Origin of the sequence: Bacillus piscicola, assembly GCF_022458745.1 — a bacterium.
In the GTDB taxonomy this organism is placed as follows: Bacteria; Bacillota; Bacilli; order Bacillales; family Marinococcaceae; genus Alteribacillus_A; species Alteribacillus_A piscicola.
The window spans coordinates 864577-960889 of the sequence record NZ_JAJJJF010000001.1 but is presented as its reverse complement, the minus strand read 5'-3'; the positions used below and the strand labels follow the sequence as shown (position 1 = coordinate 960889).

General features: G+C 43.3%; 99 protein-coding genes and 1 tRNA gene (1 of these 100 cut by a window edge). 38 read left to right on the top strand and 62 right to left on the bottom strand.

Annotation, left to right across the window (positions count from 1 at the left end):
* Both LOR49_RS04655 and LOR49_RS04650 read left to right on the top strand, forming a co-directional pair.
* On the top strand, positions 1 to 206 hold a 206-nt coding region (locus LOR49_RS04655), incomplete at its 5' end, for a hypothetical protein (protein ID WP_240374940.1).
* 532 nt (positions 207 to 738) lie between these two features.
* Complete coding sequence (locus tag LOR49_RS04650; protein WP_240374939.1) at positions 739 to 2313, top strand: BCCT family transporter; 1575 nt, start codon at positions 739 to 741, stop codon at positions 2311 to 2313.
* A 47-nt stretch (positions 2314 to 2360) separates the two neighbouring features.
* Here LOR49_RS04650 and LOR49_RS04645 read toward each other — a convergent pair whose 3' ends face one another.
* Positions 2361 to 2540, bottom strand: coding sequence for an H-type small acid-soluble spore protein (locus LOR49_RS04645; RefSeq protein WP_240374938.1), 180 nt, complete (start codon positions 2538 to 2540; stop codon positions 2361 to 2363).
* Between the two features lie 90 nt (positions 2541 to 2630).
* Positions 2631 to 3563, bottom strand: coding sequence for a ComEC/Rec2 family competence protein (locus tag LOR49_RS04640; protein WP_240374937.1), 933 nt, complete (start codon positions 3561 to 3563; stop codon positions 2631 to 2633).
* Between the two features lie 245 nt (positions 3564 to 3808).
* On the opposite strand from LOR49_RS04640, the gene LOR49_RS04635 reads away from it, so the two are divergent.
* From LOR49_RS04635 to LOR49_RS04625, 3 genes are all read left to right on the top strand, one after another.
* Entirely contained in the window at positions 3809 to 4000 is a 192-nt protein-coding gene (locus LOR49_RS04635; RefSeq protein ID WP_240374936.1) for a hypothetical protein, read from the top strand.
* 273 nt (positions 4001 to 4273) lie between these two features.
* On the top strand, positions 4274 to 5428 hold the full coding sequence (locus LOR49_RS04630) for an acyl-CoA dehydrogenase family protein (protein ID WP_240374935.1): 1155 nt from the start codon (positions 4274 to 4276) through the stop codon (positions 5426 to 5428).
* Between the two features lie 119 nt (positions 5429 to 5547).
* Complete coding sequence (locus LOR49_RS04625; protein WP_240374934.1) at positions 5548 to 6429, top strand: 5'-3' exonuclease; 882 nt, start codon at positions 5548 to 5550, stop codon at positions 6427 to 6429.
* Positions 6430 to 6521: 92 nt separating this feature from the next.
* On the opposite strand, the gene LOR49_RS04620 is transcribed toward LOR49_RS04625, so the two are convergent.
* The 8 genes from LOR49_RS04620 to LOR49_RS04585 form a co-directional block, all read right to left on the bottom strand.
* A complete protein-coding gene (locus LOR49_RS04620) occupies positions 6522 to 6800 on the bottom strand; it encodes a hypothetical protein (protein ID WP_240374933.1) in 279 nt (92 codons plus the stop codon).
* Positions 6787 to 7101, bottom strand: coding sequence for a hypothetical protein (locus tag LOR49_RS04615; RefSeq protein ID WP_240374932.1), 315 nt, complete (start codon positions 7099 to 7101; stop codon positions 6787 to 6789). The genes LOR49_RS04620 and LOR49_RS04615 overlap by 14 nt, the downstream gene beginning before the upstream one ends.
* Positions 7094 to 7297, bottom strand: a complete 204-nt coding sequence (locus tag LOR49_RS04610; RefSeq protein WP_240374931.1) for a hypothetical protein — start codon at positions 7295 to 7297, stop codon at positions 7094 to 7096. Before LOR49_RS04610 ends, LOR49_RS04615 begins: the two co-directional genes overlap by 8 nt.
* Entirely contained in the window at positions 7287 to 7811 is a 525-nt protein-coding gene (locus LOR49_RS04605) for a Rieske (2Fe-2S) protein (protein ID WP_240374930.1), read from the bottom strand. The genes LOR49_RS04610 and LOR49_RS04605 overlap by 11 nt, the downstream gene beginning before the upstream one ends.
* Positions 7812 to 7826: 15 nt before the next feature.
* Positions 7827 to 8390 (bottom strand): 4Fe-4S dicluster domain-containing protein, encoded by a 564-nt coding sequence (locus tag LOR49_RS04600; RefSeq protein ID WP_240374929.1) that lies wholly within the window; start codon positions 8388 to 8390, stop codon positions 7827 to 7829.
* Between the two features lie 14 nt (positions 8391 to 8404).
* Positions 8405 to 10558, bottom strand: a complete 2154-nt coding sequence (locus LOR49_RS04595; protein WP_240374928.1) for a molybdopterin oxidoreductase family protein — start codon at positions 10556 to 10558, stop codon at positions 8405 to 8407.
* Positions 10545 to 11639: a hypothetical protein gene (locus tag LOR49_RS04590; RefSeq protein WP_240374927.1), complete on the bottom strand. Its 1095-nt coding sequence runs from the start codon at positions 11637 to 11639 to the stop codon at positions 10545 to 10547. The genes LOR49_RS04595 and LOR49_RS04590 overlap by 14 nt, the downstream gene beginning before the upstream one ends.
* Before the next feature lie 116 nt (positions 11640 to 11755).
* Complete coding sequence (locus LOR49_RS04585) at positions 11756 to 12208, bottom strand: universal stress protein (RefSeq protein WP_240374926.1); 453 nt, start codon at positions 12206 to 12208, stop codon at positions 11756 to 11758.
* Positions 12209 to 12420: 212 nt separating this feature from the next.
* Between LOR49_RS04585 and LOR49_RS04580 the strand changes: the two genes are divergently transcribed.
* Positions 12421 to 15174 (top strand): PAS domain S-box protein, encoded by a 2754-nt coding sequence (locus LOR49_RS04580; protein ID WP_240374925.1) that lies wholly within the window; start codon positions 12421 to 12423, stop codon positions 15172 to 15174.
* Between the two features lie 55 nt (positions 15175 to 15229).
* Here the strand turns inward: LOR49_RS04580 and LOR49_RS04575 are convergent, their stop codons facing one another.
* The 4 genes from LOR49_RS04575 to LOR49_RS04560 form a co-directional block, all read right to left on the bottom strand.
* Positions 15230 to 15583 carry a hypothetical protein gene (locus LOR49_RS04575; protein ID WP_240374924.1) on the bottom strand — a complete coding sequence of 118 codons (354 nt, stop codon included), beginning with the start codon at positions 15581 to 15583 and terminating at the stop codon, positions 15230 to 15232.
* 133 nt (positions 15584 to 15716) lie between these two features.
* A complete protein-coding gene (locus LOR49_RS04570) occupies positions 15717 to 16376 on the bottom strand; it encodes a response regulator (RefSeq protein ID WP_240374923.1) in 660 nt (219 codons plus the stop codon).
* A 91-nt stretch (positions 16377 to 16467) separates the two neighbouring features.
* Positions 16468 to 17061: a class I SAM-dependent methyltransferase gene (locus LOR49_RS04565; protein ID WP_240374922.1), complete on the bottom strand. Its 594-nt coding sequence runs from the start codon at positions 17059 to 17061 to the stop codon at positions 16468 to 16470.
* A 145-nt stretch (positions 17062 to 17206) separates the two neighbouring features.
* Positions 17207 to 18670, bottom strand: coding sequence for a protein adenylyltransferase SelO (locus LOR49_RS04560; RefSeq protein WP_240374921.1), 1464 nt, complete (start codon positions 18668 to 18670; stop codon positions 17207 to 17209).
* A gap of 287 nt (positions 18671 to 18957) precedes the next feature.
* Here LOR49_RS04560 and LOR49_RS04555 point away from each other — a divergent pair, with 287 nt between their 5' ends.
* Both LOR49_RS04555 and LOR49_RS04550 read left to right on the top strand, forming a co-directional pair.
* Positions 18958 to 20256 (top strand): hemolysin family protein, encoded by a 1299-nt coding sequence (locus LOR49_RS04555; RefSeq protein WP_240374920.1) that lies wholly within the window; start codon positions 18958 to 18960, stop codon positions 20254 to 20256.
* Positions 20257 to 21301: 1045 nt separating this feature from the next.
* Positions 21302 to 21499, top strand: coding sequence for a hypothetical protein (locus LOR49_RS04550; protein ID WP_240374919.1), 198 nt, complete (start codon positions 21302 to 21304; stop codon positions 21497 to 21499).
* A gap of 67 nt (positions 21500 to 21566) precedes the next feature.
* Here LOR49_RS04550 and LOR49_RS04545 read toward each other — a convergent pair whose 3' ends face one another.
* From LOR49_RS04545 to LOR49_RS04530, 4 genes are all read right to left on the bottom strand, one after another.
* Positions 21567 to 22457: a fructose bisphosphate aldolase gene (locus LOR49_RS04545; protein ID WP_240374918.1), complete on the bottom strand. Its 891-nt coding sequence runs from the start codon at positions 22455 to 22457 to the stop codon at positions 21567 to 21569.
* Between the two features lie 780 nt (positions 22458 to 23237).
* Positions 23238 to 24551 carry an MFS transporter gene (locus LOR49_RS04540; protein WP_240374917.1) on the bottom strand — a complete coding sequence of 438 codons (1314 nt, stop codon included), beginning with the start codon at positions 24549 to 24551 and terminating at the stop codon, positions 23238 to 23240.
* A 328-nt stretch (positions 24552 to 24879) separates the two neighbouring features.
* A tRNA-Val gene (locus tag LOR49_RS04535) sits at positions 24880 to 24955 on the bottom strand.
* A gap of 237 nt (positions 24956 to 25192) precedes the next feature.
* Entirely contained in the window at positions 25193 to 26065 is an 873-nt protein-coding gene (locus tag LOR49_RS04530) for an STAS domain-containing protein (protein ID WP_338021116.1), read from the bottom strand.
* A 153-nt stretch (positions 26066 to 26218) separates the two neighbouring features.
* Here LOR49_RS04530 and LOR49_RS04525 point away from each other — a divergent pair, with 153 nt between their 5' ends.
* Positions 26219 to 28348 (top strand): heavy metal translocating P-type ATPase, encoded by a 2130-nt coding sequence (locus LOR49_RS04525; protein ID WP_240374916.1) that lies wholly within the window; start codon positions 26219 to 26221, stop codon positions 28346 to 28348.
* A 535-nt stretch (positions 28349 to 28883) separates the two neighbouring features.
* Here LOR49_RS04525 and LOR49_RS04520 read toward each other — a convergent pair.
* Entirely contained in the window at positions 28884 to 29132 is a 249-nt protein-coding gene (locus LOR49_RS04520) for a hypothetical protein (protein WP_240374915.1), read from the bottom strand.
* Between the two features lie 417 nt (positions 29133 to 29549).
* On the opposite strand from LOR49_RS04520, the gene LOR49_RS04515 reads away from it, so the two are divergent.
* Entirely contained in the window at positions 29550 to 29747 is a 198-nt protein-coding gene (locus tag LOR49_RS04515) for a methionine aminopeptidase (protein WP_240374914.1), read from the top strand.
* 119 nt (positions 29748 to 29866) lie between these two features.
* Here the strand turns inward: LOR49_RS04515 and tagH are convergent, their stop codons facing one another.
* The 4 genes from tagH to tagD form a co-directional block, all read right to left on the bottom strand.
* A complete protein-coding gene (tagH, locus tag LOR49_RS04510) occupies positions 29867 to 30673 on the bottom strand; it encodes a teichoic acids export ABC transporter ATP-binding subunit TagH (RefSeq protein ID WP_240374913.1) in 807 nt (268 codons plus the stop codon).
* Positions 30674 to 30713: 40 nt separating this feature from the next.
* On the bottom strand, positions 30714 to 31520 hold the full coding sequence (locus LOR49_RS04505) for an ABC transporter permease (protein WP_240374912.1): 807 nt from the start codon (positions 31518 to 31520) through the stop codon (positions 30714 to 30716).
* A 29-nt stretch (positions 31521 to 31549) separates the two neighbouring features.
* A complete protein-coding gene (locus LOR49_RS04500) occupies positions 31550 to 32800 on the bottom strand; it encodes a CDP-glycerol glycerophosphotransferase family protein (RefSeq protein WP_240374911.1) in 1251 nt (416 codons plus the stop codon).
* Positions 32801 to 32938: 138 nt separating this feature from the next.
* Entirely contained in the window at positions 32939 to 33337 is a 399-nt protein-coding gene (gene tagD, locus LOR49_RS04495; protein ID WP_240374910.1) for a glycerol-3-phosphate cytidylyltransferase, read from the bottom strand.
* 323 nt (positions 33338 to 33660) lie between these two features.
* Between tagD and LOR49_RS04490 the strand changes: the two genes are divergently transcribed.
* The 4 genes from LOR49_RS04490 to LOR49_RS04475 all read left to right on the top strand — a co-directional run bounded on the left by LOR49_RS04490 (position 33661) and on the right by LOR49_RS04475 (position 35512).
* Complete coding sequence (locus tag LOR49_RS04490) at positions 33661 to 34065, top strand: hypothetical protein (RefSeq protein WP_240374909.1); 405 nt, start codon at positions 33661 to 33663, stop codon at positions 34063 to 34065.
* Between the two features lie 76 nt (positions 34066 to 34141).
* Positions 34142 to 34303, top strand: coding sequence for a DUF1540 domain-containing protein (locus LOR49_RS04485; RefSeq protein ID WP_240374908.1), 162 nt, complete (start codon positions 34142 to 34144; stop codon positions 34301 to 34303).
* Positions 34304 to 34442: 139 nt separating this feature from the next.
* Positions 34443 to 35273 (top strand): YihY/virulence factor BrkB family protein, encoded by an 831-nt coding sequence (locus LOR49_RS04480; protein WP_240374907.1) that lies wholly within the window; start codon positions 34443 to 34445, stop codon positions 35271 to 35273.
* An 86-nt stretch (positions 35274 to 35359) separates the two neighbouring features.
* A complete protein-coding gene (locus LOR49_RS04475; protein WP_240374906.1) occupies positions 35360 to 35512 on the top strand; it encodes a hypothetical protein in 153 nt (50 codons plus the stop codon).
* 145 nt (positions 35513 to 35657) lie between these two features.
* Here LOR49_RS04475 and LOR49_RS04470 read toward each other — a convergent pair whose 3' ends face one another.
* The 4 genes from LOR49_RS04470 to LOR49_RS04455 form a co-directional block, all read right to left on the bottom strand.
* Positions 35658 to 35846 (bottom strand): YuzK family famiily protein, encoded by a 189-nt coding sequence (locus LOR49_RS04470; protein WP_240374905.1) that lies wholly within the window; start codon positions 35844 to 35846, stop codon positions 35658 to 35660.
* Between the two features lie 153 nt (positions 35847 to 35999).
* The gene (locus tag LOR49_RS04465) at positions 36000 to 36332 is read right to left on the bottom strand and encodes a metal-sulfur cluster assembly factor (protein ID WP_240374904.1); all 333 of its coding nucleotides are present in this window, start codon (positions 36330 to 36332) and stop codon (positions 36000 to 36002) included.
* Positions 36333 to 36427: 95 nt separating this feature from the next.
* Positions 36428 to 36712: a hypothetical protein gene (locus tag LOR49_RS04460; RefSeq protein ID WP_240374903.1), complete on the bottom strand. Its 285-nt coding sequence runs from the start codon at positions 36710 to 36712 to the stop codon at positions 36428 to 36430.
* 53 nt (positions 36713 to 36765) lie between these two features.
* The gene (locus LOR49_RS04455) at positions 36766 to 37524 is read right to left on the bottom strand and encodes a TatD family hydrolase (protein WP_240374902.1); all 759 of its coding nucleotides are present in this window, start codon (positions 37522 to 37524) and stop codon (positions 36766 to 36768) included.
* Between the two features lie 194 nt (positions 37525 to 37718).
* On the opposite strand from LOR49_RS04455, the gene LOR49_RS04450 reads away from it, so the two are divergent.
* A complete protein-coding gene (locus LOR49_RS04450) occupies positions 37719 to 38951 on the top strand; it encodes a DNA polymerase IV (RefSeq protein ID WP_240374901.1) in 1233 nt (410 codons plus the stop codon).
* A 134-nt stretch (positions 38952 to 39085) separates the two neighbouring features.
* On the opposite strand, the gene LOR49_RS04445 is transcribed toward LOR49_RS04450, so the two are convergent.
* Together LOR49_RS04445 and LOR49_RS17605 are read right to left on the bottom strand one after the other, a co-directional pair.
* A complete protein-coding gene (locus tag LOR49_RS04445; RefSeq protein WP_240374900.1) occupies positions 39086 to 40051 on the bottom strand; it encodes a 2-hydroxyacid dehydrogenase in 966 nt (321 codons plus the stop codon).
* A 257-nt stretch (positions 40052 to 40308) separates the two neighbouring features.
* Positions 40309 to 41643 carry a methyl-accepting chemotaxis protein gene (locus LOR49_RS17605; protein WP_420830397.1) on the bottom strand — a complete coding sequence of 445 codons (1335 nt, stop codon included), beginning with the start codon at positions 41641 to 41643 and terminating at the stop codon, positions 40309 to 40311.
* A gap of 555 nt (positions 41644 to 42198) precedes the next feature.
* Here LOR49_RS17605 and fumC point away from each other — a divergent pair.
* Complete coding sequence (gene fumC / locus LOR49_RS04435; protein ID WP_240374898.1) at positions 42199 to 43587, top strand: class II fumarate hydratase; 1389 nt, start codon at positions 42199 to 42201, stop codon at positions 43585 to 43587.
* 80 nt (positions 43588 to 43667) lie between these two features.
* Here fumC and LOR49_RS04430 read toward each other — a convergent pair whose 3' ends face one another.
* Positions 43668 to 43850, bottom strand: coding sequence for a hypothetical protein (locus LOR49_RS04430; RefSeq protein WP_240374897.1), 183 nt, complete (start codon positions 43848 to 43850; stop codon positions 43668 to 43670).
* Positions 43851 to 43988: 138 nt separating this feature from the next.
* The gene (locus LOR49_RS04425) at positions 43989 to 44540 is read right to left on the bottom strand and encodes a phosphatidylglycerophosphatase A family protein (RefSeq protein ID WP_240374896.1); all 552 of its coding nucleotides are present in this window, start codon (positions 44538 to 44540) and stop codon (positions 43989 to 43991) included.
* Between the two features lie 143 nt (positions 44541 to 44683).
* Between LOR49_RS04425 and LOR49_RS04420 the strand changes: the two genes are divergently transcribed.
* Positions 44684 to 45127 (top strand): GNAT family N-acetyltransferase, encoded by a 444-nt coding sequence (locus tag LOR49_RS04420; protein WP_240374895.1) that lies wholly within the window; start codon positions 44684 to 44686, stop codon positions 45125 to 45127.
* A gap of 45 nt (positions 45128 to 45172) precedes the next feature.
* Here LOR49_RS04420 and LOR49_RS04415 read toward each other — a convergent pair whose 3' ends face one another.
* Positions 45173 to 45409 carry a hypothetical protein gene (locus LOR49_RS04415; protein ID WP_240374894.1) on the bottom strand — a complete coding sequence of 79 codons (237 nt, stop codon included), beginning with the start codon at positions 45407 to 45409 and terminating at the stop codon, positions 45173 to 45175.
* A gap of 193 nt (positions 45410 to 45602) precedes the next feature.
* Between LOR49_RS04415 and LOR49_RS04410 the strand changes: the two genes are divergently transcribed.
* Positions 45603 to 46109, top strand: a complete 507-nt coding sequence (locus tag LOR49_RS04410) for a CotY/CotZ family spore coat protein (protein ID WP_240374893.1) — start codon at positions 45603 to 45605, stop codon at positions 46107 to 46109.
* A 53-nt stretch (positions 46110 to 46162) separates the two neighbouring features.
* On the opposite strand, the gene LOR49_RS04405 is transcribed toward LOR49_RS04410, so the two are convergent.
* Positions 46163 to 46666: a spore coat CotO family protein gene (locus tag LOR49_RS04405; RefSeq protein ID WP_240374892.1), complete on the bottom strand. Its 504-nt coding sequence runs from the start codon at positions 46664 to 46666 to the stop codon at positions 46163 to 46165.
* Positions 46667 to 46826: 160 nt separating this feature from the next.
* Between LOR49_RS04405 and LOR49_RS04400 the strand changes: the two genes are divergently transcribed.
* Positions 46827 to 47246, top strand: coding sequence for a hypothetical protein (locus LOR49_RS04400; protein WP_240374891.1), 420 nt, complete (start codon positions 46827 to 46829; stop codon positions 47244 to 47246).
* Between the two features lie 114 nt (positions 47247 to 47360).
* Here the strand turns inward: LOR49_RS04400 and LOR49_RS04395 are convergent, their stop codons facing one another.
* Positions 47361 to 48161: a DUF2935 domain-containing protein gene (locus tag LOR49_RS04395; RefSeq protein WP_240374890.1), complete on the bottom strand. Its 801-nt coding sequence runs from the start codon at positions 48159 to 48161 to the stop codon at positions 47361 to 47363.
* 189 nt (positions 48162 to 48350) lie between these two features.
* Here LOR49_RS04395 and LOR49_RS04390 point away from each other — a divergent pair, with 189 nt between their 5' ends.
* Both LOR49_RS04390 and LOR49_RS04385 read left to right on the top strand, forming a co-directional pair.
* Positions 48351 to 48755, top strand: coding sequence for a hypothetical protein (locus LOR49_RS04390; RefSeq protein ID WP_240374889.1), 405 nt, complete (start codon positions 48351 to 48353; stop codon positions 48753 to 48755).
* 622 nt (positions 48756 to 49377) lie between these two features.
* Positions 49378 to 49821 carry a small multi-drug export protein gene (locus tag LOR49_RS04385; RefSeq protein ID WP_240374994.1) on the top strand — a complete coding sequence of 148 codons (444 nt, stop codon included), beginning with the start codon at positions 49378 to 49380 and terminating at the stop codon, positions 49819 to 49821.
* A 94-nt stretch (positions 49822 to 49915) separates the two neighbouring features.
* Here LOR49_RS04385 and fabI read toward each other — a convergent pair whose 3' ends face one another.
* Positions 49916 to 50698 carry an enoyl-ACP reductase FabI gene (gene fabI / locus LOR49_RS04380; protein WP_240374888.1) on the bottom strand — a complete coding sequence of 261 codons (783 nt, stop codon included), beginning with the start codon at positions 50696 to 50698 and terminating at the stop codon, positions 49916 to 49918.
* A gap of 156 nt (positions 50699 to 50854) precedes the next feature.
* Here fabI and prpE point away from each other — a divergent pair, with 156 nt between their 5' ends.
* Both prpE and LOR49_RS04370 read left to right on the top strand, forming a co-directional pair.
* Positions 50855 to 51622: a bis(5'-nucleosyl)-tetraphosphatase PrpE gene (gene prpE, locus LOR49_RS04375; protein WP_240374887.1), complete on the top strand. Its 768-nt coding sequence runs from the start codon at positions 50855 to 50857 to the stop codon at positions 51620 to 51622.
* A 1-nt stretch (position 51623) separates the two neighbouring features.
* On the top strand, positions 51624 to 52058 hold the full coding sequence (locus tag LOR49_RS04370) for a hypothetical protein (RefSeq protein ID WP_240374886.1): 435 nt from the start codon (positions 51624 to 51626) through the stop codon (positions 52056 to 52058).
* Between the two features lie 10 nt (positions 52059 to 52068).
* Here LOR49_RS04370 and LOR49_RS04365 read toward each other — a convergent pair whose 3' ends face one another.
* Genes LOR49_RS04365 through LOR49_RS04350 form a run of 4 tightly spaced genes read right to left on the bottom strand, consistent with a single transcriptional unit; the run spans position 52069 to position 54835 of the window.
* Positions 52069 to 52956, bottom strand: a complete 888-nt coding sequence (locus LOR49_RS04365) for an RluA family pseudouridine synthase (RefSeq protein WP_240374885.1) — start codon at positions 52954 to 52956, stop codon at positions 52069 to 52071.
* Between the two features lies 1 nt (position 52957).
* Positions 52958 to 53752 carry an NAD kinase gene (locus LOR49_RS04360; protein WP_240374884.1) on the bottom strand — a complete coding sequence of 265 codons (795 nt, stop codon included), beginning with the start codon at positions 53750 to 53752 and terminating at the stop codon, positions 52958 to 52960.
* A gap of 26 nt (positions 53753 to 53778) precedes the next feature.
* A complete protein-coding gene (gene yjbM / locus LOR49_RS04355; protein WP_240374883.1) occupies positions 53779 to 54408 on the bottom strand; it encodes a GTP diphosphokinase in 630 nt (209 codons plus the stop codon).
* Between the two features lie 49 nt (positions 54409 to 54457).
* On the bottom strand, positions 54458 to 54835 hold the full coding sequence (locus LOR49_RS04350) for a UPF0738 family protein (protein ID WP_240374882.1): 378 nt from the start codon (positions 54833 to 54835) through the stop codon (positions 54458 to 54460).
* A gap of 170 nt (positions 54836 to 55005) precedes the next feature.
* On the opposite strand from LOR49_RS04350, the gene LOR49_RS04345 reads away from it, so the two are divergent.
* From LOR49_RS04345 to LOR49_RS04325, 5 genes are all read left to right on the top strand, one after another.
* On the top strand, positions 55006 to 55593 hold the full coding sequence (locus LOR49_RS04345; protein ID WP_240374881.1) for a CYTH domain-containing protein: 588 nt from the start codon (positions 55006 to 55008) through the stop codon (positions 55591 to 55593).
* A gap of 86 nt (positions 55594 to 55679) precedes the next feature.
* Positions 55680 to 56369 (top strand): lytic transglycosylase domain-containing protein, encoded by a 690-nt coding sequence (locus LOR49_RS04340; RefSeq protein ID WP_240374880.1) that lies wholly within the window; start codon positions 55680 to 55682, stop codon positions 56367 to 56369.
* Positions 56370 to 56635: 266 nt separating this feature from the next.
* On the top strand, positions 56636 to 57019 hold the full coding sequence (locus LOR49_RS04335) for a globin domain-containing protein (protein ID WP_240374879.1): 384 nt from the start codon (positions 56636 to 56638) through the stop codon (positions 57017 to 57019).
* A gap of 31 nt (positions 57020 to 57050) precedes the next feature.
* On the top strand, positions 57051 to 57965 hold the full coding sequence (locus LOR49_RS04330) for a ClpXP adapter SpxH family protein (protein ID WP_275899521.1): 915 nt from the start codon (positions 57051 to 57053) through the stop codon (positions 57963 to 57965).
* 709 nt (positions 57966 to 58674) lie between these two features.
* The gene (locus LOR49_RS04325) at positions 58675 to 58851 is read left to right on the top strand and encodes a hypothetical protein (protein WP_240374878.1); all 177 of its coding nucleotides are present in this window, start codon (positions 58675 to 58677) and stop codon (positions 58849 to 58851) included.
* Positions 58852 to 58969: 118 nt separating this feature from the next.
* On the opposite strand, the gene pepF is transcribed toward LOR49_RS04325, so the two are convergent.
* The 7 genes from pepF to LOR49_RS04290 all read right to left on the bottom strand — a co-directional run bounded on the left by pepF (position 58970) and on the right by LOR49_RS04290 (position 66127).
* Positions 58970 to 60790: an oligoendopeptidase F gene (pepF, locus tag LOR49_RS04320; protein ID WP_240374877.1), complete on the bottom strand. Its 1821-nt coding sequence runs from the start codon at positions 60788 to 60790 to the stop codon at positions 58970 to 58972.
* A gap of 76 nt (positions 60791 to 60866) precedes the next feature.
* Positions 60867 to 62051: a competence protein CoiA gene (locus LOR49_RS04315; RefSeq protein ID WP_240374876.1), complete on the bottom strand. Its 1185-nt coding sequence runs from the start codon at positions 62049 to 62051 to the stop codon at positions 60867 to 60869.
* A 146-nt stretch (positions 62052 to 62197) separates the two neighbouring features.
* A complete protein-coding gene (mecA, locus tag LOR49_RS04310; RefSeq protein WP_240374875.1) occupies positions 62198 to 62869 on the bottom strand; it encodes an adaptor protein MecA in 672 nt (223 codons plus the stop codon).
* A gap of 412 nt (positions 62870 to 63281) precedes the next feature.
* Entirely contained in the window at positions 63282 to 63677 is a 396-nt protein-coding gene (gene spxA, locus LOR49_RS04305) for a transcriptional regulator SpxA (RefSeq protein WP_240374874.1), read from the bottom strand.
* Positions 63678 to 64029: 352 nt separating this feature from the next.
* Positions 64030 to 64173, bottom strand: a complete 144-nt coding sequence (locus LOR49_RS04300) for a hypothetical protein (RefSeq protein WP_240374873.1) — start codon at positions 64171 to 64173, stop codon at positions 64030 to 64032.
* A 43-nt stretch (positions 64174 to 64216) separates the two neighbouring features.
* On the bottom strand, positions 64217 to 64783 hold the full coding sequence (locus LOR49_RS04295; protein ID WP_240374872.1) for a GNAT family N-acetyltransferase: 567 nt from the start codon (positions 64781 to 64783) through the stop codon (positions 64217 to 64219).
* A 135-nt stretch (positions 64784 to 64918) separates the two neighbouring features.
* Positions 64919 to 66127, bottom strand: a complete 1209-nt coding sequence (locus LOR49_RS04290) for a putative glycoside hydrolase (RefSeq protein ID WP_240374871.1) — start codon at positions 66125 to 66127, stop codon at positions 64919 to 64921.
* Positions 66128 to 66372: 245 nt separating this feature from the next.
* Here LOR49_RS04290 and LOR49_RS04285 point away from each other — a divergent pair, with 245 nt between their 5' ends.
* Positions 66373 to 66909 carry an HD domain-containing protein gene (locus tag LOR49_RS04285; RefSeq protein WP_240374870.1) on the top strand — a complete coding sequence of 179 codons (537 nt, stop codon included), beginning with the start codon at positions 66373 to 66375 and terminating at the stop codon, positions 66907 to 66909.
* Between the two features lie 225 nt (positions 66910 to 67134).
* Entirely contained in the window at positions 67135 to 68850 is a 1716-nt protein-coding gene (locus LOR49_RS04280) for a methyl-accepting chemotaxis protein (protein ID WP_420830394.1), read from the top strand.
* Between the two features lie 54 nt (positions 68851 to 68904).
* Here LOR49_RS04280 and LOR49_RS04275 read toward each other — a convergent pair whose 3' ends face one another.
* The gene (locus LOR49_RS04275) at positions 68905 to 69177 is read right to left on the bottom strand and encodes a YciI family protein (protein WP_240374868.1); all 273 of its coding nucleotides are present in this window, start codon (positions 69175 to 69177) and stop codon (positions 68905 to 68907) included.
* 214 nt (positions 69178 to 69391) lie between these two features.
* Here LOR49_RS04275 and LOR49_RS04270 point away from each other — a divergent pair, with 214 nt between their 5' ends.
* Together LOR49_RS04270 and LOR49_RS04265 are read left to right on the top strand one after the other, a co-directional pair.
* Positions 69392 to 70573, top strand: coding sequence for an MFS transporter (locus tag LOR49_RS04270; RefSeq protein ID WP_240374867.1), 1182 nt, complete (start codon positions 69392 to 69394; stop codon positions 70571 to 70573).
* 93 nt (positions 70574 to 70666) lie between these two features.
* A complete protein-coding gene (locus LOR49_RS04265; RefSeq protein WP_240374866.1) occupies positions 70667 to 72217 on the top strand; it encodes a multicopper oxidase family protein in 1551 nt (516 codons plus the stop codon).
* Positions 72218 to 72469: 252 nt separating this feature from the next.
* On the opposite strand, the gene LOR49_RS04260 is transcribed toward LOR49_RS04265, so the two are convergent.
* The gene (locus LOR49_RS04260; RefSeq protein ID WP_240374865.1) at positions 72470 to 72622 is read right to left on the bottom strand and encodes a hypothetical protein; all 153 of its coding nucleotides are present in this window, start codon (positions 72620 to 72622) and stop codon (positions 72470 to 72472) included.
* 98 nt (positions 72623 to 72720) lie between these two features.
* Between LOR49_RS04260 and LOR49_RS04255 the strand changes: the two genes are divergently transcribed.
* A complete protein-coding gene (locus tag LOR49_RS04255; RefSeq protein ID WP_240374864.1) occupies positions 72721 to 73887 on the top strand; it encodes an MFS transporter in 1167 nt (388 codons plus the stop codon).
* 31 nt (positions 73888 to 73918) lie between these two features.
* On the top strand, positions 73919 to 74812 hold the full coding sequence (locus LOR49_RS04250) for a DMT family transporter (protein ID WP_240374863.1): 894 nt from the start codon (positions 73919 to 73921) through the stop codon (positions 74810 to 74812).
* A gap of 22 nt (positions 74813 to 74834) precedes the next feature.
* Here the strand turns inward: LOR49_RS04250 and LOR49_RS04245 are convergent, their stop codons facing one another.
* The 8 genes from LOR49_RS04245 to LOR49_RS04210 form a co-directional block, all read right to left on the bottom strand.
* Entirely contained in the window at positions 74835 to 75932 is a 1098-nt protein-coding gene (locus LOR49_RS04245; RefSeq protein WP_240374862.1) for a GerAB/ArcD/ProY family transporter, read from the bottom strand.
* A gap of 22 nt (positions 75933 to 75954) precedes the next feature.
* Positions 75955 to 76182, bottom strand: a complete 228-nt coding sequence (locus tag LOR49_RS04240) for a hypothetical protein (RefSeq protein ID WP_240374861.1) — start codon at positions 76180 to 76182, stop codon at positions 75955 to 75957.
* Positions 76179 to 77390 carry a Ger(x)C family spore germination protein gene (locus LOR49_RS04235; RefSeq protein ID WP_240374860.1) on the bottom strand — a complete coding sequence of 404 codons (1212 nt, stop codon included), beginning with the start codon at positions 77388 to 77390 and terminating at the stop codon, positions 76179 to 76181. The genes LOR49_RS04240 and LOR49_RS04235 overlap by 4 nt, the downstream gene beginning before the upstream one ends.
* Positions 77391 to 78956 carry a spore germination protein gene (locus LOR49_RS04230; RefSeq protein ID WP_420830393.1) on the bottom strand — a complete coding sequence of 522 codons (1566 nt, stop codon included), beginning with the start codon at positions 78954 to 78956 and terminating at the stop codon, positions 77391 to 77393.
* 298 nt (positions 78957 to 79254) lie between these two features.
* Positions 79255 to 79644, bottom strand: coding sequence for a hypothetical protein (locus LOR49_RS04225; RefSeq protein WP_240374991.1), 390 nt, complete (start codon positions 79642 to 79644; stop codon positions 79255 to 79257).
* Between the two features lie 5 nt (positions 79645 to 79649).
* A complete protein-coding gene (locus LOR49_RS04220; RefSeq protein WP_240374859.1) occupies positions 79650 to 81854 on the bottom strand; it encodes an MMPL family transporter in 2205 nt (734 codons plus the stop codon).
* A gap of 79 nt (positions 81855 to 81933) precedes the next feature.
* Entirely contained in the window at positions 81934 to 83319 is a 1386-nt protein-coding gene (locus LOR49_RS04215) for a sensor histidine kinase (RefSeq protein WP_240374858.1), read from the bottom strand.
* Positions 83316 to 83993, bottom strand: a complete 678-nt coding sequence (locus LOR49_RS04210) for a response regulator transcription factor (RefSeq protein WP_240374857.1) — start codon at positions 83991 to 83993, stop codon at positions 83316 to 83318. The genes LOR49_RS04215 and LOR49_RS04210 overlap by 4 nt, the downstream gene beginning before the upstream one ends.
* A gap of 139 nt (positions 83994 to 84132) precedes the next feature.
* On the opposite strand from LOR49_RS04210, the gene LOR49_RS04205 reads away from it, so the two are divergent.
* Positions 84133 to 85491 carry an MFS transporter gene (locus tag LOR49_RS04205; protein WP_240374856.1) on the top strand — a complete coding sequence of 453 codons (1359 nt, stop codon included), beginning with the start codon at positions 84133 to 84135 and terminating at the stop codon, positions 85489 to 85491.
* 98 nt (positions 85492 to 85589) lie between these two features.
* Positions 85590 to 86876, top strand: a complete 1287-nt coding sequence (locus LOR49_RS04200) for a purine/pyrimidine permease (protein WP_240374855.1) — start codon at positions 85590 to 85592, stop codon at positions 86874 to 86876.
* 104 nt (positions 86877 to 86980) lie between these two features.
* Here LOR49_RS04200 and LOR49_RS04195 read toward each other — a convergent pair whose 3' ends face one another.
* The 3 genes from LOR49_RS04195 to LOR49_RS04185 form a co-directional block, all read right to left on the bottom strand.
* Positions 86981 to 88372 carry an MATE family efflux transporter gene (locus LOR49_RS04195; protein WP_240374854.1) on the bottom strand — a complete coding sequence of 464 codons (1392 nt, stop codon included), beginning with the start codon at positions 88370 to 88372 and terminating at the stop codon, positions 86981 to 86983.
* 460 nt (positions 88373 to 88832) lie between these two features.
* The gene (locus tag LOR49_RS04190; RefSeq protein WP_240374853.1) at positions 88833 to 90314 is read right to left on the bottom strand and encodes an MDR family MFS transporter; all 1482 of its coding nucleotides are present in this window, start codon (positions 90312 to 90314) and stop codon (positions 88833 to 88835) included.
* Between the two features lie 123 nt (positions 90315 to 90437).
* Positions 90438 to 91469, bottom strand: a complete 1032-nt coding sequence (locus LOR49_RS04185; RefSeq protein ID WP_240374852.1) for an NADP-dependent oxidoreductase — start codon at positions 91467 to 91469, stop codon at positions 90438 to 90440.
* 357 nt (positions 91470 to 91826) lie between these two features.
* On the opposite strand from LOR49_RS04185, the gene LOR49_RS04180 reads away from it, so the two are divergent.
* Positions 91827 to 92810: a sodium:calcium antiporter gene (locus LOR49_RS04180; protein ID WP_240374851.1), complete on the top strand. Its 984-nt coding sequence runs from the start codon at positions 91827 to 91829 to the stop codon at positions 92808 to 92810.
* Between the two features lie 5 nt (positions 92811 to 92815).
* On the opposite strand, the gene LOR49_RS04175 is transcribed toward LOR49_RS04180, so the two are convergent.
* Both LOR49_RS04175 and LOR49_RS04170 read right to left on the bottom strand, forming a co-directional pair.
* Positions 92816 to 93367: a TlpA family protein disulfide reductase gene (locus tag LOR49_RS04175; protein WP_240374850.1), complete on the bottom strand. Its 552-nt coding sequence runs from the start codon at positions 93365 to 93367 to the stop codon at positions 92816 to 92818.
* On the bottom strand, positions 93343 to 94455 hold the full coding sequence (locus tag LOR49_RS04170) for an MGDG synthase family glycosyltransferase (protein ID WP_240374849.1): 1113 nt from the start codon (positions 94453 to 94455) through the stop codon (positions 93343 to 93345). Before LOR49_RS04170 ends, LOR49_RS04175 begins: the two co-directional genes overlap by 25 nt.
* Positions 94456 to 94611: 156 nt before the next feature.
* Between LOR49_RS04170 and trpS the strand changes: the two genes are divergently transcribed.
* Positions 94612 to 95601, top strand: coding sequence for a tryptophan--tRNA ligase (gene trpS / locus LOR49_RS04165; RefSeq protein ID WP_240374848.1), 990 nt, complete (start codon positions 94612 to 94614; stop codon positions 95599 to 95601).
* A 282-nt stretch (positions 95602 to 95883) separates the two neighbouring features.
* Here the strand turns inward: trpS and LOR49_RS04160 are convergent, their stop codons facing one another.
* A protein-coding gene (locus LOR49_RS04160; protein WP_240374847.1) for a DUF3603 family protein crosses the window boundary here: on the bottom strand, positions 95884 to 96313 show its 3' portion. 317 nt of this gene lie beyond the right edge of the window; 430 of the gene's 747 nt are visible here — the last part of the coding sequence; its start codon lies beyond the right edge, outside the window — the gene reads right to left on this strand; its stop codon occupies positions 95884 to 95886.

The following is a 96313-nucleotide window of genomic DNA, read 5'->3' as shown; positions in this document are numbered from 1 at the left end:
ATTTGTTTCTATTAAAAGAAATTAACAGACGCTTGACTTTCATTCAATTTTCAAAGGACAACCATTTCTCTCGCTCATTTGGCGACTTTTATAATTATACTACCAACCATAGCGTAAGTCAACTATTTTCTAGTGATTTTTTTGTTTTTGTTGGGCTTCGCGTTTCTGATAGCGAAGAACTATATCTTACCATCTATCATCAGTAATAGCAAGAGGTTTTTAAAATTTTATAAGAAGGTTGATCTTCTAATCTCTCGCAGACTTTTTATTATACTTTTTTCATAACAAATGTCAACGAGATTACTGGACCAGTTTCTGGAAACGTACGAACTAAAAACAGCTAGGTTTGGAATGGATGAATACGATATCCCATAATACACATTGATATTTATTAGGAACATCCTTTAAGATAAAAGTATTTCCAATTCATTCTAAAAAGTATGTAAACCGAGTAGATCCTATTGGCCTGGACCTCACTCTAGTTACAGTATATGTGCCGTACTGAAATCTTTTCACTCTGTACTGCCTCCACTAAGTGTAAAGACAAGAAGTAAAAAAGCAAAGATCAGAAATTTGCACAATCTACATTCAAAAATTTTTCTTTATTACGTGAAAATCGATGACTACATTTAATCTGAAAAGGGTAAAACCTCATATAAGTTAGTAAGCGCTTGTTGTGTCTTTCAACAAGAAAGAAATCTTTTATAGACTAATAATAGTAGTAAGGAGACTTAGCTTATGGCAAACAAACATAGAAAATTTAAATTTATGAACGTTACATTTTGGATTTCTTTTTCGATTATTTTTATATTTGCTTTGTGGGGAGCACTTGCCCCCGAAATGCTGGCTGCACAGGCGGAAGTAACATACGGCTTTATTGCAAATACATTTGGATGGTTTTATTTAGCTTTCGTCCTCTGTTTGATTGTTTTCAATTTTTATCTAGCGTTTAGCAAGTACGGGGTTATTCGTCTGGGCGGCGACAACACAAGACCTAAATATTCGTTTTTTACGTGGATCGCTATGCTGTTTAGCTGTGGCTTCGGTGTTAGTATCGTTTTCTGGGGAGTTGCTGAGCCAATGACTCACTTTGGAAGCCCTCCTCCTTTTGATCCGACTATTGAAGCAGGTACCCCGGCTGCTGCAAGGGTTGCTATGTGGAATGCTTTTTTCAATAATGGTATTCATCAATGGGCTTCTTTTACCTTCGTGGGACTTGCTATCTCTTATTTTATTTACCGTCAAGAGGAACGCAGCTTAATTAGCGATACGATGAACCCGGTTATTGGTGATACAGGGAAAAGGCCCTTTCGCAATGCTATAGACATCATCGCTGTTATTGCAACAGTGATGGGTGTAGCGACAACTCTCGGCTTAAGTGTACTCCAAATTAACGGTGGTTTGACGAATGTGTTTGGCGTCCCAGCCGGTACAACGACACAAATCATTATTGTGATTCTTATGTTTATATTTTTTATGCTCTCAACGGTTTCCGGACTGGACCGCGGGATTAAATATTTAAGTAATACTAATTTAGCATTAGCTCTCATTTTAATGATTACTGTTCTTTTACTTGGACCTACCGGCTTTATTTTAAAAACAATTACCACGGGGCTCGGCGATTATATGCAGAACTTTTTCCAAGCGAGTCTGCGGCTTGATCATTATACGAATGGGACGTGGGTGCAGGAATGGCCGATTTATTACTGGGCGTGGACAATTGCTTGGTCGCCGTTTGTCGGGATGTTCGTTGCGCGTATTTCAAGAGGGCGAACCGTCCGTGAATTTGTGCTTGGTGTCATGGTAATGCCACCGCTGATAGGAATCATCTGGATTGGCATCTTCGGGGGAACCGCTATTAATCTTGATCTCTTCCATGGGACAAATATCACTAGTGCCGTCGCTAAAGACGAAGCGACTGCCCTCTTCTCCATGCTGGAACATTTGCCATTTGGCGTTATTTTATCGATTCTATCCATTGCACTATTGTTTACTTTCTTGGTGACATCTGCCGATTCGGCCACTTTCGTACTTGGCATGATGACATCCAAAGGGGACACGAACCCGTCTGCCGTTGTAAAAGTGATTTGGGGAACGCTTATCGCTTCCCTCGCTGTTATTCTGATCATTAGTGCAGGTTTAAATGGACTGCAGACCGCTTCCTTAATCGGCGCGCTGCCTTTCTCCATCGTCTTATTTATCGTCGCAATCTCCCTGCTAATGTCAATACGGCAAGATTTCCGGGAGACAAGAATGAAAAAAGATATCGAAAAACACCGTCAAATCGCAGAACACCTAGAACAAGAAGACTAGAAAACAAAAGGCGGGTGAACGTCTATTCACGTTCACCCGCCTTTTGTTCACTGCTCCGTCAATTCGTTTACAGAAACATTTTGCTTGATATCTGGACTATCCAATGGATGTACAGTCGCCTGTTTCGTACCTTGGTCGACGTGTTCAATGTACACTTTTTCACCGTTGTAGGTTACATCCACCATACTATCCATGGAAAGGATTTCTTGTGCGCGTTGTGCTTCCATTTGCCCGCCCCCTATCTGTTTTTCAATTAAAGAAGTTACGTATATACTTTTCCTCTTTTTTTGAAAAATATGTGCAAGCTTGTTTCCATTTTATGCACCTCGGAACAGCATACCAGGTGCCTGATTCTGCTCGTCATGCCGCACCCCCTCTCCTTCCCATGGCTCAGCATTAATCGTGTATCCATTTTGGAAAACGGACACCACGATATCTCCGGATTGATAGGTGCTGTACAGCTCTGCTCCGGCTTGGCGTAATCGCCGTACAACCCTTGCATCCGGATGCCCAAAATCATTTTCTCCATACGAAAGAATCGCAGTTTCTGGCTGTACTTTATCGAGAAAACTCCTCCCCGAGGAAGTGTTAGACCCATGATGGCCAACTTTTATTATTTCCGCCTCGACGTTACCCTCGTCCATGATTCTCACTTCATTCATCTTCGTTGCGTCTCCCATAAGCATGAAATCCGTTTCACCATATGACAACTTTAGAACAAGCGAAGAATCGTTTCGTTCCATGCTTGAACTTAATCCGTTTCGTACTTGTATATCCACGTCTGTTGCAAAGTCTATATCGTGGCCTCTATTAACTATTTCAAAGCAAATATCCTTCTCATCGATCATTCTTAAGTAGTCAGCATACGTTTCTGTGATGTGTTCTTTACCACTGTCTAACACATGGTTTACTGGTATTTGATCTACTACTTCAACGAGACCCCCCACATGATCGGCATCGGAATGAGTAGCAACAAGCATATCCAAATGGTCAACACCTACTGCTTTCAAGTAAGAAACAACCTTGTTCCCTGCATCCCTTGGGCCCCCATCAATGAGCATCGTTTTCCCATTATAGACAATGAGAGTGCTGTCTCCTTGCCCAACGTCGATAAAATGAACAGCTAGCCCCGCTTCTGCAGCGGCTGCTGATTTTTCTCCAGGAATACTTCCAAGCCCTCGAAAACCATCCGCCGTTGTAATAAACATCAACACCAATATAAATACGATTAAACATACGCAATTTCTCATACCACTCCCCCTCATCAATTATTTTTTTACTTTCTTTTATTCTTCATCTTTATCTTCATTCTATTACTAATCCTTTTTCAGAACTTTATTATGACCGCTTTTCACAAATGTGATTAATAAGGGAAAAGTAAAGGCTCAAGAAAAAACGTAACCTCAGAAGACGCCTACACACCTTTTATACATGTGAATAACGTAAAAATGAAGAATAGTTTATACTAACAATACTTGTAGAAGGAGAGTTATGTATGGATAAAAAAGAGCCGTCCTATTCCTCCCCCTACCTTAGTGAAGAAGCGTCAAATAAGCGTAATATAGCGAAAGGGGAAGAGAAAGAACAAGCAACACCGGAGAAGTCACATGATCGATGGTCAGAGCTGTTATTTGGAAGACGTTCCTTTCCCTCACCTCCTCCTGAAGAAAACAGCAGTAAAGATTAAAAAACAGATCTCTAATGGGAGAGACGTTTTTCCAAATGCGAACCCTTAGAACGTTCACTTTGATTTGACACTTAAGCCAGGTACCATTTTGATCGTGAGACCTGGCTTCCCTTCTATTATCTCTCCAGAACATTGAAAGGTCAGGCGAAGGTATGTTAAATGAATTAAAAATTTTTGTTATTAATCCCTATAATTTGGGTATGTTTTATATGCTTTTCTTATGTTATGATTTATAAAGAGAAACATAACGTTGTAATTGAGGATGATGGAAAGATGAATTTACTTGAGTGTAAAGACCAACAAAAACGTATCGAAGTATTAGAAAAACAGGTCGCTGTGTTCCGGGACAGGGCTGCTGAACATGACCAGGAAGGCTCCTTTCCCTTCGAAAATTTTCAAACCTTACAGGAGATAAAATATCCGGCGCTGACTATCCCGGAAAGATACGGAGGCGGCGGACTCTCCCTCTCAGATATGTTAGAACTGCAAGAAGTGATTGCTAAAGTGGATGGTGCCACCGCTTTATCTATCGGCTGGCACATGGGGATTGTCATGCAGTTAGGGGAAACAGGTACTTGGAAAGAAGAAACATATCAAAAAGTTGCGGAGGATATCGTGGCGAACGGCTCCCTCTTAAATAATACAGCAAGTGAACCGGCTACGGGGAGCCCTACCCGCGGTGGCCGTCCGGAAACGACAGCAGTAAAAACAGAAAACGGCTGGACAATTACAGGGCGGAAAACGTTTACCACTCTCGCGCCGATACTTCACTACTTTGTTGTCAGCGCCGGTATCGAAGGCAGTGACAAAGTCGGCAACTTCCTTGTGCGTCGTTCTTTGGAAGGGGTCTCCATCGATTATACGTGGGATATGCTTGGAATGCGTGCAACGGGAAGTGAAGATCTCGTCCTTAATCAGGTGGAGCTTGCTGAAGACGACTTTGTGCAAGAACTTGTCCCTGGAGATAAAGAGGCAGCGGGATGGCTCCTTCACGTTCCCGTCTGTTATTTAGGGATAGCTGAAGCAGCTTTAGAATACAGCGCCCGTTACGCACAGAACTATTCGCCAAATAGTATTAAAGGGACCATTTCCGATCTCCCGAATGTGAAGCAAAAAATTGGGGAGGCGGAGCTTTTGATCGTACGAAGCCGCCACTTCCTCTTCTCGGTTGCCGGGAAATGGGACCAAGCAGTTCGTGAGCAACGTGAGCAGATGAAAACCGAACTTGCAGCCGTTAAGCACTCTGTCGTCAACGATGCCTTAACAGTTGTTGATCTCGCGATGCGTGTCGTCGGAGCGAAAAGCTTAGCATCCAATAACCCTTTACAGCGCTACTACCGAGACGTAAGAGCCGGTCTTCACAACCCGCCGATGGACGATATGACAATCATACAGCTCGCGCAAGAAGCCTATGCACGCAGCAAATAATAGATGGAGCAATCGGATGGTGCCTCATGCACCATCCGGTTTTTTATAAATCTGACCGCCTCATCTTCTATGAAATTTTTGTTATAGTAGAGAGAGAAAAAAGATGAGGAGAATACCTAATGATAAAAAATAAGATCATGCTGGTTGACGGAATGGCGCTGTTATTCCGGGCGTTTTATGCAACTGCGATGAACAATTACTATATGATAAACAGCAAAGGGCTTCCGACAAACGCGGTATACGGGCTTGTCAAACATCTGTTTACGGCAATCGACACATATGAGCCCACCCATGTCGTCTGCTGTTGGGACATGGGGAGCCGTACGTTCCGAAACGATCTATATGCTGACTATAAAGCGAACCGCGGTGCTCCCCCGGTAGAATTAATCCCCCAATTCGACCTTGCGAAAGAGGTTGTCAGTGCCCTCAACATTCCAAACATTGGCCTTGTCGGCTATGAAGCGGATGACTGTATCGGCACACTCAGCCAGGTTTTCAGTGAAGAGAATGAAGTCATCATCCTTTCTGGGGATCAAGACCTTCTGCAATTGCTACAGGAAAACGTCACGGTCGCCCTCTTGAAAAAAGGCTACGGGAATTATACTGAATACACTGAAGCGTCCTTTATTAAAGAAAAAGGCATCACCCCCGCCCAGCTCATCGACGTGAAAGCTCTCATGGGTGATACGAGTGACAACTATCCCGGTGTCCGCGGCATTGGGGAAAAAACAGCTTTGAAACTATTAAAAGCACACCATTCCATTGAAGGAATTCTAGAAAATATGGCTGACTTACCAAACGGACAGCGCACAAAGATCGAAGAAAATCTCGACATGATGTACCTGTCACGTCAGCTTGCCCGTATCCATTGCGACACCGGTATTTCCTGTTCCTTAGAAGAAGCTCTCTATGACATCAACGAGAGCAAGATGGCAGCTGTTTTCGAAGAACTGGAGTTTCGAAACTGGCAAAAAAACCTTAAAAGGCAGTGTGTCCGGTAATACCGAAAAGCAACAAACAAAAGGAAGCAAGACGATACGTCCTGCTTCCTTTGTTTAAGGTATAGGGAAAAGTTTCTTACGCGCCCAACCACTTAGACAGCTGTCTTTTTAATCGAGTAATACAACCTAGCTTCTTCGTCGTACGCAGTCCATTCATTGTCACTGCGGCTAACCGTATTCGTTAACGGAACAGCCAGAAAGAAGTAGTTGTCAAAATAAATCCTCAGATGGGTTTTATCTGGGCACAGCTCCAGCTTCTTTAACGTCCGTTTGATCGAAGGTCCTCGGTCCTCCTCTTCACCTCCATGTACAGACACTTCCACGGAGGCCGAAATAAATGCATACAACGATTCCGCGTTAACTGTCTCCATGTTTACAGCATCCTTTCATCACGACAGGAAACACTTGGATCTGGTAGCCTTGCAAAAGTTTCCAAAAATCCGCGGGAGCTGCTCTCTCCAAATGCTCAAGGACTTCTCCTTCTGAATTCCACCTGCTCATTCCTTTAAGTTCAGCAATGACAATCTCAGCACCGTCCTGTTCTTTTGTATCAAGGTACCAGTTGAGTCGTTGATGTTTAAATAAAAGTTCAAAGAAGCGGTTCACATTCGCCGCCAATGAGCCTGTTGCCGACTGCACAAAGCAAAAATCCAAAAAAGTCTCACTAGCCACTAATACGACCTCCTTTGCGACTCTCTTTTTTATAGATCAATATAGCAATGGGGAAGAGGATAATATTTATCCCTGTATAAATGAGTACGGCGTCATAATTTTGATAGAAAAACTGATGAACGAGCAATTGTGTAAATATAATGTTTAAAAGTAAGATGGCACACATTCCGATCACACCAACATAACTACGCTTCATAACGTCTCACCCTCACTGCATAAACGGCACCGCCGTCCACTTCTACGACAATTTCAGGAAGCGGGCGTCGCGGCGGGCCCGCTACTGGCGCACCGGTTTCCGCATCAAATTTTCCGTGGTGGCACGGACAGATCATTTCCTGTTCATCCTTGACCCAATAAACCGGACAACGCAAATGGGTACAGGCATTTTGGTAAGCGACAAACTTGTCTTCAGCCAGGCGGATTAAAAGTGCATCATCGTGCTCACTTGGAAAAGAGAAAGTAACCGAATCACCTACCGCAATATCCTTTAAATCAGTGATTTTCTGACGGGGATATTCCTTATCCGCGAGTCCCATCAATTCTTTAGCTGCAATTCCACCCCATGGTAAGGAGGCAACGGCAAACACCCCGGCAGCACCAGCAACTACTTTCATAAAACCTCGTCTATCAATTTGGCGTTCATTATTTTTATTAATGTTATGCGTATAATTATCGTCTTTTTTAGGAATTTTCCCGTTCCGTTCCGTCATGTACAGCCAGCCTCCTTAAAACAGTTTCGTCGTGCCTTCTAGAATACCAGGAAGGTTAATTTTTACATTTGTTTCGCCTTCCAGGTAAGGCATGCTCGTTACCCATTTGTCATTACCAAGATCGTGCCTTTGCTGCTTTTCTTCAATTTCTTCCTCCGTAAGCCATTGCAGTGTGTTAGACGGACATACGCTAGCACACATAGGAGGGATGTCATCTTTCGTGCGGTCGATACACAAGTCACACTTATACATTAAGTTCTGTTCTTCGTCGAATTTTGGTATTCCGTACGGACAGGCAATCGTACAGTTCTGACAGCCGATACACTTCTCGGTAAGGGCCGACAATACAGCGCCTGTCTCATGAATTTGAATCGCCTGCGCCGGGCAGCTTCTGGCACATGCCGGATCAACACAATGAAGGCACATAAGCGGCATCGTCTGTCTGTTGACGAGTGGATTGACGTCATACACATAATTTCGATTCCGTTGTTCGTGTCCGCCGCATTGTGTACAAGCGGCCAAGCAAGACCGGCATCCAATACAGTTTTCCAGTTCTAAAAATAATCGTCTTTTTGTCATTTAGAGCACAACCTTTAGTTAAGTTTCTCAACCTGTGCAGCACAAACTTTATATTCAGGCATCCTCGACATCGGATCCAAAGCAGCAATGGTTAACAGATTAATAGATTCCTCGTGACCGAAATGGTAAGGTACGAATACAGTGTCCTCACGAATCGCTTCGGTGATTTTCACTTTATAGTTACTTTCCCCTCTGCGGGTATAAAGGCGAACCACTTCATCGTGTTGAATATTATACTGGGCCGCGGTGTGTGGATGGACCTCAACGTAAGGTTCCGGGCACATGTCTTTCAAAAACGGAATTCGTCTTGTCTGGTTACCGGACAAATAGTGATAGACGACGCGTCCGGTTGTTAAACGCATTGGATATTCCTCATCCGGTTCTTCTGCTGGCGGACGGTATGGAAGCGCACAAATCTTCGCCTTTTCGTCTGGATGATAAAACTTTTTGTCATGGAACATGTGCGGGGTTCCTTCATCTTCCTCATCTTTACAAGGCCAGAATACACCGTCTTGTTTGTCGATTTTGTCCCACGTTGCCCCGTAATAATCGGCATTCCCGCCTTTCGATGCCAACCGAAATTCGTCAGCCACGTCACTCGCTGTATGAAGATGAGAGAAATGCTTTCCTTTCCCTAGGCGCTCCGCAAGTTCTACTTGAATCTGCCAGTCTGGCTTCGATTCACCGAGCGGCTCCTGCGCTTTATTTATTTTGATAATACGTCCTTCTAAATTGGTAACCGTCCCCTCATCTTCCGACCACGTCACACTTGGGAGAACGACATCGGCGAATTCAGCAGACTCAGAGAGAAAGAAATCAGCGCATACCATGAAATCAAGGCCTTTTAACGCTTTTCTCACGACGTTTAAATTCGGTGCAGATACAGCTGGATTCGAACAGAGTAAATAGAGGCCGCGTATCGTTTTATCGTTCATCAACTCAAACATTTCATAAGCAGACACACCCGGTTTTGGCATTTCTTCCGGAGAAATCCCCCATACTTTGCTCACATATTCTACTGCTTTCGGGTCGGTGATTTTCCGGTAGCCTGGGAGAAGATCAGATTTTTGCCCGTGCTCACGTCCTCCCTGCCCATTCCCTTGTCCAGTAAATGTCGCAACACCTGCTTTCGGCCGGCCAATTTTTCCGGTTACCAGTGCCATATTGCAGTAGGCTGACACATTGTCTACTCCTTTATGCTGCTGTTCAACGCCACGGGCAAACATAACAATGGCGTTTGGAGCTTTCCCATAAATTTCAGCTGCTCTTTCAATTTTCTCTACAGAAACTCCGGTTATAAAGCTTGTATGTTCCGGCGTGAGATCTTTTACTACTTCTTTTGTTTCTTCAAATCCATTCGTATGCTGTTTAATAAACGCTTCATCGGTATAACCGTTTTTAATCAATAGATGCAAGATGCCGTTGGCGAGCGCTAAATCTGTTCCAGGTCGTAAATCTAAATGAACGTCTGCTCTTCTTGCAATTGGTGTTTCCCGTGGATCGGCAACAATTAAGTAACCGCCGCGTTCCTGTACGGCCCACACCCGGAACATCGAGGTCGGATGACATTCTGCTGTGTTGCTTCCCGCAATAAACAGGCAGTCTGTTTCATGTATATCCGTCCACGGTAAAGTTGAACCACGGTCCACACCGAATGTTCGTAAAAATCCACCGGCGGCGCTCGCCATACAGAAGCGGCCGTTGTAATCGATATATCTGGTACCGAGTGCTACCCTCGCAAACTTACCTGTCAAGTAACACTTTTCATTCGTCATCGACACCCCGCTGAAAACGGACAATGAATCCTTTCCGTAATTCGTTTGCAGCTCGCTGAACTTCTTGGCAATAAGATCATACGCCTCGTCCCAGCTCGCTTCCCGAAAACCTTTTTGTGTTCCTTTTAAAGAGGCATCATCACGGATAAGAGGTTTCAGAATCCGATCTTTATGGTTCGTCTGCTGATAAGCAGTGACCCCTTTCGGACACATTTTGCCAACCGTTACCGGCCAATCATATCTCGGCTCAACTCCGATAATCTTATTCGTTTTTGTATTCACACGAAGATTCATCCCGCATTGCATGCCGCAATAGCTGCAGTGTGTTTTGACGAGCCTTTCATTTGGATGAGTCACATTATCTATATCACGAAAAAATTTATCCTTTTGCATCTTGGTTTGCCTCCTTAATTGGTACTTCATGAGTCGCAAATCCCGAGAACTTAGAAATGCGGTATTTTCTACGGCAAGGAAGACAAAGTTCAGCCAAGTTAAAACCGTCTTTCATGTCAAATTCCAAGTCGTTTTGTCCCAGTACGTTGATGACATCATTCGATTGCTCCGTCGAGACAAATTCAGTTCCACACACTTTACATTCTTTCATCGATTCCTTGCCATAATGCTCCCGGTAATTGCGCGCAAACACACTGACAGGGCGGAAAGGAATGTGAGCAAGCTTCCCAAAAGGCAAATAAATTAGCGTCACAATTACGGAATACTGGTGAATGAGTGACATGACATAATGGCCGTTTCCGTGCAGAAAGACATTAATAAAAGTTAAAAGAAGACCCGTAATACTGACGAATAACAACAGATAAAGCGGCATGAAATCATACATAAAAGTCTGCTCTGCTCGTGCTTGCATGTTTTTTAGCCTGCGGTATAGCGCCATACAAACACCGGCAATCACCATAATCGCACTGATGTTTAATGCGTTATAAGAGAGAAAGGCGATGATGCCATCTGCTGGCACGGTCATCACGTTCATACCTAACGCTACAATTGTGTAGTAACCGCTCTCCTCCATCGTGAAATACATCCACCCAAAAACGAGTGGGAATGTCACCAATATGGCCAGCACACACCCCCAGCCTATAAGGAGATGCTGCGTCCAACGGTATACTCCCCTGTTCCAGATAAATCGATATGTAGCTAAGTGTTCTACGGATGTTTTCAACGTCGAACGGCGGAACAACAGCTTCAGCCCTTTTTTGATAAGGATTTTAGTCGGTGGCCGCTCTCCCCACGAAATAAAGCGGTAAAAAAAGCCTGCTAAAAACACAACCGTCCCTACCATATAGCCGTAAAGGTTTAAATCAACGTGCGTAAACATTCTTGTCGCGACAAAAGACAGAATGACAAGACCAGAAACAGTCAAGAACATCGATTTCGCAAAATGAGATGCAAACGCACTGTTAACAGGGTTGGTACTGCCTGTATGAACCATTGGTTCCTTCACACTTGTATTTTCCATTAGAATCTCCCTCGCTTTTTGCCATGCTAATCTTGCTTCAAGTATAAAAGACTCGGTTTCTGTCGATAATCAGGGAACTCCCCCATTTTCGCTCACAAATCCTCTATCCTGATTTTCTACTCGACGTGTTTTTGGTCCTTTCTAACAATCAACACATCACAGCGCGCGTGACGAACAATAGCTTCAGACACGCTGCCGATCAGCAGTCGTCCTACTGCATTTAACCCAGTGGCGCCAGTCACAATGACATCAGCTTCATATTCCTTAGAGATTACATTCGTAATTCTAGTGCGCGGAGAGCCATGTTCAATCACAGTAGTCACGCTTTTCAGGCCAGCTCGTGCAGCTTCTTCTTTGTAATTCAGAAGCAGCTTTTCAGCTTGTTCTTCTGCTCGCTCACTGATATAGCGGTCGTAATAATTAATAGCAGTCGATGTTCTCGTGTCGATTACATGAGCAATGATTAAGCGTGCACTATGTTTGGCCGCCATATCAATCGCTTTCCTCAAAGCACATTTCGCTTCGTCTGAACCGTCCACTGCTGCGAGAATCGTTTGATAGGTTGTCATGAATGGTTCCTCCCTGGATTAGCCCGATGCTTTTCTTAATTCTTATCATATAAAAGGGCTGATTGATTAGGTATCAGGGTATTCCCCTATTAACTTTGGATGTTGTGACGTTTACGTGTCGGCTTTGTAGAGGATTTACTTACAAGTAGAATGTCATGGTGTTTTTTTGTAAAATGGGAAGATATGAAACTCACTAATAAAGGAGTTACGTCATGTACGATAACAATAAAAACAGGCTAAGTAAGCGGGAACAAATATCACAACTTGTCATTGACAATGTTTTAGATGGCATTATTACAATTGATCGGAAAGGCAGCATCGAATCTTTTAATCCTGCTGCAGAGAATATCTTTAAGTATGCGGAAAACGAAGTTATTGGTAAAAACGTAAAGATGCTTATGCCCGAACCTTACAAAAGTGAACACGATTCGTACATTGACAACTATGTAGAAACTGGTCACGCCAGAATTATTGGGATCGGGCGTGAGGTTGTCGGAAAACGAAAAGATGGGTCTACTTTCCCGATGGACCTCGCTGTTTCAGAGTTTTTTATGGAGGACGACATTCATTTTGTCGGCATTGTCGAGGACATCACGGAACGCAAAGAAACCGAGGCTGCATTAGAAAAGGCGTTAAGAGATAATTTTGAACATACGGTGAAGAACTTGCAGAACCTTATATTTAAGTTAAAAAAAGACGAAAGCGGTCGCATTGTATACTCATTATTTGAGGGTAAAAATGCTCACGAAATTGGATTGGCGACAAAGCGTATGTTCAACCAAACGCCATCTGACATCTTCCATGTAGATATGGCAGATGAGCTGGAGTGTTATCATGCACGCGCCTTTGCCGGGGAGGATGTCAATTACGAATGGTCGTTTGCCGGAAAGCTCTTTTATATCTCACTTTCCCCGATCACAGAAGAAGGACATGTCAGTGAGGTGGTTGGTTCTGGTATTGATATTAGCGACCGCAAAAAAATGGAAGAGGCATTATCTCTTGCCCGCGACGAAGCCTTAGAAGCCTCTGAGCTGAAATCCCAATTTCTAGCAAATATGAGTCATGAAATACGCACCCCGATGAACGGTATTATTGGAATGGTTGATTTGCTTAAAGACACCCCTTTAAGCGATGAGCAAGGGGAATATGTAAACATCATCCACCATTCTTCCCAAGCCTTACTCGACATCATTAATGACATTCTCGATTATTCGAAAATGGAAGCGGGGAAAATGACCATTGAGAATATTCGCTTTTCACCAGCGGCATTGGTGGAAGGAATTGCAGAAATTCTGCTACCGAAAGCGCATCATAAAGAGCTCTCGCTGTTAACTTATATCGATCCAGCCATCCCAGACGTGCTTATAGGTGATCCGGGAAGACTACGACAAATTCTACTCAATTTAACTGACAATGCAATCAAATTCACGGAAAAAGGCAACGTGCTTGTGCGAGCCATTTTAGGTGCAGAAAAGAACGGGAAAACGGTTATTCATTTCGCAGTTATTGACACAGGGATAGGGCTGTCAGAGAAAGAACAGACTCGTTTGTTTCAACCATTTATCCAATCAGATGGCTCCACCACCCGAAAATTTGGTGGTACAGGCTTGGGTCTTGCGATTTCAAAACGATTAACCGAATTAATGGGGGGAACTGTCGGGGTAGAAAGTGAAAAGAACAAAGGTGCTACTTTCTGGTTTCACCTCCCTTTTGAACTTCCCGTAGAGTCAGAGAAACAAAAAGAAATGACGTCTCTTGACAATCTTCGCATCTTAATTGTGAATGACTATGCGGAAGAACGAGATATCTTACAAAAATATGTTAGTTCATGGGGGCTTTCAAACGAATTCAGTCACAATGGGATAGATGCACTTGCCGAGTTACAAAAAGAAGCGGTGCATGGAACTCCGTATGATCTGGTCATTGTCCGGCTTGAACATCCGGGGATGAACAGCGCGATGTTCTCACAAATTGTGAAGCAAAACCCAAACTTCTCACATCTGAAATTAATCCTAATTTGTGATTTCAACGATAGGAAAGAACATATTACTGGTGACTATGACGCTTTCGTCCAAACACCGGTCAAACAGTCACAGTTATTTGACTGTATCGCGAATGTCGTACGGCCAATCCGTGAAAAAGAGCCAGCTGAAGAAAGTCACAAAGACGATTCTGGCAAGGACGAGCACTATACTGAAATACAAAATGAGCACCATCCAATTCTTCTTGTGGAAGATAACCCAATGAACCGCAAAGTCGCTTTTTTTCAATTAGAGAAGTTAGGTTACTCTGCTGATGCTGTTTCCAACGGACGAGAAGCGGTGGAAAAAATCACGGCCCGCCACAACTTTGCGTTGATTTTAATGGATATTCAAATGCCGGAGATGGATGGTGTAGAAGCGACAAAAGCTATTCGAGAGCATCCTATGCTTGGAAAGCAGATCCCGATCATTGCGATGACGGCCAATGCAATGAAAAGCGATAAAGAGAAATATTTAAAAGCAGGCATGGATGATTACTTGAGCAAACCAGTAGAGCTCTCAAAATTGCGAGATATGTTGGAACGTTGGATGCCAACGTCCCATGTGTCTTCCTCTTACCAGGGACAAAGCGAAATACCTTCCACAAAAGATATCGCTCCTATTCCTTTCGAACATCTTCAGGAAAGTTATGGAGATAGTGAAATGGTAAACGAGCTTCTGACTATGTTTGTATCCATGACTCCAGATCTGATGGCGAGTCTTCATCAAGCCATCGAAGATCGATCAGGAACTGCAGCAGCGGAAACAGCTCATAGCCTAAAAGGATCAGCCGCAGTCATCCATGCAAAAGAATTCGTCCGTTTAAGCAAAGAAATAGAACAAGCGGCTAAGGCAGAAGACTGGAACACTGTTTTGGCGGCACACCACAAACTCATTAAGCATTTTCATTCGATAAAAAGGTTTATACAGAAACAGAAATTATGAAAAAGGAGAAGTTCTCACTTCTCCTTTTTCATTTGGATTCTTATCAAAAACAAGGTTAGCGTACGGCTAAATAGCGATAAGTTGTGGCGCTAACAAATATATCGTAGCGGCCAAATTTTGTGATTAGCGCGAGTTCTTGGGGAGGGTTGCCAATGCGGATAACTCTATCGTGCATGATGTTTAAACCATCTAAATAATCTTCCGCTTTTTGATAAAAATCCGCGTATGAATAAAGCATCTCCTCCGTAAGTTTACCGTATCGCTTGCTTTCCTGGGAATGCGTCGACACAGGAAAAACATAAAGGAACGTAATATGGACTTGATTGAAACATGTATGCCGCTCTGCTATGTTTTTCACGACTTCCAAGGCATGTTCAGCCTGCTCCACGTTCACTACTATTTTTTCCACGCACCGATTCCCCCTTATGGCTCTCAACTCTTTGCGACTACCATTCCTCTTAGGGTTCATTATAGGAAGGATCAGAGTGGAAATATATCAGGACATCCCCTGATATTGGCAATCGGTTTCTTCATGGCAGGAACTAGTCCAGGGTGAGAAGGCCTTTTTTCATCGCATAGGCTACGAGTTCATGTCTTTTGTGCAAGCTTAGTTTATCCATGATCTTGCTCTTGTGACTCTCCACTGTTTTAACACTTATGCATAAAAGATCAGCAATTTCTTTGTTGCTGTACCCTTTAGCAATGTAAGTAAGAATTTCCTCTTCCCGGCTGCTCAACCGCTTATATGTGGAAAGGTCTTCCCCACGCTTCACCCTGCTTGAAAATTCTTCCACCAATGATTTAGCTGCAGATGGGTACAAATATGCTCGCCCCTCCAGCACCGTCTTAACCGCTGTCAGGAGCTCTGAATCAAGGGCATTTTTCAAAATATAGCCGGAAGCACCTGCTTGCAAGACACGAAACAGTTCATTCTCATCATCATGCATCGTCAGGATCAACACATGCGTGTCAGGAAGTGATTGCTTCAATTCCCTCGTGGCTTCTAAGCCGTTCGTGCCAGGAGGCATGCTTAAATCCATAATGACCAGGTCCGGTTGGAAAGACAGTGCTTTCTCAATGGCTTCTCTCCCATCCGCCGCTTCTGCGATTACTTCAATATTTGTTTGTTTAGAAAGCAGCAATTTGACGCCGGTTCGAACGATGGCATGATCGTCGACCACAAGCGTACGGACAGATCGCATCACTTTCACTCCCTTCCCTTCACTCTTCGTGCTCTAGTTTATCATTTCAGGGCAACGCAATCGAGAGAACAAGTAAACCGGTTTCAGCAATTCAACGTACATTCTTGGCCTCTATTGCAAGAAAAAGGCCCTTGTAATATTTTTCAACTTGCTGTACGTAGAAGCCGTTCTGCTTGATAAGCTCCTGAGTGTTACGATTTAAATGACAACCGCCGCACACCTGCTTCCATAACGGGGTCAGCCAATCCTGCAGACGACTGAGTAGTGGGTTTTCCAGTTTCACATGTTCCAAAAACACTAGCCTGGCCCCCGGTTTACAGACACGTGCGATCTCTTGCAGGGCACGATCAGGATCGGGTATAGTGCAAAGGACGAGCGTTGCTACTGCTACATCAAACGTATTATCCGGGAAAGGAAGACTTTCACCAGATGCATCGACTAATTCAATGGGAACTTGTGCCTCACTCAATTTTATCTGGGATTTTTTCCGCATAGAATCATCCGGCTCTACCGCTGTAACCCTTTCCGCTCTTTGATAATAAGGGAAATTAATCCCTGTTCCGGAACCAACCTCTAAAATAATTCCCTGCTGTTCGTTTAACAGACGTTCGCGAATATACTCTAATTGATTTTTTTCAAAGGGACGCATGAAAGAGTCATATATTTTTGTAAACCATTTGCTCATCGCCAAATCCCTCTCCATCTATTACAGGTTGTGAATACATCACCACTCATTATTCATCATTCCTTATTATTTATAGAAAAAGACGCTTTTCCCTCTATAGGATAAGCGTCTTTTTCGTGAAAAGATCATACGCCGGGGCGAAAAATCATGTTCCACAGTAGGTCCGGTAAGGAAGACTGGATGGCTCTGGTAATTTGGCATATTCATCCTGTTCCGAGCTGTGTGCATAAGGGTTTGCGAGAACAGCCAGAAGCCGGTTCACTACACTGTAGTCCTCATTTTTCACAGCCGCTTCCAGCGCCTCTTCTACCCGATGGTTCCGCGGGATAACCGCCGGATTCGACCGCTTCATTATTTCGTAAACGTCTTCTTTTGATTCTTCTTGACGTGCAAGACGTTCCTGCCACTTTTTGTACCAGTGAGAAAATTCATCAACCTTATTCAGTTCGGTCTCCTCTGTTTTCGCTAACGTTAACGCACGGAACGTGTTCGTGAAATCAGCCCCGCTCGCTTTCATTAGGCGGAGAAGGTCTTCGATCAATGACTTGTCATCTTGTTCTTCATTTATTAATCCTATTTTCGACCTCATTCCATTCAACCAATAGCGATGATATAATTCACCGTATGTTTCAAGCTCCTTTTGTGCCATTTCAACCGCTACCTCTTGTTTTTCATGAAAGAATGGTAATAGTGTTTCGGCAAAACGTGCGAGATTCCATTGACCAATCGCTGGCTGATTCTGATAAGCGTAACGGCCTTGTTCGTCAATCGAACTGAAAACCGTCGCCGGGTCATACACATCCATAAAGGCGCATGGCCCGTAGTCAATTGTCTCCCCGCTAATCGTCATGTTATCCGTGTTCATGACCCCGTGGATAAAGCCAACGAGCTGCCATTTCGCAATCAAGGATGCTTGACGTTTGATCACCTCTTGAAACAGGGACAAATATCGATCTTCTTTCGTTTCCAAATCAGGGTAATGCCGTTTGATTGCATAATCCGCGAGTAACCGCCGCTCCTCGATCGGAAGGCTGGCCGCGTATTGAAAAGTTCCAACGCGCAAATGACTCGCCGCCGTCCGCGTTAAGACAGCACCCGGCAGCAACGCTTCCCGAACAACATTTTCACCCGTTTTCGCAACGGCTAAACTTCGGGTAGTCGGAATACCGAGGGCATGCATCGCTTCACTAATAATATACTCGCGGAGCATCGGTCCCAGCGTTGCCCGACCATCACCCCCGCGAGAAAAGCGTGTCCTACCCGAACCTTTCAGCTGTATATCAGCGCGCTCTCCAGAAGGAGTGAGCTGCTCGCCGTACAAGACAGCCCGGCCGTCTCCTAACATCGTTAAATGACCAAACTGATGACCCGCGTACGCCTGCGCAAGCGGAGCAGCTCCCTCTGGAATCGAATTGCCAACAAATATTTCAGCGCCTTCCTTACTGTTGAGCTGTTCCGCATCCAATCCTAACGATTCGGCCAAAGGTGTATTAAGAATTACCAGCTCCGGCTCCTGTACAGCGGTTGGTTCTATGCACTGATAAAACGAGTTCGGGAGACGCGCATAACTATTATCAAAATTCCAACCGGTTCTAATACTTTTTGTCATTCTATCCCCTTCATTTAATCCGTCTTTTCATTATAACTCGTGATAGTATTTCCCAAAACGAAAGATCTGATGAAGAACTGTTTGATCTTCACCTTGGTTACCTAGGTGAACCTTTCATAATAAATCACAATGGTTAAATGTGTCAACGCCGTTGTATTTTACATAGGACAGCAAGAGAATCGTTTGCAAGGAGGCTTTACCGGGAATAATGGTTGTGTGTTCAAAAGTCACTGTGTAATTTTCTGCTGTGAAGGTGAGGGTCTTACCCTACGCGGCATAAGGAGTTAGTGGATATGTTGGATCTCTTATTGGTCATCATTTTAATTATATTTACCGCCTTTTTCGTGGCATCTGAATTTGCCATTGTTAAAATTAGAAAATCTCGGGTCGAGTACTTATACGCCCAAGGGAAACCTGGAGCAAAAGCACTCGAAAAAGTAACCAATCATTTAGACAGTTACTTAGCAGCCTGCCAACTAGGAATAACTGTTACGGCACTCGGTATCGGCTGGCTTGGTGAACCGGCCGTCGCTCATTTAATTAAGCCTGTTATCAGTTCATTGGGCCTTCCCGGTACCTTATCAGCCACTATTTCTTTTATTATCGCTTTTGGAACGATTACTTTTTTTCACGTCGTTATCGGGGAGCTTGCCCCTAAATCCTTTTCCATTCAAAAAACAGAAGCTGTCAGCCTTCTCATGTCCCCCTTTTTGGTTGTTTTTTACAAAGTGATGTATCCCTTCATTTGGGCTTTAAATGGATCATCCCGCATTTTTGTACGCCTATTTGGACTGACACCGGCAACAGAAACCGGCGAGGTTTATTCGGAAGAAGAAGTCCGCTCGATCTTATCTTCCAGTTACGAGAGCGGAGAAATTAACGCTTCCGAGATGAGCTATTTGAATAATGTATTTGAATTTGACGAACGTGTCGCGAAGGAAGTCATGGTCCCACGGACCGAAATCATTTGCATTTATAACGACTATACCCACGAGGAGAACCTGGAAATCCTCCGTCGAGAAAAATATACGAGATATCCAGTAGCTGATGGAGACAAAGACTCTATTATCGGGGTAATCAATACAAAAGAGTTCTTTCATGACTTCTTAAATGAAGAAGCAAAAGACCCGCGAAGCTACATTAAACCAATCGTTCATGTCGCGGAAAACACTCCGGTGAAAGAAGTACTGACAAGGATGCAAAAAGACCATAGCTACATGGCAATTGTGGTAGATGAATACGGTGGAACAGCAGGTCTTGTAACCGTCGAAGACATCATCGAGGAAATCTTTGGTGAAATTCAGGATGAACTGGACATTGATGAAACCCCGATGTACCAGCGGATAGATGAAGATACGGTGATCTTAAACGGTAAACTTCTCCTCGATGAAACCAATGAAATACTCGGTACCCGATTTAACGAGGATGAAATCGATACGATCGGCGGTTGGTTTCTTGATCAACAAGTTGAAGCGAAGACCGGCACTACGATTCGTTTTGATCATTACGAGTTTACGGCCAAAGAAGTTGACGGTCATCAAATTAAACTAATTGAAGTTAAACGGACCGACAGGGAGCGCGAATAAGCTCCCCCACTTTTCCTCTCAGCTGCCCTTATCATAGACCGATTGTTTGAAAAATGGCAATACATGATCCGAATTTTATTACTATTTGTATTATTATTTTGTTTGCTACAAGAGCAAATTAAGCGCTCTTTCTCGGGACTGGAATCAATACCTTTAAGGCTCTTAGGATCTTTAGGTTTTTTACGCTTTTAAGGCTTTTAAAGCTTTTAAGATCTTTAGAACTTATATTAATATTAAGAGCCTAACATGCGTATGCGCGTAAGAGGTTCACCACTTGCCTCACTCAGTACTTCGTTGACTGTTGCACTGACTGTTGCACTCACCATTGCACCCGGTGTTGCACTTGGTTCCTCGTCCACTGTTTCGCTGCCTATTGCACAGCTATTTCACTTGTTGTTTCATTCACCGTTTCACTACTTCCTTCACTCTCACTTTGCTAACCCCATACTAGTGCTATGAGGCTTCTATTTTTGTCTTTCTCCACTTTCGAGACTCCATTGGACTTGAATGGTGCTGTTATTTTGACGAATTGCTGTTTTCATGACATCATACGAGCGTTTTGATGTCGTTATTTCGATGAACCACTAATTTCATAGCTTCATACACCTACTATGATGCCGCTATTTTTCCCTGTCTCCGTTTTCATGGCTCCATTGGATATGTTTGAAGCTGTTATTTTGACGAGTCGATGATTTCACGACGTCATACGAATGCCGTGATGCCATTATCGCGGCGAATCACTGATTTCATAGCTTCATTCATCGTTCAAAATGAACATGGTCTTGAGACGGACTATTTGATTAGAAGCGTCAATAGCTTACAGTACTACCTATTTAACTTAACATTTACATTTAAGAGAATAACGTCTATTCTATGGGTAAGGAGGCATGATTACGGATGTGAAAATGGCCCCCGGTATTTATCAGGATCAGGTGATTAAGCAGATCAATATCAACGGAAAAGTCTTTAAAATAGATACAGATTCCCTAAACTTGGTTACAGGGACTTTCTTCCGGAAGGTACTAAATCCAGAAAGGAGAAGCCAATGAAAATTAAAAACGCGGGAATTTTAAGAAAGGAATTCTTCGTGTCATACTTCAACTTAATCTTGGCTAGTCGCACGACCGACGTGCAGGAAGCCAAGGATATGATATTTAAGAAGTTCTTCCGCAACAATAAAGACGAGCTCGGAAAAGTATCATACGAGAATTTCTTAAAAGCATATGAAGAAATAGCAAAATAGGCGCCCTGCAACTATCTGCAGAGCGCCTATTTCATGTTCTAAAACCATCTTGATACTTTTAATGCAGCTATTTTTTATTCACTGACGCATCGTAAATCGTTTCAACGGCTTGTTGTAATGCCTCGTTAAACTCTTTATCTGACTGATTGACATTTAAGTCAGAAGTGAGGGCTCGGGAGAAGCTGGCGATGAGATGATCGTTCTTTTTCAATTTTTCATTCGCTTCTTCGCGGGAATAACCGCCGGAAAGAGCAACCACACGAACAACACGCGGATGCTCCGCTAATTCTTTATACGCATTGTTTTTCGTTGGGATTGTGAGCTTCAGCATCACGTTTTGGTCTTCGGATAACTCATTTAAATTGTTAAGTATTTCTTTCCTCAAGATTTCTTCAGAACGCTCTTTGTGGTCTGAGTGAATATTCACTTCTGGTTCGATAATCGGCATCAGATCTGCCGCAATGATTTGCTTTCCAATCTCGAATTGTTGATCCACGACAGCCTTGATACTTTCTTCATTTGGCTCATGGATAACAGAGCGCATTTTCGTACCGAGTATGTTCCGCTCATTCGCGCGGCGCAGTGTTTCATCCAAGTCATGGATTGGCTTCATAAGCTGAACCCCATTTTCCTGTTCAGCAAGCCCTTTATCGACCTTTAGAAACGGCACAATTCCTTTACTGGCAAGATAGTCGCCTGTGTATTGGCCCTCAATGCTGCGATCCATTGTTTGTTCAAACAGAATAGCTCCGAGAATCTGGTCAGAACGAAAGGCTGGTGACGTGATGATTCGTGTTCTCATCTCGTGTACCAAGTCAAACATTTCTTTCTCCCCAGAATAAGAATCTTCCGGAACACCATATGCGGCTAATGCTTTCGGTGTGCTTCCGCCGCTTTGATCCAGAGCTGCGATAAATCCTTTTCCATTTTTCATTTTGTCCAAATAATCGTTGTTCATCTCTTTCACCTTCTTTTCATATTCAAAAAAATATTTTCACATACTTTTTGTTTTACTCTCATTACAACTTATTATTGTACAACGTAACGGTTCGTTATTTCCACAAAAAAGTGTTTTCGGTGAGTTTTTCCCATTAACTATTCCAATTTTCTACTTTTTCCACAACAGCGTTCTTTACAAGAATTGATTAAAGTAAAAGCTGCAAATACCGTAAGTATACAGGAAAGAAAGCATAAAGAGAACCGAACTCATTGCCTGTTGCTGCGTTTGTTTGTATTGATGTGTATTTTTTACGTATCGGCTGAAAAGCCAATACCAAAGTAGCAACAAGACGAAAGGAGTTCCAAGAAACATCCAGGGCGGAGCATTTTCAATAGGCGTGGGAAACAAAGTCGAAAGAAATAAACTATACACACTAAAAATCCCTGCAAGATACAGACTGACAAATACCCAATTTTTCAAAGGAAAAGAATGTCGTTTCGCGTCTCGGCCGAATGCTAATCGTCGAAAAGACCAAGCGTATCCGCTGACCCATAAAACACTAAAAACAAAGGGAATAAACAATACCACCATATTAATATTCCCCGCGAATCCCGCCCCAAATATCATATAAAACGATAAGAAAGAGAGCATAATTAGTACGAAAAAATAACCAACATGAATAAACACTGCATTCATCATTCTCCCGCCTTTCTTATGAAGAAATACGTATGATTACTTAGCGAGTGTATCGCGAAGCGCAGTTCACTTCTATGGGAAAAATGATTATGCCTGCTTTTTTCACTTGTTGTTGTGTTGTTTTTTTTCAATATTTTGCGACCAAATGATGACAGGAATTACGACTAAAGCAAGGATCCCGCCACCGATGGAAAGAACCTGAAAATTAAATCCTCCTGCAACTAAACCGGAAAGTGCTCCGCCTGTCGCCCCTGCTAACGCGATAAAAACATCAACGTTCCCTTGGGTTTTAGCACGGTTAGCAGGGTTTGTCGCGTCTACGATGATCGCGGTACCGCTAATCAATCCCAGATTCCATCCAAAACCGAGCAAAGCGAGTGCAACGGTGAGTGCTAAAACAGAGTCGACCGGTGCCGTAGCTGCATATATACCGGAGGCAAGCAGAGTTAGCTGTGAAGCGATAACCATCGCCGTACGCCCCACCTTGTCTACGAGCATACCGGTTACAAGCGAAGGCAGAAACATAGCCCCGATATGAATGCCAATTACCATCCCTACCGCACGCAGTCCATGACCGTGAGCACTCATGTGTACGGGTGTCATCGTCATAATGGCAAGCATAATCATTTGCGACATGACCATCACAAAGGCACCCGTCATAATTCCGCGCTTATTCGTTGTATCCGTCAGCGAATTTAGGCTATTTCGAGCGGTCGTTTTTTGAGCCTTAGCTATTGCTTTAGCGACGATAAACGGGTCCGGGCGCATAAATACAAATAACACACAACCTGCCATAATAAAGGCTGCGCCAGCTAGGATGAAGGGACCTGCTAAGGGCGGAACTCCTATGGAGGCCGCAAACTCGCCCATGACTTCAACTAAATTTGGGCCCGCGACGGCACCCGCAGTCGTGGAAACCATTGCGATACTAACAGCTGTTGCTCGCTGTTTTGGGGTCGCTAAATCGGTACCGGCGTAGCGTGCTTGTAAGTTAGTAGCTGTTCCCGAACCGTACACGACCAACGAAGCAAAAAGAAGAAAAACATTATTCATGAGTGCAGCAACCACTACTCCAAGCCCGCCGGTCCCGCCAGCTAAAAAGCCCGCGGTCAGGCCCGAACGACGACCGAATCGCTGGGACAACCACCCTACAAGTAACGCTGCACCTGCGGATCCCAGGGTAAATAACCCGGCAGGAAGCCCTGCTAAATGATCGGTCCCGAGCATATCTTCGGCGAGCAATGCTCCAATTGTTATCCCCGCCGCCAGTCCTGCCCCTCCGAAAACTTGGGAAATCACGACGATAATTAATGTTTTTCGATATAAGTTCCGCTGCTTTTCCGGTGAATGAATATAAGACTGCAACCAAGCCTGCTCCCTCTCGTCCTTCTCTACCTCCTCAACTTCCTCGGCCATCCCCGCACCACCTTTCTGTCTATCTATGAAAAACATACGGCCGCCTATCCTAAAACAACGCTCTTTTCATTTTACCTAATCCTCTCATATAAGAAAAATGCATGATTTACATCAACATCATGCAATTATGTAATAAGTTTCTTGTGTTCACATCCTCTTCAGACAGAAGATTGTTCTGCATTGGGTAAATCTTTGGCGCTGCACTTGAATCCCTGTCCAGCTCATTTGCTCAGTAATACAAACCTGACACTCAAGTCAGTCATACCAAGCTGATAATAAAAGACAACAAAAAACCCCTCAACAATGAGGGGTTCAACTGTTTTATGTATGGTGTCCCGTACTGGGCTCGAACCAGTGACCTCCACCCTGTCAAGGTGGCGCTCTCCCAACTGAGCTAACGGAACTTCTTATGTACGAGCAATAAATTTTCGCAAACTGTATAATTCAATTTTGTTTTGCTCACAATGATTATTATAACGCGAAGGTCGCTTAGTTGCAAGAAGTATTTTTGTATAATTTTTACCGTTGTTATATCTTTATAATCACTTCTAACGCTTGCGCTCACCTCCGCTACCTTCTATAAGAGAGACGCCTTCTCGCCGACAAAGCTCTGTTCCGTTGTCGAGAAGACGTCTTTTTGTTTATAAATAGTCTTTCAGGGCTTGCTGCAAGGTTCCTTTTGTTTCTGCTTTCCTATCAAAGCTATATCCTAAGTTAATGATTTTTCTTATGATGTCTGGACGCAGCCCGGTGATAACAGTGTCGCATCCCATCATGGCGACTCCTTCAATGACGCGGAAGAGGAGATCGATCGCTTCTTCTTCGATGTCAGCCATACCGGAGAGATCAAGAATGAGCCGTGATACACGAAGCTTCCTAATCTCGGTTAAAATCTTCTCTTCGATCGTAGTTATTCGCTCTACATCCAGAGCCCCGATCAGCGGCAGCACACAGATAGAAGAAGTAATCGGAATGACTGGTACAGATAGGTTCTCTACCAGTTGTTTTTGTGATTCAATTAAATCATCTTTAATATTCGTGTAACGGATGAAAAAGACATTTAAAAAGCGGTCAATTTGGTCATTCACCGTTTTCTCCATCTCATAAAATTCATCGCGATTGTTATGCCGCCCGTGTAAGCGGTCAAACTCATGGAGATAGTTCCATATCGTTCTCCGGATTGCCTGAACCCACTCCAATTTAAAATCGAGTGTCAAAGCAAATTTTGCCCATACTTCTCCTTCTTGTTTTGCAAAAGCAACCAGTTCCTCTTCTTTCTGATCGATAATATAGCCCACGAGCTGGTGAGCATTATGAATTAAATTAATATTACCCGTTAGTCGGATTTCATCAATTTTATCACGGACATTCACCGCTTCTGATAGTAAGAATTTTTCAAAACTGTCTTTATTATCCATTATAAATTCTTTGATTGTTTGATCTTCATGGAAAACGAAGTCCATCAGCACCCACTCCATCATCTGAATTTGCATGCAGCTTGTTTCTATTAACATACCAGAATGTTTCTTACCCGTAAATTGAAATGATGAATTCTAAATAAGTACGAATTTTTCTTAGATTCATTGACATTCAAACCCTTGTTTGATTATGATAAATATATATTCAAAAGATTGTTTGACTTTTATTACGTTTTGGGAGGGAGAAACATGGCCCATACAGCGGATACAAATCATAAACACGTGTACCGCGTTCAAGGATTTTCCTGAGCAGGCTGTGCAGAGACGTTTGAGAAAAACGTCCGACACCTGGATGGTGTCACTGATGCTCATGTCAACTTTGGAGCCTCTAAGATAACTGTTTATGGAACCACTTCAATAGATGAACTTGAAAAGGCCGGTGCTTTTGAAAATTTATCAGTACGCAGTGAACATGACACAACCCCCATGCCGAAGCAATCCTTTTGGCGCGCCCACCTTTCAGTCATTATTGCGGCGCTGTTTTTAGCTGTTGGTGTCATTTCTCATGCGACGGTTGGGGAAGATCATTTTCTGACAATTGCTGCCTATATCGGAACCATTGTAATCGGCGGCCAATCCTTATTCCGTTCTGGAATCAAAAATCTAAGCCGGCTTATCTTTGATATGAAAACATTAATGACGATAGCGATTATTGGAGCTGTCTTCATCGGTGAATGGGGTGAAGGAGCCGTTGTCGTGATTTTATTTGCGATCAGCGAAATGCTCGAACGTTATTCCTTGGATAAATCACGGCAGTCCATTCAGTCATTAATGGATATTGCTCCTAATGAGGCCCTTATTAGACGAGACGGCGAAACGGTTACCGTACCGGTACAGGATATTGAGCCTGGAGACATTCTTCTTGTTAAGCCCGGCGACAAGATTGCTATGGACGGTACCGTGATGAAAGGTACATCGGCCATTAATCAAGCCGCGATAACAGGGGAATCTGTTCCTATTGCTAAAGCGGAGGGCGATGATGTCTTTGCCGGGACATTGAATGGCGAAGGTTTTTTAGAAGTAACCGTTACAAAACGATCCGAGGATACGACGCTTGCGAAAATTATTCATCTCGTCGAAGAGGCGCAGGCCGAAAAAGCACCTTCCCAAGCATTTGTTGACCGCTTTGCCAAATATTATACACCTGCTATCATTATCGTCGCGGCCATGATAGCTGTGTTTCCTCCGCTCTTCGCAGGAGCTTCATGGGAAACATGGATTTATCAAGGTCTCGCGGTGCTAGTTGTCGGCTGTCCATGTGCACTCGTTATCTCAACCCCCGTTTCCATCATCACAGCAATCGGAAATGCAGCGAAAAATGGGATACTCATTAAAGGTGGGATTTATTTAGAAGAAATGGGTACAATTGAAGCCATTGCTTTTGATAAAACGGGAACGCTTACGAATGGAACTCCTGTATTTTCAGGCATGAGGGTGTTTCAGGGCGAGGAAGATGATGTGCTCGGGTATTTGGCTGCCTTGGAATACCATTCTCAGCATCCACTTGCTAACGCTATTCTCGATGAAGCAGACAAGAAAAACTTAGCTTATACGTCAATCCCAGTAACGGATTTTCAATCGATTACCGGAAATGGCATTCAAGGAACCATCAATGGCACAACTTACTACGTTGGAAAACCGGCTCTCTTTAGAGAGACACTCGGCATTACTGTCCCCGAAACCATCATGGAAGAAGCAACTTTTTATCAAGAAGCAGGTAAAACAGTAATGCTATTCGGAACTTCTCAACATGTACTGGCGGTGGCTGCTGTTGCCGATGAATTACGTGCGACGAGTACCAGCGTCATCAAACAGCTTCACGCTTTAGGGATAAAGGAAACGATCATGTTAACCGGGGATAACACCAAAACAGCTGAAGCAATCGCTCTTGAAGCCGGAGTATCAAACATTGAATCCGAACTGTTGCCGCAGGATAAATTAACGGCGATAGACCGCTTAATGAAAAAGTATAAGCATGTCGCCATGGTCGGTGACGGTGTCAATGACGCTCCAGCTCTTGCGAAAGCGACAGTTGGAGTCGCGATGGGCGGGGCCGGTACCGACACTGCTCTTGAGACAGCAGACGTCGCTTTAATGGCAGATGACTTGAATAAACTGCCATATACCGTCCGTCTCAGCCGTAAAGCACTTACCGTTATAAAACAAAATGTTACCTTTTCCATCGGAATTAAAGTGCTCGCGCTTCTGCTCGTTATCCCCGGCTGGCTGACACTATGGATCGCGATTTTTGCAGATATGGGAGCAACCTTGCTCGTCACCTTGAACGGCCTCCGATTATTGCGTTTAAAAAAAGAATAACAGACTATCGGGCAAAATAGAGACAGTCGCTTTCGTTACTCATGGAAAGCGACTGTCTCTTCTATCCTTACGACCACGATTAGTACCGCATCAGCTCTTTATGATGTTGTTATTTTGTTGAGAGCGCTTTTTCATGGCTTCATTCATCTTCTAAGATGTCGCTATTTTCATAACGGCGCGTTTTCATGATCTCGTACACCTGTTATGACGCTGTTATTTTCGCTACCGCTCTGTTTCACAGCCCCATACCTCTCCTATGACGCTGCTTTTTTCGCTACCGCTCTATTTCACAGCCCCATACCTCTCCTATGACGCTGCTTTTTTCGCTACCGCTCTATTTCACAGCTCCATACCTCTCCTATGACGCTGCTTTTTTCGCTACCGCTCTGTTTCATAGCTCCATACGCCTCCTATGACGTCGCTAATTCCGCAACAATGCTTTTTCACGCCTCCATACGCACGCTGCAGACAATAAAGGTGCCTCCCTGGCTTAACGAGAGGTAGAAATCAAAAAAATAAGCACCCACATGGATGCCTATCTTTTCAGGTCGCGCCTGCGCAACTGTGATTCTGCTTTTGCGTATATTTTAGCGGCTTCTTCGGCTGTTACGTTAAAACGCCTACTTGCTTTCTGTTCCGCATACGTATCGTTTTTCGCTTCATCATATTTCTCGCCGGCTTCTGCCAGTTCATCGTACACCTTTTTCATGTACTCATACACCTGTACCTCTAATTCTGGCATCATTTCGGCAAGTTGTCCGCTATCCATGTTCGGCTCACTCATATGTAGCCCCCCTTTAGATATTATGATAATACATTTTCTTGACAAAACAAGACCTTTTCACGTATTACGTTAATTCTACATGATCTTTTACTTTTCCTTGTTTGAATTACTGTACCCAGTTCCTTTTGTTACTTGCTACCGTTCAGTATGCGTTTTTAATAAAGTTAGTATGTATCAAGACTACTTACAGAGTAGGCAGAGAAATTCTACCTTTTCCATGCAAGGGAGTTCAAACCTGTCGCCTCCTCTCTTTTTCACAATATAATAAATTTAAAATGTAAGCGCAATCAAAAGTTCCTGTAATCATTATACACAAAAAATGTGTCTGTGGAAAATGGATATAGTAAGGTGCATAGTATAAAATACAGCAACCTCCACATACTATTACAAAATTTTTATAGGTATGGTGGTGATAAGATGAATGTGTGGCAGTCGTTTAAGGATTGGAGACAGGAAAAGTATGAGCAGAAAATAGACAAAATGAGAGTCGAAGGGAAATGTCCGGATTGCCGCGGGAAAGGTTTTACCATTATGTCAGGCGACTATTTGCACGCGTCCCCGCTCGATTGTGCGGGCTGTAACGGCAGTGGAGTCTTTTCTGACTGGGAGAAGTAAACTCGCAACAGCAGCTGGTTTTGATTTGAGAAAATTCAAATAACCATTAATTAGAAAAGGGCTGTCCCAAAAGCGGGTGATAACCCCGGCCGGGACAGCCCTTTCTTCTTTGTCTTCTATTATACGAGCACGTTGTCGGGCTGCTTTTGGCGCGCAAACCCTTCCTGTCTGAATTTCTTACGTTGCTTTTTCGACCAGCCGTTATATTTCTTAAGAAACTTTTCGTATTTTTCCACGACTTCTTCCATTTCTCCGAATGCCTTTTCTTCCCCAAATTCCAGCCAAAGCGCTTTGTTGCAAAAATCTTTGATCTGGCTCGTGGAGTGACTGACGAAAAACATCGTTTTGCCATCCTCTTTGAATTCGTGCATTTTCTCAAGACTTTTTTTTGCGAAAGCCTTATCACCTACCGATAATGCTTCGTCTACAATAAAAATATCCGGATTGATACTGGCGTTAATGGAAAATCCAAGTCTAGATTTCATTCCCTTGGAATACGATTTTACCGGCTGATCAATGAAAGCCTCCAACTCGGCAAACTCAATAATCTCCGGCATTAATTCATTAATCTCTTTTCTCGTAAACCCGAGCATCAAGCATTTCAAGTTGATATTTTCTCTTCCTGTCAACTTGTTGTTAAGACCGGCGGAGACATCAATGATCGCGGTCTCTCCGTTAATTTGGATTTCCCCGCTCGTTTCCGGGACAATGCCAGCTATAATGTTAGAAAGCGTTGACTTCCCCGATCCATTGACGCCGATAAGTCCGACAATGTCTCCTTTGTCCGCTTCAAAAGAAACATCCCGTAAAGCAAAAAATTCTTCTCCGTAACTTCGCGGCAGAAACAAGTCCTTGATTCGCTCTGATTGGTTAGCATACAGCTTAAACTTTTTTGTTATATGTTTCGCAACGATCGCTTTCGTCATTATCTATCCCTTCTATAGTAAACATACTTGAACGCTGTCTTTATAAGAGATCAATAAAATGCCTGCGGAAACGAACATGCAGGACAGCCCCGATAAAAAACAGCACAAACACCAATCCCCAAAAATAAAGTGTGTACTCCCAGTGCTCTATAAAGTACCATGATTCACCAAAGATGGCCGCTCGATATCCTTCTACGAGATAATGAAGCGGATTTACTTTCATAAATTTTTCCACGAAATCCGGCAATGTCTCGGTCACCCATAAAAAGGGCGTAATATAGAGAAGGACACGAACAGTAGACTGAATAAACATTTGTACGTCTCGAAAGGCAGTAGTAATTGTTGATGTAATAAGTACAAACGCAATTACGAGAGCAACCATACTAAACACAAAATACGGAAGTTGTGCATAATAAATCGTTACCGGATAACCGGTAAATTGAAAGTAGACAAGGATAATTCCGAATAGAACAAGCTGCGGATATAGCTTGGACACGACGACATATGCGGGAATGGCACTCGTTGGAAAACTCATTTTCGAGACCATTCGGATTTTCGTATAAATGGCTTTAGAGCCTTGAGTGATCGCCGGCTGGACAAAAAACCAAATCGTAATCGCCGCAATCATCCAATCAAAGAAAGGAATGCCCCCAACATCTTCATTACTGCGGATCCCATATCCAAATACAAACCAATAAATGGCAATGAAAAAAACAGGGGTGATGAGTTCCCAAGCTGCTCCTAGATAATTATTTTTGTTTTTAATCTTGATTTCATATAAGGCAAGACGGTTAATTAGGTATACATTTTGCCAGAGTTCTTTCACAATCTTTAAAACAGAATTCATTACCCATTCCCTCTTTTTCTCACGTTCCGTTATCTGCCAAACACACGCTCGACCACACGTTCAGCCGCGTGTCCGTCTTCTAGGGAATGAAATGTTTCCTCAAACCATTCCACTTGCTGTTGATAATCAATTCGGATTTTGTCGGCATCTTTCACATTGTCGATAATCTCTTCTGTGGTTCGTACGAGCGGTCCTGGTGCTTCCTTTTCAAAGTCAAAATAAAAGCCGCGAAGCTGATCCCGATAGCTGTCAATATCGTACACATAAAATATCATCGGCCGCTGCAGAACCCCGTAGTCAAACATCACCGACGAATAGTCCGTGATTAATAAGTCACTAATAATGTAAAGCTCACGGATGTCCGGATAATTGGAGGCATCTACAGCAAAGCTCTTGAAGTCTTTCAGGTTGAGCTTGTCGGATACTAAATAATGAAGCCGCATCACAATAACATATTCATCTCCAAGTTCTTCTTCCATCCGTTCAAGGTCCATCTGGATGGCAAACTTGTACTTCCCGATAAAGTGATATTCATTATCCCGCCACGTTGGTGCATATAAAATCACTTTTTTGTCTTCTGGAATGCCAAGAGTCTCTTTTACCCTTTGTACATCACTATCTTCATATTGAAACAAATAATCATTGCGCGGATAACCAGTCTCTAACAGCTCGTGCTGAAAGTCAAATGCTCTTGTGAATATTTCCGAAGAATACGGATTTGGCGAGACGAGATAGTCCCACCTGCTTGCTTCCGTCACGAAATTTCGTTTATACATCTCCGTTGTGGTGCCCGGCATGAGTACTTCATCCATATCAAGCGCCAGTTTCTTTAACGGGGTGCCGTGCCATGTCTGTAAATAAACGGTATCAGCAGGCTTAGGAATCCAGTACGGCAGCCGGCTGTTAAATACCCAATATTTCGCCCTCATCATCACGATGAACCACTTTATCGAAAAGCGCTGAATTGTTCGAACACCATGCTTCTCAAAGCGAGATTTAAAACGGTGATCGACACTCCAATAATAAGTGAAGTCACGGTCCTGCTCTTGTAACAACTCATAAATGGCCCGTGGGTTACAACTGTATTGTTTTCCTAGAAAACTCTCAAATACGATGATTTCTTTTTTCGGCAATTTCCCCACCAATCCAAACACCCTCTGGTACCATCCTCGTACCGTTTTGGATTTCCTTATTTTGTTCACCCTTTTGTTCCATTTTTTATTCCACTTCTTTTTCCACTTCTTCTTCCATTTTTTATATGATTTTTTGATTCGTTTCATGTCACACTCAATACCCTTCTTACGCCAAAAAATACATGCTTACTTTAGTATATACTTTGTTAATGGTATTAAACAAAAAAAGAGAGAGTGAATGACCTCTCTTTTTTAAAACTATGCTGAGTATAACATTTTTATTTCTTAATACGCGTTAACAAGCAACAATTCTTTTTTAATTTTTGTAGTCGAGATGTTAGCAGTTCTTGGCAAGTATATCACATCACAATAGGAGCGGAGATGGTCAAACTTCCCTTTCCAGTCATCTCCCATAACAAGCGCATCAATATTGTGTTCTGTAATATCTTTCGCTTTCTGTTCCCATGTTTTCTCCGGGATAACTTCATCCACATATCGGATCGCTTCTAAAATAATTTTGCGCTGTTCGTATGAATAATACGCTTTTTTATTTTTCATTTCGTTAAATTCATCGGTGGAAATGGCGACAGTAAGATGATCGCCATAGGATTTCGCCCGTTTCAACAAATTGATATGCCCCCAGTGCAGCAGATCAAATGTTCCATAGGTTATAATCTTCTTCATATTGTAAGCCCCCTAGCTTAAAGACTAGCTCTTCAAATTATACATGTAATGTTACATTTCTTCCGTTCATTTTTTAGAAAATCCTTACACTAATCACGTTGACTTTCAGAATTATACCATACCTTCTAACGGTGCACTATAAACGAACGGTGAAATATACCTTAAATAATCTATAAAACTATGTGAAAGTGTGGAAATAAGCTTCATTCATGCATACTTGCTGTTCATTAGCTGAGAAAAAATCCCATTTTTCCCTTTCTCCCTATGTCCATTGTGGTACTATGTATGTGTAGTTCAATTTTAACAACAAAGGAAGAGGTCTTTTGGGGAACGAAACAATTAAGGGGAACTTTGCAGTACAGGATTTGTACGAATTGGCTAACGAGATGAGTCAAAAGCATTGGGGAATTGACTATACAGACAACATTGAACTTGTTGATGATGACTGGATACAACAGAATGCTGTTTTTATATATGACCGTAAGACAAGAGAAAGAACGATTCAAATGAGTGCAAAACGGAATGCAGGACGTTCCAAAGACGCGGTATTGAAATCACTTTTACACGAACTGGTTCACTGGCGTTTGCACAGCACAGGGAAGCCTTGCCGGGATGAGGATCCGGAGTTTATTGAAGAATGTCTTCGAGTTGGTGCCAGCATCAGTTTAGCCAAAAAAGCCCAACTCGCTTTAGAACAGTTCTTAATGAAAGAAAAAACGATAGGATAGAAAAAGGGATTACCAGCATTTCACTGTATGATCTCCCTCTCTGCAACCGAAGCTATATTGCGAGGGGGGTGAGTTCATGGCGCAGGATGTATTATGTGAAGTGAACAATTGTCATTACTGGGCTGAGGGCAACCACTGTGCAGCTGACTCCATTTATGTCATCAGCCACACAGGCGAAGAAGCTGCAACCTCTCAAGAAACCGACTGTAGAACATTTGTAAAAGCACAAGAATATTAATGGAAGAGGCCGCTGAGATTACCTTTTAGCGGCCTCTTCTATAGAAAAATGTCCTTATATTTAATCATAGCTGAGATGAAATCTCCTAGGATCCCGCCTGTTAGAAGTAACTGAGAAAAAGTGAAAAGGAGAGTGCGCCTTGTCATTTTGGGAATTATATGGTACTGCCAAAGCATTTATAAAAGATATAATAGATGACCGTATTACCGGGCTTGCAGCTGAACAAGCTTTCTTCTACATGCTTTCATTATTTCCGATGATCATTTTATTTTTAGCGGTACTCCCTTACTTTTCTATGGACATCGACCGACTGATGCAGTTCATCGATACGCTGCTTCCGCAAGAAACTGCCGATATGGTTCAGGAGAATGTTTTCTCTATCGTTTCGGAAACGAACCGGGGGCTTTTGACATTTGGTATTATTGGAACGCTTTGGTCCGCCTCTTCAGGAGTGAACGCTTTCATACGGGCAATGAACCAAGCATTCGACGTGGAGGAGCCGCGTCCTTTTTGGAAAACAAGATCCTTGTCCATTTTATTGACGATTGGACTCATGGCATCTTTTATCGTCATCTTTGCTCTTTCTATTTTTGGCGAACTCATTTTACATACTATTTCACGCTATATCTTTCTTCCCGGTGCCTTGCAAGATGTTTTGCAAATGATGAGATGGATCGTCACCGTTCTCGTTATGATCTCTATTCTTTCTGTCTTGTACTTCCTGGCTCCATATAAAAAACTTACTTACCGCTATGTCCTGCCAGGGGCAGTCGCAGCGATGCTGATGTGGCTTGCTGTCTCTTATGGCTTTTCCTTCTATGTCACCAACTTCAGCAACTATTCATCCACCTACGGAAGTCTAGGTGGGGTTATTGCGCTTATGTTGTGGCTATTCTTAACCGGACTTGCGCTCGTCATCGGCGGCGAAATTAACGCCCATATTCATAAAAAACGAATAACACATCGCTGATAGGTCGCGTCATGGGATATACACCATTGTACTGCGTACCCTTCCCCTTCTCCTGTGGTATATTAGTATCACTGGAGGGATGAAACGTGAACATTAATAAGATCCGCCGTATCCTTTACCTCGTCTCACGAATTCTAGGGGATGTGAATGCGGCAAAGCGCGGCACGATTGGAAAGCGCGTCGCGCGGCGTGTGGCAGGCAGACAAAGCGGTAAACTTTTGCGAAAGTTCTTTAAGTAAGGGGATGCCCCAATTTTTGGTACATCCCCTCTTCCTATCTTCTTCTCTTTTGCATGATCCATTGTTTCCCTTTTTTTAAAACAAAACCGATAACAAATGTTTTCAGTGCCTTTTTTACCATCTAGTTTTCCTCCTGCATCAACGTCTACTTAAATATCCACGACTGGACATCCGCACTGATTGCTTTGTTTTTCTTATAGCTGACTTCCCGTTTCTGCTCGACATCCACCTTCTTCTTTATGCTTTCTTTGTACTCTACTCTCGTTACTCCGTGTTCTCGCTGCATGCTCTTCTCAAGAATTTCTGGCAATTGATTTGCGTGATAGCCCATCATTGTATGGTGAAAGCCTCCTTCACTTATACCTATACCGCAGCGGAGAAGGCTTTAAACGTTTTTCAAACAAAAAACAGACAGTCACTCTCTCTTGCTTAGAGCGAGCGATCTGTCTGTTCTTCTGATCCGTCTCAATTAGGAGTTGTTCTCGTGTTATTCATGTACGCCGAGAGCGATTTTCGCATAGCGGGACATTCTACTTTTATCCCACGGCGGATCCCAGACGATTTCCACATCGACCTCATTTATTTCTTTAAACTCCTGCAAATCCTTTAAAGCAGTTTTTATGTCACTTACAATGGTGCCAGCAAGCGGACAGCCCATCGAAGTAAGTGTCATCGTTACCTTTACGTTCTTCTCGTCATCCAGATCAATGCCGTAAATGAGACCAAGATTAACGACGTCCACCCCGAGTTCTGGATCGATGACGTCATTTTCGAGTTCTGCCTCTATTCGTTCGACCAACTCTTGCTTTTCATCAGCCACCCCATCACCTCCTCATTTATCTAGCTACCCTTACTGTACCAAATATGCCCTGTTTTTAAAATAAATTCCCTCTGTCAGCACTATGTCCTCGTTCATTAGTAGCCATTCAGATGGCCAGTCCCTTTGACATTCACAACATTTTCATCGCCGGCAGAATCAAATGCCTCTACTTCTACAAGTCCGTACATCGTTCCTTCATTCGTTTCAAAAGTCAAATGTTCCTTAGTATTATTTCGCAGCGCATCTGTAAATAAACGTTGATTCTCGACTCCGTATAAGACCGCTGACCAATTTTCTGGATTATTTTCTTCCACTGTCAGTTCTCCGGTATCGAAGTGAATTTCATCATTGTTCTCTGTATATACATGATCCAGCTTCATCGATATGCCCCCTCTTCTTGTTTGTTCTATTTCTTTCCCGCGTCTTTTTCCCCTCAAACGTATAGCGATAAAGTATTGGCCTGCGTTTGTTCTCTAACATACCGGTAGCTTGTTTTCCGTTGTGTCGCGAGAAAAGAAATGATATCAGGCAACAAAAGCGGGGTCGTTTTTTTCCCGGCAAAAGGACCTTGGAATGGCCAGGGACCGTCTGTTTCGATCAACAGCTGCGTATCTGGAATCATGGCAGCCAACTGCTGGTCTCTTTTCCGGTAACACACTTCTGGGGTGACCGAGACATAGTATCCTGCATCGATCATTTCCTGAGCGATGGGAGATGGCGCTTTTAACCAGTGAAAATGTGCTCGCACGGCAGGAAAACTACGTTGCAATAAATTATAAACAATGGTTGCTTTGTCATGAACGGCATGCAGCGCAACGGGCAAATCATGGTTACCCGCTGTTTCTAAGTATTCTGTCAACACCTCGGCATAATCGTCTAAGGTATCCGGGAGGGCGGCTAACTCGTAATGAGGAAGGCCGATCTCACCGACAAAAGAAATACTGTGGCGCTCTGCCTGGACTAAACGTTTCCACTCTTCTATTTCTTTTCTTTTCGGAATCTCTCTTTCAGGATGAAACCCGACCCCTGCCAATATAAATGCAGGAAAACGTTCTTTCAGCTCCAATATGCGGTACGAGGAAGCTAAATCACTTGCTGCTGCTGCCACTTTCTGGACTCCGCCCTGCTGCCAGGTTTCCACTAGGAAATCAATATTGTCATACTGATCTAAATGAAGATGCGCATCAATCATTGTCACTCTTCCTTCTTACGACGGTGTGTTTTTTCGGCACCATTAATTGATTTGTTATTATCATTGTATCATCGGCGATGGAATGCTGCATAACAGTTTCTGCAGAATCTTGGGATATATCACCGGTTGTAAATGAACGTACGTTCGCATATACTAAAAATACATTATAACCTTTACTTTTGGAGAGATAGGATATGGAACGCATTATATTTTTGGTGGATATGCAGTCTTTCTATGCCAGCTTGGAAAAAGTGTATCACGGCGGGCTCGATCATCAACCTGTCGTTGTCGCAGGTGACCCGAAGATCCGAAGCGGCGTTATTCTGGCCGCTTGTCCTATTGCTAAAAGGTGGGGCATTCAGACTGCAGAAGCGCTATGGGAGGCTGAAAATAAATGCCCCGATCTTGTCGTGATCAAACCGCACATGCAAGCCTACATCAACGCCTCGATCGAAATTGCCGCTGCCTTGGAGTCGTTCAGTGATGAGGTGGAACCCTACAGTGTGGACGAGATTTTCGTAGAAATGACACACTCTTTGAAACTGTCGTCCGAAAGTGCATTCCAAGCTGCCAAACGTATGAAAAGACACATCAAAAGAATGCTTGGGGTCAATGCCCGTGTCGGAATCGGTTCCACGAAAGTGCTGGCAAAAATGGCCTGCGATCATTTCGCTAAAAAGAACAAGAACGGCATTTTTACCCTCACGGAAGAAAATATTCCGGGAACGCTGTGGCCTCTCCCTATCGGAAAAATGTTCGGGGTGGGGCGCCGCATGGATGATCATTTACGGAACATGGGCATCCGCACCATCGGCCAGCTTGCACATTTTCCAGCAGAACAGCTGAAAAAACGCTGGGGAGTGAATGGAGAATTACTGTGGCGCACGGCTCACGGGTGGGATCCGTCTCCTGTTACTGTTTCCACTCATATCCACCAGAAAGGTATCGGGCATCGTATGACACTTCCCCGTGACTATAATACGTGGAAAGAAATAAAAGTCGTACTGCGGGAGTTAAGTGAGGAAGTGGCACGCCGCACGCGGGCCAATGGGTATATGGGTATGACGGTTTCTGCAGGGGCCGGTGGCCAAAACGTTCATGATTCAGTTGGTTTTCATCGTCAGCAGAAACTGCCGGACTACACGAATGACGGAAAAATGATATACGAATCAGCTGCTGAGTTATTCAACAAGCACTGGGGCGGTTATCCAGTCCGCAGTGTGGGGGTGACCCTCGATCAGCTTATACCGGACACGTATCGGCAACTAAATCTTTTTCACCCTGTACAAGACCGGGAAACATTAAATCGGACTGTCGACAGCCTGAAATCGCGTTACGGAAGCGCCGCCATCTTGCATGCTTCCTCTCTGACAACAGCAGGGCAGGCAAAACTGCGCGCTCAAAAAATAGGCGGACATTATAAATAGACTGTGAGAGCTTTTCATTTTCATTACCTGCCCCTCCTTTCTTTGTAAGATGAATCCCTTCAGAAAGTTCATAAAAACATATGCATTCCCCAGATACTGGCGCCATGCACAGCACTGGGAAATGCATTCTCCTGTTATTCCTTCACCGGATGGTCGAGCGCCTCTCCTCGTATGCCTTGAAGAACATGGTTAGCTGTCATTTCAGCCATCCTCCACCTTGTTTTTTCACTGGCACTGCCAATATGCGGCAACAGCGTAACATTAGGGAGTGAGAGAAGAGGATGAGACGAGGAGATAGGCTCCTGCTCAAAAACATCAAGACCCGCTCCGCGAATTTCACCGTTTTTCAGCGCAGTGAATAATGCTTTCTCATCGACCGTACTACCGCGTGACGTGTTGACAAAAATGGCGCTGTCTTTCATTTTTTTAAACGCCTCCGCATTCATTAAATGATGAGTTTCATTCGTGTACGGTGCTGTCAAGCATACAAAATCTGACGTTTCCAGCAGTTCATCGAGCTCCTGGTACCGCACACCTATCGCTTCCTCCGCCTCATGCTTTCTCGAGCGATTATGATACACAACCTCCATTGAGAATCCTTTTCCTCTTCTGGCGACCGCTTCACCGATTCGGCCCATGCCAATAATTCCGAGACGAGAATGATGAATGTCCTGGCCTGTTAAAAAGAAAGGAGCCCACGCCCCCCACTCATCATTCTTAATAGCCTCCATGCCTTCCGGAAGTCTTCTTGCCGCAGCCATTAATAGAGCAAACGTAAGGTCCGCCGTCGTCTCTGTCAGTACACCTGGTGTATGGGCAATCTGAATACCACGAGCTGCGGCTGCTTCTATGTCGATATTGTTATAGCCGACAGCCATCGTCGCAATGATCGTTAGCCGTTCTGCGCCGTCTATCATTTCTTTGGTGATCGTATCCGAAACATTACAGAAAATACCGTCCGCTCGTTTTATTTCACGTGCCAAAATCTCATCCGGGACCGGGGTTTCTTCCTCTTCCCACATCGACACTTCGCACTCTCTTTCGATCATTTCAACAATGGCAGCCGGCATGCGGCGTGTAATAAAAACGTAAGGCTTCATCCTCTTTCTCCTCTCTTTCTATGTAATAAAAAAACATGCTGTACGCGTCAGCATGTTTGTTTTCTTTTTCTATTATAGCATGGAACAACCAACGTTCCGAGATGAAACGTCCTTACCTGGATTTGCAACAACTTGAGGATGAGTCGGCGAGTCAACAGAGCCAACGCTGTCACTGTTTTCCTACCACTGTTTTTTTGATGCCATGGAGAGCTTACACCGTTTTCCCACAAGCCTGATGATAAGTCGACTATGGTTTTTTATAATTTAAACACAGAAACTTCTTCCTGCAGCTCCTGCGCCATGCGACTCAGCTCTTCGGAAGAAGACGACACTTCTTCAATAGCGGCTAATTGCTGTTCGGTACCGGCTGCAACGTTTTGAGCGCTTCCCGCTGTTGTTTCTGCAACGTGATTCATCTCTGCAATAGCACTAGTAACATGCTCCGAATTAGCAGCCATTTGTTTTGAGACAGCGGAGACGTTTTCAATCTGGGTCGTCACGTCGTAAATGGATGTGAGTATTGTTTGAAAAGCAGTGCCGGCCCGTTCAATAACAGCAACCCCCTCTTTCGCTTCCGCTTGGCCATGTACCATTTTCTTCACTGCTTTGTTGGTCTCGTCTTGAATCGCTTCAATTAATTCTTTAATTTGTTGAGCAGAACGGCTTGATTCCTCTGCCAATTTTCTTACCTCATCAGCAACTACTGCAAAGCCGCGCCCATGTTCCCCTGCTCTTGCCGCTTCAATTGCTGCGTTTAATGCGAGCAAGTTCGTCTGTTCGGAAATATTAGTGATCGTTTCAATAATCGAGCCGATTTCTGTAGAACGCTTCCCAAGATGTTTAATAATTTCTGCGGAATCCTGAACTTCATGATTAATTACGCGGATTTGCTCCGAAGAACGGACAATTTCCTCATTTCCCTTTTTCGCTGTTTCTTCTGTTTCTTTTGCTTTTCTTGTCACTTCAGCGGATGAATCAACAATTTTTTCTACGCCTGCCGTGAGCTCTTGCATAGCTTGGAGGCTAACATTAGAATGTGACATCGTTGTGTCTGCAGCGCCGGATACTTCCTGAATCGTGCCGGTGATCTCATTTGTAGAAGCCGCCGTTTCTTCAGAACTTGCCGAAAGTTCTTCTGATGTTGACGCAACTTGATCTGCCGCTTGGTGCACGGAACCGAGCAGACGCCGCAGATTATCAACCATCACATTGATATGGACAGCCAGTTGGCCGATTTCATCCCTCGACTTGATGTTGATCGCTTCAACAGAAAGATCTCCTTCGGACACGCGCGCGACCTGATCTGTCACTAGCTTTAACGGTTTTGTCATCCGCTGAGCCAGAACCCATGCGAGAATACCACCTAAAATGATGAGGAAAATCCCTGCAAGAATACTTGTAACAGCCAAATAATCTCCTTGTTTTTGCAGTCTGCTGATATTTTTATCGACACTTGCGCGTTCCTCTGCTATTAATTCTTTTAAACCATCGGATGCCTGTCTTTGCAATGGAACGATTTCATTTCGCAGCTTTACTGTATCACTTGCAGACAAGCCGGCACGTTCATAGCTACTGAAAATCTCTTCCGTCATCCGAGACCGCCATGCCTCCAAATCGGTCAGTATAGTTTCGAGCTTTTCGCTTTTCGTATAGGAGGACAGCTTTTCTTGAACGGCCAAAGAATCATCCAAGAGACTTAGAAAACGTTCTTTCGCTTCCGGATCACCCGTCAGGATATACGTTTGTGCCAAAGCATTACGGGCTTCTAAATTGTAAGCTAAATCCTGGTAAGATGAAATCTTATCAAAATCTTCGAGGACAACTTCCTCCATGTTTGTCGTCATATTTTGGATAAAAAAGGAGACAAACAAGGTAAAAATCAGTAACAACCCAAGTATTAGGGCAAAAGAACTCATGAATTTCGTACGTATTGACTTCACAACATCTAACCTCTTTTCTATTCAATCATTTTCAACTCCCCTTATATCGGTGTGTTTCTCAGTACATTTAGACAAAAATAAGATCTTTTACTTAGTGGGAACAACCTTTGGATTCATAGGCTAATTAAGCTATAATAGAAAGGGGACTCGACTTTCCACAGCCGTTTTCTATGAAACAACGCAAAAATGTAGCAGGAGGAATGACGGATGGATTACAGAATTGAAAAAGATACACTCGGAGAAATGAAGGTACCTAAAGACAAACTGTGGGGCGCGCAAACACAGCGCAGTTTGGAAAATTTTAAAATCGGCAAAGAAAAAATGCCACTTGAAGTCGTTCATGCCTTTGCCATTCTGAAAAGATCAACCGCTTTAGCTAACAAACGTCTGGAAAAAATAGAACCAGAAAAAGCAGACGCTATTGCCGCTGCTGCCGATGACGTTCTCGCTGGAAAATTGGATGACCACTTTCCGCTTGCGGTCTGGCAAACTGGAAGCGGTACCCAGTCTAATATGAATATGAATGAAGTGCTCGCCCGCCGTGCAAATGAGCTTCTAAAAGAACAAAACTCAGATCTTATCGTACATCCAAATGATGATGTGAACCGCTCACAAAGCTCTAATGACACATTCCCGACGGCTATTCACGTCGCTGCCGTTGAAAAAGTAGAAAATGATATTCTGCCGGCGATTGATATTCTTAAAAAGACGTTTGCAGAAAAACAGCAGGCATTCGCTGATGTGATCAAAATCGGCAGAACACACCTCCAGGATGCCACACCGCTTACACTCGGCCAAGAAATCAGCGGCTGGCACCGGATGCTAGAACGAAGCGGTGAGATGATTCAAGCAAGTATTGATTATGTAAAAGATTTAGCAATCGGAGGAACAGCAGTGGGGACCGGCATTAATGCCCATCCTAAATTCGGAGAATATGTTGCCGAAGAAATTAGCTCGATAACGGAGAAATCGTTCCGCTCTGCACCAAATAAGTTCCATTCGCTTACGAGCTATGATGAAATTGTTTATGCTCATGGTGCTCTCAAAGGATTAGCTGCTGATTTGATGAAGATCGCAAACGACGTGCGCTGGCTTTCAAGCGGCCCGCGTTCCGGTCTTAGTGAGATTAAGATCCCGGCTAATGAACCTGGAAGCTCCATTATGCCTGGAAAAGTCAATCCTACTCAATCAGAAGCATTGACAATGGTTGCCGCCCAGGTAATGGGAAATGATGCGACAATCGGTTTTGCAGCGAGCCAAGGTAATTTTGAACTTAACGTCTTCAAGCCTGTTATTATTTATAATTTCTTGCAGTCTGCTTATTTGCTTGCTGATGCGATGATTTCCTTTAATGACAAATGCGCAGTTGGCATTGAGCCTAACCAAGAAAAAATTGATGAACATCTTCGCAATTCACTCATGCTCGTAACAGCGCTTAACCCGCATATCGGGTATGAAAATGCGGCGAAGATTGCTAAAACAGCGCATGAAAAAGGCCAGACACTTAAAGAAGCAGCACTTGAGAGCGGTTTGTTAACAGAAGAGCAATTTGATGAAGTCGTAGATCCGTCTAAAATGGTCACACCAAAAGAATAGAACAACAAAAATACAAAAGCTGACAGGCCTATACCCTTGTCAGCTTTTTTATCATTAGTTTGCAGTAGCTCTTAGCGTCATTATGCCTCATCATATGTATAGCGGACGACATATTTATTGGTCTTCAACTTTCGTATTTCAACAAAAGGGCCGATTTCATAACCATTGTGCCAGTTTTCTTCTAACTTTGCTTTCAAGCAGCCTGCCTGGAACTTAGAGCGAAATGTTTGTTTCCAATAAATCCAGTGTGGTTTTCCTGCCATTGCCTCTGTTCGACTCCTTTTATCCTTATCTTTCATCTTATCTTATCTTATTTTTTTACCCGCCTGCAAGTCCCCTCTTCTAAACGTATATGTCAGGACCAAAAAAGACTCCATGCTTAGGAGTCTTTTCCACCGTTTTTAACCGATCAATTCTTCATCTTCCCGTTCTTTCATTTTCTTTTTATCACGCTTTTCCTCTTTGTCACGCAGACGATGAGCGAGTCTGGCTGATGCGCTGGAAGCAATACTTGCTACTAAGTCATCGAGAAAGGTATGCACTTCTTCCTTCGATGTATCAAGCTTTTTAATAATGCCGTGTTTTTCTTTGTCTAAATAACCAAAGGTGGTTACGGCAATGCTTCCGAAGCCAAACACGGAGCCGATCGCGATCGTCTCATCAACACCGAAAAGTCCTTCATCGCTGTCGACGAGTGACTGCAAAGGCTCAGATAGCTTTTTTTCTTCAGCAAGTTTATCTAACTCGATCCCAACGAGCACCGCGTGCTGTATTTCACGCTTCCCCAAGACCGCGTCGGCACTATCATAACAATCTTCCATGGTTAATTGGGGGGCATACTTTGCCTGCATGTCATAAACGATGGCGGCTATATCTTTAAGCTCTACGCCTCGTTCTTGTAATGCTTTTCGAGCTGCTTCCTCAACAACATCACTAGATACGGGTTTTTCCATGACGAATTCCTCCTCTTCTTACATTTTAACATATGCAAGAAAGACTTGTTTCATTTCCCTTTATGATAAAATGGCAGGTATAACGTTTTTGTAATGTAATGTTAGGATTGACATGTTAACTTTAGAAAGGATGATGATCGCTTGTGATAGTAATAGAAGCGGACAATCAAAGAGAGCAAGAAGAAGCGTACTTAATCCGTCACAAAGTATTTGTTGATGAACAAAACGTGCCCGAACACTTGGAAATCGATGAGCATGAGAGCGATGCCTATCACTTTGTACTTTATGATAAGGATAAGCCGATGGGAGCAGCTCGCCTCCGGGTTGTGGAAGGAACAGGAAAAGCAGAACGGGTATGTGTGCTCTCATCATGCCGTAAAAACGGAGCCGGCCGGCTATTGATGGAGGCACTTGAAAAGAAAGTTACGGCCCTAGGTTTTGATACGATGACGCTCCACGCGCAGCTGACTGCCGTACCGTTTTATAAAAAACTGCGTTATTCTGTTACTTCAGATCAATTCATGGATGCCGGCATTCCTCACGTTGAAATGAAAAAAACGCTCCCAAGAAACGGCGGAAGAACGTAGTTTTTCCGTCCTCGGGGCGTTTATTTCTTTTCACCCTGACATGTTTTACGTTTCTACATCAAATCGAAAACCCTTGCCGTATAATTGTTGTTCCACTTTCCGCCGTTTTGACAGTAGAAGACGCCGCTCCTCCTCACCATAGGCTTTGCGTTCCCTTCTATTCAAGTAACTCGCAGCCGGAGGCTCTATACGATGTACTTTATGAATAGACGATCTCTGTTCCACCATCCGGCTTCCATAATTAACGGCCGTCTCATTTTTAATCGGCGGTACATATCCCAACTTCTTCACCTCATCTTCGGTATTTTCTGATTACTATATATATACCCCGTTCCTTTCTTTTTAACCTTCTTTTTATGGACGTTTGTAGCCGCTAGCCTTTCGCCCATTTATGTTTTTTTCCGATATTCTTAACACCTTTTGGGGTTTTTCTCTATATGATGATACAGAAACGATATATAAAGGAGTGAATGTCATGAGTTGCAGAAAACACGGAAGCGAATTCAGCAGCTGTGTGTGCGATGCTTTAGTCAATATTCATAAAGCCCAGGAGAAAGTAGAGAGAAACGAAGATAACTGTCGAAACAGTTGTTATACAGACCTGTTAAATCCAAGAGGAAAACACCATCGCCATCCTCATGATACCGTACCATTTATGCTGCAAAATAAAGATGGAAAATACTTCTACGCAACAGGCGGAATCGGCAGAGATGACTGCTTCCAAACAGTCTTCTTCCGTGTCGAAAGTATTGACGAAGATAATTGCTGTGCCACACTGTCTATGTTGCGTCCAGATTCTGATATCGATTTTGACGACTGCTGTGTGGACCCTACTTCCCTGTGCGACGTTGATGAACTAGAAAAGACTCGTTATTGCATCGAGGTAGACCTAACCTGCTTCTGCGCTGTGCAGTGCCTTGAGCCTGAAATCGTCGGAGAAGTTGGACACCATCACCACCATGGCCACCACCGTCATAAGTAAATCACAAGAGAGAGAACGGACCGATGGAATACTTGGATTCCATCGGTCTTTTTTTAGAGACTGACAATATACAAATCGATCATCTCATTTATATGAATCATACTAGGAGTCAACTGATCTTCTTCTTCTATTTCCATCTCCTCTCCCGTAACACGTAGAACAACACCACGAAACTGTCCCTCTTCCGTTTCACATACGACGACCGGCTGGATATAGTGAGGTATGGTTTGCAGGTAGTCGAACGTTTCCTTTACTTTAGGTAATGGACGATTATCATCTCTTGGTTGCAGTTTTTCAGTAGTCTCCTTTTCTTGTTCGTCAACTTTTGGCGATTTCTTCTGTGTTTGATCCAAGTAGTCATCTCTCGTTTCATTTAAAGGAGGCATTTTATCTTTCATCTTCGGTTTTTTCTTTTCTTTTTCCTTTTTCTTATTTAATTTAGGGCGTCCTTTCGTGTGTTTACGTACTGCTACCGTCTGCCCTGTTTTGTACGTACGGTTAAAAACGGGCTGGTCAATATAATACAATGGCTGTCCTTCTGCATTATCTTTTTCCATAGGGGCATCCCTCCCGTATCATCGTTTCAAGTCCTCTTTCATTGTATGCACGAATTAGTGGTTCATTCATCTGCATTTTGCTGGCAACTTTTCCTTTGTGCAAGCATATATTTCTAAAAATAAGTTGGACAAGAATTCCATGTTGGAGGGAGAGTTTTACGTGCTTTGGTTTTTATTTGCAGGGAATATATGGATTATATCGTTACTATACAGCGGTTTAGCTGAGAAAAAAGCAAATAGCCATTCGGTTTCGATGCAAATGAATGTGATGGTAACCCCGCCAATATTGTTCGCCTTGTGCAGCGGCTTTATTTTCACCTATATGCATCCCGGCTTTTTCATTGAGACAAGCATTGCAGCCGGTACGTTAGGAATGGGGTGCGGCCTGCTTTTTGGAAGCCTTTTCGGTATTCATGCAGCAATGGCTGGAGCATCTAGCGCATTGACGGCTGGCATGCTCGCCCCCATGCTTGGAGAATTAGCCGGACGATCACCGTTATTTCTTGTTTTTGCACAGCTTGTATTTTTCATTTGGCTTTTTTTCCTTCGTTATAATGTTCGCTCATTTAAGTTTGTTTGATATTTGTTTAAGTAGGACAACATCGCTGCTCATTTACTATCCCCTTAGCGCAACTTTTCTCCCAGGTAAACGTAAAAACCCTCCACTTTTAGAGCTTGGAGGGTTTTTCGCCTATTATTCATTATCTTTATTTTCCCGAAGGCTTTCTTCAAATAAATCAATAATCTCAAGAAATCTTTCAGCCTCTCTAAAAGTATGATCGGCGAGTAACGGGTGGATATTGCTTTTTAATCGACATGCTTCGATCAATTCACCTCCTGCTTTCTTAAAATCCCTTAACGCAGAAACAGAGACTCTATTTTGGTCTAGAAATCGACTTAGTACTGGCTTCGTCTCTGATTCGGGGGCCATAGAATGGAGATCAACAGCCTGGAACACTAATTGATCAAAGTCGTGGCTGAACTCTCTAGCCTGGTCTACTAGTTTTCTGTCAGATGGATCGAGGAGATGACTGATAAATTTTGAGTGATCAGCCATGATACGCAAAAAAAATACATTCTCCTCTATAATGGCTTCGGGTTTGGGTACTATGTTTCCTTTATTTAATTCTTCCAGACGATTTGCAAAGTATGCTGCCTCTCTGCTGATATGATCAACTAATAATGGGTAGTTGTTGGAAACAATTTCACATCGTAATGTGAGTCCTAAAATGTGTCGTTTAAAATTCCATATAGCTACAGCATGTTGATACACTTCATTGTTAAAAGCTTTCACTTGTTCTACATCAGACTGCAGGCTAAACCTGCTTAACTTTTCTTCTACCTTCTCAAACGTGGTAATAAACTGCCGTGCTTCTTTAATGAGCTTTTCTTGCTCATACGTAAACCCTAAACTTAAGAATAGTGCATGCTCCTTCATTATCCTTGCCCAGAATGAAATCTCCTCTAATGATCTAGCAACAATTGGATGAACCAAAAAACTCCCCTCCCCCTTCAATAGGTGTAACTTAAGTATAGATATGAGGGGGAGGGCTGTCTGTATGACATTTTTATTTTTTTCTGTTCACAGTTATACTGCCACTCCATATACTGTAAAAAGGCATTTGCCTGGTGGATACGCAGGATATGACGATTTTCTCGCACAGGTTGATTAAAAAGAAAACGGATGGTGATTAGTTTGCATTATTATGACAACCATAACTATACAAATAGACGACAGCAGCCCTCTGTTCAATATATCCCTCCTGTTGTTATCGAACGTTATTTGAATCAATGGATCGAAACTTCTATCCAAGGCTACGGCCGAGTTATTGCCTACGTACTCGATTACAACGCACGTACCGGGATGGTTTCACTGTTCATGTATGCACCTCCGTATTACCAACAGCAATATATACAAGTGCATCATAGTGATCTCGTTGGGATACAGCCGTACTTGGGTGATGTTCCACCGCGTCCAGGCGGACGGCCGCCGCGCCCGCCACATGGCGGCGGACACGGTCCAGGACATGGACCACCTGGAACAGGAGGGGGAGGGTTTTTCCCTTGGTTTTTTAAGCTGTTTTATTAAAATCAGTATCTCTTTCAAATTGCCGGGGCTGTCAAAAGGTCATTCACATGACCTTTTGACAGCCTTTTTTCAATTCTATAAAATTTGTTGTTAAGATTAACTTATACTCTTTCGTATAAATGGCTCTTCAGGTTCAAGCGAAAAAACAATCCAACATCTTTATACCAATCACACAAAAAAATCGCCACTTTCGGTATAATGAAGTCACCACAACCCATTAACGAAAGAAGGCGATTTTTCATAAGTAACTTAACGGTCACTTTCCAAAAGTATACCATGAACCAACTGTATCTTCCTATGGATTTTTCCGATTTAATTTCCAAAAACCATGTCGAAAATCGTCTTGTACGGATACACCTAGAGCCTGTTTTCTGCACGCGCCATCGATTTGACAGAACCATACATATGAAAACCGTCAGTGTTTTTTATCATCTCGATCCTGTTTGTCTTGTATCTCACTGCTTTTTTGTTAAAATAAGCGGGTATAATAAGCGGTATCCTAGCGAAAAACTATCGATTTGGCCAGCTTGACAGCTCGAGTATTTAGAAGAAAGACGAAGAGTGACCTATATCACAAAAATGGGTACGCAATTCGAAAGTATGTGGAGGAGGAGACCGCATGATGGTTGAATATGCACTCGTATTTATCGGGGCTGCGATTCCCTGGTTTGAAATCGCGCTTGTCATTCCACTGGGTATACTCCGGGGACTGTCACCATTTTGGGTAATGTTGCTTGCCTTCACCGGCAATGTATCTACGGTACTCCTACTCATTATCGGCTATGACAGATTTAAAAATTGGTACGCAAGACGCCAAGACAAAAAAGGAAAAGAGCCATCGAAGCGTAGTGAGAGGGCTAAACGAATTTGGAATAAGTATGGTCTTCCTGGGCTTGCTTTACTCGGACCAATTTTACTTGGTATCCATATCGCTGCTTTTATCGGCATGGCCTTCGGTGCTTCCAAGAAATGGACGACGATCTGGATGTCCGTCAGCCTAGCATTATGGACGCTGATCTTTGGTATGGCCACCGCCCTCGGTTTTGACTGGTTTGTTAATCGTTAACAAAAAGACGACACAGGTTTTTCTGCAACTTGCGATCATTCGAGCTTTTAGCAAAAAATACCTAAGCTCCAAACAAAGGAACTTAGGTATCATATTAAATCCCAGTAATGTTGAAACCGCCGTCAACGTGAATCATTTCTCCGGTAATTCCGCGGGCTAAATCACTCAGAAGAAATAAAGCCGCATCCCCGACTTCCTCTTGGTTCGTTAAGCGGCGCAGTGGTGCTTTTTCTTCAATTTCGCGCAGCACTTCGTTAAATCCCCCAATTCCCTTTGCGGAAAGCGTACGGATTGGGCCGGCCGAAATAGCATTAACACGAATATTATCTTTTCCAAGATCGTTTGCTAAATAGCGTACACTTGCATCAAGTGACGCTTTCGCAACACCCATGACGTTATAATTTTTCACGACTCTTTCGCCTCCGAGATAGGTCATCGTTATAATCGATCCACCTTCTTGCATGAGCCCCGTTTCACGAACTTCTTTCGCGACAGCTGTTAAGGAATAGGAGCTAATGTTATGAGCAAGCAAAAAGCCGTCGCGGGTCGTGTTTAAATATTCTCCGTCCAATTCTTCTTTGTTCGCAAAGGCAATGCAGTGAGCTAAACCGTGAATCATGCCGACTTCCTCTTTAATCGTTCGGAAAGCTGTTGCAATCGCCTCATCATCTGTTATGTCACATGGCAAAATGAGGGAGTCGTCCCTATCAAGCGTATCAGCAAGCTGCTTAACGTTTTTTTCCAATCGCTCTCCTGCATATGTGAACACAAGCCGTGCTCCTGCTTTTGACAAACTTTGCGCAATACCCCACGCGATACTACGCTTATTCGCAACACCCATTACTACATATGTACGCCCTTCTAATGAAAGGTTCATTTTATCAGCACTCCCTTTTTATCATAATTTATTACCATTACCAGGTACTTGCAGTTTTCATTATAGCATTAATTGATCGCCAGCCCCACTTGAGGTTTAAAATTACTCTAATGAGAGAAAGTATATAAAAAGACATGTGAAAAGGAGAAATCAGGCATGCCTGCATATGACTTTATTGGCGATATTCACGGCTGCATGAAAGAGCTGACCGAACTCTTTCAGCGTATGAATTACCGATACGCAAGCGATATATTTGTTCATCCGGACGGACGGATCCCTGTATTTATCGGGGATCTCACCGATCGGGGACCAAATTCTACAGCAGTCATTCAGATCGTAGCAAAAATGGTGGAAAAGCAGGTTGCCTTGTATGTTCCCGGCAATCACTGCAACAAACTATATCGTTACTTTCTTGGAAGAAACGTCCAAATCACCCACGGACTCGAAACAACCGTTGCGGAGCTTAAGGAACTGTCAACACGGGACTATAAGCTAATCCGCAAAGCATTTGTCAATTTGTATGAGAGCTCTCCACTTTACTTGTTACTTGATGATCAACGTGTCGTTGCCGCTCATGCAGGAATTCGTGAAGACCTCATTGGCCGCACCGGGAATAAAGTGAAAACCTTTGTGCTCTACGGCGATATTACCGGAGCGACGAACCCAGACGGCACTCCCCTTAGAAGGGATTGGGCCCTTCAGTATCAAGGGGAAAGCCTTGTCGTATACGGCCATACCCCTGTCACCCAACCACGGATGATTGGGAACACGGTTAATATTGATACCGGATGTGTATTCGGAGGAAAACTAACGGCGTTTCATTATCCCGAGAAAACGTTTAGCTTCGTTCCTTCTTCCTTACCAGTAGTACCTGAAAAATTTCGTACTTTCCCCGATACACCTGCTCGCACTGAGGAGGAATAACATGAGCCCTAAATACATGGCCGTACTCGCCGTGATGACGTTTTTGCTGTCAGGATGCAGCAAGGAAGCTGCGATCGCCCTCGATGAAAAGGACAGCTATGTACTCATTGATAAAAAACACGAATTTTTAACGATTTATGCAATGGTTCGCAATGAAGACAGCCAACCTATTCATAATCTTTATGTCGACTTTTCCATCCGTCATAAACAGCTGGCTGATCAGCTTGGATTCGAACAAGTCTTATTTGATCAAAACCGCCGCGGGGTCCCCAGCCGTTTTGCAGTTAAAGCAAAAAGTGGTTTTTTCATTAGTGAAAGCTTTCCTCTTAAAAACTATGAAAGACTCGGGAGTTTGGAGAACGCTGTTTTCATTAACGTATACCAAAGGGATGAAAAAGTGCTCGAATCCCCGCTGAATAACATTATCAGAAATTAAACATTCGTTCTTATATCAAACTCCTTATATCTACCGGTAGTTGAGCTCTAACCGTATGCCACGTTTCAAAAACGGGATGACAAAATTCGATTTTGGCGGCGTGCAAAGCTTGACGGCTGATCTCCTTTGCACATCCGCCGTATAAATCATCGCCTAACAAAGGGTGTCCTTGAAAGGAAGCGTGCACACGTATTTGATGAGTGCGCCCCGTTTTTAGTTGAAATCTCACAAGCGAATGATGATCTTTTTCTCTCAACACTTTATAAAGAGTCCGGGCGTATTTCCCGTCTCGTGTTACTTCATGTTCAATCAGACTGTTGGGTTTTCTTCCGATCGGAACATCTATGACTCCTTGTTTCGGCGACCAAATCCCCCTTGTTATCCCTATGTATTCCTTACTTCCGATTCCTTTTTGGAAAAAATCAGCAAGCCGCTGATGAGCGAATGCGTGCTTCGCGATCGTCACAAGCCCGCTCGTTTGTCTGTCAAGTCTTGAGACAGCGTGAAAGGAAGCCGCTACTCCCGTCTCCTCATAATAATGACGAATAGCCCCGGCAAGCGTTTTTTCTTCCAGTCCGCGTCCTGGTGTCATCGGAAGGCCGGCGGGTTTATCAATTACGAGCAAATGGGCATCCTCCCACATAACGGAGAGTTTCCTTTTGTACGTTGGAATGTTTTCTGGAAAGGTCGTCGGCGGAAGTCGTACCATCAGCGCATCCCCACCGTAAAGCTTGTCTGTTAATGTTGCCTCTTTGCTGTTTATCAAGAGCTTCCCATCTTTATTGATTTTCTTTAGCAGCCTGGAAGACATTCCCTTTTCTATTCGCAAAAAATTTCGTACTGTCAGCGGCTTGTTCATGCAAGGAACGAACCACTCCATTGTATGACTTTTCTCCATTCTATTCTCCGATAAACGATTCTTTTACTCTTTTCCAGAAGGGAAACGGTCGGAAGCGGGCAAAACGGATTTTTTCTTCCGCTACCCGGCACTGAATCGATTTCACACGCCTGTTCACTTCAGATACGTGATCAATTGTAATTTGTATCGCTACATCATTAAGCGGTGTTAAGAGACACGTGTGATGCTGCGGTAAAACGAGCGGTGAACCGATCGTCCGGTACACCCGGTTATTAATGGATGCCATTTCCGATATTTGTAAAGACGCAAGCGACGGATGCAAGATAGCTCCGCCTAGTGACTTGTTGTAAGCCGTGCTTCCAGATGGAGTGGAGATACACAGGCCATCACCACGGAACGTTTCAAACAAATCTCCCTTTATATCCATTTTGCAGACGAGGGAACCTTCAAGTGTTTTGACTGTGCATTCGTTCAGAGCGAGATACCGCTCTGGATTAGGACGGTCTAAATGGCGGACGACCACTTCGAGTAGCGGGTACTCAACAATTTGAAAAGGTGTCTTCGCGATATGAATGACTAACTTTTCCACTTCTTCCGGCTTCCAATCCGCGTAAAATCCTAAGTGACCCGTATGAATGCCGACGAATGCCGTTTCATCCAGTCTTTCATGAAAATGATGAAAAGCATGCAGAAGGGTGCCGTCCCCGCCTACTGTTATGACAACGTCTGGTTCTTCCTCGTTCAATTCTAAGCCAAATTCTTGTAAATATGTGGTGATCTTTTTTTGAAGCGCGTTGGACGTTTCATCTCCTCGGGACGTAACGAAGAATTGCATGAAAACGGCCTCCTTTCATAACTCCATTAATTACGGGACGTTTCACGATTGCGAATTAAGATACGCTGTGCTTCTCGAACTTCGCCTTTAATTTTTGACATTTCTTCATCGAGCTGGAACGCAGCTTCAGCGGCGCGCTGCAATCGTGCTTTAATGTCAGCAGGAATTTCACCGCTATACTTATAATTTAAGGAATGTTCTATCGTCGCCCAAAAATTCATGGCCATCGTTCTGACTTGTATCTCAACAAGCAGATCTTTCTTGCCGTCAATGGTATGTACAGGATAGTTCACGACCATATGATACGAACGGTACCCGCTTTCTTTCTTCTCCTTAATGTAGTCCCGTTCTTCTTTGACCTCAAAATCAATACGAGAACGGACCAACTCCACAATCGTGTCAATATCATTCACAAACTGGCAAACGATACGAACACCGGCAATGTCCTGCATTTCTGTCGCCAAATCATCCAATGAAATGTTTTTCCTCTGGGCTTTTTCTAGAATGCTTGTTACCGGTTTGACACGGCCTGTCACGAATTCAATTGGGGTATGCTGCGAAGATTGCTGATATTGTTCGCGCAGGCTTCTTAACTTTACTTTCAACTCTTCCACTGCTTGTTTGTAGGGTGACAAAAATGCATACCAGTTACCCATGAACGCCACCACCTATCATTATCCCTCGTCCTCTCTGATTGACGAGGAATCACAATTGAAATGTTTTTTCTACCTTATCCACCATTTCGGTGCCATAATTTCCGTTCCCTGCAATATTACTTAATAAATAATTCATCTCCTCATGAAAATGGGTAAGCGGGACACGCTTAGGACCACTCACAGACACACTCCACTCGTGTGTATATGCTTCCGCAAGCTGTGGCCAAATTTGGCTTGGAAGCCGTAACTGTATAAACTCTCCGTCAAGATCGAGAACATAAACAAATGTCAGTGCATCAGAATCAGCAAGCATCCGCATCCCGTCTTTCAATTTATGCCACTCCGTATCCGGCCATTCCTCGATCGGGTACAGTAACAATTGTTCATTCTCCCGTTCTGCATTAAAGATTGTTAAAATATGTTCCATGTTTGTTTTCACCTCATTTTGCTTACAGCATTCTCCTATTATTCACCGATTTTATTCTATCACAACTTGTCGCGTCTATCTTTTTTAAAGTGTTCTGATTTATCATTATGGTACGATATAAGGACCATTCTATGTAATTAGGGAAATAATACAGGAAGAAAGGAAGAATCATGATGGCCCAAGAGAAAGAATTCGAGAAAAAAAACTTACTAACATCTATAGAATTCAACAGACTAACCCAGGCTTTTCAATTCCAAGATGAGGATTTCACCTTGCAAGTGAATACGTATTTTGACACAGCTGATTTTCTATTGAAAGAACAGCGGGCCGCCTTGCGCATCCGTGAGAAAAACGGCCACTTTACGCTTACCTTGAAACAGCCGGCTGCTTCCGGTTTATTAGAGACGCACCAAACGTTAACCTCTGCCGAAGCAAAATATGCATTTGAGACCGGCCGCCTGCCAGCAGGGGAAACGGTATCACAGATCCAGTCTATGTCTAAAATAAACATGGAAGACTTAAAAAAACTCGGCTCTCTGCAAACAAAACGCGCTCAAGTACCATTCCGCAACGGTACTTTATTCTTGGACCACAGCATCTATTTAGACACCGAAGATTATGAAGTCGAGTTTGAAGCCTCTTCTATCGAATCAGCAGCAGCCGGGCTAAGTCAACTTTTGAAAAAATACAGAATAGAGAGCCGTCCTACTCCGAACAAAATGGAGCGTTTCTTCCATAGAAAACTAGCCAGCGACTGATCACAGATTAAAACCATATTGTCGAAGGTGGCTATTTCTGGTATATTTTTCTCATACATAATGAACGAATGAGAGGTGTGGACAGTTTGACTATACCACCTTTGTTACAATTGCTTTCTCCATTAACTCAAGGAACAAACACGAGATTCAAGAGCAATCAAGTTTCAACTTTTCTACACTCATTCCAACGTTTTCTTGATGAAGAAGTGACGGCTGGCATGAGCAATTCTTCGACACCGACTTCAAGATCGAGTATGCTTACGAATGATTCTCTGTTTTTATCTCCGGGTGTGGCAGCCCGCTATTATCAAAACAACACTCTGGCCCATTCAGCAGGAGCCGCGGTTGATACTTATCGGGTCAGCAACCCTTCTGCAAAATTGGCAGGTAAATCCGGTGACTACTCAGCTATTATTGAAAAAACAGCGGAGCGTTACGGAGTAGACCCCAACCTTATCTCCGCTGTAATTAAACAGGAGTCCGATTTTAATCCAAACGCCAAAAGCCATGCCGGCGCCATTGGGTTGATGCAGTTAATGCCCGGTACCGCGCGGCATTTAAACGTGACAGATCCTTACGACCCTGCCCAGAATATCGATGGAGGCACCCGTTATATACGCGATATGCTGGACCGCTATAACGGAGACGTCAAACTTGCTCTGGCTGCTTACAATGCAGGTCCTGGGAATGTTGATCGTTACAACGGTATCCCTCCTTTTAAAGAAACGCAGGCTTACGTGCCAAAAGTTCTCGCGGCCTACCAGTCATTCGCATAAAACTTCCGAAACTGATCTTCCATGGAGATCAGTTTTTTCTATTAAATAGAAGACTTTTGTCACGAAATGTTTAGAAAATAGTCTCCCATGGAGATAAATGGAAGTACATATTATTTGCTGTCCTAAAACACCATTGCTACAATAACTATAAGAAAATAGAGAAGCTCCTTCTCAAACCAATGAGATAACGAACGTTCTATGGCAATGCGTTATCTTGATCACCTCATCATTAATCTCTGCTTTTTAGCAGAAAGGAGCCGTTGCTCATGGAAAAACAATTAAAACCATTTGATTATATCGGGGGTCATGAAATACTAGACCGTCTAGTCGACCAATTATATACGAACGTAGCAAACCATCCGGATCTTTCTCAAGTTTTCCCGGAAGATTTAACAGAAACAGCACGTAAACAGAAGCAATTTCTTACGCAATTTTTAGGAGGTCCCCCCTTATATACAGAAGAACACGGTCATCCAATGCTCCGTGCAAAGCACTTGCCATTCCCTGTTACTCCCCAAAGAGCAGAATATTGGTTAGACTGCATGGCACGGGCCATGGATGAAGTAGGACTCGAAGGACCGGCTCGTGATGATTTCTTTAGACGACTCACTCTGGCAGCACATCACATGGTAAACACCGACGACGAATAATGAAAGAAGGGAGTCTGGACCATTGCGAAAAATGGATCAACAGCTATATTGCAACGACCAGCTGGGAATCTGCGGCCTTTCTCCTGATGAAACAGTGGATATACCGATGAAACGAAGAAAAAAAATTGAGCTGTATATCTTCACTGATCCTCTTTGTCCGGAATGTTGGGCATTTGAACCTTCTTTAAAAAAATTAATGATTGAATATGGGCATTACTTTTCGGTGCGGTTTTTAGTCGCTGCTAAGTTGGGAGCTGGGAACGCCACAGAGGCCCGCCACAAAAAAGAATGGAAAAACCTGGCGAGCCTTTATGAAAAAACAGCAAACCGTACAGGCATGTCGTGTGACGGCGATGTTTGGCATGAAAACCCTGTACACTCCCCGCGTACCCCCGCTCTTGCTGTGAAAGCAGCAGAAATGCAAGGACGCCAGCAAGCAGTCGTCTTTTTCCGTCGTCTTCGTGAACTTTTATTTGTCCATAAAAAAAATATCGCCGATGAAGAGGTCCTCCTCCATTGCGCCCATGACACCGGTCTTGATGTAGAGGAATTTAAAAAAGATATTCATTCTGCGTCCGCAATAAGGGCCTTGCAATGTGACATGAAGACGACCATTGAAATGGAAGTGGAACGCGCTCCGACCTTCGTGTTTTTCAACGATCGTGTAGAAGACGGCGGTCTTAAGATTTCCGGTTTATATCCTTATGAGGTGTATGTCGAAATTTTAAAAGAAATGCTGGGAGAAGAACCGCTGCCTGCAAAGACGATTAATCTTCTTGAATTCATGAAACGTTACAAGTTTGTCGCTACGAAAGAAGTTGCTGTCGTTTTTGATTGGAGCGAACGGGAAGCCACAGCCGCGCTGAAAAAACTAGTTCTCCAACGAAAAATAGAAAAAGTCCCCGTGAAGTACGGGACATTCTGGCGCTACGTACAGCCCAATTAATGTTTTGATACAGATTAAAAAGGATAAGTACTTATCATTTTCTATACAATGAGGACTTATCCTTTTTTATATTTGAGCCAAGTTCATAAGTCCTTACTTAGTTTAAATATACGAACAATAATATAGAGGCTGTATCAAAAAGTCATAAAAATGCCCTTTTGACAGCCCTTTTTCAATTCTATGAGATTTTTCGTTAAGATTAACTTATATCTTTTCGTATAAATGGCTCTTCAGGTTCGCTTGCCGCGGGCAAGGCTTCAGCTAACCGACGGAAGATCACCGTCGGTGGATCTTCCGCTCTTGCTTCGACGCACAGGACGTGTTAGTGTCAGCATTGCCACAGGACGTGGCCGTATTTAGCCGACGTCCCGCAGGCGTCTCATCTGATCGCCATTCAAAGTATTGGACGAAAAACGGACGTGGAGAGTGCATTTGGTCATGTCTAACAAAACCTTGTCTTCCAGCTAGTCCACCTAAGAGAGAAAGAAAAAATCCGGGTGGAATTCAGTCGGGTGGCACTGGCCACAATATACGGAAAGTGGCGACGAAACACCGCCAAAAGAAGCATACAGAATAAAAAAGTCATGGACACAATCTTTTTTGAGGTGTCCATTTACCTAAACACTCTTAAAAAGTCGCTGGCTGTTTCTCATAAAACGTTGCCCCAGCCATATATTTTAAATAGACATGTTTTTATGGAGGCGTCCGCATGAAAAAAGTACTGGCTGGCATTATCGGCATCGTTATCAGCTTTGTCTTGTTTGTGTTGGGTTTAATGAAGTTGCTTCCCGTTTTTATCGGCAGTGTACTGCTTTTCTTGTCCATTTTCCTTACTATTTTCTCTTTTAGCGAAAGACGCCGTTTTAAGGGAATTAAAACCCATTGACGTTTTTTAATGCAAAAAGCCTGGCTTTTGTTCTTCTCGTACAGCCCTCACTTTATCTGTACGGTCGGTGAACAATCAGCCAGGCCATTTTTATATCTAACAGAGGTTCAGCTGTTTCCTACGATTTAGAGCCAAGAAGTTCTTCCATTTCGTTCAAGGTCTGCTCAAAAAGCTTCATTGCTTCATGAATCGGTTCGGAGGAAGTCATGTCAACGCCTGCCTTTTTCAATATCTCAATTGGATAATCCGAACTTCCGGACTTCAAAAAAGACAAATAACGCTCTACCGCCGGCGTGCCTTCCTCTAAAATTTGTCTCGACAGCGCCGCAGCCGCACTGTAGCCAGTTGCATATTGATAAACATAAAAATTCATATAAAAGTGTGGGATACGCGACCATTCAAGCGCTATTTCGTCATCCAGTGTCATATCTTCCCCGAAATATTTTTTATTTAAAGCAAAATATTCCTCTTCCAGGAGATCTGCCGTCAATGCCTCACCTTTCTCCACTTTTTCATGGATCAGCTGCTCAAACTCAGCAAACATCGTCTGTCGGAATACAGTTCCTCTAAACCCTTCCAGAAAGTGGTTTAGCACATACATCTTCTTTTTCTTATCTTCCAGCGTATTTAACAAGTAGTGATTTAAAAGTGCCTCATTAACGGTCGATGCTACTTCGGCGACGAAAATCGTATAACCAGCATACTGGAACGGTTGGTGCTTACGGCTGTAATAGCTGTGCATGGAGTGACCGAGTTCATGTGCTAAGGTAAACACATTATTCACATTATCCTGCCAGTTCATTAGCACGTACGGCATCGTTCCATACGCTCCAGAAGAATAGGCACCACTCCGTTTTCCTTCATTTTCGTACACGTCAATCCACCGGTTTTGATATCCTTCTTTTATCGTATTGATATACTCTTCACCAAGAGGAGTGACACCTTGCAGCACCATGTCCTGCGCTTCTTCATACGGTATTTCCATTTTCACGTCTTTTACGAGCGGTGTATAAAGGTCATAATTATGAATGTCTTCCAACTCGAGAACGCGCTTTCTAAGCCGTACGTAGCGATGCAGGAGCGGCAGATGCTCATTGACCGTTTCTACAAGCTGATCGTAAACGACTTCCGGGATATGGTTGCCACTCAGTGCTGCTTGCCGTGCGGAATCATAATGACGAACTTTTGCATGGAAGACATTCTTCTTGACCTGGCCATTCAAGGTACTTGCGAACGTATTGCGGAACTTGCGGTACGTGTCATAAACAGCATGAAACGCATCCTTACGCACCCGCCGATTATCACTTTCAAAAAAACGTATGATCCGCCCGTGCGTCACTTGCACATCCTTGCCTTCTTCATCTTTTATAAAAGGGAATTTTAGATCAGCATTATTTAACGCCCCGAATGTATTACTAGGGCTTGCAGTCACTTCCGATACTTGGGCGAGAATCGCTTCCTCCGCTTCATTTAAAACGTGTGGGCGTGTCTTGTTGATTTCATCCAATGTCTGTTCGTAATTTTGTAGGCTTTTATTTTTTTGAAGAAATTCTTGCAGCCTTTCTTCCGGTATCGACAAGATTTCTGGTGTAATAAACGCCATATGCTGTCCAAGCTGTGCCCCTAAACTCGATGCTCTATCTTCAAGCGCTTGGTACGCGGAGTTACCCGTATCCTGATCGGAGCGCATATGAGCGTATGTAAATAAACGCCCGAAACGTTCTGCTATTTCATGTTGTAAATTAAGCCCCTCGTAAAGGGCTTCTGCAGAGTCTCCGAGTTTCCCCTTGTACTTATTTAAAGAGGGTAGCATTTTTTTAATAGCACTAAATTCTTGCTCCCACTCTTCATCTGTCGCAAAGATGTCTTCTAAATTCCATTTCCACTTTTCTTCAATCTCTTCCCGTTTAGGTAAAGCTGCTGCTTTCTGACTACTCATCAAAGCACCTCCTACTATTCCCTTCCCATTTTACCGAAATCTTCCAACAATCTCTACAGAAAAACACAAGTCCTCTTTACATTATGCATTTTACACATTTCTTATCCAAATAGAAGCCTTGTTCCAATGAAAGCGGTAGTTCAATGTTTCGAATTTTACTCCAGCACCCACTATCACTCTTTTCTACAACACCGAAGAAAGCCAATACATACAAATATTGAGTGAGTGCTTTTGATAGCGGTTCTTTCACAAGCGGTAACTCGCGTATAGGGAATATACCCTTAGTAATTAAGGGCTGGATGACAGGCAGAATATCAGTGAGTAGGAATGTCTGTCCGAGCTGAAGTGGCTGAATAACTACAAGTAAAAGCCAGCTCTGCCAGATATAAGCAGGGGATTTAAAATACTCCATAAAAAGAGAGGGCCAACCGGCTTCTGCCGGGAAAAAAGGCAGGTCGGAACGCTGTTTGGCAAATATTTGTCGTACATAAGCCCTGTCACGCTCATTTTGCCACTTATTCAAACCGAACCGCCACTCTTTTTTGAGCCGCAGCCACTCTGGCTTCCATGGGGAGGTACCATCCATAGTCAGTGGTAGATCTGTTATCATGTTGAATGTAGTCTGGGAAGCGGGCAAAGAATAAAAATCGGCAAAGATTCGAGATGGGCTTAAAACGATACGCGGAAAAAGAAAGGAAAAGGTAGAAGATATTGGAGAGAAATACAAGAGAGCGTGCCGGTAATCATGTAATCGTTCTTGTAAAGCAGTCCATTCAAAGGCTCGAATGGAGAAATATCCCTGCTTTCGAGGACGTATCCTATTGGCTGAAAACAGCCATACCGGGTAGATATTCAAAGACAAATAATCGTTCGTCCGCTGTCTCATTTCTTCAAGTGGGATAGACGCACATTGAAATTCAAACGCATACGTTTGGGAGTGAACCGAAACCAGAACATCAGCTGTTCGGTTAATGGAGGGAATGGCAGCTTCCACAACCGGGGACAATCCTTGTTGCTTAAGCCAGGAGTACAGTTTGGCTTTGCCAGCGAGATGCTCCGCTGTCTCTGGCTCTGTCTGAGATGGACAGCTGCTAAGCTCTTGATGAGCAAAGTGCCAACGCCGCACTGTTCCTTTTTTAAGGATAAGAGGCTGACGGCAGGATGGACAATAAAATGGCGGGGAGTAACAGGAGACTATATCATATTCCGAATAATGCAACAAAGACACTCGTTCATTGTTAGCGTCTAATGCGATAAACATGGCTGACTCCTTTCTTCTCTACACTCCCACCTATTCGTCTCCCATCGTGAAAATCCTGCTCTCAAATCAAAGTCAAATCAACAACATTCCGTCCTGCATACAAAAAACCAGCCCCGTTCCGGAGCTGGCACCGCTACTCGCAAGTATTAGGAAAAATTTTCTTTGATGACGCTCAAGGCGTCCTTCGCGACTATCGTCTTTCCATATTCACGAATACGGAAAATGGACATATCTGATTCTTCCCCAAACTCTAACACCCGGCTGATCATATCATCTTGCTCGTCTTCTGTATAGTGGTTATCAAACATCAAGTACAAGTAGTACTTACCTTCGAAATAATATATTTCATTTTGAACATTGTCCGCTGTGAAAGCGTGGCTTAACGTGATTAAGTCTTCCAAATCACTAAATGATATCACAATTTCCAGCTCTTCTGAATCACTATGAGCATGAGCATGTCGTGATTTCTGCGAAGAACGGAATTGTTCATCCAGCATATCGACAATGTTATCATCTACTGGGATGTCATCTTCTTTACTCTGGGAAACCGGGATCTCTAATTTTACATTGCCATCCGTAATCTGCCCGCGGGTTACGACAATCTCCATACCGTTATCAAGAGCCTGTACTTGAATCCATAGAGGTCCTTCAATTTCAAAATTTTCCCGGTCATGCGCTTCGTGAATCATTTCAAAAAAGAGTTCTTCTCCCCGTTCACGATTATACCAAATTTCATCCCGGTCAAATCCTCTGTCTTCTATATCTTTATACGTAATATAGAATTTAACCGTCGACTCATTAATTCTTTCGATTTCCACGAATTTCTCCCTCCTTTGAAGGTAAGGTGGACACCGCTTCCAAAGGTTCTCTCTTTCCCTATACCCTAGGACGGGCAATACTAGCTGATCCTTGAAGTTCTTAGTTCTATTGTATACGAAAACATGCTGGATGTTAAGGACCAATGCTCATCCCAACGTGTATTTTTCAGGGAGCGGAGCGTTGAAAGAGAAACGCGGTCTTCCTATGTTATTAAATGTTTATTCTCAAGCATAATATGCAAGATGTCAAGCAAAAAAAACTTCCCTTTCACACTTACCTTAAACAAAATATCGTCACCTTATGCCAACAAACTGAATATATAGTGGGAACTCATTAACGGGATAAACAGAAAAACTTCTACTAATCTTGAACAGTAGAAGTTTCATGAATATCTGTGCTGTCCTATTACCGTTAGTTTACCATTTTTTGAGCTTCCATTAAATTAAAGGTACGAACTTTACGCGGCAGAAAACGACGAATTTCCGCTTCGTTGTATCCTACCTGCAAACGCTTTTCATCAAAAATGATCGGGCGGCGCAAAAGCCCTGGGTATTCACTAATTAACTTAAACAGCTCCTGTAGAGGCAGACTCTCAAGTTCTACATCTAACTCTTGAAATACTTTAGAACGTTTGGAGATAATCTCGTCAGTACCGTCTTCCGTTAAGCGGACGATTTCTTTGACTTCTTCGACACTTAAAGGGGACGCAAAAATATTACGCTCTTCAAAAGGAATATTATGTTCTTCCAACCACGCTTTTGCTTTTCGGCAAGAGGTACAACTTGGCGAAGTGAGTAATTTAACCATGAAATAGAACTCTCCCTTCCTGACAATGCAGAGTGAAATGTATGGAGATTATAGATATGCAACTATAATAAATCTCTTTTTCGTTACTTTTATTATACAATAATTATTCTAATTTGAAAAGTATTTTTAACAACCTATCACAAAATTATCTAAAGTTATGTATTTCCTTATTTTACAGGGATTATACGCCCGGTGTATTTTTTCTTTTTCAAAAGTTAATTTGATTATCTTTCTCATTCCTTCTTTTAAAGTTGATAAAACCCCTTTTTTTGTTGAAAATTGAACATTTTGTGAACACTTCATTCGAAATACACAAAAAAGAGCTCTTGAAAAAGAGCTCTTTGGTCAAACGTTATGCAGAAGATTTAGAAGAGGAGGTAGGGGTACTGCCGCGTGCTGGCTTAGGGAACTTGTTCCAGTCTTTCAAGTTTTTCCGAAGTAACTCTTTTACAACTTCACGCTTTTTTTTGCGCTTTTGCTTGTCTTTACTTCTCAACGAGATCACTCCTTTACTAAACAGTTAGTCCTCGCCACACGCCTCACTCTTCCTTCTCTACATTATTAAATGTTAATACTTCTTCCGCCTTTTGATAACTTCGTCCGTAAAGTTCTTTATCTTTATACGTATGAATATGATTGTAGGTGTGCTTCATTTTTTCAAAAATACTTGCTTCGCTTTCATTTTCCGGTGACCAGTAAAGAATCTCCAGTGTATTGTCTTCATCTGTCGCCAATGATTTTCTTGTATAGCCAATCGATGCAGCGTGTTTAAAGCCTGCCCGTTCATAAAAGCGAAATCTTTTCTCTGTATCAGAGTCTTCATAATCTAAAGGCTCTATTTCCAAAATGATAGGCTTTTGCTTTTCCCGTAATTGTTCAAGCAATTTTTTTCCGAGGCCTTGGCCACGAGCCTCCTTCGCCACAAGTAAATAGTCAATAAACAGAAAATCTTCGGTCTCTACGTACATAATAACATGGTTTGGTCCTTCATCCTTATAATAGATATCACTTTTTTCTTTTAGTAACAGTTCCATATGCTCTTTTGACTTCATTTCTTCTATTGGAAAGTACTGGCTCAGCTTTTCGTACCAATTGAGCTTTTCCATGAGACCCTCCCACTTATCCTTGTCTCATATTATAAGGGTAACGTACCTGTTTTGAAAATGGGCACAAGTCCTGTCCCTTCTAATATTCACCTATATTTTTGCAATATGCATCGCTATTTCTTTTCTTTTGATGCTTTACGGTGTATAGTCTACTCCATTCGTATACCGATTCGTCGCGTTCCATAGTAAAAACTCATCGATACCCGAGTCGTTTAAGGCTTTAATCTGTTCTTCTACTTCTTTGACACCGTAGGTCTGGTAATTGCCGTTCCCGAGCCAGCTTGCCGTAAAGTCTTGTATCCACGGTCTTGACGTTGGTGGATTTTCGAGTTTTTCCAACACTTTATTTTCAACTTTTGCATATTCTCTTGTCAGCTCGTACGGATGAAGATCGGGTTTATCGATGCCAAAGTATGGTGTCCAGTGACTTGGATAAATCATTGACGAAATAACATCGACATTGCTTGAAATTTTTGAGAAATTCTGTCCAATTCCCGGCGCTTCTTTAAGAGTGGCGGAATATCCAAAAATATCAACCGCTACATCGACATCAAAGCCTTTTTGTAATTCCTCACGAGCATATTCAACAAAATCAGTTACAGCGGTAACGCGGCTTTGAACGTTATCCTTTTCTTCCTTATACTCCCCTTTGCTGTACTCAAGAGAGTCATCACGCGTTTCAAATCCTTCCGGAAAGCGGACGTAGTCAAACTGAATCTCTTTAAACCCGAGTTTTGCTGCTTCTTTCGCAATGTTTACATTGTAGTCCCATACTTCTTTTAAGTATGGGTTGACAAACGCCTCTCCGCGCCCGTTTTTCCATATATTCCCGTTCTGTAAGTAAGACCACTCAGGCTTCTGTTCTGCAAGCACAGTATCTTTGAAGACTACTATCCGAGCAATTGGATAAATCTTATGTTTTTCGAGCGTATCCATCAACGTTACCGGATCATCAATCATATTTTTCCCTATTTCCGGGAGATCACTGTCTTCCGGTGGTTTAAAGGTCAAGTTACCGAAATCATCTTTTATATCGATGACCATCGTGTTCAAATCCGTCTTATCCGTCAGCTTTAGGAGCTCTTCCAATCTCGCCCCGCCAGCAGAGTGCCCGGTTACATATACACCACGGACGCCGTCTTCGGGATAGGTGAAATCATAACCCGTATCATAATAAAAACGTGGCATGTTTGCTGCGAGTTCCTTCTCTACGACAGGGATCGTGATATGTGGATGATAAGTAACCTCCTTCGCCTGTTCCTCTTTTGCATAAACCGCATCACCTGCTAATAAAACAGCTGCTGCCGTGCACACAGCCGTTGCATAAGTCCGTATCCTTTTCATTATTCTCCCCAGCTTTCTATAATCTTTTTCTCTATGAAAATTATACAGAGTATAACAAATTTCACCAAGGTTTAAATGTAAAAAAATAAATTTCATAAATTAATTTAAAGGCTTTCCCTAATATTAACTAGTAACTCTTTTGAAAAGGACTAACTTTCATTTCTCTTTCTTGCAATCTTTTCTTAATCTCGTTATAATTGTAAAAATATTCTCAGCAGCTTATGAACATAGCGGGAGGGATGGTCTTGAGACAAGTTACGTTATTGAATATTTATGAACACCCAATTACACAGAAATATGTCAAACGTTCCGGGATGGCTCATGCCATTTCCGTCGCTGATAACGCTCTCCAGCTGGCGGAAGAATTAAAGGTTCACCCAGATCTTGCTGCTAAAGCTGCTTTTCTGCACGATATCGGTCACTATACGTGGTATCAGGATGGAGAATGGGATTTCACTTCCTACAAAGAAAATGATATTCATGCGATTAAGGGGGCGGAACGCGCTCACAAACTTCTTATTCGTCTGGGCGAAGACCCGAAGCATGCGAAAGAAATTGCATTAGCTGTACTTCTTCATACAGATTCTTATTTGCCGGCAGGTACTTTGTTTCGAAGCGACCTGCAAAAAGTAGTGGCCTTAGCCGATGAAATGGATGAAGAACCACCCGGCGATCATCATTACCGACTAATTTCCGAGAAGAAGGCAAGGCGGAAAATTACGGAGCTTGATAAAAAAATTGATCACACCTTAACTCTCTCGTTACAATCCAAACATGCTTAAAAAATAAATTCCAGAAAACAACCCGTGTCTACAAACACTAAGGGGTTGTTTTTTTTTAGATCATCTGCCGAAATTTCATCGGTTATGGAAAAATTTTACGAAGTGAGCATAAAAGATTAAAATCAAATCATCAATTAGATCTATATGCCTAATAATATGCATTTCACATGTATTTTTGACAATCTAAAGTTATACATACAACTGAATTAATTTCTAAGGGAGATTATGAAAATGGGAAAAAGAAACCAGATAACGTGGAAGCTAGGTATTATTATTATGGGGATTCTATTGTTCTGTATTGGGGTTATATTTTTATCTATGTACCGCACAAGCTACCAGGAAATTAAAAAAGCTGCGGGCATTGAATTATATGGCTGTGCGAATATTACTACCGCCCTGGTTGCACCGGAGGATGTCCTAAAAGCAAAGACAGGTAACAGAGATACTTCCGCATCTCTCGGGGAACAAATCAACTGGACGATTCATCATAAGGATATATTTGAAGGACAGTATATTATCGATTTGGACGGCACCATGTTGGCAGTGGATGAAAATTTACAGACACAGGGTTTCGAGGCAGGTGATTCTTTTTATATCGATAAAACAGCAATGGAAGAACTACGAGAAACGCGAGCTCCTGTTTATTCAGACGTATACGAATTTGGCGGCATGGAGCGTCTGACCGGGTATGCCCCGATTTTTGAAGATCACGACCCAACAAAAGATATTATTGCGGTAAGTGCTATTGATTTTGAATCCAGTATTCTCCATGAACGTACATGGGAAATGGTGAAAGGAAGTTTTTTAGTTGCCTTTATCCCTATTATAATAGCTGGATTCATAACTATTTTTCTTATTAAAAGAACGACGGCACCACTTAATGCGATCATACATTTTGCAAGCCGTGTAGCAGAAGGAGATTTAACTGTCCGTAATTTGAAGATACAAAGACAAGATGAAATAGGCGAGTTGTCGAAGGACTTAAACACGATGCTCAATAATTTAAAAACGATCATCGGGGAAGTGTCGTCTAATTCCTCGCAGGTTGCTTCCACATCGGAGCAGCTAACAGCGAGTGCCGAAGAAGTGTCTGTTTCAGCAGAACAAAACGTTGCCGTTACCCAGCAAGTGAAAGACGGTTCCCAGAAGCAAGTAGAAATTGTTCATGATACAAATCGTATCCTTGCCGAGATATCCAATAAGACAACGGATATGAGTAGGAAGGCAGAGGAACTAACAATCACTTCTACGGAAACTTCTGAGAAGGCTGAGCATGGCTATGACTCTATTCATCAATCTATTTCACAAATGAATACAATTAACGAAAAGGCAAGCAGCATGGAAGAATCGATGAATATTCTAAACAGAAAATCCGGCGAAATCGATAAGATAATTACCATGATTACTTCTATTGCAGAGCAGACAAATTTACTTGCATTAAACGCAGCGATAGAAGCAGCTCATGCAGGTGAACATGGGAAAGGATTTGCCGTCGTAGCTGATGAAATACGCCATCTAGCAGAACAGTCATCTTCAGCAACTAAGCAAATTAGCGGGTTAATTCACGAAATCCAGGACGATACAACGCAAACAATGACAGACACGCGTGAAAGTGTACATGCTGTCAGCGATGGCACTCACAAGATTCAAAATGCCGGAGAGGCTTTTAGCGCTATTAGACACTCGATCAACGGTGTTCAAAATGATATTGAAACCATTTATCAAGAGATTGCTGATATAACGCTTGATATCGAAAAAGTCGTTAAAGCTGTGGCGAATATTGAAGCCGTCTCGACTGCTAACGCAGACAACACGATGAATGTGTTAATGCAGTCTGAAGATCAAGCAGCTGCTATTGAGGAGATTACTTCTTTGATGGAAAATCTCTCTTTAATGGCTGAAGGATTGAATAACAAAGCCCACAAATTCAAGCTTTCATAAGTGAAAATGGGAAACCTGGATAAGGTTTCCCGTTTTTTCTTCCCTATATAATGATTATGACCACTGCTCAGATACCATCGCCCACTCGTGGATCTCATACGTACGAGCCCCTGTTTTTATGTATGGGTCCTCTTTAACAAGGTCCTCGGCCTGCTCAAGTGTTTCAGCCCGGTAAATAATTAAGCCGCCTGCCCCGTCGGTAAACTTCCCGTATGCAGTTACATTATTATCTTGGTGATGCTTTTCCAAAAAAGCAAGGTGGTCAGGACGGTATTTCTGACTTAACTCTGAATCTTTCATTTTTAACAACACAGCAAACAACTTCACAATGCTTCTCTCCCTTGGACACATAATTTTTTATTCGTTTCCATTATAACATCTCCCGGTAAAGCGATCGAACATCTTTCGCATTTCAGAAAGGCAGAGGGCAGTTCGTTTTTCTTGTTTTTGAATTTTCCAACATATATAATGTATTGATCATCTGATTTTATACACTACCTATTTTCTGTGGAACCAATTGATCAGGAAAGGACTTAGTAAAATGGATAAGCGTGTCTATTTATTAATGGCGGTAGCTTTTGTCACAGGGATGGTAGAGCTAATTATTGGCGGCATCCTTGATTTAGTTGCTGTTGACCTTGATGTGAGTATCGGGCAGGCAGGGCTTCTGATCACTATTTTTTCTCTCACCTTCGGGATCGCTGCTCCGGTATTGCTCGTGCTGACCTCACGGATGGAACGTAAAAGCTTAACACTCCTTGCTCTGTTTATTTTTTTATTAGGAAATGCTGCAGCGGTATTAAGCCCGACTTATAGTATGCTTGTAGTCGCTCGTATTATTTCGGCAGCGAGTGGTTCCCTACTCCTTGTTTTGTGTGTGACGATGGCCTCGCATATTGTGACAGAAAAGTACCGTGGCAGAGCGATCGGTATTATCTTTATGGGTGTGAGCGGCTCTCTTGTATTCGGAATTCCTGTTGGCGTGATGCTAGGCAATATGTTTGGCTGGCGGGCTCCTTTTATGTTAATTATCATCTTGACAGCGCTTTCAATGGTGGGTGTTTCTCTCTTTATGGAGAAAATGGCACCACGTCCGCAAGTACCGCTCGGACAACAGCTAAGAACATTAAAATACCGTCCGATACTGTTTGCACAACTGACTTCGTTCATTTTTTTTGTCGGCCATTATACGTTATATGGCTATTTAACTCCGTTTTCGAAAATAACCATGGGACTCGACGGTACGTGGGTGAGCATTGTTTACCTAATTTTCGGTGTGGCAGCAGTCAGCGGAGGGGGGTTGGGGGGGACACTTGCCGACCGGTTCGGCTCCAAGCCAACCATAGTGTTCGTGATTATCGCCTTCGCTTTATCGCTATTTAGCATTCCTTACACAACTTTCGCCCTTCCGTTCTTTTTAGTCGTTTTGGTAGTATGGAGCGCGCTGAGCTGGGCACTTACCCCGGCAATGCAAAGCTACCTTATCGAAACATCACCGGAAACGTCAGATATCCAACAAAGTCTAAATAACTCAGCGCTCCATTTTGGGATTGCCTTTGGTTCTTTAAGCGGCAGCATCGTTATTGAACAGTCCTCTGTTGATATGACTCCTACTATTGGTGGGGTCTTCGTCCTGATTTCATTAGGAGCGGCCGCTATTTCGATGTTAACAAAAGAAAAAAACACATCTGTTGAAGAAGGCTATAAAAAAACACATGCTTAAGAAATAGCAAGTTAGAAAACACCCAAGATTTGTATCAGTCCTGACTTTTCCTCATATGATGTACAAAACGTTCATCAAGGGAGTTGGGAAAGAATGAGCCCGAAGCTTAGAAAATTTGTCGATCGGCTTCCGATCATGGAACCGCTGAAACCATTGCAGAAAAGCAATAGAGGGCTGTATTACGAAATGAGGATGGTAGAACATAGGCAGAAGCTGCACCGTGATCTGCCGCCGACCCGGCTCTGGGGATACAACGGCCAATTCCCGGGACCGACCATCGAAGTGAACCGGGGCGAGCAAGCTGAAGTAAAATGGATAAACAATCTACCGGCCAAACATTTGTTACCGGTTGATTCTTCCATACATGATTTACGAGATGTTCCTGAAGTTCGTACAGTTACTCATCTGCACGGTGGAGAAACACCTTGGGACAGCGATGGTTACCCGGAAGCATGGTTTACGAACAACTTTGCAGAAACTGGCCCTTTTTTCCAGCGAGAAGTATATCAGTATCCGAATAAACAGCGGGCAACAACACTCTGGTACCACGATCATGCGATGGGAATCACGCGACTGAATATGTATGCCGGTCTCGCCGGTCTTTATATTATCCGTGACAACCGGGAAAAGGCTTTAGGTTTACCCCAAGGAGACTATGAAATCCCTCTTGTTATCCAGGACCGCACCTTTAACAATGATGGTTCTTTATTTTATCCGCGACAGCCAGATGACGCCGATCCAGAACTGCCCGATCCGTCTATTACTCCTTTTTTTCTCGGAGACACGATTGTCGTGAACGGGAAAGTTTGGCCGTATTTAGAGGTGGAACCACGAAAGTACCGTTTTCGGATATTGAATGCTTCTAATACACGCTCCTACCAATTGTACGTTGATTCCGAACAATCTTTTTATCAAATTGGTTCTGATGGGGGACTGCTTCCAAAAACAGTAAGGCTGCAAACGATTGCCATAGAGCCTTCGGAGCGTATGGATGTCATTCTCGATTTCACAAATCAAAAAGGGAATATCGTTCACTTAAAAAACGATTTAGGTCCAAACGCTGATCCTGCTGATGCGACGAGTGATATTATGCAATTCCGAGTCCGCGAGCGCCTCACAAAAGAAGACACGTCCCGCCTCCCACGCTATTTGTCTCGTGTCCATTCGTTAGCTGAATACCCGGTTACAGCTGTCAGATATCTTACACTCAACGGATCGACTGACAATTACGGACGCCCTCTTCTATTACTGGATAACAAAAAATGGGATGATCCAATTACAGAAAAGCCACGTTTAGATGCAACGGAAATTTGGTCGTTCATTAACGTCACCAACTTCACACACCCGATACATCTGCATTTGATCCAATTTCAAATCCTAGACCGTCAACCTTTTGATCTTGATCATTATAATGAAACCGGCCACATCAAATATACCGGACCTGTCGTTCCTCCGAAGCCGAACGAACGAGGCTGGAAAGATACAGCGGCGGTCCCTTCGGCTGAAATCACCCGGATTATCGTTCGATTTACTCCATTTACCGGTCGATACGTCTGGCATTGCCATATATTAGAACATGAGGACTATGATATGATGCGGCCATTACTAGTAACGGACTCATCAAAACGGAAAAGAATTAACTAATCTCTTTGCTCTAAATTCCGTGCCTCTTTTTTCACGCCTGCAGAGGCTGGGACAAATCTTAAACAGATCACCGAAAAGTCGAACAATAAGACTGTGAAAGAGGGCAGCACGTCGTGTGCAAGTACGTCCTGTGGCAACGCCTTCGTGACCAACATCCTGTTGGCCGAGGGCGTGCCCGCGGAAAGCGAAGTATTTTGACGGAACGACGTCAGCAAATTACTGTTCTAACAAAACAATCCGAACTGATTGTATTCAATCGTTCGGATTGTTTTGTGGGTAATATACTTTTGCCCCAATCCTTTTTTTATACCTTCTTTTTACAAGCGCACGGAAAAGTTTGATGAAAAACAATCCATTCTCTAACACTGCTATTTCTTCATTATCCTTCTTCATAACGTTATTCATCTGCTTTGACTCCTCTGTTTTGGAAAAAGCGTTTTTTATTTATCGTCTATAAACGTGTTATGATGAGAGGAGTGGATACTTCGAAAGGGTCGAAATTAATGGATAAACGCGTCTATTTACTCATGTTTGTTTCTTTTATAGCTGGTATGTCCGAGCTCATCATTGTCGGGATTTTGGACTTAGTGGCAAACGATTTACATATCAGTCTTAGCCAAGCTGGTTTATTGATCACCGTATTTTCTATTACCTTTGCGATTTCGGCACCGATTTTACTTGTCGTTACTTCCCGAATGGAACGAAAAAAATTAACACTGCTTTCATTATTCGTCTTCTTCGGTGCCAACATACTGGCTTCCTTTAGTACGGTATATGCGCTGTTGATCATTGCTCGAATTCTTGCAGCGATAAGCGGGTCCCTATTAGTTGTACTTAGCATTACGATTGTCTCAAGAATAACCGAGGTGCAACGGCGCGGTAAAGCAATCGGGCTCGTTTTTATGGGGATCAGCGGATCGCTCGTACTAGGAGTGCCGATCGGATTAATGATCGGTAATCGTTTTGGCTGGCAGTCCCCTTTTCTATTTATCAGTATCTTAACTGTTATCGCAACCGCAGGAATTTATTTTCTCATGGAGCCGGTCACTGCCTCTCAGCCAATCCCGTTAAAAACTCAGTGGGATAGTTTGAAGGAAAGAAAAGTGCTGTTTGCTCATGTGACGACTTTTCTCTTTTTAGCGGGACATTATACGTTATATGGATACTTAAGTCCGTTTTTAAAGACGGTCATCGGCTTAAACGAAACGTGGGTGACGATCACGTATTGGATATTTGGAATCGCTGCTGTGACCGGTGGTGGCTTGGGTGGAACGTTTGCCGATCGTTTAGGAGCAAAGCCGACGATTCTTACGGTTATCGTCGTGTTTGTGCTTACTTTATTTGTGATTCCTTTTACGGCTGCTTTTCTCCCTTTTTTTCTAGTAATGTTAGCCGTTTGGGGCATCATGAGTTGGGCTTTAGCGCCACCTCTTCAAAACCATCTCATTACTATTGCACCGGGAACCTCTGATGTTCAGCAGAGTTTAAATAATTCAGCCCTACATTTAGGAATCGCTCTCGGCTCCTTAAACGGGAGTCTCGTAGTCGAGCATGCTTCCATCGAATGGAACGCCGCTGCAGGGGCTGTCGTGCTCCTTTTCGCACTCGGTTCCGCTCTCATTTCGTTTCATCAATCGAGCTATAAGCAAGTGGCGGTTTCGAAAAACTAATTAACGTATCACTGTGAACGGAGGCAATGACATGAACAATAAGGCACTAATCATGGGGGCCGTCACCATTCTAATCTGGTCTTCTTCCTTTGCGGGCATCCGGGCAAGCATTTTAGGCGGCTATGATCCTGCCCCGCTTGTTTTGATGCGATTTCTCGTTGCCTCCGGAGTATTTCTTCTTTATTTTCTACTGCCGGGCAACAAATTCCCACGGCCAAAAAAAGAAGATCTTCCTCGTATTATGCTACTTGGCTTTATAGGGATTACTGTTTATCATACTGGCCTTACTTTAGGCATGGAGTCCGTGACAGCAGGAACGGCAAGCATGATTGTCGGTGCTGCTCCTTTTTTCACTGCCATTATCGCGGTCTTTTTTCTTAAAGAACGAATGTCGTTGTTCAGCTGGATCGGCCTCGGGATTGGGTTCGTCGGAATCATCTTGATTACGTTAGGAACAAGCGGGGCCTCGATCGGCATCTCACACGGCGTTCTTTTTATTTTGGTCGCAACCATTTCAACATCCTTCTTTTTCGTTTTTCAAAAAACGTTAAACACACGATATGATGCCATTGAACTGACCGCTTATTTTACGTGGGCGGGGACACTTCCGCTCTTTTTCTTTTTCCCCGATCTGATTGATAGTCTGCAAACGGCATCGACCGCCGCCCACATTTCCGCGATCTACGTCGGGATATTCCCTGCAGCCATCGCCTATAGTTTGTGGGGCCTCGCTCTCTCCCTGGCTGACGCGAGCAAGGTAACGAGCATGATGTATGTTGAACCTGCGATCGCGATTATTATCGCTTGGATTTGGCTACAAGAATGGCCAAGTACCCTTTCGATTATTGGGGGGGGCATTGCACTATCAAGCATCTTCGTTGTCAATATGGCTGGAAAAAAACAGAGGATGCAGACGAATAACTGACACCCTCTCTCTAAATATCATATTACCGGGGAAAGAGGCCTGTTTTCTTCTGAAAGTAAGAGATTAGCAGCAGTCCTAGTGGCAGCAACGTCTGCATAATTAGAGAAGTCAATGGAAACACGGTACTACTGTGATAAGTGGAATCTGCTTCGCCAACTATCCCCCAAAAGCTAAACAGCACCGTTAAGAAACTAAGTGGAAAGACAAGTGCTTTATAGTCAGTCAACTCGAATACTTGCGCGGTTCCTAAGACAATAGCGTATTGAATAACGGTAAATTTAACAAACGCTCCTGCTACCCAGATTGCCATCACAATCGATTCCAGATGCTGCAGAAACTCCGCAATGCTTATATATTGAATCGCATCAAGCAAAGGATAATTTAACTTTGCGGTCACATCTTCGCCAAGCAGAAAGAGGACAGCCAGGTTCGTTGCAGTGAATGTTAGTGTTACTGCTATGAGGGAAATAACACCCCAGCGCGCTGCTGTCTTTTCCTTCTTTACATACGGGATCAAAAATGCGATTACAAAAAATTCTGCAAACCAACTTTGCGGCGTATAAGCTCCTTTCAGAGAGGGGGTAAACCCGTTTTCTAACATGGGCAGTGCATTTTCAGGACGCAAATCCGGAAGTATTAGCAGGAAAACAAGCAAAAGAAACAGGATGTAGATCGGTGTTAACATCTCAGCAGTCCTGCCGATCACTTCTACACCACCGCGGACGGCAAAAGCACTCAACAACATCATCGACGACACAATGATGTAAGTAGGTGTTTCTTCAAAGAAGCTGCCAGTCACAAAATCCGAGTAAATGCGGACGCCGCCTCCATTCATAACAAGGTAAAAGAACAATAACACGAGGCTGACTACTTTTCCGAGAAACTTACCAAGCAGTCGTTCACTGTATTGAATTATCGTCTGATTCGGATTCAACCGGTGAAGGTGCAGTGCAGTAAAGATGGCGATCCACCCGGCACTGGCGGCCCATACGGGTGACAGCCACATATCATTCCCGGCAGCATTAGCTGTAAGAGAGGGGATAAAGATTATTCCCGTACCCGTCACGACCGGGTACATCATGAGTGCCATCTGCGACGCAGAAATCCGGCCATTTTCCATCTTTTATCCCCTCCTTCCTCGGCTATTTTCGGATAGACTCGCCGATGGGTCCGAATAGTGCGCTAAGCCAATCTGACGGCCCTTGCATATCCGGAAAAAATAAGAGAATGACAGCAAGCACCCAAACGATTCCTGTACAGGTAACGAATGCGGTTTTTTCTTTACGCTGCTGTTTCCCTAGTTTTGGCCATTCATATAACGTGATTAAGATGACGACGATAGTGACTCCGATTACCTGTATTCCTTTCATTCAGTCCTTTTCACCTCTTCCTTTGGCACTCCTTGAGGTGCAACGGACATCCCTAACCGTTTTATATACACTTTACTATTAATCGTCACTTTGACTTCTAGAAACTTTTCTTCCCAATCATCCTCGACAGCGTCCCATTCAGCCGGGTATTTACGATGAAAGGCGTCAGCAAAACCAAGAATATCGGTTTTAAGTTCTTGTTGGACATCGTTCAGTGCCATATAAATCCGTTCTTCGACTTTTTCTCCTAAAAGCTCTTCCAACTGTTGAATAATTTGTGGATCTGTTAACTGTAAATTCGTTTGATTTTCGACAATGTCATCCTCCGCTACAATGTTAACTTGCATTTCCCATATACCATTTTCGATTTTAGGAACCAGTTTAGTGTGAGACCGAATTAAATTAAAAGAGATAAAGCCTTCCGTGTTGTCTGGTGATAGTTTTACTGCTGCTAGATGTATTTCATCCCTTAGCCATAACACCCCCCTCGTTACCTCTTCATCAATGGAGCCGATCATTTTTTCATTTTTGAACACTGCTGTTCCTGTTATTTGTAAGCCTCCCTTTTCGTTCTCTTCGAATATGGGCAGTACTTTTGGCAAGGCTGCTGACCCGGCATCGCTGTTTAACATTTGCAGCAGCTCTTTAATCGTGACTGACATTCCAGTTTTAAGCTTTGCCAGCTCTCTTGCAATATCCCCGGAACTAGGCTCTAATTGCGGCAGTAACCGAAGGACCTCCGCTGCTTTCCCCTCACTTACGTACACATAAGAACGGAGTCGCGGATCAGGATGATGAGCAAAGAAATCTACATAAGGCTGAACCCCTTCCTTAGCCACCTCTTTGCCAATAATCAAAGCCTGGTTATGTCCCCAGAAAATGTTCCGTGAAAGTTGTTGCTGGATAAAAGACATCGCCTCAAAAATCGTCTCTCCTTCTGCCTGTTTCGTTATCGTCGGTTTCTTACCGGAGCCCCCTCCTCCCTCCGATCCTTGCTGCCCGCCCATTTGAGATGGGTTGGCAAACTGTAGAGTAAGAGTAATGCCGCTGCCTTCCGCTTTATCGATGGCGACCGCCGTAACAATCGCAAGGTCATTAAGTTCCGTTCTATCCCAACAACCGGTAAGGAGAAAAGTCATAGAAAGGAGCGGTACCAAGACCGCAATACTCATACCTTTTTGTAGCATTTTCCTTAACTGCAGTGCCACCTACTCCTCCCCCTTGCCCGGGTTCGGCTTTTGTGAAGCAGATTGCCGATGTTCGTTGTAAGCACCCGTGAAGTGAGGTCTCGCATTTAATTTCCACCACGGGGCACGGGCAAGTGTATCTTTCATCTCACCCGATTTCATCGGGGCCATTGGGCTGAGATATGGAACACCAAAGGAACGTAGCGTACTTAAATGGATAACGATCGCAATGATTCCTAACATAATTCCAAGAATTCCTAAGGTCCCTGCTAGAATAATCATTGGGAAACGAAGCATCCGCAAGGCGATTGCCTGAGAATAACGCGGGATCGTAAAAGAAGCAATTCCTGTTAGGGCTACGACAATAACCATCGGCGCCGACACAATACCTGCTGTTACTGCAGACTCCCCAATAACAAGCGCACCGACAATGCTAACTGCAGCCCCGATTTGTTTAGGAAGCCGTATCCCTGCTTCCCGTAGGGCTTCAAACGTCACTTCCATGATTAAGGCTTCGATTAAAGCAGGGAACGGTAGCTGTTCTCGGGATGCGGCCATACTAATAAGCAGTGCGGTCGGTACCATCTCCTGGTGAAACGTAATAACGGCTACATAAAAAGACGGCAGCAGCAGGGAGATTACTAAAAAGGCATAGCGCAGCCAGCGAATCAAGGTGCTCATAATAAACCGCATATAATAGTCTTCACTTGCCTGCAAAAAAGAATAAAGAGACACGGGGGCAATCATCACGAAAGGGGTGCCGTCTACCAAAATGACAACACGGCCTTCTAATAAGCTTCCCGCTGCCACATCAGGACGTTCTGTCGTTAAAACTTGTGGAAAGGGGGAATAAGGATAATCTTCAATGAATTCTTCAAGAACGCCACTATCCAGGACCCCGTCTATTTCGACACGTGCTACTCGATTTCGGACTTCTTTTATTAACGTTTCGTCGGCGAGACCGGATACATAGGAAATAATAACTGTTGTTTTTGTGTACGTCCCGATTTCTATCGTTTCCATCTTGAGCTGGGGGCTACGGATTTTCCGACGCAACAGCGCACGGTTCACGTGAAGGGATTCGACAAAACCTTCACGAGGCCCGCGAACTACCGATTCACTGCTTGGCTCAGAAATGGCACGAGTTTCCGGCTTAGCCAGCCCTAAGGAAAAGCCCGTACTGCTTCCTTCTAGTATCACAACCGGGTTTCCTACTGATATTTCTGACACGCAGTTGGTATAAGTTTCGACTTCTGTGACACTCGCTACAGCCACTTTCTTTTTTAGTAACTCCCGGACACTACCTTGTTCCGCGTATGTTTTTTTCATAAGCGGTGCCAATACATTATCATCGATTTCTTCGACTTGTGTTAACCCATCGATATAGACAAGGAGTGCATCCTCTTTTCCATTTAGAAAAAACGACCGAAACACAACATCCGAACAGTTTGCATACAGCTTTTTCAATTCTTCTTTATTGTCAGTCAATTGATCCGACAATGATTTGTTGTCAGACGGGACATTGCTTTCTTGCAGAGTGTGTTGCTTCGCTTGTTTTTCTATGTACTTACGCCGCCTGAGTTTCAAGATTGATCGTCCTCTCACGATTGTTTACCTTTATGTATTATAGGCACTCGATAAGAGGGATAAACTCCATAAGTTCAATTTTCTACTAATAACCCGTTCGTGTTTTTCTATTAATAAACTCGAAGTTATGTCACCATTAGATAATCATACGTCATGAAAGAGTACTGCTCCAGATTTAACAGCATTTTGAGGGGTATACGGAATCGTAAAAACATACTAGCGGAGAAATCACGAGTCATTGCAAAACAAAAGCCGAGTCATTGCGAATTAGGACTCGGCTTCTGCCTTCTCGTGTTACTTACGGTGTATCCTTCTGTACAAAAGTGAGAATCAAAAAGAATACAAAACTTAGCAGCAGGACAGAGCCGCCAATGATATAAAACAAGAGATTAAACAGCTCAGGCAGACCGAACGGCTGTAAGTTCTGCAGCCACATTCCGGCTGTTAATCCAATCGAACCGATAATCGCTGTCCAAACTTGTAAGGTTGCGAGTACGCTCTTCTCACGGTAAAAAACTTTATAATACATTGCCCAAGCAAATAAACTGAGCCAGCCGACAACAAGAATGTGAGCATGGACAGGCCGAAACGCATACGAACCCGCCCCTGCCATGTGTGATCCGACAAACGCCCCGATTAATGCAAAAATAGCAGAAAACCGAAGTAACACTTTACTGTAATTGTTCATCATATTTATCTCTCCTCAACTATTTCATCTTCTTTATCCTTATGAATGACTATTAAAAGGGCCGGCATCAACATTCCCCTTATGAGGAACGTGTCCATCAATATTCCAAGAGCCATCACAACGCCGAATAAGTACAACTCCTGGAGAGGCTGCGTAATTAATACAGAAAAAGTAGCAGCCAGTATCACTCCTGCTGACGAAATAACACCGCCTGTCAAACCAAGTCCACGGATGACAGCCTCTTTCCATGGGATCTTTTCAGCTTCTTCCCGGATACGGGCAACAAGCATAATGTTATAATCCACTCCCAATGCTACCATAAAGACAAATGTATATAACGGCAAGCGGTAACTGACAGACTCCAATCCTATTATATAATGAAAAATCATCCAGCTAAAACCGAGAACAGCGGTATAAGACAACAAAATGGTTCCCATCATGAGTGCTGCCATCTTAAATGACTTGGTCTGCAAACTCAACATAATGCATAACAGAGCCGTTACAATCGAAAAGACTACCACCATATCACGGACGTTCAGCGACCGTATGTCCAATTGATCAGCCGTCTGTCCTGCAAGATGCAGTTGATACTGATCTGGCGGCAAGCCGCTTTCCCGAAGAAGGGAATTCTCCTCCTCCCGTAGTGTCTCTATTGCATTGATTGACTTCGCATCATAAGGGTGATGGTCCAAGATCAATTGCATCTTCACCGCGTTCTTTTTTTCCGATAAGAAGTTCTCCATAAGGTCAGCTTTTCCCTCGACCATTTCAGAAGTAACACGTGGGCTGACAGAATTGATGTCTTCATTTGCTGCCAACATTTCTTGCAGGGACTTAATGTGTGCAAGTGCTTCTTGATCGATTACCCTTTTAGAATCACTTTCCAGAATAACGTGAACCGGCGCTAGCTGCCCTGGTGGATAGTTTTCTTCTAACAGTTCAAACCCTGCGCGCGATGACATATCTTCAGGAAATGACTTCATTAAATTGAAGGAATATGCAATCGAAGGAACGTTAATCATACCAATGATTAGGAATAACAACAAAACAATCGCTATGACACGCGGTCGCCGGCTGACACCAAGGGCTGCTTTTTCCCAAAATCCCTTTTTTGATTTTTCTTCCGTGTTTTCTTTTGGTACCGACGGCCAAAAAGTCCGTCTTCCCATCAAAGCAAAGAAGCTTGGAATCAAAGTCAATCCTGCCAGAAAAATAATGACAATCGCCGTTGAAAAAACAGGCGCGAAATGATGGTAAGGCTTGAAAACCGCTGTAAACAATGTCAACATCGCTAAAAGAATCGTACCACCGCTAAAGAAGATTGGTTCTGATACGTGAAAAATCGCTTCTTTCATCGCATCATACTTGGACGTGTGTCGTTTCAACTCTTCCCGGTAACGTGAAAAAATAAATAAACTGTAGTCTGTTAAAATGGCAAATAAAAGTACCGTCATAATAGATACGGCTTGCCCGTCTACAGAAAACCACCCGTTTTTCCCGGCAAGTCCCAAAACTCGGTCAACAACTTGATAAACAATACCGGCAATAACAAGCGGAACAATTGCCAGCAGGGGAGAACGGTAAATGATGATCAGTAAAACGAATATCAGCAGAACCGTAGCAGCCATAAGAATGAAATCAGCATTCTGAAAAATTTCAATTGTATCTGATGATATCCCTGCAGGACCAGTAATTTCTGTCTGGGTATCAGGAAGGTCGAGCTTCGCGATTTCTTCTTCCATTTTTGCTAATGTCTCATGGGCAGCATCTGAGTCTAAATCTTTCTCGAGAGCAAAATTAAATAAAAGTGTCGTTCTGTCATCAGAGTACATCTTCTCTTGAATGTTGGAAGGAAAAGTATGATAAGGGAGCGCACTCTCAATATGCTCTGGTCTCTTGGAAGAATGGACCCACTCAGAAAAATTCGTGATTTGCCGACGATCCTTTTTAGACAATCCGCCTTCTTTGTGAAAAACAAGCAGACCCGTGAGCCCTTTGTCAGAAGGGAAATATTGTTCCTCCTTTTGGCTGGCAATTTCGGAAGGTGTATCTTCATTTATACTGCCTTCCGTGCTGCTTGAAGAATAATCAGATGATCCTGGGGCGATGAGCGTCATGACCGCTGCCAGCACGAGCCACACTGCCACGATTATTTTTGCACCTTTCGAACTGCCTGAATATTTTACGACTTTTCGTAACGAGCGTAACATAAGCATCACTCCTATTCTCTATTCTGCTGTTTTGTATCTTACAGCTCGAATATGAACGGAGTATGAATAAGACCGTCCTTTACGCTTTTTTCTTCGGCAGTACCACCTCAAATGTAGAACCCTTGCCTTTCGCTGTTTTCACCTCTATTTTACCATCGTGGAGTTTCACAATCGTATGGGCGATCGCAAGGCCAAGACCGGTGCCTTCCACACCGCGTGAGCGAACTGTATCTGCCCGGTAAAAACGTTCAAAAATGTGAGCTGCTTCTTCCTGTTCTAAACCGATCCCTTCGTCTTGAAATATTACTGAAACAGCATCCACTCCATCTTCAATCGCTACGTATATGGTGCCATTTTGTTTATTGTATTTTAACGCATTGGTCAGCAAATTTTCCCAGACGGTGTACAGAAGGGAAGCGTCTCCCACTACTGTCGTTTCCGGCAGAGAATAGTGGATCATGATCCCTTTTTCTTGACTCGCCCATTGATGCATGCGTATCACTTCTTTTAATTGGACGCTTAAGTAAACGGTTTGAATGTGCATGATATCCTCCGGGTGTTGCAGCGACGTGCTTAATAGCAGCTGTTCGGTCATATCGGAAAGCCGTTTCGTTTCATCCCGGATGACTGCTAAGTATTGCGCTCGTTGTTGCTTGGACAAGGTCTCTTTTTCCAAAAGGCTTGCATAGCCATTGATGTTTGAGAGCGGGGATTGGATATCATGGGAAACACTTGAAATGAAATCATTTTTCATCTCGTCCAACTGACCCAATTTTTCGGCCATCCTATTGAAGCTGATCGATAACTTTCCAATCTCGTCTTTTCTATCAATGTCTAAGACAATATCAAAATTTCCTGTGGATAATGCTTGCGTTGCTTTTGTCAACCTCGTAATCGGCTGAATCAAGAACTTTGCTCCTGCGAGGACAAATACGATACTTAAGAAGATCGTGATCCCGAGTAACCAGGCAAACAAGTAATGCATTTCATTAAAGAGTAATTTAATGTTTGGACGAATAAAGAGAGCATATTGTCTGTCCTTGTATTTAAAAGGAACGCCAATTGTATTCGTTAATTCATTTGCAAAGAAGCCGGTCACAAACGTTTCTTGAGGAAACTCTGCCATTCCATGATAAATATTGCCGTTTAATACATTCTGAACAGTATCCTGCGAGAGCTCCTCTTTCCGAAAAGGATCCCCGTAATAAGCTCCTTCAAGGCTTTCGTTCGTGACATAAACGTGATACCCGACAGAAGCGATGTGCTCGAAATAAGTATGGAGTTCCAAATCCTTCGTATTTCCTGCGTACGTCGCTATTTCTTGAGCAATTTTAGTGTTTTTTTCGTCATTTTCGTTTTTTAATACTTGTTGATAATATGTATTCGAAATGAGGAAGGCCATAACACCACTTGCTAACATTATGGAGATAGTCGTCAATGTGAACTTTACATACAACGACTTCATTCCGAATCCACCTCTAAGGCGTAGCCGACTCCGCGTATTGTTTTTATCTGAAAAGCATCTGTCAGCTTAGCAAAACGCTCACGCAACCTTTTAACATGGACATCGACGGTTCGCTCGTCACCCTCATAGTCCATTCCCCACACCTTTTCGATTAAATGCTCACGGGAAAACACTTGTCTTGGGTGGGAGGCGAGTAAAAATAACAGCTCGAATTCTTTTAAAGGTAAGAGCATTGCCTGACTGCCGATTTTCACTTCATACATCTCTCTATTGATGACAGCCGGTCCAAGACGGATGATGGCATCTTCATTTTTCTGATAGCGACGCAGCAATGCCTCCACACGAAACAGCAATTCTTTCGGCTCAAACGGCTTCACAAGATAGTCATCTGTCCCCACCCGATACCCCTTCTCTTTATCTGCAAGTTGGTTCTTGGCGGTTAATAAAATAACAGGAATATCATAGGTGCGGCGGATGTCTTCTGTTAACTCATAACCGTCCACGACTGGCATCATAATGTCTACAATTGCCACATCACAGGAATGTTCCGCTAAACACTCCAGTGCTTCCATGCCATCGGCTGCTTCTAAAACAGTATAGCCTTCTTCTGCAAAGAAAACAGTTACTAACTCCCGAACATTCTGATCATCATCGACTACTAGAATCGTTTGCACAGGAATCCCCCTTCATGTGTTCATAGTATCAAAAAGCCTGTTATTTGCCTTCTTTAAAAAAGCAGATTACTTTTTAAATAGCTGTTATTTGCCTATGATAGAGGTTATTAACTTATCTTTTGAAAAACAGGTGAAACTTATGGCAAACATCTTGAAAAATCCGTGGGTACTTGTGATAACAATCGGGCTTGGTACCTTGCTTAACCCTTTAAACTCTTCCATGATTTCCGTTGCGTTAACGAGAATTCAGCATGAGTTTGCTTTGTCGTTTGCCGATGCCACGTGGCTGATTTCTATTTTCTACTTGGCAAGCGCTGCCGGACAGCCGGTGATGGGAAAACTAAGTGACATGTTTGGTCCGAAAAGACTTTTTATTAGCGGTCTTATTATTGTTGCAGGAGCTTCTTTATTAGCTCCATTCTCGCCCAATTTTCTTTCTTTACTCGGGTGTCGTGCCCTTCAAGCGATTGGCAGTTCTACGTTATTCCCGAGTGGAATGTCAATGGTTCGGACAAATATTACGGAAGGACAAGCTAAAGCTCTATCGGTCCTCTCTATTTTTGCGACCACTTCAGCAGCTTTCGGGCCTTCCATTGGCGGCTTTTTGATTGCCTCCTGGGACTGGCCATCCATTTTCATTATCAACTTTCCCTTTATTGTAGTTTCTTTTACACTCGCCTTTTTGGTTCTGCCAAACAAGGGTAAAGGCAAGCTGGAGTTGAAACGGATTGATTTTTTAGGAATTGTTCTCTTTATTACCGCTATCGTCGGGTTGATTCTGTTCCTTCTCTCTTTGGAGAGCACAATAAACTGGCTCTCATTTATCGTCTTCGCAGGGGCCGGTGTTATCTTCTATGTATACGAAAGCAAACGGGATGAACCGTTCATTGACGTTGCCTCTCTAAAAAAGAATCATAATGTCACTCTTGTATATGGACAATTTATCACAATCAATTTAATTTATTATTGTTATTTTTTCGGTTTCCCGACTTTTTTACAGCAAGTACTTGCCTACGATGCCAAACATACGGGGCTCATCATGCTTGCATTGGCTGGCTCAAGCATCATTACGGCTCCAATTGCCGGTCGGCTTATTGATAAACGCGGCTCAAAACTTCCGCTTGTAATCGGTGCTGTGATGCTCCTTGCCGGCACTGCGTTACTTCTCAGCTACCATGAAGGGTCACCACTGTTATGGCTGATTGTGATTATGATTATTCTTGGGTTTAGTAGTGGCTTCAACAACATTTCTGCCCAGACTGCCCTATATGAGAACATTGACGAGAAGGATACCGGTTCTGCTTCAGGACTCTTTCAAACGAGCCGGTACCTCGGATCTATTCTTTCTTCAAGTTTACTCGGCGTGACGTTCAGTGAGAACCTTGATACCGAACATCTCCACCTTGTTGCTATTATTTGCACGGTTTTTGCGGTAGTGGTTGTCCTGCTGGCTCTACGGCTCCCCGCCCCTCACCAGGCAAAAGCTCCATCTAAGTGAATAGGGGGGTTATTTTGAAATAGTGAAAAAAATGTATACGCTTTAGAAAAATCGTATGATAAACTAAAAGAGTTGTAGTAAAAAAGGAGGGGGTTCATGTGAGATTATGGCTGTCTTCCTTGCAATGGGTCGCCTTTATTTTAGCGGGGACTATCGTAGTCCCGATAGTCATTGGGGAAGCATTTGGCATGTCTACCCCGGAGATCGCTGCTTTTCTTCAGCGGACCCTTTTTGTACTCGGCATCGCCGGTCTGCTGCAAGTTTTATTTGGACACCGGCTGCCGATTATGGAAGGGCCCGCTGGCTTATGGTGGGGTATTTTTATCGTCTATGCCGGCCTTGTTTCCTCCGGGGGGCTGTCCGGTGAAAGCGCTCTCCGTCAATTAGAGGCAGGCATGCTTATTAGCGGTACATTATTTCTGATCGCCGGTCTGTTTCGCTGGATCGACGCAATCAAAAAATTGTTCACACCACTTGTTACCGGTACATATTTAATCTTGCTCGTCGCACAGCTCAGCGGCTCGTTTATTAAAGGAATACTCGGGATTAATTACTTTACCGAGGGAGTGGATCCGAAAGTTGCCTTGCCTGCAATCGGCATTTTAATTTTCGCCATTTTACTGTCAAAATCCCGGATAGCGTTTGTTAAAAGCTACTCCATTCTAATCAGCTTGGTTGTCGGTTGGCTGCTCTTTTATCTACTTGGATTAACAAGACCAATGACAGCAACTGAGGGATGGGTGACACTGCCGGAATTTCTCGCATTTGGCATTCCTGAGTTTTCAAGTGGAATGACAATCACCGCAGTGATGACAGCACTGTTACTGCTCACGAACATGATTGCGAGCATTAAAGTGATGGAAAATGTCATGAAACAGCAGAACGCCTACAAGAAAGCTGCCAATTATAATCACTCTAGCATCATCACAGGTATTAACCAGTGGCTGAGCGGATTATTTGCCGCTGTTGGTTCTGTACCGCTCTCTTCAACGGCCGGCTTTCTCATGACGACCAAAACAGTCGAAAAACTGCCGTTTATTATTGGGAATGTAATCGTCGTTTCAATCAGCTTTTTCCCTATTTTCACATCATTTGTTGCAAGTATTCCGCCTCCGGTTGGATACGCCGTCATTTTCATCACCATTGCGAGTCTCTCATCACTTGGGGTGAAAGAATACCATTCTTTGAAAATGACTGAAAACGAATTATTTATAATTTCTCTTGCGCTAATGATCGGGATCGGCAGTTTATTCGTTCCCGGTGAAGCATTAACGCACTTACCAGGTGTCGTGATGTCGATTGCAAATAATGGTCTTATCCTTGGAACCGTCACTTGTATTGTTCTTGAACAGATTTTCATCTATTTGGAAAAAAGGAAAAAATAGTTTTACATCATATGGTAACTCTGATATTGCGTTTTAAATATATACACATTATCGGTATACGTACCAGGCTCACCCTGCAGTCATTTTTAAATAGAAGCTGGAATCTATTCCGTTTGCGGAGTTCCAGCTTCTTTCTCATGAGAAGCCACTTTTTCTTGCTTTTTCCGGACGATGACCAGACGGAAAAAAAAGCCACAGGCCGCCGCAGTGAGTCCCGCTGTAATTCCAACCCAGAATCCATACGCTTCCAAACTCGTAAATGCTGCGAGCAGATAACCAGTCGGAAAGCCGATACCCCAGTACGAGATAAGCGCTATTACAAATGGAAGGGTGACGTCTTTATAACCGCGCAACACCCCCTGAAGGGAAGCCTGTACTGCGTCTGAGAACTGATAAAAAATCGCAAACACGATAAACTGTCCTGTCATTACAAGGACCGCGGGATCAGCGCTGTAAAAAGAGGCAATGGTGAGACGGAAAAAGTAAAGAAAAAACGAGCAAACAAACAAAATACAGATTGCCGACAGCGTACCGAACACTGTATACTTCTGTGCGTTGTCATAACGCTTCCCACCTACCGAATAAGCGACCACAATGGTTAGGGCCATCGAAATGCTTAACGGTACCATAAAAATCATTGAGGTAAAGTTCAGTGCTGCCTGATGGGCTGCAAGTGTAATCTTATCAAACATCGAGGCCACCAAAATGGTTACCACTGAAAAAATGCTTACTTCAAAAAAAAGGGACAAACCAATGGGGATTCCGATCGCAAGCTGCATTTTCCATGCTTTTACAGAAGGTTTGAACCATCGTACAAACAGACGATACCGGCGCATGATTTCATTTGTAAATGTCATCCATACACTAATACCTGCCAACAGCCAGTATGTAAGCGCGGTGGCATAGCCGGCACCAATACCTCCGAGTTCAGGAAAACCCGCATACCCAAAAATCAAAAAAAGGTTTAGAAGAAAATTAACCGGGAGTGCGAGCAACGTAATAACCATCGTGATCCGCGGGTAACCTTGAGAATCAAAAAAATACCGAAGCACATGAGCGATAAATAACGGAATAACACCGATGGACAACCCAATTAAATAATGCTTGGCAATATGGTGAACACCCGCCTCCAAATCCATGAGCCCGAGTACCGGTTCTAAAGCGAAGCCGCCGGCGAGAAGGACAAATCCAGCGAGCAGGATCGCTAAATAAAACGCCTGCGTTACCGATTCTGCTATCTCTTCCTTACGGCCGCTTCCCATAAGCTGAGCGACAATCGGTGTGACCGCCAGCAAAATCCCGTTAAACCCTAGAAATACAGGCATCCATAAACTGGATCCGACAGCAACTCCAGCTAAATCGTCAACTCCTGCACGTCCAGACATCATGGTGTCAATTAAGCTCATCGCAAAAAAACCAACCTGTGTGACGAGAATGGGCCCCATCACAACTAAAAACAAACGTATTCTTTCTTTCCACGTATCCGCATGAAACATGTTGTCTTCCCCCACATAGATATCCAATCTGTTATTAATGATACCATCATACCACCGTTATGACGTATCTATTTCAGTGATCCCTTCATTTGGAGACGTTATACGTCTACTATGGTGTTGCTATGTAAGTGATTTCCTGATTTCATGACTTTATACCGTTCCTATGGTGTCGTTATTAAGGTGTTTCCTCGTTTTTATAGCTTCATACTGTCTCTAAGACGCCGTTATTTCAACCGTCTTCGCATTTAACGACTTCATACGGTTGCTATGACGTGATTATTTTTACTAGACCACGTTTTCACGACACTATCGTCTCGCTATAACACCTCTATATCGCTGGTTCTCTGAATTCATGTCGCTATACCCTGTCTTGCTGAGGGACAGCAATCTGCTTAGAAAAAAACGGCCGCTCCCTTCAGCGGCCTCCTTCATCTCCAGCAGAAACTTTCATTCTTTTTCTCTACAAATCACGCGCTTTTGCATCGGTTTCTTCCCTTGGCACTGCTCGGTACACAAATAGTGAGAGTGCAAAGGCGGCAACCGCCATCGCAAAGGCAATAAAGTATACAAGTTCAACCCCTGCAACTAATGATTCCTGTACGACAATCGGGTCGGCAGGGGTTTTTGCATGTTCTAAAAAATGCTTCTGCCGGGCATTCATAATACTGACAAACACCGAGACTCCAATTGCTCCTGCAACAGGTTGCAGTGTTGTCATCACAGCGGTGCCGTGTGGATATAATCGTTTGGGAAGCTGGTTCAATCCATTTGTCTCCGCTGGCATCATTATAGCAGACACGGACAGCATTAATAACATATAGCTGACAACAATCACCCAAAGATGAGTCTCCAAATCTACACGACTCAATATTAACATCGTGCCTGCTAATATGACCGAGGCAGGAATGAGTAGCAAACGTGGACCAAATTTATCAAATAAATGACCCATCACCGGTGACATGAGCCCATTTAATAAGCTTCCCGGTAATAATAACAGACCTGCCGCAGATGCCGTTAAAGCGAGCGGTCCCTGCATATAAAGCGGCAAGATGATTTCAGAAGAGAACATGGCCATTAAAATAATAAGAAACAGAATAACCCCATGCGTGTACATCGGAAAAGTGAAAACACGGAGATCAAGAAGGGGCTCTTCAAGTCGCCATTGCCGGAACGAAAAAAATATAAGTGCGGCAGCTCCTATTCCAATTGAAATAAGTACGACCGGGTCTAGGAATCCACTGTCACTTTCGCCGACAGAACTAAAACCGAAGACAATACTTCCAAAACCAATCGTTGATAACAAAAGTGATAATACATCTATTTTCGGCTTCGTCACATCGGATACGTTGATTAAAAATTTATAAGCAAATGCAATTGAAAACAGTGCGAAAGGCAATACGGTAATAAATAAAAAGCGCCACCCCAAATGTTCGACGATAATACCCGATAGAGTCGGACCGATCGCCGGCGCAAACATAATCACTAAACCAACCAAACCCATTACTTTCCCACGCCGTTCTGGTGGGAAAATAAGTAAAAACACATTAAAAATAATCGGGATTAACAAGCCGGTTCCCATCGCCTGGATAAGTCTTCCTACAAGCAGGATAGGAAAAGTGGGAGCAGCTGCACAGATTGACGTTCCAATTGTAAAGACAAGCATCGTGCTTAAAAATAGCTGCCGTGTCGTGAACCACTGCATTAAAACAGCAGAAGCCGGAATGATAACGCCCATTACGAGCATAAAGCCTGTCGCCATCCACTGCACGGTCGTTACCGTAACACCAAATTCTTTCATCAATGTTGTCAGTGCAATATTTAATAGCGTTTCATTTAATATCGCAAAAAAAGCGCCAATCATTAAAGAAAGCATGATCGGCATTACCTTCACCTTAGGATTGTCTGCCAAATATTCATACGTTTTGTTGCTATGATCCGTCATCGCTTTTATTACCCCTTTTATGAGCTGAAACCATCTGCATAGAAGACATTGAAAACAGCCATCTCCTTACCGCAGTATCCAAGGAGAAAGGGCGCAGTGGATGCGCCCTTTCTCCTTGCAAGCCTAGCTATTTAAATCTTTTTGTTGAGGTTCTCCTACTTTTACGATCTGTTTCCCAACGTTTTCCCCTTTAAACAGGCCGAGAAAAGCAGATGGTATTTTCTCAAATCCTTCTACGATATTTTCTTTATACGTCAACTTACCTGATTGCAGCCACTTTCCTAATTCGGCGGAAGCCTCGCCGAATTGCTCCTGGTAATCACCTACGATAAATCCTTTTATGAGCGCGCGCGTCTTTATCAGTTGTGGTTGTATGCGCGGACCAAGATCCGCTTCTGTTTTATTATAAGAGGAAATTGCTCCACAAACTGGCACACGTGCGAATGCATTCAATTGGCTGAGTACAGCGTCCGATATCGGACCGCCAACATTATCAAAGTAGACATCAACACCTTCCGGACAAGTAGAAGCAAGTGCCCGTTGCAAATCATCTTCTTTATTATAGTTCAATGCTTCATCAAATTCGAGTTCTGTTTTTAACCAACTCGTTTTCTCGTCCGTCCCGGCGATTCCAACAACACGGGCTCCTTTTATTTTCGCAATTTGTCCTACTGTGGAACCGACTGCACCAGCTGCTCCGGATACAACCACTGTCTCGCCTTTTTGAGGAGCCCCGATATCAAGTAATCCGAAGTAAGCAGTCAAACCCGGCATACCGAGTATCCCGAGATGCGTGCTTATCGGTGCCACCTCTGGATCAATTTTTCGAATGTTGTCTTCCCTTACTGCTGAGAACTTTTGCCAATCGAGCGATCCTGTTACGATATCCCCTTTCGTAAAGAAATCGGATCGTGATCCCACTACCTCTCCGATAACCCCTCCATTTATCACTTCACCAAGCGGGAACGGCGGTACATACGATTTCTGATCCTGCATCCTTCCCCTCATATACGGATCAACTGATACATAAAGCGTGCGGACCAGTACTTCCTTCTCCTGAATATCCGGGAGTGGTATCTTTTTAAATTGAAACGTCTCTATTGATGGTAAACCCTGCGGACGCTCTGCTAACACAATTTGTTCGTTTTGTTCCATTAGACTTTTCCTCCATTATTTTGGGATAGTTTCTTTATATTTATTCCCACTTCATCTACCGAAATAAACAACTGCAACCTATTCTTTTCGCTTGTTCTATCATTTTTAATTGACAGACTGCCAGACAAATGGTACATTTCTATTGTACTAAAAAGGGGAGTAGCGTCCAATAGGATAAACGAGTCGTCATGACAGTGCCTCGGCACTCGGTTCGTTTAGCTTTGTTATCCAAAGCACGCAAGACCTTTTTATGAGAGCACTGCTATTTTTTCAGCAGCATTCTCATAAAAAGGTCTTTTTTGTGTAGTCGTGATATGTAAAAGGCTTAGCCACAGAAAAAAGAGGGGAGAACACAATATGGTCTTTGTTTTATTTACGATTGCAGCGGTGATCACGGTTCTGGCAGCTGTAAAACTGTCTACTTTTGCGGATGTCATCAGTGAAAAAACGAATTGGGGAGGTATGATGGTCGGTACGGTATTGCTCGCAGGTGCTACGTCGCTTCCAGAAGTGACGACGAGTCTTACGGCGGTCTTCCTTGATAATCCAGATATCGCCGTTGGGAATGTGCTCGGCAGTAATATGTTTAATTTACTTATTATCGCTTCATTTGATCTTGCGTACCGAAAAGAAAAATTATTTTCACAAACCACCTTTTCTCATGTGTATACAGCATCCTTGGGGATCTTTTTATCCGTGATGGTCTTATTTTCTCTCGTTATTAAAACGAATCTTTCCGTTATGGGCATCGGTGTGGACAGTCTTCTTCTACTATTTGTTTATGTCATAGGTATGGTATTGATTAACAAAAAAAGCGGTGACAGTTTGTCCCAAGAAACAGAGGCGGATGAAACAAGTCCTGCCTATGCGATCTCACTTCGCCACGCAACAATAGGCTTTATTGTCGCAGCACTTGTCACATTAGGGGCGGGTTCTGTGTTGACGATCACTGGCGATCAAATTGCTGTACAAACGGGGCTTGGTTCCAGCTTTGTCGGAAGCTTTCTTATCGCGGCTTCCACGTCCCTTCCAGAAGCGATTGCCGTGCTTGTTGCCCTTCAGCTCCATAACCATAACTTGGCGCTTGGCTCCATACTTGGGAGTAACCTGTTTAATATGATTCTGCTCGCCGTGAGTGACCTCGCTTATATTTCCGGACCGATTATTGCAAACGCGAGTTCCGTTCATCAAATTACCGCAAGTGCTGTCTGTCTGTTAGGTGCCATTGTTTTATTTTCTGTATTGCGAGGGCGGAGGCAAACTTTTCGTTTGTACTCCTGGCCCTCTCTCCTCTTAGTGGTTGTCTATTTTATTTCTTCTTTTCTTATTTACAATGCTTAATCTTCCTAGGAGCCGGCTATCTTTGCCAGCTCCTTTTTTAGTTGTTCCGCCGACACAGGTCCGTAAAACTTTTTCCGGATCCTCCCGTCTTTATCGATAAGAAAGGACAAAGGCACGGCATTTACTTGAAAGGTGTCAAGCCCTTCCCCACCGATGTCTACTAATACCGGCATCGCAATTTCACTTTCTTGCACGAATTTCCTGACCGCATCTTTATTATGTTCTTGAGTGGAAGCATTAACGGCCACCGCATTCCATGCTCCTTCGTTTGCTTCATACATGTCAGAAAGCTCAGGAAGCTCCTCCTGGCACACACTGCACCATGTCGTAAAAAATGTCAGCAAAAGCGGTTTATCCAAAAAAGACTGTAAGGAATATCTGTCTCCATCCAAACCGGGTAGTTCAAGTGTTGTTGCTTGGTCTTCCGTTGACATTTCCGCTGCAGCAGGTACGCTTCGGGATGATGGTTCTGTTTGTGAGGCTTGATAATACATGCCCGTCACCAAGATAAGAACACATAAGCCAAGGAAAGTTATCCTTTTTCGAATATAGTGCACGAGTAGAAATCCCCCTCTCTATCTTGTACGTAAGGTAAAGATTTAGACATCGTAACAATGGTGTCCGCGCTCTTTTTCTGTTGGATGTGACGAAGTCTTCTTTTGTAACGGGCGGCTGTAAACGGACTGATCAGTAGATTTTCCGCTTTCTGTCTGACCTCTTCTGGAGTTTTTGCCCAGTATGCTGCCTTATGCTTATGAAGACAGTGCGCATTCTTCTCTTCTTGTCCAGGCAGCGGGGCATAAATAATGACCGGTACTTGCGTCAAAGCTGCTTCGGCCATTGTCATTCCGCCAGCCTTACTTATGATAAGATCAGCTGCCATTAAATAATCATGAAATTGATCGGTAAACGGCTGCACAAATAAATCATGCTGGGTGGAAAAATGGTTGAGACTCCAAATTCTTCTGCCACTCAGGATAACTACCGTGCAAGAGACAGACAACTGCTCTACTGCTCCCAACGCATCTTTGTACGGGAAAATTCCCTCTCCTCCCCCGCAGATGAGAACAAGTGGCTTCTTACTATTCCAGCCATTTTTTAAACAGATTTCTTTCTTGGTATAGGTGTTATCTCCGATGGAAGCAGGTATTCCCGCTGGAAACACAAACGGACGCGCCCCCCGTTCTAACAGCTTGTCAACCTTGGAAACAAACAAACCGTTAACTGTTGGATGGCTTGCGAGCGGCGAGGTCCAATAATCTGTAGAAATACTGTATAATGGATTATTATATCGTTGCTTTCTTTTCACTTCGCCCGCTAAATAGGTCAACAGCGGATGAACAGATAAGACGATATCAGCACGGAAAGCTTCTTTTAGCGATGGCTCTAAAAGTCGTGTCAATGTGTGAAGATGAGGGTTATGTCCAGATCCGTTTTGATTTGCTATAACACGCCATGCATTTGGAAAAGATGACAATAGCCGCTTGTACACTTTCTTACTTATCCGAAAGAGAGGGGGAAAATGATCATCTAATGGTCTGGTTATAACCGCTGTATCCTGTTGAGCTACTGCTGCTTGCTCCAGCAAGAGAGCCGCCCGGTCATGGCCATTGCCAAAAGCAGCTGTTAAAATATGAATATGCATGCTTGTACTCCTTATACGTTTGTTCTAGCTTATGCGCGTTTAATATGAAACATGCATGGCAACAGGGCACTGGTTTCTTTTACTGTTACAGCTTTCGAATACATATAGAAGTACACATTCACTAGATACGATTACGAGGAAAGGAATGAAGTATTTATGAAAACAGTCTTTTCAGGCATTCAACCCAGCGGAACGTTAACCCTTGGTAATTACTTAGGAGCTCTTCAGCATTTTGTAGGTTTGCAGGAGGACCACCGATGTTTTTTCTGTATTGTGGATCAGCATGCTGTAACTGTCCCGCAAGATAAGTTAAAGTTGCGTCATAATATAAGGAGCCTTGCTGCTTTATATTTAGCAGCCGGGATTGACCCACAGAAATCTACGTTGTTTATCCAATCAGAAGTACCGGCTCACGCACAGCTCGGCTGGATCATGCAGTGTACTGCCTATATAGGGGAACTTGAGCGGATGACTCAATTTAAAGACAAGTCAGCTGGCAAAGAAGCGGTGTCAGCTGCCCTTTTAACCTATCCGCCATTGATGGCGGCTGATATCCTTCTGTACAGTACCGATATTGTACCTGTTGGCGAGGATCAGAAGCAGCATCTTGAATTAACCCGTGATCTGGCAGAGCGGTTTAACTATAAATATAACGACATTTTCACTGTGCCTGAAGTGCAAATTCCGAAAGTCGGCGCCCGGATTATGTCTCTCCAAAATCCTCTAAAAAAAATGAGTAAGTCAGACGAAAACCAAAAAGGGTTCATTTCGATGCTGGATGATGATAATACGATTATTAAAAAGCTTAAAAGCGCCGTTACTGACTCCGAAAATGAGATTCGCTTTGATCGGGAGAACAAACCTGGAGTGTCGAATTTAATGTCTATCTTCTCCCTGGCTACAGGAAAAAGTCTCCAGGTTATTGAGAAGGAGTATCACGGAAAAGGCTACGGAGATTTCAAACAAGACGTCGGGGAAGCAGTCGCTGACCTTTTGCGCCCTGTACGGGAGCGCCATAACGAATTGATAGAGTCAGCTGAATTAGATGACATCCTTGACGAAGGTGCAGATCGTGCCAACCAGTCAGCGATTAAAATGTTAAAAAAAGCAGAACGGGCTCTCGGACTTGGACGAAAAAAACGGTAAACCAAAAAAAGCAGGAACAACGCAAGCATTGCGTGTTCCTGCTTTTTAGGTTGTAATATGTCTTAGTAACCTTTTTGCTTTCGCCAGATTTTACCCACCAGCAAACTAATCCCAATCGTACCAACTGCAAAAATAATTGTTAAAATCTGCATAAACACTATAACTAGTCCATCCTGCACCTGTATACACCTGCCTCATCATTTCTTTCCTTTATTATATGAAACAAACTTCATATTGTAAAGCACACAGGAATAGCGTCTGCAGGAATCATAGAAATATGTTTTATTTTACTTCTTCTTCATGATGCATATTCCAAATTTTTTCAAAGAAAGGCTGGCCTTTAATCATTTTCTGACACAATTCATAATGAAGTGCTGTCCAACCATGTTTGACTTCATCGTAAAGCCGCTGCCACACTTCTTCTTTCTCATGCAGCTGAATTTCTTCATATCCAGCCGGATTCCATTCCGTATACCAATAACGCATTTCTGCTGTATGTGCGGATGTGTACAATTGATCAAGTGCCATAAACAACAATTGTTTCAGCTGGCGTTCTTTTCTCGTTAATCCTAACATATACTTAGGATGCGGAGAGAGAATGTGATATTCTTTAGGTGGCGGTGCAAAACTTAAATCCAGGCTTTTTTCATTCGCCTCATCCATAATTTCTTTTGTCAGTCGTTCTTGTTTCGTCGTGAGGCGGCTTTTTCTC

Bases quoted from the DNA above. Each gene is read 5' to 3' on its own strand.
- LOR49_RS04610 (WP_240374931.1), bottom strand. From the start codon at position 7,297: ATGAAGCGTAGTTATGTTGGTGTGATCGGAATGTGTGCCATCTTACTT.
- LOR49_RS04425 (WP_240374896.1), bottom strand. From the start codon at position 44,540: ATGGAAAAACCCGTATCTAGTGATGTTGTTGAGGAAGCAGCTCGAAAA.
- LOR49_RS04450 (WP_240374901.1), top strand. From the start codon at position 37,719: ATGGAACGCATTATATTTTTGGTGGATATGCAGTCTTTCTATGCCAGC.
- LOR49_RS04170 (WP_240374849.1), bottom strand. From the start codon at position 94,455: ATGCATATTCATATTTTAACAGCTGCTTTTGGCAATGGCCATGACCGG.
- fumC (WP_240374898.1), top strand. From the start codon at position 42,199: ATGGATTACAGAATTGAAAAAGATACACTCGGAGAAATGAAGGTACCT.
- LOR49_RS04540 (WP_240374917.1), bottom strand. From the start codon at position 24,551: ATGGCCGAGGAAGTTGAGGAGGTAGAGAAGGACGAGAGGGAGCAGGCT.
- LOR49_RS04290 (WP_240374871.1), bottom strand. From the start codon at position 66,127: ATGAAAAGGATACGGACTTATGCAACGGCTGTGTGCACGGCAGCAGCT.
- LOR49_RS04330 (WP_275899521.1), top strand. From the start codon at position 57,051: ATGGATCAACAGCTATATTGCAACGACCAGCTGGGAATCTGCGGCCTT.
- LOR49_RS04205 (WP_240374856.1), top strand. From the start codon at position 84,133: ATGGCAAACATCTTGAAAAATCCGTGGGTACTTGTGATAACAATCGGG.
- LOR49_RS04280 (WP_420830394.1), top strand. From the start codon at position 67,135: ATGAAAATGGGAAAAAGAAACCAGATAACGTGGAAGCTAGGTATTATT.
- LOR49_RS04315 (WP_240374876.1), bottom strand. From the start codon at position 62,051: ATGTTTATCGCATTAGACGCTAACAATGAACGAGTGTCTTTGTTGCAT.
- LOR49_RS04595 (WP_240374928.1), bottom strand. From the start codon at position 10,558: ATGCAAAAGGATAAATTTTTTCGTGATATAGATAATGTGACTCATCCA.
- LOR49_RS04255 (WP_240374864.1), top strand. From the start codon at position 72,721: ATGGATAAACGCGTCTATTTACTCATGTTTGTTTCTTTTATAGCTGGT.
- LOR49_RS04470 (WP_240374905.1), bottom strand. From the start codon at position 35,846: ATGATGGGCTATCACGCAAATCAATTGCCAGAAATTCTTGAGAAGAGC.
- LOR49_RS04645 (WP_240374938.1), bottom strand. From the start codon at position 2,540: ATGGAAGCACAACGCGCACAAGAAATCCTTTCCATGGATAGTATGGTG.
- LOR49_RS04530 (WP_338021116.1), bottom strand. From the start codon at position 26,065: ATGTTAATAGAAACAAGCTGCATGCAAATTCAGATGATGGAGTGGGTG.
- LOR49_RS04650 (WP_240374939.1), top strand. From the start codon at position 739: ATGGCAAACAAACATAGAAAATTTAAATTTATGAACGTTACATTTTGG.
- trpS (WP_240374848.1), top strand. From the start codon at position 94,612: ATGAAAACAGTCTTTTCAGGCATTCAACCCAGCGGAACGTTAACCCTT.
- LOR49_RS04635 (WP_240374936.1), top strand. From the start codon at position 3,809: ATGGATAAAAAAGAGCCGTCCTATTCCTCCCCCTACCTTAGTGAAGAA.
- LOR49_RS04195 (WP_240374854.1), bottom strand. From the start codon at position 88,372: ATGTTTCATGCGGATACGTGGAAAGAAAGAATACGTTTGTTTTTAGTT.
- LOR49_RS04245 (WP_240374862.1), bottom strand. From the start codon at position 75,932: ATGGAAAATGGCCGGATTTCTGCGTCGCAGATGGCACTCATGATGTAC.
- LOR49_RS04260 (WP_240374865.1), bottom strand. From the start codon at position 72,622: ATGAATAACGTTATGAAGAAGGATAATGAAGAAATAGCAGTGTTAGAG.
- LOR49_RS17605 (WP_420830397.1), bottom strand. From the start codon at position 41,643: ATGACGGAAGAGATTTTCAGTAGCTATGAACGTGCCGGCTTGTCTGCA.
- LOR49_RS04265 (WP_240374866.1), top strand. From the start codon at position 70,667: ATGAGCCCGAAGCTTAGAAAATTTGTCGATCGGCTTCCGATCATGGAA.
- LOR49_RS04550 (WP_240374919.1), top strand. From the start codon at position 21,302: ATGAAAATTAAAAACGCGGGAATTTTAAGAAAGGAATTCTTCGTGTCA.
- LOR49_RS04505 (WP_240374912.1), bottom strand. From the start codon at position 31,520: ATGAATTCTGTTTTAAAGATTGTGAAAGAACTCTGGCAAAATGTATAC.
- LOR49_RS04640 (WP_240374937.1), bottom strand. From the start codon at position 3,563: ATGAGAAATTGCGTATGTTTAATCGTATTTATATTGGTGTTGATGTTT.
- LOR49_RS04500 (WP_240374911.1), bottom strand. From the start codon at position 32,800: ATGAAACGAATCAAAAAATCATATAAAAAATGGAAGAAGAAGTGGAAA.
- LOR49_RS04445 (WP_240374900.1), bottom strand. From the start codon at position 40,051: ATGAAGCCTTACGTTTTTATTACACGCCGCATGCCGGCTGCCATTGTT.
- LOR49_RS04545 (WP_240374918.1), bottom strand. From the start codon at position 22,457: ATGAACAACGATTATTTGGACAAAATGAAAAATGGAAAAGGATTTATC.
- LOR49_RS04580 (WP_240374925.1), top strand. From the start codon at position 12,421: ATGTACGATAACAATAAAAACAGGCTAAGTAAGCGGGAACAAATATCA.
- LOR49_RS04385 (WP_240374994.1), top strand. From the start codon at position 49,378: ATGGTTGAATATGCACTCGTATTTATCGGGGCTGCGATTCCCTGGTTT.
- LOR49_RS04225 (WP_240374991.1), bottom strand. From the start codon at position 79,644: ATGAACAATTACAGTAAAGTGTTACTTCGGTTTTCTGCTATTTTTGCA.
- LOR49_RS04365 (WP_240374885.1), bottom strand. From the start codon at position 52,956: ATGGAGAAAAGTCATACAATGGAGTGGTTCGTTCCTTGCATGAACAAG.
- LOR49_RS04345 (WP_240374881.1), top strand. From the start codon at position 55,006: ATGATGGCCCAAGAGAAAGAATTCGAGAAAAAAAACTTACTAACATCT.
- LOR49_RS04630 (WP_240374935.1), top strand. From the start codon at position 4,274: ATGAATTTACTTGAGTGTAAAGACCAACAAAAACGTATCGAAGTATTA.
- LOR49_RS04350 (WP_240374882.1), bottom strand. From the start codon at position 54,835: ATGGAACATATTTTAACAATCTTTAATGCAGAACGGGAGAATGAACAA.
- prpE (WP_240374887.1), top strand. From the start codon at position 50,855: ATGCCTGCATATGACTTTATTGGCGATATTCACGGCTGCATGAAAGAG.
- fabI (WP_240374888.1), bottom strand. From the start codon at position 50,698: ATGAACCTTTCATTAGAAGGGCGTACATATGTAGTAATGGGTGTTGCG.
- LOR49_RS04325 (WP_240374878.1), top strand. From the start codon at position 58,675: ATGAAAAAAGTACTGGCTGGCATTATCGGCATCGTTATCAGCTTTGTC.
- LOR49_RS04520 (WP_240374915.1), bottom strand. From the start codon at position 29,132: ATGAGTGAGCCGAACATGGATAGCGGACAACTTGCCGAAATGATGCCA.
- LOR49_RS04410 (WP_240374893.1), top strand. From the start codon at position 45,603: ATGAGTTGCAGAAAACACGGAAGCGAATTCAGCAGCTGTGTGTGCGAT.
- LOR49_RS04335 (WP_240374879.1), top strand. From the start codon at position 56,636: ATGGAAAAACAATTAAAACCATTTGATTATATCGGGGGTCATGAAATA.
- LOR49_RS04405 (WP_240374892.1), bottom strand. From the start codon at position 46,666: ATGGAAAAAGATAATGCAGAAGGACAGCCATTGTATTATATTGACCAG.
- LOR49_RS04295 (WP_240374872.1), bottom strand. From the start codon at position 64,783: ATGGAAAAGCTCAATTGGTACGAAAAGCTGAGCCAGTACTTTCCAATA.
- spxA (WP_240374874.1), bottom strand. From the start codon at position 63,677: ATGGTTAAATTACTCACTTCGCCAAGTTGTACCTCTTGCCGAAAAGCA.
- LOR49_RS04625 (WP_240374934.1), top strand. From the start codon at position 5,548: ATGATAAAAAATAAGATCATGCTGGTTGACGGAATGGCGCTGTTATTC.
- LOR49_RS04460 (WP_240374903.1), bottom strand. From the start codon at position 36,712: ATGAAGCTGGATCATGTATATACAGAGAACAATGATGAAATTCACTTC.
- yjbM (WP_240374883.1), bottom strand. From the start codon at position 54,408: ATGGGTAACTGGTATGCATTTTTGTCACCCTACAAACAAGCAGTGGAA.
- LOR49_RS04585 (WP_240374926.1), bottom strand. From the start codon at position 12,208: ATGACAACCTATCAAACGATTCTCGCAGCAGTGGACGGTTCAGACGAA.
- LOR49_RS04190 (WP_240374853.1), bottom strand. From the start codon at position 90,314: ATGACGGATCATAGCAACAAAACGTATGAATATTTGGCAGACAATCCT.
- LOR49_RS04430 (WP_240374897.1), bottom strand. From the start codon at position 43,850: ATGGCAGGAAAACCACACTGGATTTATTGGAAACAAACATTTCGCTCT.
- LOR49_RS04515 (WP_240374914.1), top strand. From the start codon at position 29,550: ATGAATGTGTGGCAGTCGTTTAAGGATTGGAGACAGGAAAAGTATGAG.
- LOR49_RS04455 (WP_240374902.1), bottom strand. From the start codon at position 37,524: ATGATTGATGCGCATCTTCATTTAGATCAGTATGACAATATTGATTTC.
- pepF (WP_240374877.1), bottom strand. From the start codon at position 60,790: ATGAGTAGTCAGAAAGCAGCAGCTTTACCTAAACGGGAAGAGATTGAA.
- LOR49_RS04180 (WP_240374851.1), top strand. From the start codon at position 91,827: ATGGTCTTTGTTTTATTTACGATTGCAGCGGTGATCACGGTTCTGGCA.
- LOR49_RS04600 (WP_240374929.1), bottom strand. From the start codon at position 8,390: ATGACAAAAAGACGATTATTTTTAGAACTGGAAAACTGTATTGGATGC.
- LOR49_RS04620 (WP_240374933.1), bottom strand. From the start codon at position 6,800: ATGGAGACAGTTAACGCGGAATCGTTGTATGCATTTATTTCGGCCTCC.
- LOR49_RS04560 (WP_240374921.1), bottom strand. From the start codon at position 18,670: ATGACAAAAAGTATTAGAACCGGTTGGAATTTTGATAATAGTTATGCG.
- LOR49_RS04270 (WP_240374867.1), top strand. From the start codon at position 69,392: ATGGATAAGCGTGTCTATTTATTAATGGCGGTAGCTTTTGTCACAGGG.
- tagH (WP_240374913.1), bottom strand. From the start codon at position 30,673: ATGACGAAAGCGATCGTTGCGAAACATATAACAAAAAAGTTTAAGCTG.
- LOR49_RS04250 (WP_240374863.1), top strand. From the start codon at position 73,919: ATGAACAATAAGGCACTAATCATGGGGGCCGTCACCATTCTAATCTGG.
- tagD (WP_240374910.1), bottom strand. From the start codon at position 33,337: ATGAAGAAGATTATAACCTATGGAACATTTGATCTGCTGCACTGGGGG.
- LOR49_RS04360 (WP_240374884.1), bottom strand. From the start codon at position 53,752: ATGCAATTCTTCGTTACGTCCCGAGGAGATGAAACGTCCAACGCGCTT.
- LOR49_RS04605 (WP_240374930.1), bottom strand. From the start codon at position 7,811: ATGACGGAACGGAACGGGAAAATTCCTAAAAAAGACGATAATTATACG.
- LOR49_RS04390 (WP_240374889.1), top strand. From the start codon at position 48,351: ATGGTGATTAGTTTGCATTATTATGACAACCATAACTATACAAATAGA.
- LOR49_RS04370 (WP_240374886.1), top strand. From the start codon at position 51,624: ATGAGCCCTAAATACATGGCCGTACTCGCCGTGATGACGTTTTTGCTG.
- LOR49_RS04565 (WP_240374922.1), bottom strand. From the start codon at position 17,061: ATGAGCAAATGGTTTACAAAAATATATGACTCTTTCATGCGTCCCTTT.
- LOR49_RS04590 (WP_240374927.1), bottom strand. From the start codon at position 11,639: ATGGAAAATACAAGTGTGAAGGAACCAATGGTTCATACAGGCAGTACC.
- LOR49_RS04185 (WP_240374852.1), bottom strand. From the start codon at position 91,469: ATGGAACAAAACGAACAAATTGTGTTAGCAGAGCGTCCGCAGGGTTTA.
- LOR49_RS04485 (WP_240374908.1), top strand. From the start codon at position 34,142: ATGGCGCAGGATGTATTATGTGAAGTGAACAATTGTCATTACTGGGCT.
- LOR49_RS04570 (WP_240374923.1), bottom strand. From the start codon at position 16,376: ATGCGATCTGTCCGTACGCTTGTGGTCGACGATCATGCCATCGTTCGA.
- LOR49_RS04220 (WP_240374859.1), bottom strand. From the start codon at position 81,854: ATGTTACGCTCGTTACGAAAAGTCGTAAAATATTCAGGCAGTTCGAAA.
- LOR49_RS04215 (WP_240374858.1), bottom strand. From the start codon at position 83,319: ATGAAGTCGTTGTATGTAAAGTTCACATTGACGACTATCTCCATAATG.
- LOR49_RS04240 (WP_240374861.1), bottom strand. From the start codon at position 76,182: ATGAAAGGAATACAGGTAATCGGAGTCACTATCGTCGTCATCTTAATC.